96 protein-coding genes, 1 pseudogene and 1 riboswitch are annotated in these 104,255 nt (G+C 70.7%); of the genes and pseudogenes, 53 read left to right on the forward strand and 44 right to left on the reverse strand.

What is annotated here, in order from left to right; translation table 11 throughout:
- Nucleotides 1-20: 20 nt before the first annotated feature.
- Nucleotides 21-962, reverse strand: a complete 942-nt coding sequence (locus Air01nite_RS20195) for an aldo/keto reductase (protein ID WP_203704259.1) — start codon at nt 960-962, stop codon at nt 21-23.
- 49 nt (nt 963-1,011) lie between these two features.
- Between Air01nite_RS20195 and pdxR the strand changes: the two genes are divergently transcribed.
- Nucleotides 1,012-2,394, forward strand: coding sequence for a MocR-like pyridoxine biosynthesis transcription factor PdxR (gene pdxR, locus Air01nite_RS20200; RefSeq protein ID WP_239090830.1), 1,383 nt, complete (start codon nt 1,012-1,014; stop codon nt 2,392-2,394).
- Between the two features lie 22 nt (nt 2,395-2,416).
- Nucleotides 2,417-2,501: riboswitch (ZMP/ZTP riboswitch) on the forward strand.
- Nucleotides 2,502-2,552: 51 nt separating this feature from the next.
- The gene (locus Air01nite_RS20205; RefSeq protein WP_203704260.1) at nt 2,553-3,413 is read left to right on the forward strand and encodes a bifunctional 5,10-methylenetetrahydrofolate dehydrogenase/5,10-methenyltetrahydrofolate cyclohydrolase; all 861 of its coding nucleotides are present in this window, start codon (nt 2,553-2,555) and stop codon (nt 3,411-3,413) included.
- Nucleotides 3,414-3,564: 151 nt separating this feature from the next.
- Here Air01nite_RS20205 and Air01nite_RS20210 read toward each other — a convergent pair whose 3' ends face one another.
- On the reverse strand, nt 3,565-5,157 hold the full coding sequence (locus Air01nite_RS20210) for a glycosyltransferase family protein (RefSeq protein WP_203704261.1): 1,593 nt from the start codon (nt 5,155-5,157) through the stop codon (nt 3,565-3,567).
- Nucleotides 5,158-5,298: 141 nt separating this feature from the next.
- Between Air01nite_RS20210 and Air01nite_RS20215 the strand changes: the two genes are divergently transcribed.
- From Air01nite_RS20215 to Air01nite_RS20235, 5 genes are all read left to right on the forward strand, one after another.
- Nucleotides 5,299-5,742: a DUF5709 domain-containing protein gene (locus Air01nite_RS20215; protein WP_203704262.1), complete on the forward strand. Its 444-nt coding sequence runs from the start codon at nt 5,299-5,301 to the stop codon at nt 5,740-5,742.
- 64 nt (nt 5,743-5,806) lie between these two features.
- Nucleotides 5,807-6,916: an LLM class flavin-dependent oxidoreductase gene (locus tag Air01nite_RS20220; RefSeq protein WP_203704263.1), complete on the forward strand. Its 1,110-nt coding sequence runs from the start codon at nt 5,807-5,809 to the stop codon at nt 6,914-6,916.
- Nucleotides 6,913-7,527: a CE1759 family FMN reductase gene (locus Air01nite_RS20225; protein WP_203704264.1), complete on the forward strand. Its 615-nt coding sequence runs from the start codon at nt 6,913-6,915 to the stop codon at nt 7,525-7,527. The genes Air01nite_RS20220 and Air01nite_RS20225 overlap by 4 nt, the downstream gene beginning before the upstream one ends.
- A gap of 17 nt (nt 7,528-7,544) precedes the next feature.
- Nucleotides 7,545-8,063, forward strand: a complete 519-nt coding sequence (locus Air01nite_RS20230; protein ID WP_203704265.1) for an LURP-one-related/scramblase family protein — start codon at nt 7,545-7,547, stop codon at nt 8,061-8,063.
- 146 nt (nt 8,064-8,209) lie between these two features.
- A complete protein-coding gene (locus Air01nite_RS20235; protein ID WP_203704267.1) occupies nt 8,210-8,680 on the forward strand; it encodes a hypothetical protein in 471 nt (156 codons plus the stop codon).
- Between the two features lie 85 nt (nt 8,681-8,765).
- Here the strand turns inward: Air01nite_RS20235 and Air01nite_RS20240 are convergent, their stop codons facing one another.
- From Air01nite_RS20240 to Air01nite_RS20250, 3 genes are all read right to left on the reverse strand, one after another.
- Nucleotides 8,766-8,975 (reverse strand): hypothetical protein, encoded by a 210-nt coding sequence (locus tag Air01nite_RS20240; RefSeq protein ID WP_203704268.1) that lies wholly within the window; start codon nt 8,973-8,975, stop codon nt 8,766-8,768.
- A 12-nt stretch (nt 8,976-8,987) separates the two neighbouring features.
- Entirely contained in the window at nt 8,988-10,046 is a 1,059-nt protein-coding gene (locus Air01nite_RS20245) for a LacI family DNA-binding transcriptional regulator (RefSeq protein ID WP_203704269.1), read from the reverse strand.
- A gap of 77 nt (nt 10,047-10,123) precedes the next feature.
- Nucleotides 10,124-13,837: a family 78 glycoside hydrolase catalytic domain gene (locus Air01nite_RS20250; protein WP_203704270.1), complete on the reverse strand. Its 3,714-nt coding sequence runs from the start codon at nt 13,835-13,837 to the stop codon at nt 10,124-10,126.
- Nucleotides 13,838-14,059: 222 nt separating this feature from the next.
- On the opposite strand from Air01nite_RS20250, the gene Air01nite_RS20255 reads away from it, so the two are divergent.
- Entirely contained in the window at nt 14,060-15,136 is a 1,077-nt protein-coding gene (locus Air01nite_RS20255; RefSeq protein ID WP_203704271.1) for an Ig-like domain-containing protein, read from the forward strand.
- Here Air01nite_RS20255 and Air01nite_RS20260 read toward each other — a convergent pair.
- Nucleotides 15,133-16,599 (reverse strand): MFS transporter, encoded by a 1,467-nt coding sequence (locus tag Air01nite_RS20260; protein ID WP_203704272.1) that lies wholly within the window; start codon nt 16,597-16,599, stop codon nt 15,133-15,135. The genes Air01nite_RS20255 and Air01nite_RS20260 overlap by 4 nt on opposite strands.
- 109 nt (nt 16,600-16,708) lie before the next feature.
- On the opposite strand from Air01nite_RS20260, the gene Air01nite_RS20265 reads away from it, so the two are divergent.
- Nucleotides 16,709-19,024 carry an ATP-binding protein gene (locus Air01nite_RS20265; protein ID WP_203704273.1) on the forward strand — a complete coding sequence of 772 codons (2,316 nt, stop codon included), beginning with the start codon at nt 16,709-16,711 and terminating at the stop codon, nt 19,022-19,024.
- Here the strand turns inward: Air01nite_RS20265 and Air01nite_RS20270 are convergent.
- Nucleotides 19,014-20,345: an aldehyde dehydrogenase family protein gene (locus tag Air01nite_RS20270; protein WP_203704274.1), complete on the reverse strand. Its 1,332-nt coding sequence runs from the start codon at nt 20,343-20,345 to the stop codon at nt 19,014-19,016. The two genes, Air01nite_RS20265 and Air01nite_RS20270, sit on opposite strands and share 11 nt — an antisense overlap.
- Before the next feature lie 23 nt (nt 20,346-20,368).
- Between Air01nite_RS20270 and Air01nite_RS20275 the strand changes: the two genes are divergently transcribed.
- From Air01nite_RS20275 to Air01nite_RS20285, 3 genes are read left to right on the forward strand one after another with little or no spacing between them, the layout of a single operon-like run.
- Nucleotides 20,369-21,313, forward strand: coding sequence for an adenosine deaminase family protein (locus tag Air01nite_RS20275; RefSeq protein ID WP_239090831.1), 945 nt, complete (start codon nt 20,369-20,371; stop codon nt 21,311-21,313).
- 60 nt (nt 21,314-21,373) lie between these two features.
- Nucleotides 21,374-22,555: an MFS transporter gene (locus Air01nite_RS20280; RefSeq protein ID WP_203704276.1), complete on the forward strand. Its 1,182-nt coding sequence runs from the start codon at nt 21,374-21,376 to the stop codon at nt 22,553-22,555.
- Between the two features lie 58 nt (nt 22,556-22,613).
- The gene (locus tag Air01nite_RS20285; protein ID WP_203704277.1) at nt 22,614-23,105 is read left to right on the forward strand and encodes a carboxymuconolactone decarboxylase family protein; all 492 of its coding nucleotides are present in this window, start codon (nt 22,614-22,616) and stop codon (nt 23,103-23,105) included.
- Here Air01nite_RS20285 and Air01nite_RS20290 read toward each other — a convergent pair.
- The gene (locus Air01nite_RS20290) at nt 23,090-24,679 is read right to left on the reverse strand and encodes an ABC-F family ATP-binding cassette domain-containing protein (protein WP_203704278.1); all 1,590 of its coding nucleotides are present in this window, start codon (nt 24,677-24,679) and stop codon (nt 23,090-23,092) included. The two genes, Air01nite_RS20285 and Air01nite_RS20290, sit on opposite strands and share 16 nt — an antisense overlap.
- Before the next feature lie 95 nt (nt 24,680-24,774).
- Nucleotides 24,775-25,965 (reverse strand): amidase, encoded by a 1,191-nt coding sequence (locus Air01nite_RS20295; RefSeq protein ID WP_203704279.1) that lies wholly within the window; start codon nt 25,963-25,965, stop codon nt 24,775-24,777.
- Nucleotides 25,966-26,036: 71 nt separating this feature from the next.
- Here Air01nite_RS20295 and Air01nite_RS20300 point away from each other — a divergent pair, with 71 nt between their 5' ends.
- A complete protein-coding gene (locus tag Air01nite_RS20300; RefSeq protein ID WP_203704280.1) occupies nt 26,037-26,315 on the forward strand; it encodes a PLDc N-terminal domain-containing protein in 279 nt (92 codons plus the stop codon).
- Here the strand turns inward: Air01nite_RS20300 and Air01nite_RS20305 are convergent.
- Entirely contained in the window at nt 26,305-26,901 is a 597-nt protein-coding gene (locus Air01nite_RS20305; RefSeq protein ID WP_203704281.1) for a bifunctional 4-hydroxy-2-oxoglutarate aldolase/2-dehydro-3-deoxy-phosphogluconate aldolase, read from the reverse strand. The two genes, Air01nite_RS20300 and Air01nite_RS20305, sit on opposite strands and share 11 nt — an antisense overlap.
- Before the next feature lie 44 nt (nt 26,902-26,945).
- Here Air01nite_RS20305 and Air01nite_RS20310 point away from each other — a divergent pair, with 44 nt between their 5' ends.
- A complete protein-coding gene (locus Air01nite_RS20310) occupies nt 26,946-27,902 on the forward strand; it encodes a sugar kinase (protein WP_203704282.1) in 957 nt (318 codons plus the stop codon).
- A 38-nt stretch (nt 27,903-27,940) separates the two neighbouring features.
- Here Air01nite_RS20310 and Air01nite_RS20315 read toward each other — a convergent pair whose 3' ends face one another.
- Nucleotides 27,941-28,945, reverse strand: a complete 1,005-nt coding sequence (locus Air01nite_RS20315; protein WP_203704283.1) for a DUF5937 family protein — start codon at nt 28,943-28,945, stop codon at nt 27,941-27,943.
- 66 nt (nt 28,946-29,011) lie between these two features.
- Here Air01nite_RS20315 and Air01nite_RS20320 point away from each other — a divergent pair, with 66 nt between their 5' ends.
- The 3 genes from Air01nite_RS20320 to Air01nite_RS20330 are packed head-to-tail and all read left to right on the forward strand — an operon-like array spanning nt 29,012 to nt 32,071.
- Nucleotides 29,012-30,355, forward strand: coding sequence for an MFS transporter (locus Air01nite_RS20320; protein ID WP_203704285.1), 1,344 nt, complete (start codon nt 29,012-29,014; stop codon nt 30,353-30,355).
- A complete protein-coding gene (locus Air01nite_RS20325) occupies nt 30,288-31,142 on the forward strand; it encodes an alpha/beta hydrolase (protein WP_203704286.1) in 855 nt (284 codons plus the stop codon). Before Air01nite_RS20320 ends, Air01nite_RS20325 begins: the two co-directional genes overlap by 68 nt.
- Before the next feature lie 2 nt (nt 31,143-31,144).
- Nucleotides 31,145-32,071, forward strand: a complete 927-nt coding sequence (locus tag Air01nite_RS20330; protein ID WP_203704287.1) for an RNA polymerase subunit sigma-70 — start codon at nt 31,145-31,147, stop codon at nt 32,069-32,071.
- Nucleotides 32,072-32,242: 171 nt separating this feature from the next.
- Here the strand turns inward: Air01nite_RS20330 and Air01nite_RS20335 are convergent, their stop codons facing one another.
- The 3 genes from Air01nite_RS20335 to Air01nite_RS20345 all read right to left on the reverse strand — a co-directional run bounded on the left by Air01nite_RS20335 (nt 32,243) and on the right by Air01nite_RS20345 (nt 34,502).
- A complete protein-coding gene (locus tag Air01nite_RS20335) occupies nt 32,243-32,800 on the reverse strand; it encodes a DinB family protein (RefSeq protein WP_203704289.1) in 558 nt (185 codons plus the stop codon).
- Nucleotides 32,797-33,345 (reverse strand): NUDIX hydrolase, encoded by a 549-nt coding sequence (locus Air01nite_RS20340; RefSeq protein WP_203704290.1) that lies wholly within the window; start codon nt 33,343-33,345, stop codon nt 32,797-32,799. The genes Air01nite_RS20335 and Air01nite_RS20340 overlap by 4 nt, the downstream gene beginning before the upstream one ends.
- 125 nt (nt 33,346-33,470) lie before the next feature.
- Nucleotides 33,471-34,502 carry a maleylacetate reductase gene (locus Air01nite_RS20345; RefSeq protein WP_203704291.1) on the reverse strand — a complete coding sequence of 344 codons (1,032 nt, stop codon included), beginning with the start codon at nt 34,500-34,502 and terminating at the stop codon, nt 33,471-33,473.
- Between the two features lie 123 nt (nt 34,503-34,625).
- Between Air01nite_RS20345 and Air01nite_RS20350 the strand changes: the two genes are divergently transcribed.
- The gene (locus tag Air01nite_RS20350) at nt 34,626-35,270 is read left to right on the forward strand and encodes a M15 family metallopeptidase (RefSeq protein WP_203704293.1); all 645 of its coding nucleotides are present in this window, start codon (nt 34,626-34,628) and stop codon (nt 35,268-35,270) included.
- Between the two features lie 317 nt (nt 35,271-35,587).
- On the opposite strand, the gene Air01nite_RS20355 is transcribed toward Air01nite_RS20350, so the two are convergent.
- The 4 genes from Air01nite_RS20355 to lpdA all read right to left on the reverse strand — a co-directional run bounded on the left by Air01nite_RS20355 (nt 35,588) and on the right by lpdA (nt 41,784).
- Nucleotides 35,588-36,469, reverse strand: coding sequence for a hypothetical protein (locus Air01nite_RS20355; protein WP_203704294.1), 882 nt, complete (start codon nt 36,467-36,469; stop codon nt 35,588-35,590).
- 151 nt (nt 36,470-36,620) lie between these two features.
- Nucleotides 36,621-37,013, reverse strand: coding sequence for a nuclear transport factor 2 family protein (locus Air01nite_RS20360; RefSeq protein ID WP_203704295.1), 393 nt, complete (start codon nt 37,011-37,013; stop codon nt 36,621-36,623).
- Nucleotides 37,014-37,305: 292 nt separating this feature from the next.
- Nucleotides 37,306-40,257, reverse strand: a complete 2,952-nt coding sequence (pulA, locus tag Air01nite_RS20365; protein WP_239090832.1) for a pullulanase-type alpha-1,6-glucosidase — start codon at nt 40,255-40,257, stop codon at nt 37,306-37,308.
- Nucleotides 40,258-40,395: 138 nt separating this feature from the next.
- Entirely contained in the window at nt 40,396-41,784 is a 1,389-nt protein-coding gene (gene lpdA, locus Air01nite_RS20370; RefSeq protein ID WP_203704298.1) for a dihydrolipoyl dehydrogenase, read from the reverse strand.
- Between the two features lie 40 nt (nt 41,785-41,824).
- Between lpdA and Air01nite_RS20375 the strand changes: the two genes are divergently transcribed.
- Nucleotides 41,825-42,886, forward strand: a complete 1,062-nt coding sequence (locus Air01nite_RS20375; RefSeq protein ID WP_203704299.1) for a Gfo/Idh/MocA family protein — start codon at nt 41,825-41,827, stop codon at nt 42,884-42,886.
- A 40-nt stretch (nt 42,887-42,926) separates the two neighbouring features.
- On the forward strand, nt 42,927-43,775 hold the full coding sequence (locus Air01nite_RS20380) for a hypothetical protein (RefSeq protein ID WP_203704300.1): 849 nt from the start codon (nt 42,927-42,929) through the stop codon (nt 43,773-43,775).
- On the opposite strand, the gene Air01nite_RS20385 is transcribed toward Air01nite_RS20380, so the two are convergent.
- Nucleotides 43,772-44,458: a DUF6348 family protein gene (locus Air01nite_RS20385; protein ID WP_203704302.1), complete on the reverse strand. Its 687-nt coding sequence runs from the start codon at nt 44,456-44,458 to the stop codon at nt 43,772-43,774. The genes Air01nite_RS20380 and Air01nite_RS20385 overlap by 4 nt on opposite strands.
- Before the next feature lie 105 nt (nt 44,459-44,563).
- On the opposite strand from Air01nite_RS20385, the gene Air01nite_RS20390 reads away from it, so the two are divergent.
- Nucleotides 44,564-45,745 carry a glycoside hydrolase family 3 N-terminal domain-containing protein gene (locus Air01nite_RS20390; RefSeq protein ID WP_239090833.1) on the forward strand — a complete coding sequence of 394 codons (1,182 nt, stop codon included), beginning with the start codon at nt 44,564-44,566 and terminating at the stop codon, nt 45,743-45,745.
- 33 nt (nt 45,746-45,778) lie between these two features.
- Here the strand turns inward: Air01nite_RS20390 and Air01nite_RS20395 are convergent, their stop codons facing one another.
- Nucleotides 45,779-47,110, reverse strand: coding sequence for a DJ-1/PfpI family protein (locus tag Air01nite_RS20395; RefSeq protein ID WP_203704303.1), 1,332 nt, complete (start codon nt 47,108-47,110; stop codon nt 45,779-45,781).
- Between the two features lie 205 nt (nt 47,111-47,315).
- On the opposite strand from Air01nite_RS20395, the gene Air01nite_RS20400 reads away from it, so the two are divergent.
- Nucleotides 47,316-49,133 (forward strand): AfsR/SARP family transcriptional regulator, encoded by a 1,818-nt coding sequence (locus tag Air01nite_RS20400; RefSeq protein WP_275408298.1) that lies wholly within the window; start codon nt 47,316-47,318, stop codon nt 49,131-49,133.
- Between the two features lie 77 nt (nt 49,134-49,210).
- On the opposite strand, the gene Air01nite_RS20405 is transcribed toward Air01nite_RS20400, so the two are convergent.
- The 9 genes from Air01nite_RS20405 to Air01nite_RS20445 all read right to left on the reverse strand — a co-directional run bounded on the left by Air01nite_RS20405 (nt 49,211) and on the right by Air01nite_RS20445 (nt 58,852).
- Entirely contained in the window at nt 49,211-49,381 is a 171-nt protein-coding gene (locus Air01nite_RS20405; RefSeq protein ID WP_203704306.1) for a hypothetical protein, read from the reverse strand.
- 135 nt (nt 49,382-49,516) lie between these two features.
- On the reverse strand, nt 49,517-50,095 hold the full coding sequence (locus tag Air01nite_RS20410) for a DUF5317 family protein (protein ID WP_203704307.1): 579 nt from the start codon (nt 50,093-50,095) through the stop codon (nt 49,517-49,519).
- A gap of 93 nt (nt 50,096-50,188) precedes the next feature.
- On the reverse strand, nt 50,189-52,540 hold the full coding sequence (locus tag Air01nite_RS20415) for a beta-glucosidase family protein (protein ID WP_203704308.1): 2,352 nt from the start codon (nt 52,538-52,540) through the stop codon (nt 50,189-50,191).
- A 22-nt stretch (nt 52,541-52,562) separates the two neighbouring features.
- Nucleotides 52,563-53,564 carry an N-acetylglucosamine kinase gene (locus tag Air01nite_RS20420; RefSeq protein WP_203704309.1) on the reverse strand — a complete coding sequence of 334 codons (1,002 nt, stop codon included), beginning with the start codon at nt 53,562-53,564 and terminating at the stop codon, nt 52,563-52,565.
- Nucleotides 53,561-54,862 (reverse strand): family 4 glycosyl hydrolase, encoded by a 1,302-nt coding sequence (locus Air01nite_RS20425; RefSeq protein WP_203704310.1) that lies wholly within the window; start codon nt 54,860-54,862, stop codon nt 53,561-53,563. Before Air01nite_RS20425 ends, Air01nite_RS20420 begins: the two co-directional genes overlap by 4 nt.
- A gap of 24 nt (nt 54,863-54,886) precedes the next feature.
- Nucleotides 54,887-55,669: a 6-phosphogluconolactonase gene (locus Air01nite_RS20430; RefSeq protein ID WP_203704311.1), complete on the reverse strand. Its 783-nt coding sequence runs from the start codon at nt 55,667-55,669 to the stop codon at nt 54,887-54,889.
- Nucleotides 55,670-55,719: 50 nt separating this feature from the next.
- On the reverse strand, nt 55,720-56,532 hold the full coding sequence (locus Air01nite_RS20435) for a carbohydrate ABC transporter permease (protein WP_203704312.1): 813 nt from the start codon (nt 56,530-56,532) through the stop codon (nt 55,720-55,722).
- Nucleotides 56,533-56,534: 2 nt separating this feature from the next.
- Nucleotides 56,535-57,503, reverse strand: a complete 969-nt coding sequence (locus Air01nite_RS20440; protein ID WP_239090834.1) for a carbohydrate ABC transporter permease — start codon at nt 57,501-57,503, stop codon at nt 56,535-56,537.
- 2 nt (nt 57,504-57,505) lie between these two features.
- Nucleotides 57,506-58,852 carry an ABC transporter substrate-binding protein gene (locus tag Air01nite_RS20445; RefSeq protein ID WP_203704313.1) on the reverse strand — a complete coding sequence of 449 codons (1,347 nt, stop codon included), beginning with the start codon at nt 58,850-58,852 and terminating at the stop codon, nt 57,506-57,508.
- A gap of 159 nt (nt 58,853-59,011) precedes the next feature.
- Between Air01nite_RS20445 and Air01nite_RS20450 the strand changes: the two genes are divergently transcribed.
- Nucleotides 59,012-59,731, forward strand: coding sequence for a GntR family transcriptional regulator (locus tag Air01nite_RS20450; protein WP_203704314.1), 720 nt, complete (start codon nt 59,012-59,014; stop codon nt 59,729-59,731).
- 98 nt (nt 59,732-59,829) lie between these two features.
- Here Air01nite_RS20450 and Air01nite_RS20455 read toward each other — a convergent pair whose 3' ends face one another.
- Nucleotides 59,830-61,110, reverse strand: coding sequence for a S1 family peptidase (locus Air01nite_RS20455; RefSeq protein WP_203704315.1), 1,281 nt, complete (start codon nt 61,108-61,110; stop codon nt 59,830-59,832).
- A 164-nt stretch (nt 61,111-61,274) separates the two neighbouring features.
- Between Air01nite_RS20455 and Air01nite_RS20460 the strand changes: the two genes are divergently transcribed.
- Complete coding sequence (locus Air01nite_RS20460; RefSeq protein WP_203704316.1) at nt 61,275-63,743, forward strand: ATP-binding protein; 2,469 nt, start codon at nt 61,275-61,277, stop codon at nt 63,741-63,743.
- Between the two features lie 129 nt (nt 63,744-63,872).
- A complete protein-coding gene (locus tag Air01nite_RS20465; protein ID WP_203704318.1) occupies nt 63,873-64,490 on the forward strand; it encodes a hypothetical protein in 618 nt (205 codons plus the stop codon).
- Here the strand turns inward: Air01nite_RS20465 and Air01nite_RS20470 are convergent.
- The gene (locus Air01nite_RS20470) at nt 64,420-64,878 is read right to left on the reverse strand and encodes an SAM-dependent methyltransferase (RefSeq protein WP_203704319.1); all 459 of its coding nucleotides are present in this window, start codon (nt 64,876-64,878) and stop codon (nt 64,420-64,422) included. The two genes, Air01nite_RS20465 and Air01nite_RS20470, sit on opposite strands and share 71 nt — an antisense overlap.
- 462 nt (nt 64,879-65,340) lie before the next feature.
- Between Air01nite_RS20470 and Air01nite_RS20475 the strand changes: the two genes are divergently transcribed.
- The 3 genes from Air01nite_RS20475 (at nt 65,341) to Air01nite_RS20485 (ending at nt 68,051) form a co-directional block, all read left to right on the forward strand.
- Nucleotides 65,341-66,234 carry a DUF2637 domain-containing protein gene (locus Air01nite_RS20475; protein WP_203704320.1) on the forward strand — a complete coding sequence of 298 codons (894 nt, stop codon included), beginning with the start codon at nt 65,341-65,343 and terminating at the stop codon, nt 66,232-66,234.
- A 504-nt stretch (nt 66,235-66,738) separates the two neighbouring features.
- On the forward strand, nt 66,739-67,257 hold the full coding sequence (locus Air01nite_RS20480) for a nucleotidyltransferase domain-containing protein (protein WP_203704321.1): 519 nt from the start codon (nt 66,739-66,741) through the stop codon (nt 67,255-67,257).
- Between the two features lie 134 nt (nt 67,258-67,391).
- Nucleotides 67,392-68,051 (forward strand): P-loop NTPase family protein, encoded by a 660-nt coding sequence (locus tag Air01nite_RS20485; RefSeq protein ID WP_203704323.1) that lies wholly within the window; start codon nt 67,392-67,394, stop codon nt 68,049-68,051.
- A gap of 212 nt (nt 68,052-68,263) precedes the next feature.
- On the opposite strand, the gene Air01nite_RS20490 is transcribed toward Air01nite_RS20485, so the two are convergent.
- The 3 genes from Air01nite_RS20490 to Air01nite_RS20500 form a co-directional block, all read right to left on the reverse strand.
- Nucleotides 68,264-68,860: a hypothetical protein gene (locus tag Air01nite_RS20490; RefSeq protein WP_203704324.1), complete on the reverse strand. Its 597-nt coding sequence runs from the start codon at nt 68,858-68,860 to the stop codon at nt 68,264-68,266.
- 528 nt (nt 68,861-69,388) lie between these two features.
- Nucleotides 69,389-70,318, reverse strand: a complete 930-nt coding sequence (locus Air01nite_RS20495; protein ID WP_203704325.1) for an inositol monophosphatase family protein — start codon at nt 70,316-70,318, stop codon at nt 69,389-69,391.
- A gap of 17 nt (nt 70,319-70,335) precedes the next feature.
- Nucleotides 70,336-71,454 (reverse strand): hypothetical protein, encoded by a 1,119-nt coding sequence (locus Air01nite_RS20500; protein ID WP_203704326.1) that lies wholly within the window; start codon nt 71,452-71,454, stop codon nt 70,336-70,338.
- Nucleotides 71,455-72,425: 971 nt separating this feature from the next.
- Here Air01nite_RS20500 and Air01nite_RS20505 point away from each other — a divergent pair.
- The 18 genes from Air01nite_RS20505 (at nt 72,426) to Air01nite_RS20590 (ending at nt 88,303) form a co-directional block, all read left to right on the forward strand.
- A complete protein-coding gene (locus tag Air01nite_RS20505; protein WP_203704328.1) occupies nt 72,426-72,677 on the forward strand; it encodes a hypothetical protein in 252 nt (83 codons plus the stop codon).
- Nucleotides 72,678-72,742: 65 nt separating this feature from the next.
- Nucleotides 72,743-74,107: an APC family permease gene (locus Air01nite_RS20510; protein WP_203704329.1), complete on the forward strand. Its 1,365-nt coding sequence runs from the start codon at nt 72,743-72,745 to the stop codon at nt 74,105-74,107.
- Entirely contained in the window at nt 74,104-74,916 is an 813-nt protein-coding gene (locus tag Air01nite_RS20515) for a hypothetical protein (RefSeq protein WP_203704330.1), read from the forward strand. Before Air01nite_RS20510 ends, Air01nite_RS20515 begins: the two co-directional genes overlap by 4 nt.
- Complete coding sequence (locus Air01nite_RS20520) at nt 74,913-76,205, forward strand: histidine decarboxylase (RefSeq protein ID WP_203704331.1); 1,293 nt, start codon at nt 74,913-74,915, stop codon at nt 76,203-76,205. The genes Air01nite_RS20515 and Air01nite_RS20520 overlap by 4 nt, the downstream gene beginning before the upstream one ends.
- An 89-nt stretch (nt 76,206-76,294) precedes the next feature.
- Nucleotides 76,295-76,801: a hypothetical protein gene (locus Air01nite_RS20525; protein WP_203704333.1), complete on the forward strand. Its 507-nt coding sequence runs from the start codon at nt 76,295-76,297 to the stop codon at nt 76,799-76,801.
- A 158-nt stretch (nt 76,802-76,959) separates the two neighbouring features.
- The gene (locus Air01nite_RS20530) at nt 76,960-77,610 is read left to right on the forward strand and encodes an ATP-binding cassette domain-containing protein (protein ID WP_203704334.1); all 651 of its coding nucleotides are present in this window, start codon (nt 76,960-76,962) and stop codon (nt 77,608-77,610) included.
- Nucleotides 77,611-77,863: 253 nt separating this feature from the next.
- A complete protein-coding gene (locus tag Air01nite_RS20535) occupies nt 77,864-78,169 on the forward strand; it encodes a hypothetical protein (protein WP_239090835.1) in 306 nt (101 codons plus the stop codon).
- A 2-nt stretch (nt 78,170-78,171) separates the two neighbouring features.
- On the forward strand, nt 78,172-79,071 hold the full coding sequence (locus Air01nite_RS20540) for a hypothetical protein (protein ID WP_203704335.1): 900 nt from the start codon (nt 78,172-78,174) through the stop codon (nt 79,069-79,071).
- A gap of 730 nt (nt 79,072-79,801) precedes the next feature.
- Nucleotides 79,802-80,335, forward strand: coding sequence for a winged helix-turn-helix domain-containing protein (locus Air01nite_RS20545; RefSeq protein ID WP_203704337.1), 534 nt, complete (start codon nt 79,802-79,804; stop codon nt 80,333-80,335).
- A 354-nt stretch (nt 80,336-80,689) separates the two neighbouring features.
- Nucleotides 80,690-81,883: a bifunctional UDP-sugar hydrolase/5'-nucleotidase gene (locus tag Air01nite_RS20550; RefSeq protein WP_203704338.1), complete on the forward strand. Its 1,194-nt coding sequence runs from the start codon at nt 80,690-80,692 to the stop codon at nt 81,881-81,883.
- The gene (locus tag Air01nite_RS20555; protein ID WP_203704339.1) at nt 81,880-82,692 is read left to right on the forward strand and encodes a TauD/TfdA family dioxygenase; all 813 of its coding nucleotides are present in this window, start codon (nt 81,880-81,882) and stop codon (nt 82,690-82,692) included. Before Air01nite_RS20550 ends, Air01nite_RS20555 begins: the two co-directional genes overlap by 4 nt.
- Nucleotides 82,689-83,228, forward strand: a complete 540-nt coding sequence (locus Air01nite_RS20560) for a dCTP deaminase (protein ID WP_203704340.1) — start codon at nt 82,689-82,691, stop codon at nt 83,226-83,228. Before Air01nite_RS20555 ends, Air01nite_RS20560 begins: the two co-directional genes overlap by 4 nt.
- A complete protein-coding gene (locus Air01nite_RS20565; RefSeq protein WP_203704342.1) occupies nt 83,225-83,752 on the forward strand; it encodes a dCTP deaminase in 528 nt (175 codons plus the stop codon). The genes Air01nite_RS20560 and Air01nite_RS20565 overlap by 4 nt, the downstream gene beginning before the upstream one ends.
- A gap of 29 nt (nt 83,753-83,781) precedes the next feature.
- Nucleotides 83,782-84,459 carry a PIG-L deacetylase family protein gene (locus Air01nite_RS20570; RefSeq protein ID WP_203704343.1) on the forward strand — a complete coding sequence of 226 codons (678 nt, stop codon included), beginning with the start codon at nt 83,782-83,784 and terminating at the stop codon, nt 84,457-84,459.
- On the forward strand, nt 84,456-85,184 hold the full coding sequence (locus tag Air01nite_RS20575) for a WbqC family protein (protein ID WP_203704344.1): 729 nt from the start codon (nt 84,456-84,458) through the stop codon (nt 85,182-85,184). The genes Air01nite_RS20570 and Air01nite_RS20575 overlap by 4 nt, the downstream gene beginning before the upstream one ends.
- Nucleotides 85,181-86,296, forward strand: a complete 1,116-nt coding sequence (locus Air01nite_RS20580) for a glycosyltransferase family 4 protein (RefSeq protein WP_203704345.1) — start codon at nt 85,181-85,183, stop codon at nt 86,294-86,296. Before Air01nite_RS20575 ends, Air01nite_RS20580 begins: the two co-directional genes overlap by 4 nt.
- A gap of 57 nt (nt 86,297-86,353) precedes the next feature.
- Complete coding sequence (locus Air01nite_RS20585; RefSeq protein ID WP_203704346.1) at nt 86,354-87,112, forward strand: formylglycine-generating enzyme family protein; 759 nt, start codon at nt 86,354-86,356, stop codon at nt 87,110-87,112.
- A gap of 84 nt (nt 87,113-87,196) precedes the next feature.
- Nucleotides 87,197-88,303 carry a UDP-N-acetylglucosamine--N-acetylmuramyl-(pentapeptide) pyrophosphoryl-undecaprenol N-acetylglucosamine transferase gene (locus Air01nite_RS20590; RefSeq protein ID WP_203704347.1) on the forward strand — a complete coding sequence of 369 codons (1,107 nt, stop codon included), beginning with the start codon at nt 87,197-87,199 and terminating at the stop codon, nt 88,301-88,303.
- On the opposite strand, the gene Air01nite_RS20595 is transcribed toward Air01nite_RS20590, so the two are convergent.
- Complete coding sequence (locus Air01nite_RS20595) at nt 88,295-88,633, reverse strand: HIT domain-containing protein (RefSeq protein WP_239090836.1); 339 nt, start codon at nt 88,631-88,633, stop codon at nt 88,295-88,297. The two genes, Air01nite_RS20590 and Air01nite_RS20595, sit on opposite strands and share 9 nt — an antisense overlap.
- Before the next feature lie 253 nt (nt 88,634-88,886).
- Between Air01nite_RS20595 and Air01nite_RS20600 the strand changes: the two genes are divergently transcribed.
- The gene (locus Air01nite_RS20600) at nt 88,887-89,597 is read left to right on the forward strand and encodes a TIGR02391 family protein (RefSeq protein WP_203704348.1); all 711 of its coding nucleotides are present in this window, start codon (nt 88,887-88,889) and stop codon (nt 89,595-89,597) included.
- A gap of 236 nt (nt 89,598-89,833) precedes the next feature.
- On the opposite strand, the gene Air01nite_RS20605 is transcribed toward Air01nite_RS20600, so the two are convergent.
- The 7 genes from Air01nite_RS20605 to Air01nite_RS20635 form a co-directional block, all read right to left on the reverse strand.
- The gene (locus Air01nite_RS20605; RefSeq protein ID WP_203704349.1) at nt 89,834-90,679 is read right to left on the reverse strand and encodes a DUF4394 domain-containing protein; all 846 of its coding nucleotides are present in this window, start codon (nt 90,677-90,679) and stop codon (nt 89,834-89,836) included.
- A gap of 292 nt (nt 90,680-90,971) precedes the next feature.
- Nucleotides 90,972-92,492, reverse strand: coding sequence for a molybdopterin-dependent oxidoreductase (locus Air01nite_RS20610; RefSeq protein WP_203704350.1), 1,521 nt, complete (start codon nt 92,490-92,492; stop codon nt 90,972-90,974).
- A 78-nt stretch (nt 92,493-92,570) separates the two neighbouring features.
- A complete protein-coding gene (locus tag Air01nite_RS20615; protein ID WP_239090837.1) occupies nt 92,571-93,335 on the reverse strand; it encodes a fasciclin domain-containing protein in 765 nt (254 codons plus the stop codon).
- Nucleotides 93,332-94,024 carry a class F sortase gene (locus Air01nite_RS20620; RefSeq protein ID WP_203704351.1) on the reverse strand — a complete coding sequence of 231 codons (693 nt, stop codon included), beginning with the start codon at nt 94,022-94,024 and terminating at the stop codon, nt 93,332-93,334. Before Air01nite_RS20620 ends, Air01nite_RS20615 begins: the two co-directional genes overlap by 4 nt.
- Before the next feature lie 6 nt (nt 94,025-94,030).
- The gene (locus tag Air01nite_RS20625) at nt 94,031-94,813 is read right to left on the reverse strand and encodes a GVDTG sorting domain-containing protein (protein WP_203704353.1); all 783 of its coding nucleotides are present in this window, start codon (nt 94,811-94,813) and stop codon (nt 94,031-94,033) included.
- Between the two features lie 93 nt (nt 94,814-94,906).
- The gene (locus Air01nite_RS20630) at nt 94,907-96,388 is read right to left on the reverse strand and encodes a serine/threonine-protein kinase (RefSeq protein ID WP_203704354.1); all 1,482 of its coding nucleotides are present in this window, start codon (nt 96,386-96,388) and stop codon (nt 94,907-94,909) included.
- 49 nt (nt 96,389-96,437) lie between these two features.
- Nucleotides 96,438-97,229, reverse strand: a complete 792-nt coding sequence (locus tag Air01nite_RS20635; RefSeq protein WP_203704355.1) for a ferritin family protein — start codon at nt 97,227-97,229, stop codon at nt 96,438-96,440.
- A 220-nt stretch (nt 97,230-97,449) separates the two neighbouring features.
- Here Air01nite_RS20635 and sigK point away from each other — a divergent pair, with 220 nt between their 5' ends.
- The 3 genes from sigK to Air01nite_RS20650 all read left to right on the forward strand — a co-directional run bounded on the left by sigK (nt 97,450) and on the right by Air01nite_RS20650 (nt 99,156).
- Nucleotides 97,450-97,995: an ECF RNA polymerase sigma factor SigK gene (gene sigK, locus Air01nite_RS20640; protein WP_239090838.1), complete on the forward strand. Its 546-nt coding sequence runs from the start codon at nt 97,450-97,452 to the stop codon at nt 97,993-97,995.
- Complete coding sequence (locus Air01nite_RS20645; RefSeq protein WP_203704357.1) at nt 97,992-98,732, forward strand: anti-sigma factor; 741 nt, start codon at nt 97,992-97,994, stop codon at nt 98,730-98,732. The genes sigK and Air01nite_RS20645 overlap by 4 nt, the downstream gene beginning before the upstream one ends.
- Nucleotides 98,733-98,823: 91 nt before the next feature.
- Complete coding sequence (locus Air01nite_RS20650) at nt 98,824-99,156, forward strand: STAS domain-containing protein (RefSeq protein ID WP_203704358.1); 333 nt, start codon at nt 98,824-98,826, stop codon at nt 99,154-99,156.
- Between the two features lie 26 nt (nt 99,157-99,182).
- On the opposite strand, the gene Air01nite_RS20655 is transcribed toward Air01nite_RS20650, so the two are convergent.
- Nucleotides 99,183-101,393 (reverse strand): SpoIIE family protein phosphatase, encoded by a 2,211-nt coding sequence (locus Air01nite_RS20655; RefSeq protein WP_239090839.1) that lies wholly within the window; start codon nt 101,391-101,393, stop codon nt 99,183-99,185.
- Between the two features lie 134 nt (nt 101,394-101,527).
- Nucleotides 101,528-102,342: pseudogene (locus Air01nite_RS20665) on the reverse strand (AfsR/SARP family transcriptional regulator).
- A gap of 260 nt (nt 102,343-102,602) precedes the next feature.
- Here Air01nite_RS20665 and Air01nite_RS20670 point away from each other — a divergent pair.
- The 3 genes from Air01nite_RS20670 to Air01nite_RS20680 form a co-directional block, all read left to right on the forward strand.
- On the forward strand, nt 102,603-103,055 hold the full coding sequence (locus Air01nite_RS20670) for an ATP-binding protein (protein WP_203704360.1): 453 nt from the start codon (nt 102,603-102,605) through the stop codon (nt 103,053-103,055).
- 137 nt (nt 103,056-103,192) lie between these two features.
- Nucleotides 103,193-103,738, forward strand: coding sequence for a hypothetical protein (locus Air01nite_RS20675; RefSeq protein WP_203704361.1), 546 nt, complete (start codon nt 103,193-103,195; stop codon nt 103,736-103,738).
- Nucleotides 103,739-103,865: 127 nt separating this feature from the next.
- A partial coding sequence (locus Air01nite_RS20680; protein ID WP_203704362.1) for a DUF4331 family protein occupies nt 103,866-104,255 on the forward strand: 390 nt, incomplete at its 3' end.

Here is a 104,255-nt window from a genome sequence, read left to right on the forward strand (position 1 = left end):
CCATGACCTCGACACAGACCCTAGGCCGCACTGTCCAAAAGGGAACGTTGCTCGGCCGTCAGCGACAGCGACAGCGCCGCGATCGCCTCGTCGAGCTGTGGCACCGTGCTCGGGCCCACGATCGGCATCACCGCCGGGCAGCCGCCGGTCAGCCAGGCCAGCACGACGTGGTTGCGGGTCGTGCCGGTCTCGGCGGCCACGGTGTCCAGCGCGGCCAGCCGCCGGGCGGTGCCCGGGTGGTCGTACTCCGGAGCTAATGGTTTGTCCGCGCGGGTGTAGGAACCGGACAACAGCGGAGTGTAGGACCATATGTCGATGTCCTGATGGCTTTCCGCATACGCGCGCAACTCGTCGTTGAAATTGCCGAACCGGTGGACCACCGACGGCCGCGTGCCCGGCCGCGGCTCGAGATAGGTCACGTGCTGCTGCACCGCCGTGTAACCGGTCACCCCGAGATCCGCCGCCACCCGCCGGGACCGCTCCAACCGCCAGGCCGCGAAGTTGGAGCAGCCCAGCCGCCCGACCAGCCCCGCGTCGACCAGCTCACCGAACGCGGCCACGGTCTCCTCCACGGGAGTGCGCCGGGTGTCCTTGTGCGCCCAGTACAGCTCGACCCGGTCGGTGCCGAGCCGCCGCAGACTGCCCTCGATGGCGTCCTTGATGGTCTGCGCGCCGAGCCCCTCCGCCGTCTCCGGATAGCGCCCGGCCTCGAGCGGCTCGCAGCCGACCTTGGTGGAGATGCGCACCCGGTCACGCACCCCCGGCCGGCGGGCCAGCCAGCGGCCGAGCAGCGCCTCGCTCTGCCCGCCGAACCCGCCCGGGTCGGCCCAGAACGCGTAGCAGTTGGCGGTGTCGATCCAGCTGCCGCCGGCGTCGACGAAGCGGTCGAGGAGAGCGAACGCGCGCTTCTCGTCGGTGGTCGTGCCGAACATCATCGCGCCGAGTACGAGGTGATCCATCATGGCATCGACGCTAATGACGATCGGTCAGGCCGTACGCTCCAATCTTGTGGTGAATTCCCAGACCAATCTGGCGTGGGCGACGCTGCTCGACCTGACCGGGTCGGGTCCGGCGCACCAGCGCCTGGCCCGGGCGTTGCGGGCCGCGATCCGCTCCGGCCGGCTGCCGACCGCCGCGGCCGTCCCGCCGAGCCGGGCCCTCGCGGAGGAGCTCGGCTGCTCGCGCTGGGTGGTCACCGAGGCCTACGGGCAGCTCGTCACGGAGGGCTACCTCGCCGCCCGCGTCGGCTCGGCGACCCGGGTGGCCTGGGCGCCGGACGACCACTCGCGCCCCGCCCGGCCGCCGCGCCCGCGGGCGCCCACACCCCGCTACGACCTCGCACCCGGACTCCCCGACGTGCGCGCGTTCCCCCGAAGGCGCTGGGCGGAGAGCGTCGCCGCCGTCACCCGGACGATCTCGGTCGACGACCTCGGCCTGCCGGACCCGCGCGGCCACCCGGTCGCCCGGCGCACCATCGCCGACTACCTCCGCCGCTCCCGCGGCGCGGTGGCCACGCCCGACACGGTCACCGTCTGCGCCGGCATCACCGACAGCGTGGCCCGCGTCGCCCGAGCCTTGCGCCGGCTGGGCGTCACCAGCGTCGGTGTCGAGGAGCCGGGCTGGCCCCGGCTGAGCGCCGCGGTCGCGGGCGCGGGCCTCACAGTGCGGCCGGTGCCGGTCGACCGCGACGGCCTGCGGGTCGACGCCCTCGACGGCGTCCGCGCGGTCGTGGTCGGCGCCGCACACCAGTTCCCCAGCGGTGCCGTCCTCGCGCCGTCGCGCCGGGCGGCCCTGCTGCGCTGGGCCCGCGCGGTCGACGGCTTCGTGGTGGAGGACGACTATGACGCGGAGTTCCGCTACGACCGCCGCCCGATCGCCGCGATGCAGGGCCTCGACCCGGGCCGGGTGGCGCTGCTGGGCTCGGTGAGCAAGACCCTCTCCCCCGCTCTCGGGCTGGGCTGGCTGCTCGCGCCCGGGGTGCTGACCGCGGCCGCCGACCCGGTCGCCGCCGCGCCGCCGGTGCTCGACCAGCTCGCGCTGGCCACCTTCGTGGACCGCGGCTGGTACGACGCCCACCTGCGGGCCGCCCGCCGCCGCTTCCGGACCCGCCGCGACCTCCTGCTGGCGGCGCTGCGCGAGGCGATCCCGGAGGCCACCGTCGACGGCACCGCCGCGGGCCTGCACGTGCTGCTCCGGCTGCCGGACGGCACCGACACCGCCGCCGTGGTCCGCGCCGCCGGCCGGGCAGGACTGAGCCTGATGGCCCTGGACGCGTACCGGTCCGTGCCCACCGTCCCACCCGACCCGGTGCTGGTCCTCGGCTACGGCAACCTCGCCGACAGCGAGATCGCCCCGGCGGTCGCCGTGCTCCGGACCACCCTCGACCGGGTGTAGGAACCGGCCCGTCTGGCATGCTTGAAGCGAGCGCGACTGGCGGCAACGAGGATGGCAACGACCATCGGGGAGCCCGCCCGTGGGCATCGACCGCCTGGGTGCCCACGGGAGTAGGCGTGGGCATTGGCATCCGGTGCCCACGACGAGGGGGGATCACTATGTCCGCGCGTCTTCTGCCCGGCGGCCCGGTCGCCGAGAGCATCCTGGCCGACGTCTCCGACCGCGTCCGCGTGCTCAAGGACAAGGGCGTGACGCCCGCGCTCGCGACCATCCTGGTGGGTGACGACGACGCGAGCGCCGGCTACATCCGCATCAAGCAGCGCCAGGCGGCCGACCTCGGCTTCGTGTCGCCGCACGCGCACCTGCCGGCCAGCACCACGCAGGCCGAGCTGGAGCGGACGATCGCCGACTTCAGCACCGACCCGGCCGTGCACGGCCTGCTCGCGCAGCACCCGGTGCCGGGCCACCTGGACTACGACAAGGCCCTGGCCGTGATGGACCCCGACAAGGACGTCGACGGCATGCACCCGGTCAACATGGGTCGGCTCGCCCTGGGCCTGCCGGGCCCGCTGCCCTGCACCCCCGCGGGCATCGAGGCACTGCTGGCCTTCTACGACATCCCGGTAGCCGGCCGCGAGGTCGTCATCCTGGGCCGCGGCGCCACCCTGGGCCGCCCTTTGGCGATGCTCCTGGCCCAGAAACGCCCGACGGCGAACGCGGCGGTCACGGTGGTACACACGGGCGTCAAGGACTGGCCGCGCTACACGCAGCGAGCCGAGATCCTGGTCGCGGCGGCCGGCGTCCCCGGCATCATCCAGCCGGAACACGTCCGTCCAGGTTCGACGGTGATCGGCGGAGGCGTCCGCTACGAGGGCCGCCGCCTCCTGCCGGACGTCGACGAGTCCTGCGCGGAGGTAGCCGGCGCGATCACGCCGCGCCTCGGCGGCGTAGGCCCGACGACGGTCGCGATGCTCTTCCGCAACGCGATCACCGCCGCGGAACGCGCCACGGAGGCATAACACCCGCCTGGCGCAACTGCCCACAACAAAGCGAATTTTGGCTCGGGTCCGCGGCGGTCACGACCGCCGCTCCCGCCAGACACCGCTTCGCTGCCAGGCCCGCGCTGCCACGACCCTCACAGCACGCGCGCGCTGGCACTGGCCACTGCGGCTAGACCGGGACCCGGGCCGGTTCGGTGGGGGCCGTTGGTTGGGTTGGGGTCGGTGTGGGAGTGGGTGGGGTGTCGTTGTCGGTGGAGGACGGGCGCGACGCTAGGCGGATCGTCGCCGTCAGGGTTGCCGCGAGGGCCGCCACCAGCGTTGCCAGCAGGAGGATCAGGACAACCGGGGGTAGGGCGTACCAGGTGGCGATCGCGCCCGGGACCGCCGTGCGGTTGCCGTTCGCGGGCGTCCAGAACAGGTCCAGCGTGTATCCGATGTAGACCATCTGGATCAGGATCGCGAAACCCAGCAGCGCCAGCGGGACCCACCGGCGCCAGCGGTCGTGCATGCGGGCCGTCGCCGCCAGAGCCACGACCGCCACGCCGACCAGGCCGCCGTAGAGATAGCGGCCCTGCATCGCGGCGTAGGTGTGGCTTGCGGCGAACTGTTCGTAGGAGCCCTTGGCAACGATCGCCAGCAGGGCCACCGTCGGGAAGAGCAGCACCACGATCGTGGCGTGCGGGAGTGTGCGCAGCATCGGCGTCGCCACGACCGCCACCACCACCAGCACGCCCGCCAGCAGCGCCAGCCTCCACGGCCAGTGGTGCAGACCGGCGCCCGTCTGGTCGTGCACGAAGAACAGCGTGTTCATCCGTTCCAGGAAGCGCAGCAGCCAGAACACGCCGCCGTCCGCGAACGAGAAGTGGGCCGTGAGGTCCGGCATCGAGGTGAATCGGCCGTGTGGCTGCAGCGACCCGTACACGATGCGGTTGTGGACCCACCAGGCCAGGCCCGGTAGGCAGGCCAGCCACGCCACGCCCAGTGACCACCCCGCCGCACGCCAGCGGTCCCGTTGGCGGAGCGCCGCGACGGCGTACACCATCAAGATCCAAGCCGGCACCAGCAGCGCGAAGCCCTTCGTCAGCAGGGCCAGCGACCCCACCCCGCCGATCGCCAGCGCGGTTCGCCGCGAGAGGTCCCCGGTCAGCACCCGCGCCACGAGCAGGGTCAGCACCGCGAACAGCGGCACGAGCAGGTTGTCGTTGTTGACCGCCGACTCCGTGTGGGTCAACTCCGGTATCGCCAGCGGCACCAGCGCCGCCGCGATCGGCAGCGGCTCCGGCAGGCGCAGCCGCCTCGCCACCGCCCACAGCAGCAGCGGCAACGCCGCCGCGAACAGCACGTTCCACCAGCGCAGGACCAGGTAGGTGAGGTCGAACGGAATCCGGTCCCAACCCGGCACGAGCGCGAGGGCGGCGGCGCCCAGGGCGTAGTACAACGGCGGGTGCTGGATGAGTTGGTTGGCCGGCACCCTGTCCGCGGGCGCGGAGCCGCCGGCATCGGCGAACGACGCGCGGTCGGCGCGCGGCGGGACCGGCAGGTCGGCCAGGTGCAGCGGCCCGCCGATCCGGTTGGACCGGGTGAAACCGCCCGCGCCGCTGCCCTCCGTGACCGCGAGCGTGCCCGGATCCGGCCACGGCCACGCCCGACCCTGCGCGACCGCGACGATCAGGTCGACGTGCTGGCGCTCGTCGGGTGACCGGAAGTTGGGAAAGATCGCCGTCTGCGCGAGGACCACGGCGAGATGCAGGACAACGATCAACCACACCAAACCGGGAACAGCGCGCAAAGCCGGACGTATCGCACGGACCACCGGGTGAGGCTAGCGGACCGTCCGGCGCCGGGGCGGCAGCGCGCGGCACGGGTCCTAGGCTTGCACCCGACCGAGTTAAGTGAGGGGAACATGAGCCAAGATCCGGATTACGAGGTCCTCGAGGACGACGGGGTGCTCGACGCGTCCGACACGCTCGACGACGACCGCGTCGCCGACCCGCTGGACGTGGGCATCGCGCCCGCCGACCGCTGGAGCGGGGCCAACCGGTTCGGCACCACCGCCGCCGAGGAGCGCCAGGGCGAGTCGCTCGAACAGCTCCTGGCCGAAGAGGAACCCGACATCGACCCGTACGCCGACCCGGCGGACGACGAGGACGAGATCAGCCGCCGCGGCTACGAGGAGGACCCCCGGGCCGGCCGGCTGGTCGAGGACGACCAGGGATTCGGCGAGGACGTCGAGGCCGACTCGGTAGCGTGGGACGCCGGGATCGACGCCGGTGGTGCCAGCGCCGAGGAAGCCGCGATCCACGTGGTCGACGGTCCCGACGACGAAGGTGACGGACCTCTCCGTTAAGCTCCGCGGAATAGTTGCGGCGTCAAATAAGTTGACGGTGGCTGACGAAACGAGGTGTTTTGAGATGCAGTTCGGGATCTTCACCGTCGGCGACGTGACGCCGGACCCGACCAACGGCACGACCCCCAGCGAGGGCGACCGGATCAAGGCCATGGTCACCATCGCGCTCAAGGCCGAGGAGGTCGGCCTGGACGTCTTCGCGACCGGCGAGCACCACAACCCGCCGTTCGTGCCGTCCTCGCCGACCACCATGCTGGGCTACATCGCGGCACGCACGGAGAGGCTCCTGCTCTCCACCGCCACCACGCTGATCACCACCAACGACCCGGTGAAGATCGCCGAGGACTACGCGATGCTGCAGCACCTGGCCGGCGGCCGGGTCGACCTGATGATGGGCCGTGGCAACACCGGGCCGGTCTACCCCTGGTTCGGGCAGGACATCCGCAACGGCATCCCCCTCGCCATCGAGAACTACTCGCTGCTGCACAAGCTGTGGCGCGACGAGGTGGTCGACTGGAAGGGCCGCTTCCGCACGCCGTTGCAGTCGTTCACGTCGACACCGCGCCCGCTGGACGGCGTGCCTCCGTTCGTCTGGCACGGCTCCATCCGCAGCCCGGAGATCGCCGAGCAGGCCGCCTACTACGGTGACGGCTTCTTCGCGAACCACATCTTCTGGCCCAAGGAGCACACCCAGCGCATGGTCGGCCTTTACCGCGAGCGGTTCGGGCACTACCACGGCTCCCCCGACCAGGCCATCGTCGGCCTCGGCGGTCAGGTCTTCATGCGCAGGAACAGCCAGGACGCGGTGCGCGAGTTCCGGCCCTACTTCGACAACGCGCCGGTGTACGGGCACGGCCCGTCGCTGGAGGACTTCACCCGCGAGACGCCGTTGACCGTCGGCAGCCCGCAGGAGGTCATCGACCGCACGCTCGGGTTCCGCGACTACGTCGGCGACTACCAGCGCCAGCTGTTCCTGATTGACCACGCCGGCCTGCCGCTCAAGGTGGTCCTGGAGCAGCTCGACCTGCTCGGCGAGGAGGTCGTGCCGGTGCTGCGCAAGGAGTTCGCCAAGAACCGCCCGGCGGACGTGCCGGACGCGCCGACCCATGAGTCGCTGGTGGCGGCCGCCGCCGCTGCCGCCGCAGCCGCCGCTTCGGCAGAGGTCGTGGCATGACGCAGCGCACCATCGCCGTGGTCTCCGGCGGGTTGCGGCAACCCTCGTCGTCGCGGCTGCTGGCCGACAGGCTGGCGGCCGCGACCGGCGAGGAGCTGACCCGGCTCGGCGTCACCCCGAAGATCGAGGTCATCGAGCTGCGGGACCACGCGCACGAGATCGTCGACAACCTGTTGACCGGCTTCCCGGGCAGCGCGTTCGCGAAGGTGGTGGAGACCGTGGCCGCCGCCGACGGGCTGGTCGCGGTCTCGCCGGTCTTCACCGCGTCGTACAGCGGCCTGTTCAAGTCCTTCGTGGACCTGCTGCCGGACGGCTCGCTGGCCGGCAAGCCGATCCTGATCGGCGCGACCGGCGGCACCGCGCGGCACTCGCTGGCGCTGGACCACGCCATGCGCCCGCTGTTCGCGTACACCCGCTCGATCGTGGTGCCGACCGGCGTGTTCGCCGCGGCCGAGGACTGGGCGGGCGAGGAGGCGGTGGAACGGCTCGACAAGCGGTCCCGGCGCGCCGCGGCCGAACTGGCCGCCGAGGTGGCCCGCCGCGAGCCGACCGAGATCGAGGACCCGTTCGCACTGCGCACATCGTTCGAGGACCTGCTCGCCGGCGAGTGATGCGCGAGGATGAGGGTATGTACCTCATCCGCGAGAAGATCTTCGACATCGGCGACGACTTCGACATCACCGACGACTCGGGCAACAAGGTGTTCCACGTCGACGGCAAGGTGCTCAGCCTGCGCGACAAGCTGGTCATCGAGGACCCGTCGGGCCGCGAGGTGGCGGCGGTGCACCGCAAGCTGATCGCGCTGCGGCCGACGTACGCGATCAGCATCGGCGGGCAGGAAGCGGCCGAGATGCGCAAGAAGCTGTTCACGCCGTTCCGCGACAAGTACACGATCGACGTGCCGGGCCCCGACGACCTGGAGATGAAGGGCGACCTGCTCGACCACGAGTACGAGGTCGAGCTGGGCGGGTCGCGCGTCGCCCAGGTCTCCAAGAAGTGGTTCACGATCCGCGACACGTACGCGGTCGACGTCGCGCCCGGCCAGAACGACCTGCTCATCCTGGCCGGCGTGCTGGCCCTCGACCTGGCCGAGTCGCGCGCCGAGCGCAAGCGGGCCGAGGACGCGGCCCGCGACCAGGACCGTTAGCAACCGGGCCCGGATCTGAACCGATCCAGACCACCTGTACGGGTGAACCACCGACGGAATCCACTGTGGATTTGCGTGCCCCCTACCGCGGGGGTTGAGGCACTAAGGTCCCTCGGGACATTCACAGCAAACCATGGGGGTTCACGGTGACATTCACCAGATTGTTGGCCAAGGTCGCGGCGGCGGTCGTCGTCGCGGCCGGCGTGCTCGTGGCGCCGCAGGCGGCCCACGCGGCGTTCCCGGGGATCCACGAGCCTGACCAGTCGTTCTATCACGGCGGCAGCAGCGCTGGCACCAAGGTCCTCGCGCTGCACGGCGCTCTGCTCATCGTGCCGGAGGACACGGCCGTCCGCATGTCGGGGAATCTGGACGTCAGGTCCAAGGAGTGCGGTGCGGTCTACGTGAAGGGCTACGTCGACATCGGCAACGGCGTCTGGCGGAACGTTTCGACCCGCAGTTCGAGCCCGCGCTGCTCCACCGGGTCCGGCTGGGCCAGCTACAAGATTCTCGTGGAGGCTCCGGGCCGGGGCATCCGGAAGGCCGAAGTGCTGCTGGCGGACACGACGCACGGCACGCACAACCTCGCGTGCTTCGACAGGTGCGTGTACTACTTCTGATCCCCGTCGCGACGCCCCGCCCGCCCCATCGCGGGGGCGGGCGGGGCGTCTGCGATCACCGCTTCACGGTAGGAGCGGATGCCCGTCAGGCGGTCGCGGTGGTGCAGGGTCGGGCGCGCCGGGGCTCGACGCGGTCGGCCAGGCGGCGCAGCAGCGTCGCGGTGCCGCGGCGCAGCGGATCGCCGCGACCGTGGCCGCGTGAGCGCACCCGGGACGCCGGCGCCGACGGCCGGGCGGAGTTGACGTGGTGTGTGGTGTCGTTCATGGCCTGGACCATGGCTGACGCTTCGAACATGACCTGCTCCTATCAGGATGGTGCCGGGCCGCTGGTCGCGCGGACGACGAGCGTCGTCGGCAGCACGACCGAACGGTCGGCGGGATCGGTGGGCGGATCGAGCAGCAGCAGGCCCGAGCGCCGCCCGCGCTCGGCCGCCGGCTGGTGGACCGTGGTCAGGCCCTCCGTGGTGGCATCCGGGATGTCGTCGAAGCCGACGACCGAGACGTCGTGCCCCGGCCGCAGGCCGCGGGCCCGCACGGCGTCCAGCACGCCGAGCGCCAGGATGTCGCTCAGCGCCGCGATCGCGGTGGGCCGCGGTGCGCGGTCGAGCAGGTACGCGGCCGCGGCGGCGCCCTCGGCCCGGCCGTTGCGGGCCACGTTGACGGTGGCGACCGACGACCACGGCACGCCGCCCTCGGCGAGCGCCTCCTGGTAGCCGCGCAGCCGCTCGCGGTCGGTGTAGTAGGCGACGTCGCCCGGTGACTTGATCGTCACCGGACCGGTCGACTGCGCGACGGTGAAGTATTCGCCCACCACCGCGAGGCGCCGGTGTCCGAGCGCGACCAGGTGCTCCCCGGCCGCGCGGGTGGCCGCCGCCTCGTCGATGCCGACGAACGACGCCTGCGAGCCCGGCCGCTTCTGGCCCGCCACCACCGGCAGCCCGCGCGCTTCCAGGGCCGCCAGCGCCGGGTGCCAGTCCGGCAGGCAGTAGACGCAGAACCCGTCGACCACCGCGTCGTTGACCGGTGCGACCGCGGCCTCCTCGTCGTCCATGGACAGCGGCAGCAGCAACAGGCCCGTGCGTCCCTGCTCGGCGCTGCTGGCCAGGCCGCGCAGGAACTGCACCGCGTAGGGGTCGGTGAAGGCGTAGGACAGCTTGGCGGTGAACAGCACCCCGATCGCGCCGGCCCGGCGGCGGCGCAGCGACCGGGCCGTCGGGTCGGGCCCGGCGTAGCCCAGGCCGGCCGCGGCCGTCAGGATCCGGTCGCGCAGGTCGGCGGAGAGCTGGTCGGGCCGGCTGTAGGCGTTGGAGACCGTGCTGCGGGACACCCCGACGGCGTCCGCGACGGTCTGCAGTGTGGGTCGCACCGCACCCACCTCCCGTACTGTATCGATCCAGTGCCTCTGGATCGATACAGTACGCCGTTCCCGCTGAAACGCAAGTGCTATGCGGTGAAGGTGTAAGCCCCCGCGGCCACCTGGAAGACCGCCGCGCCGGACGCGTACCCCATCAGCACCGCCTGGGGTGGCGCGGTGACCGCGGCGGCCGACGGCGCCGGCACGCGGACGGTGGCCGTGCTGTTCGCCGGGACCTCGACCCGCAGGGTCAGCGTGCCGCCGGCGACGGACCAGTCCGACAGCGCCCGCCCGTACGGGGTCTGTAGGTCCGCCCGGCCCGAGGTGAGCCCGCCGCCGGGCCGCGGAGCGATCACCAGCCGGCGGTAGCCCGGGTCCCGCGGGTCCGGACCGACCCCGCCGACCGAGCGGTAGAGGAAATCGCCGACCGAGCCGAGTCCATAGTGGTTGAACGAGTTCATCCCCGGGTCCTGGAACGACCCGTCAGTGCGGATGCCGTCCCAGCGCTCCCAGATCGTCGTGCCGCCGCGGGCGCTCATGTAGCCCCAGCCGGGATAGTCCGGCTGCAGCAGCACCTGATAGGCGGTCGCGAGGTGCCCGTTGTCCGCGAGCACCGGCAGCAGGTTCTCCACGCCGAGGAAGCCGACCGACAGGTGGCCCGAGCGTGAGGCGACCTTGGCCGCCAGCTTGTCCGCGACCGCCTGCACGCGGGCCGCCGGCACGAGACCGAACGAAAGCGCCAACACGTAGCCCGTCTGCGTGTTGCCCGAGACCGTCCCGTCGGCCGCGACGAAGCGGTTCGTGAAGGCCGTCGCCACCTGGTCGGCGAGGGCGCCGTAGGAGGCGGCCTCCGCGGTCCGCCCGGTGGCCGCGGCCATCCGGGACACCAGGCGCGCCGTGTAACCGAAGTAGGCGGTCGAGATCAGGTCGTTGGCCGTGTTGTCGCCGACGTTGAGCCAGTCGCCGTAGGTCCACTGGTTGCGGATCAGGTCAGCGCCCGACGTGGACCGCGAATAGTCGACCCACCGCCGCATCGCCTCGAAGTTCTCGTCGACGATCCGCACGTCGCCGTACCGCTGCCAGACGGTGTACGGCACGATCACGCCCGCGTCGCCCCAGCCGGCGGTGCCCGCGCCGCAGCAGACCGCCGGCGCCACGTCGGTGAACGCGCCGTCGGCGCGCTGCGCGTCGGTCAGGTCGTCGGTGAACTTGTCCAGCAGCCCGTGCACGTTCATGTTGAAGGTCGACGTGCCCACGAACGCCGCGATGTCGCCGGTCCAGCCCAACCGTTCGTCCCGCTGCGGGCAGTCGGTGGGAATGGTCAGCATGTTCGACCGTTGTCCCCAGATGATGTTTCGCTGAATCTGGTTGACCAACGCGTTCGAGGTCGTGAACGACCCGCTCGCCGCGCCGTTGGTCCAGGCCGCGAGCCCGGTCACGGTCGACAGCGACGGCGTGCCGGGGAAGCCGGTGAGCTCGACGTAGCGGTAGCCGTGCACGGTGAACCTCGGCTCGTAGACCTCGTCCGCGCCGGTCCCGGCCAGCGTGAACCGGTCCGTGGCCCGGGCCGCCCGCAGGTTCGCCGTGTAGACGGTGCCGTCCGGGTTGAGCACCTCGGCGTGCCGCATCGTCACCGTCGTGCCCGCCGGCCCGCGCACCCGCAAACGGTTCCACCCGGCGAAGTTCTGCCCGAGGTCGACCACCCAGACACCCGGCTGCGGCTGGGTCACCGCCATCGCCGGCACGGTCGCCTGCACCGCCACCCCCGGGTCCACGGCGGCGACCAGGTTCGGCTTCGCACCACTTCGGACGGTCGCCGCCGCCCAGCCGGAGTCGTCGAAGCCGGGCTGGTCCCAGCCGGCCCGCGCACCCCGGGCGTCGTACTCCTCACCGTGGTAGATGTCGTCGAACCGGATCGGGCTCGGCGAGGTCCTCCAGGACCCGTCGGTGCGCACGGTCGTCGTCGTGCCGTCGGTGTGCCGCACGACCAGGTCGGCCGAGTACCACGGCTGTGTCCCGTACCGCTGGTTGCCGCCCATCCCCAACGACCCGGAGTACCAGCCGTTGCCGAGGTAGGCACCGATCGCGTTGTCGCCCTGCCGCACCTGGGCGGTCACGTCGAGCATCCGGTACTGCACCCGCCGGTTGTAGTCCGTCCACCCTGGAGCGAGCGCCTCACCGCCGACCTTGGCGCCGTTGATCCGCGTCTCGTGCAAACCCAGTGCCGTGACCATCAACCGCGCGCTCGCCACCGGTTTGGTGAGAGCGAAACCTTTCCGCAGGTACGGCGCACCGCGCACGACCGACACCTGGCTCCCCCACGGCCCGGCACCGTAGCCGGCGATCGCTCGCGCGGCCGGCCAGGCACCGTCGGCGAACCCGGGGTTCTGCCACCCCGCGGGCGCGGTCTGGCTCGCCTTCCACGCGGCGTCGGTGACGACCCGGGTGGTCCCTGCCGCGCCGACCACCTCGAGCGCCGCGATCATGCCGGCCGGCGACACCGTCGTGTTCTCGGTCGACACGGCGATCGTGTTGCTGCCGGCCTGCACGCGCCCGGTCACATCGACGACGGCCGCCGTCTTCCACGACTCGTACACCCGCGGCGACGTGCTCACCTGCGTGCCGTTGACCCAGACGTCGGCGGTGTCGTCACCGGTGACGGTCAGCGTCGCCCGGCTGACCGCACCCGCCGGCAGGGTGAACGTCCGCCGCAGGTAGCGGGTGGCGATCGGCGCGCTCGCGCCGGGATCGCCCTCCGGGTACCAGATCCAGGTCGCGCCGGCCAGCGCCGGCACCGCCGCGCTGGACCCGACGAAGGCCGCCTGCCAGTTGGTGGCCGGGTTGTACTGCCCGGTCTCGAACCAACTCACCGGACCCCACGCACCCCGCCGGCCCTGGGTGTCCCAGACCCGCGCGCGCCACCAGTAGCGGGTCCGCGACGCCAGCGCCGCCCCGCCGTAGGCGGCGTCGACCGAGCGTCCGGAGACCACCCGGCCGCTGTCCCAGACGTCACCGGTGCCGCCCTGCGCGCCGGCCTCGGTGGTCGAAACGATCAATTGGTAAGCGCTTTGCATCAGTTCGCTGTTCGCCGGACCGCCGGCTTTCCAGCCGAACCGGGGCCGGGCGGCGTCGATGCCGATCGGCGTGACCCGGCGCTCGGTGGTCGGCGCGGTGACCGCCAGCGGCGAGACCGCCGCGACGTCGGGCCCGGTGACACCGCTGCCCCACGGCCCGGTGCCGTAGCCGGCCGCGACCTGGGCGGCCGGCCAGGCCGCGTCGCTGGTCGCGGGCTCGGTCCAGTCCGGGCCGACGTTGTTCGCGGCCTTCCAGGCGCCGTCCGTGACCAACTCGACGGTGCCGCCGGCGGTGACGACCCGCAGCCGGCCGAGGACACCGGCCGGCCCGGCGGCGGTGTTGCGCGCGGCGACGGCCAGGGTGTTGGCCGCACCGGGTCGCAGCGCGCCGGCGAGGTCCACGTAGAGCGCCTGCCGCCACGAGTCGACGACGTTGGCGGAGCTGGCCAGCGGTACGCCGTTGAGCCAGACGTCGACGCTGTCGTCGCCGGTGACGACGAGCTGGGCCTCACTGACCACACCGGACGGTGCGGTGAACGTGCGGCGCAGGTAGCGGGTCGCGGCCGGCACGCTCACGGTCGCGTTGCCCTCCGGGTACCAGATCCAGTTGGCGCCGGCCAGGTTGACCGGCGCGGCGTGGGCGGGCGCGCCGCCGCCGACCAGGAGGGCGGCGACGCAGGCGAGTGTGGTGGCCGCGCCGGCGAGACGGCGCGAGGTGGTGGCTGGCATGGGTTCGCCTCCAAGCGATCCGGGGACGGGCGGATCGGCGCGGCAGTGAAACGTTTCATCGCCACCGCAACCGCCATGCTACGCCACGCAGAGATGCTTATCCATATGTCGGGTGGAGTCGGGATCCGGTCAACGCGCTGTCACCAGGAGCACGAAATGCGTTACGGTCCGCCAACTCAGCCCGGCCGCACGGGTCGGGCAGACACGGGGGAAGGACACGAATTGAGGGCTAAGCGAGTTCTTGCGGCACTGGCGGTCGCCGCGCTGGCGTCCACGTTGGTCGCCGCACCGGCGCACGCGGGCGGTCAGGGCGAGCCACTGCTCGGCGACGTCAACGGCGACGGCCGCACCGACCGCGCCACCCTGGTCGAGCTGCCGAGCCAGGAGTGCGGCGTCGACGTCGAACTGGGCCAGGCCGGCGGCGGCTTCGGCTCCGCGACCCGCTACACCTGGCCGAACCCGGCCGAGGTCAACTACTGCCCCGACATGGGCGTGATCCTCGACCTCGGCGGTGACGGCACGTCGGAGCTGCTGCTCGCGTACTTCTGGGGCCGGCCGCCCGGCGTCGACACCGACCTGATCGTGCTCGAGGACTTCACACCTGCCGGCGGCTTCGACGCGATCTTCCAGCCGAGCTTCATCGGCCTGGAGAACTTCAACACCGACAACCTGGTCGACGTGTACGAGTGGACCGACCAGGGCAGCGGCCTGCTCACGTGGCTGAACACGCCATCCGGGCAGCTCGTCCCAGGCCCGGTGCACCAGCAGGCGCTCGACTTCGGCTTCGAGTTCGCCGACTTCGACCGTAACGGCGCCGCCGACCTGGTCATCGGCTACACCGGTGCCTACCCGCAGACGCCGGACACCGCCGCTGTCGTCATCCTCGACGACGGCGAGCGGGTCACGCTGCGCGACGACGGAAGCTACTACGACGTCGACGCGCTCGACGCCAACGGCGACGGCAAGCTCGACGTGCGACTGGACAACCTCGACACGGGCGAGGTCGTCCACTTCATCGGCAACGGCCGCGGCGCGTTCACCGAGGCGCCCAAGGCGGTCGACGACACCGTCCAGGTGCGACACCTCGAACAGAAGACCATCAGCGTGCTCGTCAACGACGCCGCCACCACGGCGGCCACGCTGCAGATCGTCACGCCACCCACGTACGGCACGATCGTGCGCACCACCAGCAAGGGCTTCGTCTACCGGAACACCACGAAGCACCACGACAGCTTCGTCTACCGGCTGACCGTCGACGGCAAGACCGACACCGCGACCGCCACTCTGCGGGTCGTCTAGTCCCTTGCGGCCGCGCCCATGCGGTCGGCGTTGCGCAGCGCCGACCGCTGGGCGCGGTGCGAGGTCGTGACCAGGCCGATGACCAGGTTGGCCAGGCCGATCGCGCCGATCACCGCCCAGCTGACGTGGTACGCCGACATGAACGCCGGTGTCTGCGCCACCTCGGTCACGTACGCCGCGATGATCGATCCGATGATCGCGACGCCGAGCGTCTGGCCGAGCTGGCGCATCGTGGAGGTGATGCCGGCGGCCACGCCGGCCTGCCGGTTCGGCATGCCGGAGACGGCCGTGTTGGTGATCGCCGCGTTGATCCAGCCGAGGCCGAAGCCGATCAGGCTGTAGACGACGAACAGCCGCGAGTACGGCGGGTCGTCGTGCGGGATCACGGTGATCAGCCCGGCCAGCAGCACCGAGAGACCACCCATGGTCAGCGAGGGCCGGGGACCGTAGCGGCCCACGACCCGGCCGGATATCGGGCCGACCACCGCCATCAGCGCCGCCATCGGCAGGATGGCCAGGCCCGCCTCCAGCGGCGAGAAGTCCAGTGCGTCCTGCAGGTACAGCGTGTTGAGCAGCAGGAATCCGCCCTGCGCGGTGAACGCCAGCAGCGCGATCGCCGCCGCGCCGCTGAACGGCGGCGACCGGAAGAACCGCAGGTCGATCAGCGGGTCCCGGTGGTGGAACTCCCACCACACCAACCCCACCAGCGCACCGACCGCGATCGCGAAACAGGACATGATCTCGGTCGAGCCCCAGCCGCGCATCGGCGCCTCGATGATCCCGAACGTCAACGAACCCACGCCGGTGATCAGCAGGACCTGCCCGAGCGGGTCGAAGCGCCGGCGCCCGGCGGCCATCGACTCGCGGATGTAGCGGCCGGCGAGCACCAGCGCGGCGGCGGCGATGGGCACGTTGATGAAGAAGATCGCCCGCCAGCTGAACGCCTGCACCAGCAGCCCGCCCAGCACCGGTCCGGCGGCGATGCTGACGCCGACCACACCACCCCAGACGCCGATCGCCCGCGCCCGTGCGCGCGGCTCGGTGAACGTGTTGCTGATGATGGACAGCGCGACCGGGTTGAGCATGCTGCCGCCCACCGCCTGCAGCACCCGGAACGCGATCAGCCAACCCAGCGACGGCGCGAGACCGCACAGCAGCGACCCGGTGCCGAAGATGGCCAACCCCACCTGGAACACGCGTCTTCGGCCGATCCGGTCCGCGGTGGACGCGGACAGGATCAGGAACGAGGCCAGCACCAGGGTGTACGCGTCGATCGTCCACTGGGCGCCCTGGATCGACGCGTGCAGGTCGCGCTGGATGGACGGCAGCGCCACGTTGAGCGCGCTGGTGTCCAGGCCGACGATGAAGATGCTGCAGCAGCAGATCAGCAGCACCAGCAGCGAGCGACCGCGCAACCGCGCCACACCGCCCACCGTGCTCTGCTGCTGTGTCGCCGCACCCATGCCGTAAGGCGTGCCCCTCGGAGATCGACGTCCTACCTCGCGTGTACCCACCCTGGCGCGAGCGACGCGCGCGCGGCCATACTGCCCCTGGTCGATCTCGGGGGTGCAGATGCGAAGCCGCCGCGCGCTGCTGTCGGCGGCGCTCGCCTCGACGCTGCTGTCCGTGCTGCTCGCGCTCGCGGTCAACGTGGCCACCGGTGGCACGCTGCCCGGCCCGCTGGCACCACTGGCGCCGTACGCCTGGCTCGTCGTGGCCGCCGCGGCGGCGGTGACCGTGCTCGTCGCGGTCCGGGACGCCCGCGCCGCGGACGAGCCGACGCGGCCGGCCGCCACCCCGGCCGAGCTGCGCTCCGCCGGCGGTTACACCGGTCGCGCCGACGACCTCGCCCGCCTGCGCCGGGCGGTCGACGATGGACACCCGGTCGTGGTGGTGACCGGCCCGCCCGGTGTCGGCAAGTCCGCCCTCGCCGCGCACGCCGCCCACGCACTGCGCGGCAGCTATCCCGACGGCCAGCTGTTCGCGCCCCTCGGCGGCGGCAGCGGGCTGATCGCCGACCCCACGACCGTGCTCGCCGGCCTGCTCGACGCGCTCGACGCCCCGGTGTCCGGGCCGACCGACCTCGACCGGCTCGCCGCCCGCTACCGCAGCACCCTCGCGGGCAGGCGGGTGCTGGTGCTGCTCGACGACGCGCGCGACGCGGCACAGGTGCGCCCGCTGCTGCCCGGCGCGCCGGGCTGTCTCGTGCTGGTCACCAGCCGGTCGCCGCTCGCCGACCTCGACGGCGCGGCCGGCATCGAGCTGGCGATGCTCGGCGACGACGACGCGCTCGCCCTGTTGCGGTCCGCCGGCGCCGGCGACCGGGTCACCGCGGAGCCGGCCGCCGCCCGCGAGGTGGTCGCCGCGTGCGGTGCGCTGCCGCTCGCGCTCCAGGTCGCCGGCGGCCGGTTGCGGGCCCGGCCGGCCTGGTCGCTGGCCGACCTCGCGGCCCGGCTGCGCGACGAGCGGGCGCGGCTGGACGAGCTGAGCGTCGGCGACCTGGGGGTACGGGCGAGCTTCGCGACCGCCTACCGTGACCTCGACGGCGAGCAGCGCACCGCGTTCCGCGCGCTCGGCGCGTACCCCGGTCGCGACCTGGCCACCGGCGCCGCGGGCGCACTGGCCGGCAATGAGTCCATCGTGGAGGCTCTGGTCGACGCCCGCCTGCTGGAGGCGGCCGGCGGCGGCCGCTACCGCCTGCACGACCTGATGCGGCTGTTCGCCCGCGAGCGGCTGGCCGAGACTCCGGAGGAGGCCGCGCCGGCGCTGCACCGGCTGGTCGACTGGTACGCCGCGATGCTGGCCGGCGCCGACCTGCCGGCCGCCGAGGCGGAGGCCGAGAACGTCGCCCTCACGGTCGGCCACCTGGTCGACCACGGCGCGCCCGCCGAGGCGGCGCGGCTGGCGCTGGCCGCCGACGAGAGCCTGCTGCACCGGGTCGAGCAGTCGCACTTCCTGACCATCAGCCGGGACCGGCTGCGCGCGGAGGAGGCGGTCGGCGACCGGGTCGCGGCCGCCAAGGCCCGCACCCGGCTCGGCCAGGTGGAGACCGCGTTCGGTTACGTGGGCACCGGCGTCGCGCTGCTGACCGACGCGCTGGCCGAGTGGTCGGCGATCGGCGACCCGGACTGGATCGCGTTCACCCGCCAGGGGCTGGGCACCGCGCTGCGGGACGCCGGGCGGCACGGCGAGGCGGTCACCGCGCTCACCGCGGCCCAGGAGCACTTCCGGGCGGTCGGCGACGAGCGCCGCGAGGTGCAGGTGCTCGGCGACCTCGGGTCCCTGATGCTCAGCCGGCACGACGCGGCCGCGGCGGTGACCCTCCTGGAGCGTGCCCGCGACCTCGCCGCCACCGCGCCGCTGCAGGTGCACGAGCGGGGCTGGGTGCTGCTCATGCTGGGCACGGCGTACGCGCTGGTCGGCCGCGCGGCCGAGGCGGTGCCGCTGGTCGAGCGGGCCCGGGCCGAGTTCCGCGGGCCGGCGAACTGGAGCGGCGAGGGCTACGCGCTGATCGAACTCGGCAACCTGGCCGACGCGGCCGGCGACCTCGACACGGCCGCGCGCCGGCACGCCGAGGCGATGGCGGCGTTCGCGCGCGTCGACCACCGCCCGGGCATGGCCGCGGCGACCGAGGCGGCCGCACACACCAAGGCGCACAGCGGCGACCCACACGGTGCGGAGGCGATGTACGCCCAGGCCGCCGACCTGTTCGGCGCGCTCGGCAACCGCGCCAACCAGGGACTCAACCTGCTCTGGCGGGCCGAACAGCTACGCGCGCTCGGCCGGCAGGCCGACTCCGACGCCCTGGTCGCACACGCCGACACGCTGCTCGACGGCAGCGACCTGCCCCAGGCAGACCTGGTGCGCGCCCGGCTGGTCAGCGAGTGAGCCGCTCCGGCAGGTTCTGGAAGGCGACCGTGCGCAGGAATCGTTCGACGGCCCCTGTGCCGACCGAAGTGAACGCGCCGGAGGCTGCCGGCCACGGGCCGCCGTGCTGCATCGCGTCGACGACCGCGACGCCGGTCGGCACGCCGTTGTAGATGACCCGGCCCGCCCGGTCGACCAGCGCCGGCAGCAGCGCGCGGACCGCGTCGTCGTCGCCCTCCCCCGCCAGCACGGTCGCGGTCAGGCTGCCGTCGAGGCGGGCGGCCAGGTCGCCGTAACCGTCCACAGCCGACTGTGCGATCACGACGGTCGGGCCGAAGTGCTCGTCGAGGAGCTCGCCGCTCAGCGCCGCACCGTCGACCCGGACCGCGAACGGTGTCGCACCGCCCTCCGGTGCGGTGGCCGCGCCCTCGGTCGCCGGGGCCCGGTCGCGCCAGGCGGCGTGGGCGGCGGCCATCGCGGGCGTCAGCAGCCGGTCGAACGCGGGCGTGGCGGCCACCTCGGCGGCCAGCCGGTCCGCGAACGCGGCGCCGGCGTCACCCGCGGGCACCACCACGAGGCCGGGCTTGGTGCACAGCTGCCCGGCCGAGCCCGTGACGGCGGCCGCGAGGGTCCCGGGCCAGCGCTCGTCGGCCAGCGCCGACGGGAACACGAAGACCGGGTTCAGCGCGCCCATCTCGGCGTACACCGGGATCGGGTCGGGGCGGGCCGCCGCCGTGTCCATCAGCGCGCGGCCGCCCGCCGCGGAGCCGGTGAAGCCGACCGCGCGGATCTGCGGGGCCCGCACCAGCGCGAGCGACACCTCGACGCCGCCGTGCACGACGGCGAACGTGCCCGCGGGACCGCCCAGCGCCGGCGTGACCGCCTCGGCGATCAGCCGAGCCGTCTCCGGCTGCGCCGGGTGCGCCTTGGCGACGACGGGGCAGCCGGCGGCCAGCGCCGACGCGGTGTCGCCGCCCAGCACACCGAAAGCCAGGGGGAAGTTGGAGGCCGCGAAGACCGCGACGGGCCCGATCGGCACCCGCATCGCGACGATGTCGCCACCGCCCGGCGCGGCCCCGTCGGACCGGACGACCGGCCGGTCACGGCCGGCGGCGACGAACTCGCCGAGCAGGCGGAGCTGGCCGGTCGTGCGGGCCAGCTCGCCCTCGAGCCGTTGCCTGGTCAGTCCCGTCTCGGCGATCGCCGCGTCGACGATCGGCCCGGCGGCTGCTTCGAGCGCCTCGGCGGCGGCGTGCAGGGCGTCCCGGCGCCGCTGCCCGGACCAGGTGGCCAGCTCGCGCGCGGCGGCCGCGGCCTGGGCGGTGATGCTCTCCAGCGACATGACGCCTCCGTACTCTTCCCGGGGTGACTGCCGCGACGCTACCCAAGACCAACCTGCACCTGCATCTCACGGGTGCGATGCGCCCGGCCACCCTGGCCGAGCTGGCCGCGCGCGACGGCCTGCGCCTGCCGCCGGCGTTCGCCGCCGGCACCGTGCACGAGTGGCCGGCCTTCCAGGAGCGCTACGACCTGGCCCGCGCCGCGATCCGCGGCCCGGCCGACATCGCGCGCGTGGTGGTCGAGGCCGCGACCGACGACGCGGCCTGCGGCGCGGGCTGGATCGAACTGCAGATCGACCCGACGTCGTACGCGCCGGTGGCGGGCGGCCTGGCCGGCGCGGTCGAGGCGGCGCTCGCCGGTGCCGCCCGGGCGCCGATCCCGATGGGCCTGGTCGTCGCGGCGAGCTGGGCGGCGGATCCCGCGCACGCCCTGCGCCTGGCGACGCTCGCGGCCGCGTACGCCGGCAAGGGTGTGGTGGGTTTCGGTCTGTCCAACGACGAGCGCCTGGGCACGGTCGAGTCGATGGTGCCGGCGTGCCGGGTCGCCGCCGACGCGGGTCTGCGGATCGTGCCGCACGCGGGCTTCTACACGCCGCCGGCGCACGTCGCGGACTGCGTCCGGCTGCTCGGCGCGCACCGCATCGGGCACGGTCTGGCCGCGATGCGCGACCCCGCCACCCAGGAGCTGCTCGCGGCCAGGGGCGTCGCGCTGGAGGTCTGCCCGACCTCCTACCCACCGCTGGGCGTGGCCACGATCGGCGACCTGCCGATCGCGGCGCTGCGCGCGGCGGGCGTGCCGGTCGCCCTCGGCACCGACGACCCGCTGCTCTTCGGCGCGGACCTGACCACCCAGTACGAGCTGGTCACCACGGATCCGGCCGCACAGGCCGACCTGGCCCGCTGCGCGATCGACGCGAGCGCCGCCCCCGCGCCACTCAAGGCCACGCTGCTCGCCGGCGTCACGGGCTGAACTGTGGCACCGGCCACTTAAGGCTTGCGTTACGAACGGCCTCACGTTCCGATTGCGCGCATGCCGCCATCGACCGCCGCCATCGACCGTGACGTGCTGCGCGCCCGGACGGCGGTGGCGTTCGTGTTCGGGCTCAACGGCGTCGCGCTGGCGTCGTGGTTCGCCCGGGTGCCGGTCGCCCGCGACGCGCTGGGCCTGAGCGCCGGCCAGCTCGGCGCGCTGTTGCTCGCGCTCTCCGGTGGTGCCGTGCTCGCCCTCCCGGTGGCCGGCATGACCGTGCACCGGCTCGGGTCCGCGAAGACCGTGGCCGCCGCGACCACGCTCGCCTCCGCGGGACTGGCGTTGACCGGGATCGGCGCGGGCGTGTTCGGTTCGACGACCATCGCCGCCGTGGGCCTGTTCGCGCTCGGCTACGGCAGCGGCACCTGCGAGGTCGCCATGAACGTCGAAGGAGCCGTGGTCGAGCGGCGGCTCGCCCGCACGATCATGCCGCGCTTCCACGCGGCCTGGAGCCTCGGCACGGTCAGCGGAGCGCTCGCCGGCGCCGCCTGCGCGCGGGTCGGCGTGCCGATCGCCGTGCACCTGTCCGTCGCCGCCGTCGTCATGGTCACGGGCACCGTGCTCGCCACCGCCGCGTTCCTGCCCGACACCGCCGAGGGCGACCAGCCGCGGTCGGCCCGCCCGCGGGTGCTCGCCGCCTGGCGCGAGCCGCGCACGCTGCTCGTCGGCCTGCTGGTGCTGGTCATGGGGTTCACCGAGGGCACCGCCAACGACTGGCTCGCCGTCGCGTTCGTCGACGGGCACGAGGTCGGTGCGGCCGCGGGTGCGGCGGCGTTCGGCGTGTTCGTCGTCGCGATGACCGTCGGCCGCACCGTCGGCACCGCCGCCCTCGACGCCTGGGGACGCGGGCCGGTCCTGTTCGGGACCATGCTGGCGGCCGCCGCCGGTGCGCTGCTCGCGGTGCTCGCCGGCTCCGTGACGCTGGCGCTGTGCGGCGTCGCCCTGTGGGGGCTCGGCGCCTCGCTCGGCTTCCCGGTCGGGATGAGCGCCGCCGCCGACGACGAGCACCTGGCGCCGGCCCGGGTCAGCGTGGTCGCGGTCATCGGCTACACCGCGTTCCTGGCCGGGCCGCCGCTCGTCGGGTTCCTCGGCGACCACGTCGGCGTGCTGCGGGCGCTGCTGGTGGTGCCGCTGGTGCTCGTACCCGCGCTCGCGCTGATCCCCGCCGTGCGGAAGCCCTGACGTTTCGGTCGCCCGGCTCGTCGGACCCGGCAGCAACCCACACGGAGGGAAACCTGTCATGTCCACCAATGAGATCCGCTCCCGGATGGCCGACCCCATGGAGCTCTTTCCGGAGATCGGTCCGGTCGCCGGCGGCATGAACAAGCTGGTGCTCAACGGGACGGTGCCGCGGACCACCATCCACCTGGTGCAGCTGCGCGCCGGGCAGCTCGTCGGCAGCACCTACCACACCGTCCGGCAGACCGGTGAGCTGCGCGACGCGGGCGAGACCGAGGACCGGATCACCGCCGTCGCGTCGTGGCGGGACGCCCCCTATTTCAGCGACGCCGAGCGGGTGGCGCTGGAGCTGGTCGAGGCCGTCCTGACGCCGAACCCGTCCGGTGAGCGGGTGCCGGACGAGCTGCACGCCCGGGCGGCCGCGCACTACGACGAGAAAGCACTGTGGACGCTCACGCTGGTGATCGCCCAGATGTGCTTCTTCGTACCGGTCGCGCTGATCGCCAAGCCGATCCCGGGTGCGCCGCTCGGCAAGAACTACAGCCCGAGGTAGCGGCCCGCCCACCGGTCCCGCAACCAGCGGTCGTGGCTGGCGACCACGACCGCACCCGGGCCCGGGCCCAGCGCGTCCTCCAGCTCGTCCGCCAGGCGCGGCGAGAGGTGGTTGGTCGGCTCGTCGAGCAGCAGCAGCTCCGGCGGGTCGGCCACCAGCAGGGCCAGCGCCAGGCGGCGGCGCTGACCGACCGACAGCTCGCCGACCGGGCGGGCCGCGTCCCGGGGGCCGATCAGGCCGAGCGAGCGCAGCGGCACCGCCTCGGCCCGGTCGGGACCCAGCGCCGCCGCGTACGTCTCGTGTGCCGTGCGGTCCGGGCGATCGAAGACCGTGTCCTGCGTGAGCAGACCGACCCGCAGGCCACGGCGGCGGTGCACGGCACCGTCGTACGCGAGCCCGCCGGCCAGCACCGCCAGCAGCGTCGACTTGCCCGTGCCGTTGGCGCCCGTCACGAGCAGCCGGTCGGTCGCCGACACGTCGAGGCGGTCCAGCCGCAGCCGGCCCGGCACCACCAGGTCGCGGGCCGACACCAGCAGGCCCTCGGCGGCCGCGCTGGCCAGCGCCGGCGCCCGGAACCGCAGTGGCTCCGGCGGCTTGCGCACCTGCGCCCGCTCGAGGTCCTCGAGGCGCCCACGCGCGTTGCGGACCCGGCGGGAGATCTGCTGCTCGACCCGCCCGGTCGTACGCCCGAAGCCCATCTTCTCGCTGTCGCGGGCCGGCCGGCCGTGCGCGACCTGGTGCGCGGTCACCGCGACCGCCTGCCGCAGCTCCGCGAGCTCCTCCTGCTCGTCGGCGAACCGGCGCTCCCAGCGGTCCCGTTCGGCCCGCTTCTCGGCCAGGTAGGCGGTGTAGTTGCCGCCGTACCGGGTCGGTCCGTCGACGGCCGGGTCGAGGTCGACCAGGTCCGTGCAGACCGCGTCGAGGAACGCCCGGTCGTGGCTGGCCAGCACCACGACGCCGGGCATCCCGGTGAGCTGCTCCGCCAGGAACGCGGCCGCGGCGTCGTCGAGATGGTTGGTCGGCTCGTCGAGCAGCAGCGCGGCCGGGCGGCGGATCAGCATGGCGGCCAGCGCGAGCCGGCCGCGCTGCCCGCCGGAGATCTGCGCGAGCGTCCGGCCGTGCGGCAGGTCGCCCAGGCCGAGTCCGGTGAGCACCAGGCCGGCGCGGCGGTCGGCGTCCCAGGCGTCGGTCTCCTGCGCGTGGTCGAGCAGGTCGCCGTACTCCTCGAGCGGTCCGATGGGGTCGTCGACCAGGGCGGCGCTGAGCCGGTCGAGTGCGGCCAGCAACGCGCGGGACTCGCGCAGCGCGTCGTCGACCACGTCGGCGATCGTCGCGGCCGGGTCGAACGGCATCTCCTGGTGGAGAAAGCCCAGGTCGGGCGGGCGCACCACGGTGCCGCCGTCGGGGACGTCGACGCCGGCGAGCAGGCGCAGCAGCGTCGACTTGCCGGTGCCGTTCTCACCGATCAGGCCGATCCGGTCACCGGGCGCGGCGGTCAGGGAGACGCCGTCGAGCACGCGGCTGCCGCCGTACGTGCGGACGAGGTCATGGGCGAGCAGGGGGGATTTGGACATGACGGCACCACCGGGAAGAAAATGGGAGCTTTCGCCCGCCGGGCAGTGCCTCGGTCGCGGGCGCGGGTGGTGTCAGCGGCTCACATCGCCGACCACTATAGCGGGCCGGCGACGACTTTCGCGATCATCGCGGCCCAGGCGAGCAGGCGCTCGTCGGCGCCGCGGTGGCCGGCGAGCTGTAGACCCAGCGGCAGTCCACCGGCGCGACCGGCCGGGACGCTCACTGCCGGGGCACCGGCCACGCTGAACGGGATCGACATCGCCGCGTCGCCGGTGTGGTCGAGGCCGCGGGGTGCCGTGCCAGGTGCGGCCGGCGTGACCCAGACGTCGACGTCCGTGTCGTCGTACGCCGCGACGAAGTCGTCGCGCCACCTCAGGGCTTTGGCGTAGTCGTCAGGCGTGAGCGCGAGCCCTTCCCGGACGGCTTCGGCGGTCTGGGGGCGGTAGCGGTCGGCGTGGTCGGTGAACCAGCCTTCGTGGCTGCGGGCGAGCTCGTATCGGTTGATCACCCGCATCGCGGCTACGTCCATATGAGACAGAAACTCTGTGGTACGCACTGCGTAGCCGGCGTCCCGGAGAGCGGCGAGCTGTCCCTCGAAGGCCCGCCGGGCCACCGCGTCGGCTTGTCTCAGATATTCGGGCGCGGGCACACCCAGCACGGGTTCCGGCCCCGGGTCGGCGTCTGTCCATCCTGGACACGCGATGGCGGCCACGTGCGCGGCGCCCGCCACGTCGGCGGTGAACCAGCCCACCGTGTCCAGCGACGGCGAGTGCGGCAGCATCCCGTCCGCCGGCACCCGGCCGTGGGTCGGGCGGAAGCCGACGACGCCGCAGAACGCCGCCGGGCGGACCACCGAGCCGAGCGTCTGCGAGCCCAGCGCGACCGGCACCATCCCGGCGGCGACCGCGGCCGCCGAGCCACTGCTGGAGCCGCCCGGCGTGTGCGCGAGGTCGTGCGGGTTGCGGGTCGGCCCGGGTGCGCTGCTGGCGAACTCGGCGGTCACGGTCTTGCCCGCCACCACATAGCCGGCCGCGCGCAGGCGGGTCACCAGCGACGCCTCCTGACCCTCGAACAGCTCGGGCGGCAGTTTTGACCCGGCCCGCGTGGGCAGGCCGTCGACCCGGTAGATGTCTTTGACGCCGAGTGGCACCCCGGCCGTGGCCGCCGCCACCCGCGCACGCCGGCCCGGCTCCGGCAGGAAGGCGTGCAGCACGGGGTCGACCGCGTCGATCCGGTCGAGGTAGTCGGCGAGCGGCACCCGCTCGGCCAGCGACCGCGGCCTCACCAGACCATCCATCGGGCACCAAACTACGCGAGCGGCGCGGTCCCGGGCCGATCCGGGGGTACGTTCGGGGCATGGCCGACGAAACCGCACCCAGGCCCAGCCAGGCAGCCGCACTCCGCGAGTTCTGGGCGGGGCTCGGCACGTTCCGCCGCGCCGGTGTGGTCACCCTCGCGGCCGTCGAGGTGGTCTGCACGACCGCCGCCGCTCTCGACCTGCTCCAGCGCCCGCAGCACCTGGTCCGCGGGCCCAAGGCGCTCTGGTGGCCGGCGATCTTCGTGCAGCCGGTGGGTTCGATCGCCTACCTGACCTGGGGCCGCCGGCTGCGCAGCAGCACCGACGTCACGCCCTGAGCACCGCGAGCAGCTCGTCCAGCCCGCCTTCGCGGGTCACGGCACCACCGACACCCAGCGCCTGCGCGCCCGCGGCGAGGAAGTCCTGGGCGTTGTGCGGGCCGATGCCGCCGGTCGCGACGAACCGCACGTCGGGGAACGGCCCGCGCACCTCGCGCAGCCAGTTGGCGCCCAGCGAGCCGGCGGGGAACGCCTTGAGCCAGGTGCAGCCGGCCTTGACCGCATGGTGGACCTCAGAGGGGGTGGCCACGCCGGGCAGGTGCGGCAGGCCGGCGGCCGCGCTGGCGGCGACCACGTCGAGGTCGAGCCCTGGCGCGACGGTGAACACCGCGCCGGCCTCTTTGGCCAGCTTGACCTGGTCGACCGTCACCACCGTGCCGGCGCCGACCACCGCGCCGTGCGCCGCCGCGGCGGACGCGACCGCGCGCAGGCACTCGACGGCCTCGGGGGTCTGGATCGGCACCTCGACGGCGCCGAGGCCGCTCGCCCACACGGTCTCGGCGAGCGCCACCGCCCGCTCGACCGGCACGTTGCGGAGGATGGCCATCAGGGGTTTGCCGCGCAGCAGCGTCGCGAAGTCGGTCATCTCACTCTTGGTCTCGCGGTACGGGAGATGGCAAGGTAACCCGCATGCCCCACCCGGTCAACCTCGCCCCCGCCGCTGTCGACATCGTGGGACTGGGCGAGGCGATGGTGCTGTTCCAGCCGCTCGGCGGCACGCTCCTCGACACCTGCCCGACGGCATCCGTGCACGTCGCGGGAGCTGAGCTCAACCTGTTGGTCGCCGCGGCGCGGGCCGGTGCGGTGGCGGCGTTCTGCAGCAGGGTGGGCGCGGACCCGTTCGGCCGCCGCGTTCTGGCCGCCGCGGCCGCACTCGGCGTCGGCACCGATCTCGTGGTCACCGACGACGCGTACCCGACGGGTGTGTTCTTCAAGGACGTGCGGCCCGACGGTGCCCGCCGGGTGCACTACTACCGGGCCGGCTCGGCGGCGTCCACGATGGACGAAGCCGACGCCTCGCGCGCGCTGGCGTCGGCGCCGAAGCTGGTCGCCGTCTCAGGGCTGACCGCGGCGCTGGGTCCCGGTCCGGAACGCGCGGTGGTGCGGTTGGCGCGGGAGGCGCACGCGCGCGGCATCGCGGTGGCGCTCGACCCCAACCTGCGCCCCGGGCTGCGGCCGGTCGGCGAGACGCTGGTGGGGCTGCTGCCGTACACGCGATATCTGGTCCTGGGTCAGGACGAGGCGCCGACGCTGTTCGGCACCGACGAGCCGGCTGAGGTGTTCGCGCGGGCCCGCGCGGCCGGCGTCGGCGAGGTGGTGCTGAAGGCGGGCGCCGACGGCTGCTACTACGCCACGCCCGACGGCCCGGTGCATCTGCCCACCGCGGCGGTCGAGGTGGTCGACCCGGTCGGGGCGGGTGACGCGTTCGCGGGCGCCTACCTGGCAGCCCGGCTGGCCGGCATCGACACCCGCGGCGCGGCCTGGCTGGGCAGCCAGTTCGCCGCCGGCGTCGTGGCCGCCCCGGGCGACACCGAGGGCCTGCCGACACCCGACCGCGCGCGCGAACTGGTGGCCTCAGCCGTATAGCTGGGCGTTGACAACGGGCCGTTCCTCTACGGAAAGCGTTAAGAACGGACCGTTCCTTGACTCGCGCCCGTGAGGAGGTCGCCCAGCGGGGTGCGGTGGTAGAGGACCGAGCGGCCGGTGCGGGCCGCGTCGAGCAGGCCCGCGCGGCGCAGCGCGCGCAGGTGATCGCCGGCCGAACCGACCGGGAGCGCCAGCGCGTGGGCGAGTTGCGTCGTGCTGGCCGGCTCGCGCAGCGCGACCAGGATCCGGGCCCGCGTGCGGCCGATCAGCTCCGCGAGCGCGGCCGACGGCGGCGCGGCCGGCGCGCCCCACCAGTCGCCGACGCCGCGCGCCGGGTAGATGATCGCGCGCTCCCACGGGTCGTCGGAGTGCGCGGCGATGCTGGGCCAGATGAACACCGAGGGGATGAACGTCATGCCCCGGCCGCCGACCACGACCTCGCGGTCGGCGATCCGGGTCACCTCGATGCCGCCGGCGCGCCAGCGCACCCGGGGATGCAGCCCGTCGAGCGCCGCCGCCCAGCCGTGCCGGGCCAGCAGGCCCGAGCGGTAGACGATGTCGCGTTCGCAGATCGCCCGCAGTTGGAGCCAGTCGGCGGCGAGCAGGGCGTCCCAGGCGCGGCGCAGGCCGTCGGCGAGCAGGGTCGTGACGTCCGGGGAGGCGAGGATCTCCCGGGCGTCCGGGTCCTTCGCCGGCCGGGCGGCCAGGCACGCGGCGATCTCGCTGCGGGCCACGTGCAAGGGCACCGACCGCACCACCTCGAGGTCGTCGTCGATGGTCTGCAGCCCCGCCCGGGTCGGCGGTGGCGCGACGAAGTCGGCGCCGCCGTGGGGGTGGTGCAGGGCGAGCAAGGCCCGCATGGCCGGGTCGGTGCGGCGCAGGTGCTCGAACGCGGGGCGCAGCCGGGCGGAGGGGCCGGGCGTGCGGGGGCCGTGCCGGTCCGTGCCGTCGAACCAGCGGAGCAGGTTCTCCAGCTCGAAGCTCGGCGACAGCGCGAACCGGCTGTGCAGCAGGTCCGATGGCTCGACGAGGTAGCGGAGCATCCCTCGACGTTACGGCGGTGTCCGTAACGTTGGCCAGCCGGCCGGCGGGCGGCGCAGCATACGGCCGTGAGTGACACACAGCAGGCCACCTACCGCGAGGTGTTCGCGGTGCCGGCGTTCCGCGTCCTGTTCGCCAGCCGGTCGATCGCGATCGCCGCCGACGCGCTGCGGATCGCGGCGCTCTCGGTGCTCGTCTACACGGCCACCGGCTCGGCGTGGCTGTCGGCGGTCACGTTCGGCATCGGCTTCCTGCCGCAGGTGCTCGGCGGCGCGCTGTTCGGCTCGCTGGCCGACCGGTTGCGGCCGCGCCCACTGATCGCGGCCGGCTACGCCGCCGAGTGCCTGGCGGCGCTGGCCCTCGCGCTGCTGCCGCTGCCGACCTGGGCGCGGCTCGTGCTGGTGGCCGTCATCGCGATCTTCACGCCCGTGTTCAACGGCGCGTCCGGCCGCCTGGTCGCCGACGTGCTGACGGGCGACGCGTACGTGCTGGGCCGCTCGGTGACCAGCATGGCGTCGGGTGGTGCGCAGCTGCTCGGGCTCGCCGCCGGCGGTGTGGCGATCGGCGTGCTCGGTGCCCAGCGGGCGCTGCTGCTCACCGCGGCCTGCCACCTGCTGGCCGCGCTGATCGTGCGGTTCGGGCTCGCCGACCTGCCGGCCGTGCCGGGCGCCGGCAGCGGCGGCGCCGTGCGGCAGAGCTGGTCGACCAATCAGACCCTGCTCGCGGACCCGTGGGTGCGGCGGTTGCTGCTGCTGCAGTGGCTGCCGTCGGCGTTCGTGGTCGGTGCAGAGGCGCTGATGGTCGCGTACGCGTCGGCCCGCGGTTTTCCGACCGCCGCGATCGGGCTGCTGATGGCCGGGTCGCCGCTCGGCATGCTGCTGGGGCAGCTCGTGATCGGCCGGCTCGTGCCACCCGACACCCGGACCCGGCTGGTCGCGCCTTTGGTGCTGCTGCTCGGGCTGCCACCGGTCGGCTTCGCGTTCGACCCGCCGCTGGCGGTGTGCGCGGTGCTGATGGTGGCCAGCGGCGTCGGGTTCGCGTACTCGCTGGGCCTGCAGCGGGCGTTCGTTGACGCGGTGCCCGAACTGGCCCGCGGCCAGGCGTTCGGGCTGCTCTCCACCGGCCTGATGACGCTGCAGGGCGTCGGCCCGGCGGTGTTCGGCGCCCTCGCCTCGCTGACCGCGCCGCGCTGGGCGGTGGCGCTGGCCGGCGTGACGACGATCACGACCGTGCTTCTCGTGCCGCCCAGCCGATTCCTTCTCGACACCGGTGCGGTCAACACCGGTAGGAACCGAGAGAAGGAGGCCCATGATGGCCAGCACGCAGTCGCGCGCCGTGGAGCGTATGTACCGGACGTGGACGCACGAACGCCGCAACCCGCCGGCGGAGCCGGAGCCGCGGGAGACCAATGACCACTGGGGTGACCTGACCGCCGAGCCGCGCGGTGTCGACTACATCGAGGTGCCCGACGGGCTCTGGCTGGCGCCGAAGGGCGCGGCCGCCGGCGGGCGGGTCGCGCTGCTCTGCCTGCACGGCGGCGGGTTCGTCAGCGGGTCGGTGTTCACCCATCGCAAGCTGTACGCGCACCTCGCCAAGGCGGTCGGGGTGCCGGCGTTGATCGCGCACCAGCGGTACACCCCGGAACACCCGTACCCGGCGCAGCAGGAGGACGCGCTCGCCGCGTACGCCCGGCTGGTCTCCGACGGTTTCGACCGGATCGTGCTGGTCGGCGACTCGGCCGGCGGCGGTCTCGCGGTCACGACGACGGTGGCCGCTCGCGGACGGAGTCTGCCCGCGCCGGTCGCGCTGCTGTTGATCTCGCCGTGGGTGGACATGACGGTGAGCGGGGACAGTTTCGACACCAACGCCGACCGGGACGGGTTCTTCTACCGCGACGTGGTGACCGGCCTGGCGGCGATGTATCTCGCGGGGCATGATTCGCGCGATCCATTGGTCAGTCCCTTATTCGCGGATCTCACCGGCCTGCCGCCGATGTTCATCCAGGTGGGTGGCGACGAGACGCTGCTCGACGAGAGCCGGATGCTGGAGAAGCGGGCCCGGGACTTCGGTGTCGAGGTGCGGCGGGACGTGTTCGAGGAGCAGCAGCACACGTTCCAGATGGCCGCCGGGCGCGCGCCGGAGGCGGATGACGCGATCGGGCGGTTCGCCGACTGGGTACGACCGAAACTGGAGCTGTGAGGATGGACGCGGGAGAGTTCGCGGCGGCGGCCGAGCCGTTCCGCCGCGAGCTGACCGCGCACTGCTACCGGATGCTCGGCTCGGCCGAGGAGGCGCAGGACGTGGTCCAGGAGACCTACCTGCGGGCCTGGCGGGGCTTTTCCGCCTACGAGGGGCGCGCGTCCGTGCGGGTGTGGCTCTACCGGATCGCCACCAACGCCTGCCTGACCGCGCTCGGGCAGCGGGCCCGCCGCCCGCTGCCCGCGGGTCTCGGCGCGCCGGCCGACGATCCGGCCACGCCCGGCACGGTCGACCTCGACGTGCCGTGGCTCCAGCCGCTGCCCGACGACCCGGCCGACACGGTGGTCCGGCGGGAGACGCTGCGGCTGGCCCTGGTCGCGAGCCTGCAACTGCTGCCGCCGCGGCAGCGGGCGGTGCTGCTGATGCGGGAGGTGCTGGAGTTCCCGGCCGCCGAGGTGGCGTCCATGTTGGACATTTCCGTGCCGGCGGTGAAGAGCAGCCTCCAGCGGGCCAGGGCCCGGCTGGACGCGGCCCGCGGCGAGCCACTGTCCGATCCGGACTCGCCGGAGGCGCGGGCGCAGCTCGACGCCTACATGTCGGCGTTCGTCAACAGCGACCTGACGGCGCTGGAGGAGGCGCTGCGCAAGGACGCGACGCTGGAGGTCGTGCCGTCCCGCACCTGGTTCGCCGGCAAGGCGACCTGCGTGCCCTATCTGGCGTCGGTGCTGGGCACGCCGGGCGAGTGGGCGATGTTCCCGCTCACCGCCAACGACCAGCCGGCGGTGGTGGTCTACCGCCACAGCGCGGCGTTCGGCGTGGTCCTGCTCTCCCCGACCCCGACGGGCCTGGCCGGCATCGTGTTGTTCACGGGCGCGGACCAGGTGGACCGCTTCGGCTACCCACCACGCCTACGCCCGACGGCGGCTTAGGCCGTGCTTCGTATCCAGTGTCGAGGCGAGACGGAGGCCGGTCGCAGCCCGGCCCTGGATACGAAGCACGGCTTGGGTCGTGTCCCGCGGACCTGGCAAGCGGAGCGGTCCCTCGCGGGAGGAGCGGTCCGGACCACCGCGGACCCGAGCAGGGAACCGGTTTGTGATTCTCTAAGACGTGCGGAGGCCGGCGCGGTAGAGGTCGCGGAGGACGCCGATCTCGCCGCCGTGGTGCATGGTTTCGCGGTTGACGTGGACGATCAGCGCGGCCATCGGGTCCTTCGCGAAGTAGGCGCCGCGGGGCCCGAGTGGGCGGCTCAGCGCCTCGGCGTCGAGCCCGGAGATCGCGGTGTGCCAGCGCTGGTAGGCGCGGTCGAGGAACGCGAGCGCGTCGGCGGCCGTGCCGGGCAGGTCGGCGGGGATGTGCCGGGGGTCGAACATGTCGCCGGTGCCGGTGTCCGCGAAGAACGTGCTCCACCGCGTGTGGAAGTTGACCGCGATGTGCGCCATGCGCCACGCGATCGTGGTCACCGGGGGCGGAGTGCCCTCTTCGGGCCAGGGGCCGTCGGCGCGGTGGAGGCCGTCCGCGCCGCGGCGGACGGTCCAGCAGCCGGGCACCAGCTCCCACGCGTACTCGTCGTCGGTCAGGCCGTCGAGCCGTGGGCGCAGGTGCGTGTCCCAGTAGAACGCGAGCTGCCCGACGATCAACCGTCCCCAGTCGACGGTCACGGTCTGGCCGCCCAGACGCGCACCTTGTCGCGGAACTCCAGGTCGACCTCGTCTGGTGGGAGCCAGGCGATGCCGTGCACCTCGTCGGCCTGGACCCGGGTGAGCGGGTCCGTGACCGTGGTGAAGCGGTAGCGGACGTCGAAGTGGTGATGCGCGTCCTCGGCCTTGGCCGGGTTGGGAGCGATCGCGTGCACGCCGATGTCGCACGGCACGTCGTCGACCAGGCTGAGGATGGCGGCCGGGATGCCGGTCTCCTCCTCGACCTCGCGGACTGCGGCGCCGAGCAATGTGGAGTCGCCGGGTTCGAGATGGCCGCCGGGTTGGAGCCACTTCCGGAAGACGTTGTGTCTGATGTGGAGCATCCGGCCGGCCGGGTCGAGCACCACCGCCGACGCGGTCACGTGGCCGGGCACGAAGGTGTTTCGCGAGACGATGTCGCCTCCGGCGGCCAGCGCCGCCTCGAGCGGGAGCAGGCGGTCGGTCTCGGCCGGGTGGCGCGCCAGGTAACTCGCGACCACCTCGGCGACGTGCGCGCGGGAAATCACCCCGGGATCCTACGGCTGCGGGATCCCGCAACCCGCGTTGACCTCGTCACTGTCGGCGACGACCCTCGTGGGAGAGAAACGGGGGTGCTCGGGCGTCGGTCATCCGGCGTCCGGGCTCAATGTGTCTACGCCGGTGTGTCGCCTCGGTGTGCGGCGAGGAGGAGGGCGCGCAGCCAGTCGCGGTCGAGCGGGCGCGGGTTGGGTGGCGGCGCGGCCAGGACCGCGTCGATCACGTCGTCGGCCGCGCCGGCCGGCCAGCCCAGCGCGGCCAGCGAGGTCGGTGCGCCGTTGTCGTGCGCCAGGTCCCAGATCGCCGCGGCCACGTCACGGCGGCCCATCGCCTGCCCGGCCCGGGCCATCGCGTCGGGTGCCGCCGGTGCGTTGGCGGCGATCACGTGCGGGAGCAGGACGGCGTGGGTGTCGGCGTGGGGCAGGCGATAGGTGCCGCCGAGTACGTGCGCGAGCTTGTGGTGGACGCCCATCGTGGTGGCGCCGAGCACCAGGCCCGCATCGAGGCCGCCGACGAGCAGGTCCAGCAGCCGGGCGCCCGGGCGGGACAGGCCGCCGGTCAGCAGGCTGATCCCGTCGGTGGCCCAGCGGTTGGTCCGCTCGGTGGCGTCCGGTGCGTAGAGACCCTCGACACAGTGGGCGAGGGCGTTGAGGGCCGAGGTCACCGCCAGCTCGCGCGGGAGCGTGCGGAACAGGTCGGGGTCGTAGACGACCGTGACCGGGCGTACCCGTGGATCACGGCCCGTGGTCTTGCGTCCGCCCTGGGTCAGGCCCCAGACCGGGGTGGCCTCGCTGCCCGAGAAGGTCGTCGGGACGGCCAGGACGCGCAGCCCGGTCTCCCGGGCGACCGCCTTGCCGAGCCCGGTCGCGGAGCCGCCGCCGATCGTGACCACGAGGTCGGCGCGGACCTCGCGGGCCAGGCGCACCGCACGGTCCGCGAGATCCACCGGCACGTGCTGGGCGACCTCGGTCAGGCGGCCGGCGAGCCGGTCGCCGAGGAGGCCGGCGACGGTGTCGCCGTGGGCCGCCGCCGATCCGCCGGCCACCAGCAGGATCCGGTGGGCGCCGAGCCGGTCGGCCTCGTCGGGCACGGCGCGCAGCGCGCCGGGGCGCAGCACCACCCGAAGCCCGTCGAGGTCGGCGTCCATGGTTTGAACGGTACGCGCGTGTGGGTGTCATTACGGGCTCGTGACATCGCGCGGACATGGGGTTGGGATCGTCGTCGGTGACCCGACTCCCCGGGTCGCGGCCTCGACCGATGGAGCGACTCCGTGATCCTGATCTCCGATCCGCGTGTGGCGGCTGTGCCGCTCGGCGACAACGGCGAGCCTCTGGTCGACCTGCGGACCGTGCCGGAGCTGTCGGTGGACGCCCGGTTGGCCGACTCTCGCGGCGCCTTCGCCCGCATTCGTGAGGGCGCTCTCGACCGGCTGCTGGCCGCGCAGCGGTCGCTCCCGTCGGGGTTGCGGCTGCTGGTGGTGGAGGCGTACCGGCCGTTGCGGCTGCAGCGCACCTACTTCGACGACTACCGCGCCGAACTGCGGTCCTTGTATCCGGCGTGGGACGAGTCGCGGGTTTATCTCGAGGCCAGCAAGTACGTGTCGCCGCCCGAGGTCGCGCCGCACAGCACCGGTGGCACGGTCGACCTGACGCTGGCGGGCTCGGACGGCCTGGAGCTGGACATGGGCACGGCGGTCAACGACAGCCCGGTGGCCAGCGGCAACGCCTGCTTCACGGCGGCGGCTCACATCCCGGTGGCCGCGCGCCGCAATCGCTTCGTCCTGGGCTCGGCGCTGCGGTCGGCGGGGTTCGTGAACTATCCGACGGAGTGGTGGCACTGGTCGTTCGGGGACCGCTACTGGGCGCTGGCGAGCGGCGCGCCCCGCACCCGCTACGGCCCGGTCGACGTGGGCTGATCAACCGCGCACCATGCGTCGCGTGCGGCTGATCACCAGAGATGCGTCCGGCGAGTGGTCGACATGGCGGGTCGGCCAGCGGCGCCCGCCGTTGACCTTGCACCTGGTCAACAAGGGAGTCGAGTTCGGCGTCGCGCGCCGCGACCTGCCGTTGGCCGGTCGTCGCCTACCCGACGCGTCTGGAGGGCAAGAGCTGCCGCAGCGCCGTGCACGGCCGCGCCGCACCCGACGCCCTGCCCCGACGGTGGAGAACACGCTGGTTGCGTCGAGGACGTTACCGAGGTCTCGCTGTCGCCGTGGTGCGAGGGATGCGGTCGTTACGGTTTCGGGACGGCTGGGAACTCCATTTTGATGCCGAGGAGGCGGCCCATCATCGTGCGGGCGCGTTCGTGCAGCGCGGTGGGTTGTTGGAGGATCCAGGTTTCGGCCGGCCATGGTGGTGAGATGCCCGCAGTGTTGATTTCTCCGTGGTGTACGTGGAAGCCGCCGCGGGTCAGGAGTTGGCCGTCCTGTAGCAGCCAGGCGTCCGGGAGGCCGACTGATCCGTCGGGGTTCGCCGCTGGGCGCCAGTCCGCGTCCGGGTCCTGGATCGGGATCGGCTCGGTGGGTGGGACGCCGGTGAAGATCAGGTCGGCGCAGCCGTCGAAGAGCCACGCCGGTTGGCCCGGGCCCACCTCGTGCCGGGACTTGAACAGGCTGCGGCGTTCGACCACCGGGTACCAGGTGGCGTTCGGGTCGATGCCGCGGGCGTCCGCCTGGGCCAGGAACCACCGTGCCGCGGCGGCGCCGTCCCAAGGTTCGCTAGGCCGGACCTGCTCGGTTGCCTGGCGGATCTCCGGCACCCAGTCGGCGACGCCGCCGGTGGCCGGGGATCGGATCATCGCGAGGTGGCCGAGTAGCTGGTCGCAGCGGATCCGGCGGTCGATGAGGTCCCTCGTCGCCGCCAGGCGGGCGACGATGTCGCGGTAGGACTGGATCGCCTGTTCACGCCTGCCGTTGCGGCGCGCGGCGACGCAGTGGGTGCAGGACATCCGGTCGCCGAGTACGGCGTGCACGCCGCACTTGGGTTCGCCGCAGTCGCGGCACGTGCCGACCGCGAACAGGCCGCAGCCGCACGAGAGCGGGGGCAGCGCGTCCGTCGCTTCCTGATAGCGGTGGCCGCACACCCGTCCGGGCGAGACCACGACGGTGGCGGTCATCGTCGCGGCCGGGGCGTAACCGGGTCCGTAGGTCGTGCATTCCCAGAACCCGGGAGCCAGCAGGAGCCGCTGTGTACCGCCGCACTGGGGACATCCAGGCGAAAGGGGCACAGCCCATCGTGACACGACAGCTCGGGGCGAGGTGCATATGTCACCCGCGCGGGTGGGCCTCCGGCTCCCCCGCGAAGGTCGGCCAGTCGAGCTCGTCGGCGTACTGGTACTCCCGCCACCGGCGGATACGCCCGTCCCGCACCGCGACGTAGGCGATGCCGTGATACTGCCGCCGGCCCCGAAAGGTGTACTCGACGAACCCGGCTTGCCGCTCCGCGTTGAAGGCGAGGTGGTGCAAGGTCATCGCCATCGGCGGCGGATCGTCCCCACCGGACAGTTCGTAGATCTCCGCGCGCCCGACGTAACGCTGCCGGTCCGGCGGCTCGACATAGACGATGTCGTCGGCGAAGCAGTCGGCGGCCTCGACCGCCCGCCCCGCGCTCCAGGCGCCGGCCAACCTCGACATCAGCGAGAAGAACTCGTCTTCCGTCACCTCCGCGAGGCTACGACACGCACGCGACCGCCGCGGCCCGCGGCCAAGGCAGGCGCGGAGGAAGCCGCGCCGCCGCGACCGCCTGCGGCGCGAGTGCCAACGGCAACCACCACAGACGGTGCTACCGCTACCACCAACGGCCAGACCGAGCAAAGTCGCCTGACCGCGGCCACGACGGCAGCCCCTGCCACCCGTCCAATAACTCTCCGGGCAGCCGCCGCGACCGACACAGTCTGCCTCCAAGACGGCCCACGTCACGGAATCCAGGTGGGTCGTCACGCGTCGGAGTCGTTCAGGACACGAAGACCGCCACCGTTCGGGCTGGGACCGTGAAGGTGCCGCCTCCGGTGTGGCGGGCGGTCTTCACCACCGCGTCGCTGCCCGATGCCTGGATCGGGTGTAGCGAATAGGTGCGGCCGGCCGTGCCCGGGAGAGTTTGCGTGGTCGCGGTCGGGGTCGCGTTGAAGACGACCACGATGCGTTCCCAGCGCCGGTCCAGGTCCTTGCCCGTCGTGTCGTCCAGGGTCATCACGATGACACCCGGCGTCTGGGACGGGCCGCCGATCGGGAACGCCACCCGCCGCTGGATCTCCGTCGCCGACGGCAGCGCGAACAGCGGCGACGAGCCCGCGATCCGCACGAACGACGCCGCGCCCGCTGCCGCCGACGCCATGTCGGCGGGGCCTGGCTTCAGCGCCGGATCGGCCAGCAACGGCCGCATGTAGGACCACTTCGACTCGTTGTCTCCCCTGGGCGGCAGGCCCGAGCCCCACGTCGACGACTGGCCCGACCAGTCGACGCGGTTGAACCAGTCGCCCGAGTCGTACGAGTTGCGGTCCAGCGACTTCGAGCGCAGCAGGTCCGTGCCCGCGTGCCAGAAGCCGACTCCCTGTGACAGTGCCGTCGTGGCCAGTGACAGCGTGTTCATCCGGACCCGGTCGGTCATCGGCAGCGACTGCGGCAGCTTGTACTGCAGGTTGTCGAAGAGCGTCTCGTTGTCGTGGGCGTCCACATAGGTCACCGTCTCCGCGGGGGACGCCGCATAGCCCGCCGGCTGGCCGTTGTAGTCCACCTCCGCACCACTGACCACCGCGCCCGTGCGGGACTGGAAGCGGTAGTCGCGGAGGTTGCCGGCCAGGCCCACCTTGATCTGGTCCTGTTGCAGCAACAACCGTGCCTGTTGCTCGGACGGCGAGCCATTGACCGGGTCGCCGTTCGGGTCCGTGAACAGGCCCGAGCCGAAGCCCTGCAGGTGCGGGTTGGCGTCGAACGGGCCGCCGCCGCGCACCGCGTCGCGCAGGCGGTCCGAGAACGTGGCGATGCCCGTGCCGGCCATGTTGGCCTGGGTCGCCTGGACGAACCGGGCGTCGTTGGCCACCTCGCCGAAGTTCCAGCCCTCGCCGTACAACAGGATCGACTTGCCGTCGACGCCGTCGCGGGCCGGCGTGAGCGCGTCCAGGGCCTTGCGCACCGCCAGCATGTTGGCCTTCGAGTGGTGGCCCATCAGGTCGAAGCGGAAGCCGTCGACCTTGTAGTCCCGCGCCCAGGTGACCACCGAGTCGACCATCAGCTTTTCCATCATCCGGTGCTCGGTCGCCGTGTTGGCGCAGCACGTCGACGTCTCGACCTGCCCGGTGAGCGTCAACCGGTGGTAGTAGCCCGGCACGATCCGGTCCAGCACCGACTTCGGCGCCTGACCGGACGCCGTCGTGTGGTTGTAGACCACGTCCATCACGACCCGCAGCCCCGCGTCGTTGATCCCGGCCACCATCGACCGGAACTCGCGGGTCCGCGCCCCACCGTCCGGCGAGATCGCGTACGAGCCCTCCGGCGTCGTGTAGTGCCACGGGTCGTAGCCCCAGTTGAACCCGTCCGTCGCCCGCACCGGCTCGACGCACGCCTGCTGCTCCTCCGAGGCCGGCGGCAGCGAAGCCAGATCGCAGCCCGGCACAGCCTGGTCGGCCCGCCGCTCGGGCACCGTCGCGAAGTCGAACACCGGCAGCAGGTGCAGGTGCGACACCCCGGCCGAGGCCAGCGACCGCAGGTGCCGCATGCCGTCGCTCGACCGGTCGGTGAACGCCGCATAGGTCCCCCGGTGCGCGGCCGGCACAGTCGGGTCGCCGACGGAGAAGTCCCGCACCTGCAACTCGTAGACGTGCGCGGCCGTGAACGCGGGCGCGCCGGGCTTGCGCAGACGGGACCACCCGGCCGGCGCCAGAGCCGGGTCCGACAAGGACACCAGAACCGACCGCGAAGAGTCCGCCGTCAACGCCACCGAGTACGGGTCGGTCACCGTGTTGGTCTCCACCCGCCCGGTGGTCGGCGCGAACACCCGCACCGAGTACACATAGGACGCCCCACGCCACGAAGCCGACCCCGCGGCCGTCCACACCCCGTCACGATCCCGCCGCATCGCAACAGACCCGACCCCGTCGACCTCGAGCGACACCGACTGCGCGGTCGGCGCCCACAACGCGAACGACGGCACACCACGACCAGACCAGGAAACTCCGAGGGAGCGCCGGGAAGCCCCCGCATAGAGGTCGTCGAGCACCCCCGGAATCTGCACCCCGGTCGCGTCGACCAGCGCACCGGACGCGTCGAACCCGGCAACGGCCACCTGCCCGGTCAACACCTCCGCGACCGGCAACGACGACGGCACCGTCAGCGCCCGGAACCCGGCCAGGTGCGGGAACGACGACAGCACGGAAGACGGCAACCCCGCGCCGCGTACGCCCAACGGATGAGCGGAACCACCGACCACCGTGCCGTCGACCACGGACATCCCGCCCGACGGCGCGGTGTAGAGCGCGAACCGCACGGCGGAAGCCGGTGGCTGCCACGCGATCAGCCCCCGCGACACCCAGTGCGCCGCCGACTCGGCACCCAACGCCCGGGGTGCGTCGTCGACGATCCGGTGCGTCGCGTGGTCATAGGTGAACGTCAACACCCCACCGGGCGCGGCCAGCGGAATATTGGCCCCACCGGGCGCCCCACCGGCGCCGTAGTTTTCGTCCCAGGACCCGTTGAGCGCCACCTTGTATTCCCACGCGCCCGCCGGCACCGCGAACGAGGCGCGGAACAGCCCCGGCGACCCGGCGACGGGCGCGAGCGCGGTGGCACCGCACTCAGGCTGCCAGTCGCCGGGGCACCCCAGCTCTGACTGCAACGACCCGACCAGCGTCACCTGGGAGGGCAACGGCGTGTGGTCGGCAAAGGCGGGCGCCGCCACCAACGACGACAACAGCCCGAGAACAGCGACGACAGCAACCCGCCGGCGTGGACGCATCGGGACCCCCAATGGAGAGCGACGACATTGACGCTCCTCGCATTGGAGTCGCCCGGCGACTCTGCGTCAACCCACCACCGGCGAGTCGCGCACTCACATATTGATCATGTGCCCGGCGAGACCGTGGATCGCCTCCTTGACCGCCTCGCTCAGCGTCGGGTGGGAATGCACGTTGCGCCCTACTTCGTGCACCGTCAGATCCCACTGCTGCGCCAGCGTCAGCTCCGGCAGCAGCTCGGTCACCTCGGGCCCGATCAGGTGCGCACCCAGCAGCTCCCCATAGCGACCGTCAGACAAGATCTTGACGAACCCGACCGTGTCACCCAGCCCGTTCGACTTCCCGTTGGCGGTGAAGGGGAACTTCGCGACACGCACGTCGTACCCCTGCTCAAGCGCCTGCGACTCCGTGTAGCCGAAGCTCGCCACCTGCGGCTGGCAGAACGTCGCCCGCGGGATCATCACGAAGTCGAGCTCCATGGTCTCCGCACCGGTGATCGTCTCGGCGGCGATGATCCCCATGCTCTCGGCGGCATGCGCGAGCATCAGCTTCGCGGTCACGTCACCGATCGCGTACAGGCCGGACACGTTGGTGCGCCCCCGCCCGTCGACCTCGATCGCGCCGCGAGCAGTCAACGCGACACCGGTGTTCTCCAGCCCGTACCCGGTGACATTGGGTTGGAAGCCGATCGCCTGCAACAGCTTGTCGGCCTCGAGCACCCGGGTCTGCCCCTCGGTGCTGGACACGGTCACCTGGACCCCGCTCGCGGACTCGGACACCGACTCGACGCGCGTGGAGACCAGCACCTCGATCCCGAGCCGCTTGTAGCGCTTGAGCAGCTCGGCCGAGACCTCCTCGTCCTCCAGCGGCAGCATCCGGTCGAGGAACTCGACGATCGTCACCTTGACGCCGTAGTTGTGCAGCACATAGGCGAACTCGACCCCGATCGCCCCCGCACCGGCGATCACGATCGACGACGGAAGCGAGGAGCTGAGAATCTGCTCCTCGTACGTGACGACGCGGTCCGACAGCGAGGTGCCCGGGATCAGCCGGGTCGAGGCGCCGGTCGCGATGATGCAGTTGTCGAACGTCACGGTCCGGTCGCCCACCGCCAGGGTGTGCGCGTCGACGAACGTACCCCGTCCGTCGATCTCCGTGATGTTGTTCTTCTTCATCAGGTAGTGCACGCCGCGCACCCGCCCGTCGGCGACCTTCCGGCTGCGGGTGTAGGCCGCGCCGTAGTCGAAGGTCACCTCGCCGGTGACGTTGATGCCGAAGGTCTTGGCCTCTTTGCTGAAGATGTGGTTGAGCTCCGCGTTGCGCAGCAGGGCCTTCGAGGGGATGCAGCCCACGTTGAGACACACGCCGCCCCAGTAGCGCTCCTCGACGACCGCGGTCCGCAGGCCGAGTTGGGCGCCACGGACCGCGGCGGTGTAGCCGCCCGGGCCCGCGCCGAGAACGACGAGATCGAAATGGTCAGTCATGCCTAGAAGCCTAGGCCGCGCGGCGGGTTAACATCCGGCCATGCGGATCGGGGTCGTGGGGTGCGGGAAGATCAGTGGGATTTACTTCAAGAACCTGAACAATCTTCCCAATACGCAGGTTGTACGCTGCGCGGACCTCGATGTCGAGCGGGCCAAGGCGGTCGCGGCCGAGCACGGCGTTCCCGCCGCCGGGACGGTCGAGGAGTTGCTGGCCGACGACACCGTCGAGCTTGTGGTCAACCTCACGATCCCGGTCGCCCATGTCGAGGTCGGGCTGGCCGCCGTCCGCGCCGGGAAGCACGTCTATGCCGAGAAGCCGCTGGCCCTGACCGCCGCCGACGGCCGCCTCTTGATTGAAGAAGCGGCGCAGGCAGGTGTACGCGTCGGCAGCGCGCCCGACACGTTCCTCGGCGCCGGTGTCCAGACCGTCCGCGCCCTGCTGGACGAGGGCGCGATCGGCACACCGCTGTCCGGGGCGGTGTTCATGCTCTCCCCCGGCCACGAGCGCTGGCATCCGGCGCCGGACTTCTACTACCAGCCGGGCGGCGGCCCGCTGTTCGACATGGGGCCGTACTACCTGACCGCTCTGGTCAACCTGCTCGGCCCGGTGGCGGCCGTGAGCGCGGTGGCCGGCAGCGGTTTCCCGACCCGGCGCACACCGGCGGGCCGCGAGATCCCGGTATCGGTGCCCACGCACGTGAACGCGGTGCTGGAGTTCGCCGGCGGCGCCACGGTGACGGCGGTGTTCAGCTTCGACGTGCCGGCATCGACGATCCCGCACGGCATCGAGCTGTACGGCAGCACCGGGACGGTCGTGCTGGACGACCCGAACCACTTCGGCGGGCCTGTTCTGCTGCGCGGTCGGGACGACGCCGGTTGGCGCGAGGAGCCGCTGCGCACGCCGTGGTCGGCCGACTCGCGCGGGCTCGGCGTGGCGGAGATGGTCGCGGCGATCTCGTCGGGTCGGGATCACCGGGCGTCCGGAGCGCTGGCGTTCCACGTACTCGATGTCATGGAGACCATCCATGTCGCGGCCGAGCGCGGCGTCCGGCTGCCCGTGGGCTCGACGGCTTCGCGGCCGGCGCCGTTCGCGGCGCTCTAGCACTCGGAACCGACTCGCTGTCGGGGCCGTCACATGTCGTATGACCCGACGCGTGCTCGCGGTGTTCGCCTCTCTCGCGCTGCTGACCGCTTGCGCCCAGCCCAGCCCGCTCGTCGGCGACGGCTCGGCCTTTGCGCCGGCCGCTCCCGGCGCGGTCAGCACGGACTGGGCCGCGTTCCCCGTCGACCAGGTGCCACGCCCGATCATCGTCGCTTCGGACGGCATGGTCGACCTCACCGGATTCCACAGTGGTGAGGGCAAGCTGGCGTTCCTGGGCGGCGCGATCTCGCTGACCGCCCCGCTGCCCGAGGCCCCGGCGACCGTCGCCGTCGACCTGCCGGAGGGGCGTTTCACGTTCCCGGCCCTGCCGCCGGACGACGCGTTCGCGTCGCTGCGCGCCCAGGGCTCGCCCGGCAACGTCTCCGGCGCGACCCCGGCGCCGCTTCGCGTCACGAGCGTCACCCTTGGCGCCGCGGAGTTCAACACCGACCGCGGCCGGGTCCGCCTGCCGGCCTGGCTGTTCGGCGGCCCCGACATCATGGGGACCATCGCCTGGCCGGCGGTGGGCAAAGAGGCATTCTGGCGGTACGGCGAGCCGAACGACGCCGCGACCGTCGCTCCCGCACAGCTGTCGCAGGAGGGCAGGCGGATCAGGTGGTCGGTGCCGGGCCAGGACAACTGCCCGAGCTCACCGGTCATGCGCTACCGGGTCGAGGTCACCGAGACACCGACCACCGTCCTTCTCACCACGATCGGTGAGGTGGTGTCGACGCCGGGCCCGGAGGACAAGGACCGCGCGTGTCTGGCGATCGGCATCGCGCCGGAACCGTACGACGTGGACCTCACGACCCCACTCGGCAACCGCGTGGTCCTCGCCGACAGCATTTAGTGATCGTCGGGACCGACCAGGAGCACGAAGGTCCGCGCGAGCCCGAACTTCTCGGTGCGTGGCCAGTCGAGGGCGGCGAGCGCGGCCGTGGACGGCTCGTGGCGGCGGCCGTTGATCCGCACCTCGCACTCGACGAAGTCACCGCCCTGGCCGACCAGCATGCGCAGACCGTTGAGATAGGGCCGATCGAGCCCGGTGCTGATGACCGGTGCCAACGTGGACCACGGCATCGCGTCGGCGAACCACTGCTGCTTGCCGGTCGACCCGTCGAGCGACCACCCGGTAGCACCGCCGACGATGGCGTGCCAGCCGGCGAACCCACCGTCCGCACCGGACGCGAAGTGGTTCGCGAGCTCACCACGCTGCTGCACCATCTCCAGCGCGGTGACCGCACAGGTGTCGACCCACGCCCGAACCGCCTGGCGGGCGGCCGCCTCAGGCTCGGCCGCGATCCCCATCGTGCAGTCGGCGATGGCCGGGACGTCGGGCCGGTCCGCGTTGAGCAGGATCTCCAAGTCGATGTGCCGGTAGTCGTCGACGTCCGTCGGCAGCACCCGCACACCCAGCGACCCGGACCGCAACATGGGCCCGTCCGCCATGACCCACTCCCCACCCACCTCGCCCAGCATCCCGGCGGCGATCTCCAACACCCGCTCGGCGGACAGCGCCTGAGATTCGATCATGGCGCCCGAGCGTACGCGCTCGCCGTCACCCTCGGGCGCCCCGCTCGAGGAAGGAGCCCATCGATATGCGCGCTGTGTCCGGAGATCGGCCGTAGCCTGGACCGGGTGAAGAATGCATCCGTGACCCGCCGGCGGCTGCTCACGGGCGTCGGCTCGGCCGTGGTGGCAGGTCTCGCGGGCTGCGGCGCCACCGCCACCGAAACGCCACCGCGGCAGCCGACGGGTTCGCCGCGCCCCACCGCCTCACCCAGCATCTCCGACGAGGCCGCCCTGCGACGCAAGATCGCCAGCCTGCTCGTCGTCGGGTTTCGCGGCGAGACCGTCAACAGCAACGACTGGATCGTGAAGGCGATCCAGAACGGCCTCGGCGGTGTCATCCTCTTCGACAAGGAACTGGCCACGAACGGCCCGCGCAACATCAGCTCGCCGGCTCAGGTCACCGCGCTCGTGAAGAGCCTGAAACAGGCCTCGCCCGGGCGGCTCATCGTGTCGATCGACCAGGAAGGCGGCCAGGTCGCCCGCCTCAACCCGAGCAACGGCTTCCCCGCGACGCAGTCCGAGGCCGAGATCGGGGCCCAGAACTCCCCCGCCACGACCCGGGCCTGGGCTCAGGAGATCGTCAACAGCCTCACGTCGATCGGCGCCAACCTCAACTACGCGCCGGTCGTCGACCTGAACCTGAACCCCGACAACCCCGCGATCGGACAGCTCGGCCGCAGCTTCTCCAGCAACGTCGGCGTCGTCGTCACGAACGCGACCGAGGAGATCCAGGTCCATCGGGCCGGCAAGGTCAAGACGTCGCTCAAGCACTTCCCCGGCCTCGGCACCGCGACCGCCAACACGGACTTCGACGTCGTCGACGTCACCAACACCTGGCGGCGCGAGGAACTCCAACCGTTCCAACAGCTGATCGCCAACGGCAGCGCGGACTCGGTGCTGGTCGCCCACCTGCTCAACAGACAACTCGACCCGAGCCGCCCGGCCTCGCTGTCCCGAGCGGTCGTCACGGACCTGCTCCGCGGCCAACTGGGTTGGCAGGGCCCGATCGTCAGCGACGACATGCAGGCGGCCGCGATCACCAGACAGTACGGCCGGGACCAGTCGGTCGCGCTCGGCCTCGAGGCCGGCCTCGACCTGCTGGTTTTCGCCAACCAGCAGGTGTACGACCCGAACATCGTCGACGAGACCCTCGACAACGTCGTCAACCTGGTCCGCGACGGCCGCCTGACGGAGGCCCAGATCGACCAGGCGGTGGCCCGCGTCGACACCCTCCGCCCGCCACGCTGACCCCGCCTCGCCCCGAAACCCGGGAGGCTCGGGTCAGGGGCGGGAGCGCACCGTGTTCCGCCGTCGCAGGGCGACGATGGCGAGCGCCACGATCAACAGCGCGTAGAGGAAGGGCAGCAGCGTCGGCAGCCACGGCCAGCCGGCGCCGGTGAGGTCCGGGTCGGAGAGCGGATACTCCAGGGTCTTGGCTCGCCAACGGGCCGTCGGCACGTCGATCGTGCGGGCCATGTCCCGCAGGGCCAGGTCGAACGCGAAGCCCGGCTGCGCGTGCGGGTACTCCGCGTCGAGCCCTTGCAGGCGGTGGGCGGCGGCGCCGGGGACAAGCAGACGGTCGACCGACACGGCGAAGGCGTCGCCACGGGGCACGAACACCAAGCCGTGCCGGGTGCGCACCGGCGCGGTCGATCCGGCGCCGAGCGTAACCGTGCGGGCGGCGTACGCGGCCTCGGTGTAGGTGGCGAAGATCGAGGCGAGCTCGATCTCACCGATGCCGTCGGTCACCACCACGCCGATGGTCGGGCGGGGGCGAAACGTCAGGTTGACGCCCGCGATCGTGTCTCGCGGGCCGAACGAGGAACGCGGGAGCGGCGCCGGCGTGCCCGGCGAATAGTGCGTCCAGCCGACCGCGTTCGCGGCGCCGGTCGCCGCCGCGGTGCCCAGGCGACGCTCGATGACCCGCAGCGCACCGTCGATGCCCGACAGCACGCCGCCGGTGGTGATCACGTCACCGTCGTCGACGTACCGCGTCGCCCGGAGCCAGCGGACCTCGGGATAGCGCTGCTCCAGCTTGCCGAGCCGGAACCAGTGCGAGGTCGCGTCGCGGCCGGCGAGCAACCCGGCCGAGGCCACCACCTCCGCACCGATGCAGACGCCGAGCACCAGGGCACCGTTGCCCGCCTGCCGCACCAGCCATGCGTTGAGGCGCTCGCGTGCGGCGGGCGCGGCGTCCGGGAGCTGCGGCACGGCGACGACCTGCGGTGCCGCACCGGCGAGGCGCGCGTCGAGCTCGGCGAAGCTGAAGTCGGGCACCAGGTCGAGCCCGCCGAGGAGCGTCACCAGCTTCCGTTCCGGCGCGACCGTGTAGACGTTGAAAGCGCCTGTCGCGGCGAACGTCTCATGTGGACCGAGCACGTCACCGACGTGCGCGCCCTCGTTGCCCAGCAGAACGACCACGGTCGGCTTGGCGGGATCGTACGGCGGCGCCGTCACGGGTGCCGTCGTGTCCCGGGGCGGCTCGTAAAGGCTGCTCAGATAGGCCTTCGCGCGCGTGACGCCGACGACGGTCGGCGGCACCGCGACCGCCGCGACGGCCAGACCGACTGCCACCAGCGTCCGCGGCCAGCGCCGTCCGGCGGGCTCGGTCATCGTCACCTCTTCGGGGTTGGCAGGCGGACCGCGACCGACGGTAGTGAGCGCCGCCTTCACGACGGTTTCAGCTACCGAAACCCCGGAATTCCGACCGCCTTCCCATGGATCCGGACATCCGCGCCGGCCGAGATTGTGGGCACCGGCACTCCGGGCGCATGGTCATCTCAGCTTCCGACTCCTACTTCGGTGACCGCGGACTCAGATGACCAAACATGTCCACTTTGGATTACTCGGGCCCTTCGAACTTCGGGTGTCCGGGCGGCCGGTGCTGCTCCGGTCGGCGAGGACGCGCATTCTCCTCGCGGGTTTGCTCCTGCGGCGGGGGCACGTCGTCTCCTCCGCGGAACTGATCGAGGCCATCTGGGGCCTCCGCCAACCGGACAACCCACGCCGTGCGCTGCACGTGTGCGTTGTCCGGGCGCGAGCGAGCCTGGCCGGAGCGGGCGCCGAGGGGGCGATCGTCTCGGGCGCGGACGGCTACCGGATCGACGTGCCGCCGGACGCGCTCGACGTCGCGGTCTTCCGGCACTGGATGGAGCGGGCGGACGCGGCCGCGAACCACGACGACGTGGATGGTGAACGGAAGGCGCTGGCCGAGGCCCTGAGCCTCTGGCGCGGTGACGCGCTCGCGGACGTGCCGTCGGACTACCTGCACGGCGCGCACGGCGTCCGGCTCGCCGAGCAGCGCCTGCAGGCGGCCGAACGCCGAGTCGACCGGAGCCTCCAGGCGGGACTGCACGCGCAGGTCATCGGTGACCTGGCCGAGCTGACCGCGAGGCACCCGCTCCGCGAGCGGCTGTGGGCGCAGCTCATGACCGCGTTGCACCAGGCCGGCCGGCGGTCGGAGGCGATCAGCGCTTATCACGCCGCACACGGGCGCCTGGTCGAGGAGCTCGGCGTCGAACCCGGCGCGGAGCTGCGACGCCTGCATGCCACGATCCTGGCCGGGAACGGAGCCGGCGGTGCGCCGGCGCACATCGCGCCGCGGCAGCTCCCGTCCGAGGTCGCCGGGTTCGCCGGTCGGACCGCCGAGCTGGCACGGATGCACGAAATGCTCGACGCGCACGAGAACGGTGTCGTGAATGGATCGACCGTGCTCGTCGTCAGCGGCATGGCGGGGATAGGCAAGACCGCCCTGGTTGCGTACTGGGCCCGCCGGGTCGCGGACCGGTTCCCCGACGGTCAGCTGTGGCTGGATCTACGCGGCTACGACAGACGGGCGCCGGCGACGGCGCAGCAGTCGATCGCGTCGATCCTCGGCGCGCTGGGCGTACCCGTGGCCGATCTGCCGCCCGGGCTGGACGAGCAGGTCGGGCTCTACCGATCGGTGCTGGACGGCCGGCGGGTGCTGCTCGTCCTCGACAACGCGTACCGCGTCGAACAGGTCCTGCACCTGCTCCCCGGCGAGGCGCGCGCGTTCGTGCTCGTCACGAGCCGCGGCGACCTGGCGCCGCTGGTCGCGATCGAGGGCGCGCACGCCATCCAGCTCGGCCCGCTCCCACCCGACGACGCGCGGCGGATGCTGGAGCCCAGGCTGGGTCGGGAGCGGACGCGCGCCGAACCCGACGCGGTCGACCGCATCATCGGCAACTGCTACGGGCTGCCGCTGGCGTTGGCGATCGTCGCGGCGCGGGCGGTGGCGCGTCCGCACTTCCCTCTGGCGGCGATCGACCGCCAGCTCACCAGCATCGAAAACCCGCTCGACCGGTTCGCCGATCCCAGCGCCGCGGTGGACGTGCGGGCCGCGCTCTCGTGGTCCTATCGGTCCTTGAGCCCCGCCGCCGCGCGCCTGTTGCGCTTCCTGGCGCTGCATCCGACCGGCGACGTGTCGGTGGCGGCCGCGTCGAGCGTCGTCGGGTTGCCGCAGACCCGGTTGCTGCTCGACGAGCTCGCCGCCGCTCACCTGATCAGCGAGCCGACACCCGACCGGTTCGTCATGCACGACCTGCTCCGGGCGTATGCCGTCGAACGTGTCGCGACGCAGGACCCGGCCGAGGAGCAGACGGCATCGCGGCCTTGATGACGGCCGGACGTAATCTTCGACGGACCCGGGCACGGATCCGGATCTCTCCGGAACCGTGCCCGAGGTCCGAGCGATCAGCCGCCGTTGCTGACTGGTGCGCCGATCGTGTAGAGAAGCAGGGCCAGGGCCGTCACGGTCAGCAGCATCCGGGCGCCCGTGGTGATCACGGTCGGTGCGTGGTGAGATCGTCCACCGTGGAGCAGGGCCGCCGGTGCGGCGACAGTGAGCCAGAGACGTGCTCGCATGGTCATCCTCCGTGGTTTGCGGGAGCGTCGAATGTCAGTGGGAGTCCCAGGGAGCGCCGATCGTGTAGAGCAGCGTGGCGAGGGCGGCGACGGCGCAGATCGCGTACGCGATGCGCCGCCACGGGTTGGCTCGGGTCAATGGTTTACTCCTTTCGGTTCCAGGCGACGGCGCATGGCGAGCACCACGAACGCGCACGCGCCGGCGCTGATCAGGACGTCGCCGGGACTGGCCACCTTGCGCAGGCCCGGGATCGGAATGGTGTCGCCGAGCCAGGCGAGTCGAGTGCCGGCGCCGGCCGGCTCGTTCTTGGCGGTCTGCGAGCCGGGTTGCCCGCCCGCCTTCGCGACGGCCGCCGGGTCGTACGGCATCCGGCCGTTCGCGGCGATCACGACACCGTTGAGGACCGCGCCGAGCACGATCGCGAGCCCGGTCAAGCGGATCGCGGCGGGCCACCGCGGCAGGTTGACGGCCAACCAGCCGAGCACGGTCGCGAAGACCACCGCGAGCATCGGCACACCCACCACGTTTTCGACGAAATGCCGCACGCCTCCCAACGAGTACTGCGCGAACTGCACCGCGGCGGCCACCCAGACGAGCCAGAGCGCCCGGATCCGTAGGCTGCGGAGTCCCGCGAGCCGTCCGCCGAGCAGATAGCCGAGGCCGACCCCGAGCAGCGGAGGCGCGATGGTCAGCAGGAAGAAGCGGAATGACACGGGACCGATCCATCTCCCTCCCCTGTCGAGTGTCCTGAGAGGGAAATTAACAACGCCGACCTTCATCCAGCCTTCACCGCGACGCCGGCCCTGCTAGGCGCGGTAGCCCTGGGTGAAGCGCGATGAGTCGAGATCGAGCAGTTCTTCGTCGGGCACGAGGGGCGCGAGTCCAGGATCGTCGGGGAGCGCGATGCTCGTGCGCAGGCGGATGTCGCGGGACGACGCGCCCACCTCGATGACGAACTCGCCGCCCTCCCGGCGCCAGGCGCCGTATCGGCCGTTGCCGGTGTCGGCCGCGATGTCCCAGTACGCGAAGTCGCGACTTTCGAGGTCGAAGGTGACACGCGCGCTCTCGTCGTGTTCGAGGGTGATCTTCTCGAAGCCGCGCAGTTCGCGCACGGGTCGGCGGACTGCGGCGTCGGGGTCGCCGACATAAAGCTGTACGACCTCGCGGCCGGCGCGGGCGCCGGTGTTCGTGACGGTGCACGAGACGCGAACAACGCCGGCGTCGGCGTCGGTGACCTGGACGTCGAGGTTCGTATACCTGAACGTGGTGTACGACAGGCCGTGGCCGAAGGGGTAGCGCACCGCGCGGCGTAGTGCGTCGTACCAGCGGTATCCGATGAACACCCCTTCCCCGTAGAGCACCGTGCCGCGCTCCCCCGTCCACGTGACGTAACCGGGAGTGTCCTCCAGCGACAGTGGGAACGTCTCGGCCACCTTTCCGGAGGGATTCACCCGGCCCAGCAGGACGTCGACGACGGCGCCGGCGCCCGCCTGCCCGGGCAGCCACGCCTCGACGATCGCGTCCACGCGGTCGTGCCACGGGTCCATGGTCACGGCCGCCCCGTTGGACAGCACCACGACGAGCGCGGCGCCGGTCCGTTCGCGCAGATCCGCCAGCCGCTCGATGAGCGCGACCTGGTCGGCGGGCAGCGCGAGGGTCGTGCGGTCGTCGGCCTCCTGTTCGAACGCCAGGGGCAGGCCGGCGAACGCGACGATCACGTCGGCATGCTCGGCGACGGCGACGGCCTCGTCGATGAGCCGGACCGCCTGTGCCGAGAGAGGACCGGCGGCGACGCGTTCGGCGGCCGCCGCCAGGCGAAGCGCTTCCGCGAGTGCGGCCGACCGGCGTGCCGGGCCGGCGCCGTCGTCGACGAAAGTGGCGTCGTGCGCGGCCAGATAGGCGCGGATGTCGTCCTGGTAGGCGTTCTTGGGCACGTGAACGTAGCCGGGCGCGTACCCGAGCCGGTTGCCGAAGATGTGGTTCAACAGGTCGAGTGCGTTGTCGACGCGGGTCGGGTCGACCCCTGACGAGCCGCCGCCCTGGATGCGGGCATGCTCGGCGAACGCGCCGATGACGGCGACCCGTTCAGTGCCGCCGGCATCGAGCGGCAGCACCGGGGCGCCGGCGCCTGGACGGGTCTCGTTGCACAGCAGCGTCACGCAACCGGCGGCCGCCTCGCGGGCGAGCTCGTGGTGCTCGTCGGCGCGCAGGAGTCCGAGCTGCTCGCGGGACAGCCGCTGGCCCGGTGTCACACCCAGGTCGACGACGGGCCCGTTCATCAGGTCCGGACCGGGGTACGCCCGCGCGACAAGCTGGAGCACCCGGCGGGCCGCCGCATCGACGACGCGTTCGTCGAGTTCACCCGACCGCACGGCGGATGCGATCTCCTTGTCCGTCACACCGCCGGTGCCGGGCATCTCGAGGTCGAGCCCGGCCGCCAGGGCGCGTACGCGGTGGTGGACCGCGTTCCAGTCGGAGACGACCAGCCCGTCGTATCCCCAGTCGTCCCGCAGCACCTCGGTGAGCAGCCACCGGTTCTCCGAGGCGTGCACCCCGTGCAAGCGGTTGTACGAGCACATGACCGTCCAGGGCCGGGCGGTGGTCACCACTTTCTCGAACGCGGCGAGGTAGGTCTCGCGCAGCGTTCGCTCGTCGGCCTCGACCGAGATGCGGGTTCGCTCGATTTCCTGGTTGTTGGCGGCGAAGTGCTTGAGCGAGGCTCCGACACCGACGGACTGCACTCCCTCGACGTACGCGGCGCCAAGCTCGCCGGACAGCAGCGGGTCCTCGGCGAAATACTCGAAGTTCCGCCCGCACAGCGGTGACCGCTTCATGTTCACGCCCGGCCCGAGCACGACCTGGACGCCCTGCGCCCGGGCTTCCTCCCCGATCGCCGTCGCCACCCGCCGCACGAGGTCCCGGTCCCAGGAGGCGCCCATCGCGGAGGCCGTCGGAAAGGCGGTCGCGGGCACCCACACCATGTCGATGCCGGTCTCCTTGCGCAGCCCGTGCGGGCCGTCGCCCACCTCGATGGCGGGCACGTGAAGCCGGTCGATCGTCTCGGTGTACCAGTCGTCGTGGCCCGACAGCAGGGACGCCTTCTCCTCCAAGGTCAGGGCGGCCAGCACGGCGTCGACGTCGAACGGGGCAGTGGTCATCGGGTTTCCTTGGTAAGCGAGGTCAGGTCATGAGGAAGTCGTGCGGGTGTGCGTCGCGCACGCGGGTGAGCAGGTCCGGGCCGATGACGATGCCGCCTTCGGCCAGCGCGTCGAGCACGACGCCGCTCAGCGGCGACGCGTCGGCGACGACGACCGCTGCGGCGGGCGCGACCCGACTCAGCTCGCCGGTGAGCGCGTCGCGCATCGCCGGGTGCTCCGACGTGGCGACCGACCCGTTCAGCAGCACCGGCAGCTCGCCGGAGGCGAGGTCGACGCCGACGCGCCGGGCGCACCACTGCGCGTACCGGACGAACGCCTCCGCCTGGGCGGTGACGATGTCCCGGGCGACCGTGTCGCCGGCGTCGGCAGCGGCGAGCACGACCCGCGAGGCCTGCCACAGGTCGGTCGCGGGCCGCGCGCCGAACCTCCGGGTGAAGTCATGGCGCAGGTGCCAGGCGTCCGGGACGCCGTACAGCGTGCAGAGCGCCTCGACCAGGGCCGTTTCGGGACCGATTCCCATCCAGGCCTGACACACCGCCTTGAGGGCGGCGTTGCCGAGCCCGCTGCCACCGAGGTGGTCGAACACGAAGAAGCCGGAGCATTCCTCGCGCCCGTCCTTCGCCCGGGCGGCGACGGCGGGACCGGTGCCGACGGCGATCGACACGGCGACGCCCGATCCGTCGACCAGGCGCAGCGACGCGAACGCGTCGTTCTTGACGCTCCAGCGGCCCATGTCGCCCAGCCGTGCGCGGACCTGCTCGTCCCAGAACTCCGCGTCCTCGGGATAGTCGACGCCGGCGATCCGGAAGGCCGCCGAGACGACCTCGCCGGATGCGATTCCGGCGCTGGTCAGGGCGACCTCGACGGCGCCGAACACGGCCTCGATCGCGTCGGGAACGCTCGGGGCCCCGTAGATGTCGCCGTTCCCGCCCCGGCCGCGGCCCAGGACGGTGCCCTCGGCGTCGGTGACGAGGGCGACCGTCTTGGAGTTTCCGGCGTCCACCGCCAGGTAGGCGCGCTTCACTTGAGCAGACGCTCGGGAAGGTAGGCGCGGTGCGCGTACGCCATCTCGTCGTACAGCTCCTCGGCGACGGCGAGCGTGGGCACCATCGGGTTGGCGGCCAGCGCGCGGATCCCGTCGGCCCGGGTGCCCTTCCACGCGGCCTCGGCGGCGAGGTACTGGAACTCGGCGAGCTGCTGTACGAGACCGCGGACCGCGTGCGGGAGGGGCTTCTGCGGCAGCGGGCGGACGCCCCGCCCGTCGACGGTGCACCACATCTCGACGACGACGTCCTCGTCGAACCCGGGCAGCGCGCCGCCGACGTTCGGCAGGTTGACCGGCAGGCGGGCGCTCTTGTCGTTGTAGTAGGCGCTCATCACGTCGATCGCCAGCTCGAGCTCGTGGATGCCGCCCCGGGAGCGGGCCGGATCCAGCTCGGGGACGTCGACGCGCATCTGCTCCTCGTAGTGCTGCCAGTACCCGGGCAGCGCGGCGAGCAGGTCCTCGGCGCGGGTGGTGCGGGCACCCTGGAGCTCCCGGAGCACCTCCTCGCGGAAGTAGTAGTACTGGAAGTAGTCGCTGGGCACCGACCGCATGGTTGTCGCCAGACGCAGCATCCGCTTGGCGTGGACGGACAGCGACGGGTCGTCCTTGCGTGCCTCCCACGCGTCGTCGAGCAACGGCATCAGATCCTGGCCCTCGTACGTGTGCTCGTAGGACCAGCAGTTGTGGTTGACGCCGGCCATGACCACGTCGGCCTTCTCGGGGTCGAGGCCGGCCGCCGTCAGCACGGTCTTCGGGAACACGATCGGGCCCTCGCACATCGACCAGATCGTGCGGTCGGTGAACCGGGTGACCGCCTGGGAGACGATGTTCACCGGATTCGTGTAGTTGAAGATCACCGCGTTCGGCGCGACCGCGTCCAGGTCGCGGATGATGTCCTCGTAGATGTGGATCGAGCGCAGGGACATGAAGAACCCGCCCGGTCCCTGCGTCTCCTGGCCGATGACACCGTGCTTGAGCGGGATGCGCTCGTCGAGTGCGCGCGCGGCGAAGTCGCCCGGACGGAAGCTGGCGAGGACCGCGTCGGCGTCGGTCAGCGCGGCGCGCCGGTCGGTGGTCGACGTGATGGTGATGTCGAGGCCCTGCGCCCGTGCGATTTTCCGGGCGATCGTCTCCACGGCGTGCAGCCGGTCCGGGTTCACGTCCTGGATGACGATCTCGGAGCCGTCGAACTCCTTGCCGTGCGACAGGATGGACGCCATGGTCCCCGCGCCGCGGGACGACCCGCCGCCGATGTAGACGAGCTTGATGGCTGCCATGTGATCAGTTCCTTCGGTCGTGGTTCAGCGGCCGGCGGCGGCGCGGTCGGCGATGAGCGTGGGGTTCTTGCACTCGATGACGACCGTGGCCGGCCAGTCCGGCTCGTAGGCCTCGGCGGCGGTGATGCGCGCGTACGCGTCGCGCTTGTGCTCACCGCACACGATCATGACCACCTCCCGGGAGCACGCGGCGATGGTGTCGACGCCGACGGTCACACCGTGCGTGGGCACCATGTCGAGGCGCGTGAACTCGGGGAAGGTCCCCATGTTGTCGCGCCTGGTCGCCTCGCCGAGCGGCGTGACGTGTGTGCGGGCGTTGCGCGCGGTGCCGGGCTGGTTGAACGCGATGTGCCCGTCCCCGGCGCCGGTGGCCAGCAGGAACAGGTCGATCCCGCCGGCCACGTCGATGGCCTGGTCGTAGCTCGCCGGGTCGGCCGGGTCCGGCATCCAGATCTCGGTCGGCGCCACCGTGCCGGCCTCGGCACAGGCCTGCGCGATCGGGCCGAGGATCTGACGCCGCGCGAACCCGAGGCACGAGTACGACAGGTCGGGGTCGACACGACGGAACGTGCCGTCCTCGCCGGCCACGACGTAGTCGTCCATCATCACGATGATCAGCCGCGACAGGTCGGCGCCGCGCGCGGCGTGGCGGGCGAGGGCCCGGTAGGTCGGCATCGCGGTGCGCCCGCTGGGGCAGCCGAGCAGGAATCGGCGATCACCGGTCGCGGCCAAGCGGTCGAGGATCGTCGCGGCGACCTCCTCGCCGACGGCGTCGGCGTCGGGCAGGACGATGGGGTGAACAGACACGGCATACCTTTGGTTCTTCTCGGTGTGGTGGGACAGGCAGGCGGGCGGGTTCACTCCTTGATCGCGCCCGCGAGCATTCCGGAAATGAACTTGCGCTGGAAGACGACGTAGAGGACCAGCACCGGCGCGGCGACGATGAGGCCGCCCGCGGCCATCAGGTTGATCTGGGTGACGTAACGGCCCTGGAACACCCCGAGCGCGACGGTCGCCGTCTGGTTCGAGCCGTGCAGGAACACCAGCGACAGGAAGTAGTCGTTCCAGGTCCACATGAAGCTGAGCAGGATCAGCGTGTAGACGGCGGGCTTGGCCATGGGCGCGGCCATCGACCGCAGCATGCGCACCGGACCGGCGCCGTCCATCTCGGCCGACTCGAACGCCGAGCGCGGCAGCGCACGGAACGCGGCGCGCATCCAGAAGATGCCGAACGGCACGCCCATGCCGAGATGGATGAGGATGATGCCCGGCAGGGTGTTGGTCAGTCCGAACGTACGGAACTGGTAGTAGAGCGGGACGATGATCGCCTCGAGGGAGATCATCATGCCGAGCAGGACGATCGGGAACAGCACCTTGTCGCCCACGACGCCCAGCACGCCGAACGCGTAGCCGCCGAGCAGCGCGAGCAGCACCTGGCCCGCCACGACGCACACGGCGATGACGATGGAGATCGTGATCGCCCGCGCGAAGCCGGCGTCGTGCCATGCGGTGGCGAAGTTGCCCCACTGGAACTCGGAGACCTTGACCGGCCTGCCGGAGCGGTCGGGGCTGAGGGCGGCGACGACGAACGTCCCGACCGGGAAGAGCACGAGCAGCGCCATGACCGTCAGCACGACGTAGTTCACGATGCGTTCCGTCTTCGAGACCACGGTCAGTCCCTCTCCGAGACGCGGGTGATGACGACCGCGATGACGAGGCACAGGGCCGCCATCACCACGCCGATCGCCGCCGCGAGTCCCACTTGCGGGTTCTGGAACGCGGCCTTGTAGAGCGCGACCGCGGGAGTGAGGGTCGACGTACCCGGACCACCGTGCGTCGTGATCCAGACGAGGTCGAACGTGCGCAGGGCGGCGGTGATCGTCAGCGTCAGCGCGACGGCCAGCTGGCCGCGCAGGCCCGGCAGCGTGACCGCGAAGAACTCACGGACCGGGCCGGCGCCGTCGGTGCGCGCCGCGTCGTACAGCTCCGGCGAGATGGCCGACGTGCCGGAGATGAACAGCACCATGCAGAAGCCGAAGGTCACCCACGTGCCGATGAGGCCGAGCGCCGGCAACGCCCACGTGAAGTCGCCGAGCCAGGTCCGCGCGAGCGAGTCGAGCCCTACGGCGCGCAGCGCCGTGTTGAGCGGCCCGTCCGGCGCGTAGATCCGCTTGAAGACCAGCGCGATGACCACGGTCGTCATGACCTGCGGCAGGAAGAAGATCCAGCGGTAGACGGCCATGCCCGGCTGCTTCGTCCGCGTCAGCAGGGCCGCGGACAGCAGGCCGAGGACGATGGGCAGCAGCGCGAAGAAGCAGATCAGCACCAGCACGTGCCCGAGGGTCGAGCGCAGGACCGGGTCGGTGACGAACGACCGGTAGTTGTCGAACCCCGCCCAGGACGGCGTGCTCACCCCGTCCCACGTGTAGAAGGAGTACTGAACCGACTGGCCCAGCGGAACGAGCACGACGAGCGCGTACACCGCGAGTGGGAGCGCGGCGAAGGCGAGGCCGACCCACCGCGTCCTGCGCCGCCTGGAGCGGCGCCGGACGGCGGTGGACGTGGCCGGGCGCGCGCCGTCGGTCGCGACCGGCGCACCGGTCGCGGAGCCGACGGAGGTCGAGCGCGCGGAGGTGGACACGGTCAGCCTCGCCCGGCCAGGAAGGCGTCCCGGTCCTTGTCGACGGCCGCGGTGAACTTGTCGGCCGTCAGCTTGCCGGCCAACACGAGCTGGAGGTTCTGGCCGAGGGTGTCGAGCATCGTCGGGCTGGACCAGTCGAAGTACGGCACGTAGCCGTCGTCCGAGTCGAGGGTCGCCGCGGCCGCCGACTCGTCGGTCAGGCTGAGCGACTGGGCCGGAACCTTGACGTCCGGGGACATCGCGGGGACGAGGCCGTGGTCGGCGGCCGCCTGGCCGGCTTCCGGCGACATGAGGTAGTCGAGGAACGCCGCGGCGACATCCGGGTGCTTGCTCTTGGCCGAGATCACCATCGCGCCCGGTGCGGCGCCCACGCCGACCGTCCCGCTGCCGGACTGCTGCGGAAGCTGCACGTAGCCGAAGTGACCCTGCTGCTGCGCGCTCAGGCCCAGCGAGCCCGTGTACTCCCAGCGGAACACGCCCTTGCCGCCGACGTAGTTGGCGACCGCCGTCTGGTAGTCGATGCCTTCGAAATGAGGCGGGAAGTACCCGGCATCGGCCCATTTCTTGGTGAGCGCGATGGCGTCGGTCATGGCGACATCGGTGGCTTTCACCGACGGGTCACCATAGATGTAGTCGTTGACCTTCTTCTTGTCGGCGAGAAGTGCCTGCACCCCCAGGAGCACCGTCGTCGAGCTGTCGAGGCTGCCGTACTCGAACGGCACCTCACCCGCGGCCTTGGCCTTCGCGGCGGCGGCCTCGAGGTCGGCGAGGGTGCGGGGCGGGTCGATGCCGAGGGACTTGAGCTTGTCGGCGTTGTAGTAGAGACCGATCAGCGACGTACGCGCCATCGGCGTCGAGAACCACGAACCCGAGCCCATCGTCGTGAAGTCGGTGGTGAACCTGTTCTGCCGCGCGATCGTGGTCGGGACCTCCGTGTCCCAGCCGTACGCCTTCGCGTACGCGTCGAGGTTGAGCACCAGACCGCCCTTGGCCAGGGTGCCGAGCGACTGCCAGCCGTTGTTCGCGGTCGCGATGTCGGGGCCGCCGTCGTCCTGCAGTTGGAGATTGAGGGTGGAGTTGAGCTGCCCCCAGTCCTCTGTCGTGGCCTGGATCTTGACGTTCGGGTACTTCTTCTCGAAGTTGCCGACCACCTGCTTGATCCACTCGCCCTCGGCACCGCCCCAGAAGTTCGTGAGCTTGAGGGTCACGTCGCCGGCCGCGGCGACGTCGGTGGAGACGGTTGCCGGGGTGTCGTTCTTGTCCGCGCTGCCGCCACCCGGTGCGCACGCACCCAGACTCAGCGCGACCGCCGCGGCGACCGCGGCGGCGGTTCTCCTATGAACGCTCATCTTCACTCCGTTGGCTCCCTGGGCCGCATCCGGGAAGCGGACGTACATCCCCTCATGGCCCGTGCTCCGGACCCTAAACGGTGAAATACCAGTTAGTCCAGTGTTAGACCAGAGTTCCACTCTGGTCTGTCCGGCGCAGCAACTGGTACGCTCCTCGGCGTGACGACTGTGACCGCTTCGACACAGGCCTACGCACAGCTGGCCGGCGATCTCACCGTCGGCCGCTACGCTCCCGGCTCCCGGCTGCCCGGCGAGCGCGACCTCGCAGCTGCGCTCGGCGTCAGCCGGGCGACGCTACGCCTGGCGCTCAGCCGTCTCGAATCGGAGGGCGCCCTGCAGCGCTCCGCGCAGCGCGGCTGGTTCGTCCCGACCCAGCTGCTCGGCGAGCCCCCCAGCACCCTGCAGTCCTTCACCGAGATGGCCCGATCCAGGGGCCTGCGCCCCACAGCGCGCGTCATTCGCCAGGAGGTCCGGCCCGCCGGCATGGACGAGGCCGCCAAGCTGCGCATCGCGCCGGCCGCGCCGGTCATCGAGATCGACCGCCTCCGCGGCATGGACGGCACCCCGGTCTGTTACGACGTCGTGATCCTTCCCGAGAGCCGCGCCGCCGCCCTGGCCACCGCCGACCTCACCGACGCGTCGCTCTACGACGAGTTGCGCCGGCGCTGCGGAGTCGAGGTCCACCGCAGCGCGTACACCCTCATGGCCGAAAGCGCCGACGCCGAGTTGGCCCGGCTCCTGGGGATATCCGCCGGAGCACCCGTCCTGGTCGGCGACGAAGTCGCCTACACGTCCGACGGCACACCCGTTCTCATCGGCCACAACAAGTACCGCGGCGACGCGTACCGCTTCGAGGCGGACCTGTTCCGCCGCGTCTGAAGGTGTCTCGCGATGTTCCCGCCACGACCGCGATCGCCCTGAGTCGACCCGAGCAGGTCGATCAGGGCGTCGCGGTCCCGGCGCGCGCCGGGCGTCGATCAGTAGTAGGGGTAGGTCCGCAGCGTCGCGCCGAAGTGGTTCAGAGCGAACTTGAGACCCTTGAAATGCACCTTGTGGTAGCCGTCGTTCGCCCCGAACGGGCCCGCTTCGCAGGTGTCGACGGAGCTCTGGCCGGCGGAGATGATGCCGTACCCGAAGGCCGCGCCGGTCGACTGCGAGATCACCGGGCCGCCGCTGTCGCCGTGCGCGACCGCGCATGCCCCGTTCTTGGTCCGCTCGGCCTTGACCGTGACGTCCGACGGGCTCACGTAGTAGACCTTGACCGCGCAGTGTTCACCGCTGGTCGCACCGTTGACGCAGACGTAGTTTCCCACATAGTTGGTCTTCGCCGAGTTGATCGACCGGCCGTAGCTGGAGTTCCACGGCCCGGTGTACACGCGGCCCTGCACGTCGGAGTAGATCCAGATCAGCGCGATGTCCTGGTAGTCCCAGTCCCACCACACCTGGCCGATGGGGTTCTGCGGACCCGAGCTGGTGGTGATCTGCTCCCCCGGCGTGCCGCAGTGTCCGGCGGTGAGCATCCCGGGGTAGCCCTCGTTGTCGGTCACGGCGAAACCGGTCGTGCAGACCCAGCCGCCGGGCCGGCGGAACTGCGCGCCGCCCCAGTAGGGCGACGTGTCCTGCTGCCGGTAGAACGTCGAGGCGGTCGCCGACTCACCCTCGAGCGGCACCACCGGGCCCTCGCCGTATTTCATCGAGTACGTGGTGCGGGCGCCGCCCGGCAGCTGCGGCGCGCCGGCCGAGGCAGGACCGGCCACCTCCACCGTGACCCCGCTGCCGTCGGCCTCGGGGTAGGCGTCGGAGACCAGCCCGGACGCGATCCAGCGCGCGGCCTCGGCGCGTAGCTCCTCGTCGGTGTAGTCGGCTTGATAGACGCGGACCGGCGCCGTCGCGCGACCGGTGTCGACCGCTCGGGCCACGGCGTCCGGGAGGGCGCCCTTCCAGTAGAGCCGCACGTCGTGCAGGGTCGGGTCGACGATCAGTCCGGCATACCCGGCGCCACCGGCGGCGATGATTCGGTCGGCGATGTCGTTGAGCCGGTTCTGCTCGTCGAACATCGCCTCCCAGGACGCGAACCCCGCCGGTAGGTCCTCTTTGGACACGGCCCCCGCGGCCGGCGGCTTGTCCGGCACCGGCCCCGGCGTGGCGATGGGCGGCCGCTGAGGCCGGGGGTCGGGATCGTCTGCGGCCGCAGCGGGCGTGGCCCCGGCGACGATGGCCAGCGCCGCCGCCACGGTGAGGGCCAGTGGTGCTCTCATGCGCATCTCGTTCTCCTCCGAAGGTGTGGTCGGTGGATCCACCGTGGGACCCGACCGGGTCGCGGCGGGCCGACGGAGGGCGGAGTTGCCGGTGAACTGCCGGTGCGGTGTCGGGTAGCCGAAACTGCGCAGGCATCGACGGCCGGCGCTGCGAGGATGGCCCGATGCTGTCCGTGGCGCCCGTGGGTCGCTTCGCCGAGCTGCTGCGGCGGCACCGCGCCGGTTCGGGTCTCGGCCAACGCGAGCTGGCCCGCCGCAGCGGGCTGAGCGAGCGCGCCATCCGCGACCTCGAGCGGGGCGTCCGCGCGCCCCGCACGCATTCGGCGCGGCTGGTCGCCGGCGCGCTCGAGCTCGCCGGCGACGACCTGAGCGCGTTCCTCGCCGCCGCGGTGCCGGGCGCGTCCGTTCCGGACGCCACACCCCGTCCGCCGATCAGCCCGCCGGACCGCCTGGTCGGTCGCGACACCGAGCTGCGGTCCCTGCTCGACCTGGTCACCGGCGCCCGCCACCGCCTGGTGACCGTGACCGGCCCGGGCGGCATCGGCAAGTCGCGGCTGGTGGCCGAGCTGGCGGTCGCGCTGGCCGGCCGGACCGACCTCGCCGTCTGCGCGCTCGACCTGTCCACGGTGCGCGAGCCGGAACTGGTCGGAGAGCTGGTCGCCGACGCCCTCGGGTGCGGACCGTCGCGCCTCGCGCCGGTCGACCGGATCGCCGCGCAGCTCGGCGAGCGGCGCGTCGTGCTGATCCTCGACCGGTTCGAGCAGCTCGTCGCGGCCGCGTCCGAGATCGCCGCGCTGGTGCGCCGCTGTTCCGGCCTCACGGTGGTGGTCACCAGCCAGCGCGCGCTGCGCGTACGCGGGGAACGCCTTTTCGGTCTTGACCCGTTGCCCGCGGAGGCCGCGGTGGCCCTGTTCGCCTCGCGTGCGGCGGCCGCGCGGCCCGGTTTCGCGCTCGACGCCGGCACTCGTCCGGCGGTCGCGCGCATCTGCCGCCGGGTCGGCCATCTGCCGTTGGCCGTCGAGCTCGCCGCTGCGCGGGTCCGGCTGCTGCACCCGGCGGAGCTGGCCGAGCGCCTCGACCGTCAGCTGGCCGTCCTGGCCGACGGCGCCCGCGACCTGCCGGCCCGGCACCGGTCGTTGCGGGCGACGATCGAAGCGAGCCTCGACGTGGTCTCCGCCGACGCGCGGATCCTGTTCCGGTGGCTGGGCGGGTTCGCCGGCGGCGCCCGGCTCGGCGATGTGGAGGCGGTCGCCGACGCGCTGGGCCGCGACCCGATCTGGGTGCTGGCCACGCTCACCGAGCTGGTCGACATCGCTCTGGTCCGGGTCGCGGCGCAGGCGGCCACCTCGCGCTACCTGCTCGCCGACCCCATGGCCGAGCTGGCCGGCGAGCACCTGCGCGGCGACGACGACCACGTGCGGGTCGAACGTGCGGTGGCCGCGCGGATGATGCGGTGCGTGCTGCACGGCCCGGCCGTCGACGACCGCGACGCCGCCAACGTCCGTGCGGCGGTCAGCTGGGCGACTCTTCATGATCCGGCCCTGGTCGACGATGCGACGGCGGCGGCGCTCGGCCGCTTCTACGAGTCCACCGGCCGCCTGCGCGAGGGGCAGAACCTCCTGAGCCGCCTCGCCGTCCGCGGTCCCAAGATGGCCTGGGTGCGCGCCGGGCACCTGGCCTCGCTGCGCGGTGATCTCACCGCGGCGATCGCGCTCGCCGGGCACGCGCTGGAGAAATCCGATCATCTGGTACGCGCGGCGGCGCTCAACCTGCTCGCCCAGGCCACTGTGGAGGGTGGCGACCCCACCGGCGGCCGGACGCAGCTGCGGGCGGCGCTCGTGGCGGCGCGCCGGGCCGGCGACGTCACGATGATCGGTCGCGTGTTCAACAACCTGTCCGCGGTCTCCATCGAACTCGGCCGGCCGCGCGACGCCGAGCGCCAGCAGCGGGCGGCGCTCGCGGCCAAACGCCGCAGCGGCGCCGCTCCGATGGAGCTGGGCCGCAGCCTGTTCAACCTGGCGGAGATCACGCTCGAGCTCGGCGAGTGCGCCACCGCCGCCGCCCGGGCCGCGGACGCCGTGCCGCTCCTCCGGGAAGGCGGCTACCTGCGACTGGCCGCCCTGGCCGAGACCACCGCCGCGCTGGCCGAGATCCGCCGCGGCGACGCCGTGGCGGCGCTGGCCGCCGTCGAGCGGGCCGAGGCACTGTTGGCCGGCGAAAGCGGCGACGACCGCCGGATGACCGCGATCGTCGGTCTACGCGTCAGCGTGGTGCGGCACGCGACCGGCGACCGCTCCGGCGCGGCGCGGGCGCTGCGGGCAGCGCTGCCGCCGGCACTCGAGCACAACACCCGCGACCGCGACGAGGCCGCCGACGCGCTCCACGCCCACGCCCGCCACCTCGTCGACCGCGATCCGGCCACGGCCGCCACCCTGCTCGGCGCCGGCGATGGCCTGCGGCGCCGCACGCCGACCGCGACGATCCGAGCGCAGCGCGACGAAGCCGCCGCGGCCGCGCGCGACGCTCTGGGCGACACGGACTTCGCGGCGCGCCACCGCCAGGGTGCCATCTTGGATCTCAGCGGTCTGCTTGACCTCTGCGCCGACGTTGCCTGGCGAGCAGATGGAGTCTGATCCCGCCGACGGGGCTGTGCGGCGCGGCAGATGAGCGCACTCGCTGGGCGTAGTTCGCGATCGATCCCCAGATCTCGTCGCTGAGTTGCCCGGCTCGCGGGCGCTCTTCTCCTGACCGCGGTCGCCGTCGTGGTGCCGGCGGGGCTGACCCTGAATCCGGCCGATCCGGCCGCCTCGTTGACGGCCGTGCACGAGCACGTCGGGCTGCATCTGACCGAACTCGCGTTCGACGTACTCGGCTGGCTGGCGTTGACCGCGGCCGGGTTGGTGCTGGCCGGCAACCCCGGTGCGGTGATCCGGCCTCACCTGGCCGTGCTGGCTGGCGGGTTGCTGGCCGCCGCGGGCCTGGCGGGCCTGCTCCACAACGCCGGCAACCTCGCGGTGACCCAACTCGCCGCCGAGCCCGTGGGCACCGTCGCCGAGGTGGCCGGCGCGGTGATGCTCACCGCCAAGTGGGCGGTCAACCTCGCCGGGTTGCTGTGGGTCGCCGCCACCGCGGTCACCGCGATCGGCGCCCGCCTACCGCGCCGGCTTCGCCTTGCCGGTGGGTTCGCCGCCCTGGCCGGCCTCGCCGCCGCTCCATCTGCCGGTCATGATCTGGTACGGCGCCGTGGGCTGGCAGCTCACGTGGCGTCGATGACCATCAACCACGGCGACGGACGTGGTTCGCGACGGGTCAGGGTTTGCGGCCCACACCGCAGTAGCCGTCGACGTAGGCCGGCGCCTCTTCCGGCCGCCACTGCGTGAACGGCACCACGCCCGGCTCGACGAGGTCGAGACCATTGAAGAACTCCTCGATCTCACCTGGGCTGCGCAGGTGGTACGGGACCGCGCCGCTCTCGTTGTACTGCCGGTGCGACTCGACGACGGCCGCACTGGTCGAGGTGCCGTCGGACATCGCGAGGTAGCTGCCCGACGGCAGCCGGTCGACCAGCGCCGCCACGATCGCCCGCGCCTCGTCGTGCTTCTCGACATGTCCCATGATGCCCAGCAGCATGAGCGCGACCGGCCGCTCGAAGTCGAGGGTCTTGGCGGCCTCACGCACGATCGTGTCGGCGTCGTTCAGGCTCGCGTCGACGTATTGCGTCGCGCCTTCGGGTGTGCTGGTGAGCAGCGCGCGAGCGTGGGCGAGCACGAGCGGGTCATATCAAGTTGGGTTGTGCACACACGACCAGTCTGGATCGATCCGATTTGATCCGATAGGCGACTCCCGGTCAGCCCGCATCGCGGGGACCGGCAACAACCATCCCCGGCCCGCTGACGCATGTCCACCGCCCGGCCCGGGGCGGATGAACCCCTCTCGCATCAGCGTGCGGCCTGGCTGCGCCGCGACCTCTCCGGCGCGTCGGTGGGTGGTCGACACGGACTTTGGCCGGCCTGGCGGCATCGGCCGCGCGCTGGTCGCTGCCGATCCCTTGACGTCCTGACCCGCCGCGCGGGCCGGGCCGATGGCGCGTACCTGGCGCCGTCACCCTCCGACCGCATGCGCCCTCCGTGTGCGCGATCCCGAACCCCTTGCCAGCAAAGGACTTCCTCCATGAACAGCACACACACGACAGCTACTCGCATCAGTCGACCCCGGAACGGGAGGTGACCCATGAAGACCCCAACTGACAAGATCCTCTTGACCCTGACGGCGTCGTTTGTCGCTGGGCTGGCCATCGTCGCGGGAGCAATCAGCTTCGCGCATATGCGGGAGCTGGCGACGCACCACGGTCAACTTGGCTGGAAGTCGTATGCGTTCCCGATCAGCGTTGACGGCCTGGAAATCGTCGCCAGCCTGTATCTCGTGGCACAACGACGGGCCGGGCGGCCCCCAGGCGTGATTCCGTGGGTCGCGCTCATCGTCGGCACCGTCGCAAGCCTCGCGGCGAACGTGGCGGTAGGCGGCGCGGATCCGATTGGTAAGGCACTTGCCGGGTGGCCCGCGCTGTCCATGCTCGTCTCGGTCAAGCTCCTCTTCGGCTTGATCGACCACAACGCCGTTGGTCATCAGGCGGACGGCAGGGACGATCAGCGGACGTCCGCAACCGTCCCGGACGTCCCGGGGACCGTCCGCCAGACGGGACGGGACGACACGGCACCGTCCGGGACCGTCCCAAGCGCGGGGACGGACGCCCCCACGCCGTCCGCCACCGGTCCGACCGGTCGGACCGCCGCTGAGAGCGACACGGCCGCGGACGGCACCGGCCAGACGGCGGCGAGAGGCAACGACACGACAGACCGGACGGCGCCACCACAGGACATCCGGTCCGTGGCGCACCTGATCCCGGCGGCACGTGCGGCCCGCGCAGCTCTCGCGGCCGATGGCCGGTCGCTATCGCGAGACAACCTCGCGGACGCGATGCGCGACGACGGACACGGCCTGTCCAACGGACGCGCCTCACTCCTACTCAAAGTTCTCAAAGCGGAACAGGACGTGACCACGATCAGCCGGGTGACCGTCCGGCCTCATCAACAAGATCCCGAACTGTCGGAAGTCGTGGCGTAGCAACCTCGACCAAGGCGAGCAACAATGACGGGCAACCTGACCAGGGCGTGTAATGCGACGGCTGATTTCATCACTGTAGATACGGGGAGGTCCACACGATACGAGCGGGAGGGCGGCGGCGTCGCGGGACGGCCGGGCATTCCCGGTCCACGTCGTCGCCGGACGCCTGGGGAGGTGGGTGGCGTTCCGTGCTCCGACCGCCCTCGACTTGACGTCGTATGACGTTCACAGGTGGATACTGACGTGCGCTAGGTCCCTTGGTTGTGTGCGTGAGTTTCGGCACCAGATGTCGCTGAGTCTCGGCACCAGCGGAACCTCACAGATCTCGATGTTCGTGAGTCTGGGCACCACCCCTCGGTGGGGCGGGATAGGCCTGTCGGCGGCGGCCAGCGCACTGCTCACGCACGGTGACGGTGTCGGAGGCGGGACGCGCCCTGTTTGCGGCAGATCCGTGCGCTCGGGGTTCGGCCAAGAAGCGTCCACTTTCGTGTCAGGATCGCAACCATGGATGAGAAGACCGAAGGGCAGCTGCGTGTTATTCGCAAGGTCGTAGCGGCTCTGCAGGCGGCCGATGTCTCGGCGTGGCTGTTCGGAGGCTGGGGACTCGATGCGAGGATCGGCCGGATTACGCGCGAGCACGGCGACGTGGAATTCTGGGTCGAGCGCATCCACGCTGAGCGTTCGAAGGCGCTTCTCCTAGAAGCTGGCGCCACGCCTTTGACGACTCAACCGCCGGAGGAGTCCTGCGAGTACGTGTGGGACGACGTCTCGTTCAGCACCGCCTACTTTGATCGCCAGTCGGACCGATCGTTCAGCCAGCCCCTTGGACGATTCTCAGACTGGCTGTTCCCACCAGGATCGTTCGGCGAGGAGCCCGTGACGCTCGACGGCACACCGGTCCTGGTCATGAGCGTCTTCGGCATGCTCGCCATGAAGGAACAGTTCCCCAGTTTGCGCAACGGTCGGCCTTGGCGGCCGAAGGACATCACCGACATGGAGATACTCCGGAGACTCGCCTCATGACCGTGAGCCGAGGGACGGCGACCATGCGTAGTGTGCCGATGATCGGGGACGGCACGGTGGCACCGCCAACGGATTGGGTAGCCGCACAAGCAGCCGTCGCAGGGTCCACGGTGCTCGTGACGGGTGGAGGGACTATGGGGACGGACTCGCGGGACCGGAGCTATGCGCGAGCGCGAGCCGGGCTAAAGCACGTCTACTGGATAGGCGGCGGCACCGGCGCTGGTAAGTCCACGATCGCCACCCGGATCGCCGAGCGACACGGTATGAGCGTTTATGCGACCGACGACGTGATGGGCGGCCACACTCGCCGGAGCGCGCCCGCGAGCGCGTCGTATCTTCAACAGTTCGTCGCCATGGATATGGACGAGCGGTGGCTGAACCGGTCGCCGGAGGTCATGCTTGACACGTTCCATTGGTTTCGCGGCGAGGCTTTCGACCTGGTCGTCGAAGATCTGCTCGGCATGCCTGCCGACCGCGGTGTCGTCGCCGAAGGCTTCCGGCTGCTGCCAGAGCTGATCGGTCCGCTGCTCGCGGATACTAGGCACGCCGTGTGGTTGATCCCGACGCCCGAGTTCCGGCGGGCCGCTCTGGAGAGCCGGGGCGGGCTGTGGCAGATTGCCGGCAGAACCAGCGATCCGCAGCGTGCGCTGGCCAACCTGCTGGAACGGGATCGGCTGTTCACCGAGCGTCTCGAGACGTCGGTGGCAGCACTGCGCCTGCCGCTCATCCATGTCGACACGGAGATGGACACGGAAGGCCTCGCCGCGGAGGTCGCGAGGTCCTTCGGTTTGTGACGGCATCATCGACCGACGGCCTCCGGAGTGCTACGCGACGGGCTCAGTTGCGCCTGGCCGAGAAGGTCGAGTCGCGCCCACGGTCAGCGGCATGAGAGTGCGCCCGATGGTCTCCACCAAAGCCAGATTGGCCCGTCCGCTCAACTAACGTTCGGTCGGGATACGAGTTGGCCAGATCTACGCACCAGGCAGTCCTCCGGCGGCGGGGCTCGCTACTGTAGTTTCGATACCTTTGTCGGCTCGGGTCGCGGGAGCCTGAGTTCATCCATCTTCGTGACGGTGATTGGTACCTGCCAGGGCTCGTGGCCTTGAAGGTGGCAGGCGGCCATCAGCCGGATCGGGGGCCGGTAGGAACCATCGGCGGGTTTGTAGTCGACGGGCTCAAGCAGCGCGATCCGGGGGTCACGTGCGACAACATCATCGAGGACCAAAATCGCCGGGTCGATGGCGTCGCCCTCGCCTGGGTTGAACCTATAGTGATTTCCTACCTTAACGAGCGGACCCGGGCTGTTCCACTGCGCACGGTGTGTTGGCCGGAGGGTCAATTCCACTCTGTCCAGACAGTGCATCGCGTCGGGACCCGCCAGAGTGATGACCACCATGACGGCGCTCTCCTTCGGATCTACGAGATCAAGCAGGTTCGCGGTGGCTTCGAACTGCGGACGGAGGTCAGCGTGCCACCTCGCGTTCTCGATGCTTGACAGGGAAGTTGCCGCGCTGGCCGCATTTCGTGAGGCGCGCCACGCGAACACCGCGACAACGGCGCTTGCCAGAGTTCCGACGGCGCTGGCGATTTCAGGTGCATCCACGCCTCTAAGGTAGGCGGCTCGCACCAGTTGGGTCGAGCTACGCCAGTGGCCCGGCACCCTCCACCGGTCGCAGACAATCCTGTCCGCCGAGCTTTCGCAGGGTCAGCTCGTCGAGCTCGGCGGCTCCCGCGCCCTGGCAGGCTAAAGGCGAACGCGGGTCACTACGGCGCCAACAAATATGTCGAGAACATCAGGAACACGCTCGACACGCGGCCACGTTTGCTGGGATCTGCCGTTCGCAGTCTCCCGTGCCAAGATCGCGTGCACTGTATTCGGCAGATCAGTGCACTCGCACCTGGCTCGGTTCATGATTGCTTGCACGGAGGGTAAGCGGCTCCGGAGCTACCGCCGCCGTCTCCGGCGGGAGATCCACAAGTGGTGCCGGTTCTCACTCACGAACATCTCGGCACGCGGCGCCGGCAACGTGGCGCCGAAAGTCGCGAACATCTGGCGCCCAATTTCGCGAACGAAGCCAGTCCCTCCATGCGCGGCTCAGAACCTGACTCAGGCGCGCCGAACGTGCGGAAGCTAGCGGGTCAGTGCCCGTACGATTTCGTCGGCCAGTTGCCGGCTTCCGGTTGCGACGAAGGGCTGGCGTGGTTCCATCGCCTCCGCGATATCGGACTTGGACTTGAGCCTGTAGTCGAGTGGAACGTCGTGACCCTCAAGGTCGACCACGACGCCTCCGGCAGCGGTCAGGATGTAGTGGCCTGGCGCAAGGTCCCAGATGGCGAATCCTTTGGCGAATTCGATCACCGCTTCGGTGAAGCCGGCGGCAACGTGACACAGGCTCACCGAGCCGAAGTCCAGTCCGATACGTCCTCGACGTCTGCCGTCTGATGCTGGCTCTTCGAGCGCTTCGATCAAGCCGGTCTGCCTGCTCAGCGGAACGAACCGCTCGTTGGGCCGCATCAGAAAGTTGGTGACGATCGACTCGGAGAGCTTGCGAGGTGCACGAGGCCTGAGTTGGCGTCTGACGTTGTCTCTCGTCATCGCGTATGCGCGGTCGACCCCGTCTTCGTCCTGGGCGGCGACGTAGAGCTGGACGTGGTGGTAGATGTCGCCGACGGCTGCTGCGACGGGGCGCGCGAGTGATCGCGAGTAGGCCATGACGTGGGTGTAGCCGTTCAGGGCCCGCACGGCGAGCTCGCTGGTGTCGAGCGGATCGACCAGGATGCACAGGTCGGGCTCGGATTCGTTGCCGACGACTTGCGGCTCCGCTTCCTCGGATGCGTAGACGAAGGATCCCAGCCGGCCTGCGAGCAGTTCACGGTAGCGGTCATGCATCCAGAGGTCGTGGACGCTCAGGAAGTTGTCGGCATGACGCTTGTTGTCGTTCTCTCCGGGATCGCCGGAGAACGCTGCTGCGATCAGCTTGGGGCGGATGTCGTCCATGGCGATGCGGACGACATCGGCCAGGTGGTCGCCGAGGTCGGCGGGAGTCGGTGCTGAGCCCATGATCTCTCCACGTCTCGTTAGCGCAGCTCAAGCGGTGGTTCTATGCCCGGCGGACTCATCGTGGCGGCGATGAACACGGCTTCGAAGTCGGCCGCCCGCATGATATTTGCCCCGGTGAGGTCGTCGAAACGTGAGACTTCCAGGTCCTTGCCTTTGGTCATGGCCCCGAAGACCGCGAAGTACAGGGATGCGCCCGGGTAGCGAGCGCGCAGCTCGCTGGCCATCTGTCCGACGACGTCGGCGTGCTTGACCTCGAAGTCACAGATGACGATCGTCGGTGCCTCGGGGGCGGGCGGGAAGAGCGACTGCGACGCCAACATGAGGCTGTCCCGGATTTTGTTGCTCCTGAGGTAGCCGATCGCGCAGCGCCCGAACTGGGCCGACGCCAGGAAGGTCGCCATGACCAGGCCCGCCTCGTTGATACCGAAGCAGATGTCGGCGTCCAGACGGCGGCCGAGGCTCTTGATCTGCCGGGCGAGGCGTTCGATGCCGAACCCGAAAACGTCCCACGGCAGGTCGAGGAGCTGTCCGGGCGTCGGGTTGGGAAGGGAGAACGCGCACACCTGCGGGTTGCCGTTCTCAACGGTCGGGACCTCGAGGTTGAAGTCGGGCCCGACCAACTCCGGGGCGTCGGCGGCCTGCCGGGGCTTCGGCGCCGGGGAGCCCTCGGGTGTTCGTTGTGAGGTTTGGTGTCCGGTGAACCGCTTGAGCGCGAGTTGGTCCTCCGGCGCGAGCCGTTCGTAGGCTTCGGCGACAAGGTCACCGGGTGACAGATCCTCGGTCGCGACTCCGAGCGGCCCGCGTCCGTATGCGGTGGCGAGGATGAGCAGACTGGCGAAGGTGGGCGGTGAGCCGGCGCCGCGGGTCCGTGCCCATGTCTCCCACGCGTTGATCGTTGTCCCGCCAAGACTTGTCTGATGGCCGGATACCTCGTTGTAGCGTGCGGCTGCCTGGTCCTGGGATAGACCAGCGGCGTATCTGAACGCCTGGAGGCAGGCCATGTCGCGATGCCGGTTCATCAGCTCGGTCGCGGTGAGCTTGACCGATCCGAGCTCCTGCCACAGTTGTTTGGCCTGGCGGGCAAGCTCACGGCCACGTGCCTGAGGACTCGCGTTCTGTTGAGGCGATCCACCCATTGCTGCACCCCCGCTGCGGCCGGCTACCAATCCTGCACATAGGACACTAGCGTTGCCCATCCAAATGGGCAACTGGCGGCGGATGGAATAAACCCGCAGGTCAGAGCCACCCACCAATCCGAGTGTTGACGCTCCGTCACGCAGGTGTCTGACCGACACCGCTGTTGGCATGGTCTACATAGATGCGTCACTACAAGTCGCTTCGGCCGAGACGTACTTCTGCTCCATGCCATTCACATCGACCGCTGCGGCTGCCATCTGCAGGTGACGAACGGGCTCTGCTGGGAGAGAGATCGGCTTCTGTCCAGCCGGTTAGGAGGCCTTGATCGCAACCAATTATGAGGCCGGTCGGCGCATTGGTATGTCGGTGACCGGTCGCTGGTTCAAGGTCCACCGCCTGCGGCGTCTCTTGCCAGGGCACCGGCATGGTCCGTCCGTAAATGCCAGGCGGTGTGACGGCACGACCAGCCGAGGTGAGAGCGCCGGCGGCCGGTGGTTGCCGCGTGAATCGGACTCCGGGGGTGCGGCCTACCGCAGTTCGGGGCGTCTCTGCGGCGCGGGTTGGTTGGCGGTGACGGTGCGCGCACGTCACATCAGACCGGTGAACCCGACTCCGCCGGTCGGCGCGGCTCGAAACGGCCGCGGCGAGCGGCGCACGTCTCGTGGCCACAGTAAGTACAGGCTCCGTCCCGCCTTTCCAGCGGGTCCGGGGCGCTGGGCTCGGCGCCGGTGAACCTTCCGCTGATTGATCGGGCTGATCCGTAGCGAGCCGACGCGGAGCCGCGACCCTCGCGTCCATTTGCGCCACCTACGAATCGGTTAGTGGCCTCGCAGCGAGGTCACGTGTGAGAGCCCGTCTGGGCCCGACCTGGGGAGAAACGCACGTGAGTCTGATGGCAACCGGCTGGTACCGCTCCGCCGTCCGTGCTCGCCGACCCGACGCGAACAGACCAGCGGGCAGGTCAGGGCCCGTGTTCGCGGTCCGGGTCGACTGGCCGGACGGTACGCACGAGTTCTTCGGGCCGATGGCCACGGTGGAGACGGCGTGGACGCAGAGCGGGCGTGTGCAGCGGTTTTGGCGGCAGGGCCCGATCCGTCCGCTGCGGGTGGAGCCGGTCACGACCAGTGTTAACGACTTCGACCTGCATCGCTCGCGGGTGGGTTGTAAGTCGCCGGACTGCCCGGTTCCGCCGGCCGCGGCCGGGCGGGAGGCGCAGCGGTGAGGACCCGTTCGGTGACGGCGGCTGGTCGGCGGGGGTTGGCGCGGCGGAGTTTGGTGTGGCCGAGCTTGTTCGCGTTCGCTCTGACGGCGTCGGCGCCGTTGACCGCCGTGTACGGCGGTATCGGCAGCGCGTTGAACCTGACCGGCAATAGTGGGATCGCGTTCGGGTTCGTGGGTGTGACGGTCGCGTTGTTGCTGTTCACGAACGGCTATGTGGCCGTGGCCCGGGACCTGGTCCATACCGCTCCGCTGTATGCGCAGAACGCGCGTGGGGTGGGGCCGGTGTTCGGGGGGATGACGGCGGCGACAACGCTGTTTAGCTATAACGCGATTCAGGTCTGTCTGTATGGCCTGATCGGCGTGACCTTGTCCGGCAAACTCGGCCTGCTTCCGTGGTGGGGTTGGGCCCTGGCGGTGTGGGCGGCCATCGCGGTCCTGGGGATGCTGCATGTGCGGGCCAGCGCCACCGTGCTCATGGTCCTGCTGGCAGTCGAGGTTCTCGTTGTGGTCGCGTTTGTGATGGCGGCTCTGGCGGCGCCGGCGGATGGGTCGACCGACCTGTCGCCGCTGCTGCCGTCTGCGCTCTTCGACGGTGGCGGGGTCAGCAGCGTTCTCGCGTTGGTGATTGCGAGTTTCATCGGGTGGGAGATCTCGGCCGCGTTTGGTGAGGAGGCCCGTTCAGAACGGGCGGTCGCGGTCGCGACGTTCGCGGCGGCGCTGTTCATCGGTCTGCTGTTGACGGCCTCGGCCGTGGCGATGGTCAACGCCGACCCCCACAACGGTGTCCCGCCGAGCGGCGAGCTGGTCTTCACCACCCTGGACGCGGTGTACGGGACGGTCGTCTTCGCGGTGGCGAGCATCCTGCTGATCACCAGCATCATCGCGGCCGGATTGTCGTTCCACCAGACCGCCGCCCGATACGGGTACGCCCTGTCCCGCGACGGACTGCTGCCGAGGTGGCTGGGCCGGGTGAGAGCGACCAGCGGAGTTCCCGTCGGCGGGTCGCTAGCGCAGTCGGTGATCGGTCTGGTGACCATCGCGGGCTCGGCGGCGGCCGGTGCGAGCCCGGACACGCTGTTCGGGTGGGGCGCCGGCGCGGCGGCATTGGGGCTGCTGTCGACGATGGCCGCCACCTGTGTCTCGCACATCTTGTTCTTCCGCCGCGGCCACGGCCGCCCGGTCGGGGTGTGGACACGGCTGGTCGCACCGGTCCTCGGCGCGGCGGTGATGGTCTCGGTCGTAATCCTCCTACTCGCCCAGAACACGGTGCCCGCCCTGCCCTACGTCCTCGTTGGGTGCGCGGTCGCCGGAGGAGCACGCGCGGCCTGGGTGGTGCGTCACCGACCCGCCGCCCGGACAAGTTTCGGTGCGCCGAGCAACGAGTTCCTCGAGACCGGCGGCCGGTTCGCCTCAGCGGAGGCCCGACTGTGAACACCTCCAGACGGATGCGCGCGGACTACGACGAGGCGACGACGTCCGGCGTCTACCCCGCCCGGCAGGAGGATGTGGAGGCGTCGGGGATGTCCGCACGCGTCGACGAGGGCACCGCCGCGTTGTGGCTGCGAGAGAACACCGTCGTTCGCCTACGCAACGCGAACGTCCGGCAGGCGTACTACGCCTGGCAGCAGCGCAACAGCCACCCCGTCTGCCCACACGCGATGATCTTCCTCTACTCGGCAACCGAGCCCCATCTGGATGTTTACGCCGGGACCCGTCAGACCCACGACATCGCGACGCTGCGCGACCCGCGCTACTTCGTCTATCAGGCCGTGACCGAACCCGCCCGGCATTGGGCGTCCACACCGCAGGGCCTCGACCCGTTCACCCAGCTCTGCGACCAGACCGATGACCTACCCGCGGACGCGCAACGCGACCGCCGGTTCTACGGCATCGCATTGTCCACTCTGGATTCTATTTCCGCGCCGTGGGCGCAGCAGCAGGCGAAGAAGCCGAGCCGGCTTAGCGGCAAGTACGACCTTCCCGGCCGCCGTGAGCGACCTGAGGAGGTGTCGGGCACCGTGCTGGCCTACCTGCGTGACGGGAATGTCATGGTCATCGATCGCCGCGGCAGCACCGAGTTCAACGAGATCCAGATCTACACGAGTGCGCACCTGGTGACCCCGCACCAGCAGGTCAACGACTGGAACGGCTTTCCCCTGCCCAGGGGTACCGGTTGGAGCGGGGTGTGGGACCGCATGGCCGAGCTCCAAACCCTGCTCCTGGAACAGGAAGCGCGATGACCAACGATCCTGCCGCCACGACGGCGCCGGCCGCCGCCACCATGGCAAACCCCACCGCCTCGGCCGCGCAAGGGTACGTGGCCGCCCGTCTCGCGAAGCTGAGCGCCCGCCTCGACGCCGCCGGGGACGCCCTCGGGTTCCCCGCCGCGAGCGACGTCGACTGGAGCCCCCTCGCCGACATCTTCAGCCGAGGGCTGTTGAACAACCTTGGCGACCCGTTCGTTGATGGCCTGTTTCCGTTCCACAGCAAGGACTTCGAACGCGACGCCATCGGCATCCTCGCCGACCTGTTCCGGGCGCCGGCCGATGACGGGTGGGGATACATCGCGGCGAACGCGTCCGAGGCCACCGTCTACGGGCTCGATCTCGCTCGACGGCTGCACCCGGACGCGATCGTGCTGCACAGCGCCGCAGCGCATCCCGCCGTGGCGAAGGCAGCCCGTCTGTTGGCGATGCGGTCGGTGGTAGTCCGCACCGATACCCGCGGGGAACTCGACTACGACGACCTCGCCGACCAGGTCGCCGCCCGCCGCGATCGGCCGATCGTCGTGGTCGCGAACGCGGGCACCACGTTCACCGAGGCCGTGGATGACGTGCGTCGGGTCACCGCTGTGCTCGACGAGCTGGCGGTGCCGGTCGAGCGGCGGTTCATCCTGGTCGACGCGGCCCTGTCCGGCATCCCCCTGGCCACCCTCGACCCCGCCGCCCGGCCGGGTTTCGATTTCGCGGACGGGGCGGACTGCGTGTTCGTGTCGGGGCACAAGTTCCTGGCCACGCCGATGCCGTGCGCTGCCGTCATCGTGAAGGCTAGCGTGCGCTCCCGCGCCCCGGTCGTGTCGTACACCGGCAGCCCGGACGCGACGATCTCCACCTCCCGCAACGGACACGCCGCCCTCGCCATCTGGTACGCCCTGACCATCTTCGGCCGCGACGGGCTTACTGCCCGCGCCGTGAACGCCCGAGACCTCGCCGCCTACCTGCACACCGCGCTCGGCGAACGGGACTGGCCGGCGTGGCGTAACCCGCACGCGATGACCGTCACCCTGACCATCCCACCCGAACAGATCCGCACCCGGTGGCGGCTGGCGGACCACGGCGGCCGCAGCCACATCGTCTGCACCCCCGGAGTGACACGCGAGCACATCAACACCTTTCTGGCCGCAATCGACAACCACCGGCCGACTCCCGAACCCGACAACTCGACTGGCCAGGTCGCGAGCGTCAACGGGCGACGGGTGCCTCGCCAGTTGCGCCCCGGTGCCACGGCAGTAGCAGGTGACCACCGGTGACCACGATGCCGATCAACCAAGCGCCGAATACACAGCACACCTGCGATCCGACCGCCTCCGCCGCCACGGCAGACCCCCATCAGGGGGCCGTGCTTTACGTGGCGGTCTCCGGTGCGGTCGTCGTGGTGCTGCACCCGGTCACCACGGGCTGGGCCTGCGCGGTGATCACCGATCCGAGCCACACCCACCGGCCCGGCGCGATCGCCGACCTACCCGACCGCGACGTCGAGTCCGCGGTGGCGGTCGAGCTGGTCGATCCGACCAGCTCGCTGCCCGCTGACGCGTTCGCGCGGGTGTGGTTGGGCCGGGTCTGGGGCGAGACCCGGGGCGGGCGTCTCTTCCCGGTCGCACGGGTGCTGGTCGAGCAGGTCCGCGAGTCCGGCACCCGAACTGTGCTTCTCGATGCCGCCGCCAGGCGTCGTCTCGCCACCGTTGCCTACCTACGCCCCCAGGGGCTGGACAACATCCTGGCACGCCTGCAACGCAACAGCTTCCTGACGCCAGCCACAGGGCCACCCGACCTATACGTGCTGACCCTGCCTGCGCTTGAGATCTCCAACCCGTGCACCGCGGAGTCGGGGATTGGTCGGCGATGACGCGGCCCGCCGGTCACAACCGGCCTGTAACCCCAACTCCGCCAGGCGGCGCCTACCACCGCCGCAAGGACCGGGGCACACCCGCCCGACGAGGGCAGGACCCGGCGGCGGATCCGCAGCCTCGGCAGCAGGCGGTCCCGCTGCTCAACGTCGCGGGCGTGCGCGCGCCCAGTTGCGGGCTGCTCGACGTGTCGTTCACCGTCGACGCCGGGCACCACCACGCCGTGGTCGTCCCGCACACGTCCGGGACCGCCCTGCTGGAGATCATCGCCGGGACCGCCTATCCCGACCACGGGCAGGTGTATCTGGCTGGGCAGCCTGTTGCCGGCCGACCCGCCTCGGAGCTGATTCGGCACAACGTCGGCTACCTGCCAGTGACACCGCGCTGGCATCCTGGTCGAACGGTCGTCGGGGTGCTCGAGGCCGCGGTCCGCTGGCAGATGCTCTACCGCCGACAGGCGACCGCGTTGACCGGGCGGGAGCAGATCACCGACGTCGTGGACCGGTGCAACCTGGGCGCCCTTGCTGATGCGGAGTCTGACCGGCTGGCACCGCAATGGGCCCGGATGCTGGACCTGGCTGTCATCCTGCTCCACCGTCCACGCCTGATCCTCGTCGACCAACCGATGACCGGCCCCGGTGAACCAGCCGCCTCCTTCAGGCAGGCCATCACCGACCTGCCCGACACGGTCGCGGCCCTGTTCGCGGTCCCCACCCCGTCTGACGCGGCCGGGCTCGCGGACCGGGTGACCGTCATCAGCCACGGCCGCACCAGCGGACACCCCGAACCGGGGACGGCCCAGCGATGAGAACAGTCGACGACTTCGCGGGCCGCGCAGCCCCCGCCGCGCGCCCGCGTCGCAGGCCGCGACCCGACGGCCTGGACCGGCACCACTCGCCCGTGGCACTCCCACGCCGCGGTCGCCTGGTGCCGACGGTGTGGTGCGCCGCCGTAACCGACAGCCCCGACGGCGGCGCACCACACCCCCTCCATTCCCCGATCGCTTCCGCGAGCACCGCGCACCCGTTGACGCCATCCATGACCATCCCTCAGGCCGGCACGTGCCCCCACCCGAACCCGGCGACCTGCTCTGGATCGACCGGCCCGCGAGCGTCCAGTTCGCCCTGGCTCCGTTCGCGTTTCTCCTCGTGCGCGTTCACCGCTGGAGCACCTACACCGGCTGGATCTGGCTCGACGGCTTCGAGCTGTCCGACGAGGGCCGGCTCGTGCAACGCCGGTCGATCTTCGTCCAAACCGCCGGGATCCAACCCGCGCCCACCAGCCACCCCCGTCCGCAACCACGCGACGTCATGGCAGCGATCACCTGGCCGAAAACAGAACCGACCGCACCCCGACGCACACGATAACCGTGCAGGAGCAGGCCAATGACCATGACCACTGGCTCACCCGCCACCGCCACGCAACCCGACGACCGCTACGACGCAGCCCGCGCGGCATGGTCGGCGAGCGACCCGCCTCCCACCGCTGCGAGGCGGCGATGACGGCACCGGGACCGGCACAGTCGTACTGCGACACCCAGGCCGTGCCCGAAGGTGTACGGATCAGGTGCCGCCGGGTTCCCCTCGAACCTGGCATCGTCCTCACCCCACATCAGTGGGCCGACCTCCACACCCACCTGGCGCGCGGGGAATTACCCGGGTTCGCGGTTGAGCTTCCGAACTCGTGGGTCACCAAAATCGCCCCACCCGGACAAGAAGACCACGCGCTCTACCTGTGGCGCGATGAGATCGTCGCACTCGCCCACGAACTGCGCACCGGACGCCACCCGCAACTCGAAGATGCGGTCGACCGCTCGACGGTGGACGACACGGCAGGGACGCCGACTTCGATGCGTGCCGGGTCGCCCTCGGTGGCAGCGGCGGCAACACCGACTTCAAGCGCCGACGACATAATCACCTCGACTGATCAATCGCCATCCATCGAGGCCGACCACGCTGAGGAGTCGAGCCCGGCGGGTTTGGACCTTTCGACGTCTCAGGTCGACCTGCTCACCGCGATGGCCGCTTTCAGGTGGGCCCGGATCGTTGACGGAGTTGTCCGGGTCGGCAGCGGCAGGCATTCCATGCGGGACCTGTACGCGCTGCGTACCGCGAAACTCGTCCGAGCTTCCCGCGACGGACGCGGCCTGCGCGACCGCAAACGCTTCGAAATCACCGACCGCGGCGCGACGCAAGCCCGACGCCTCACCCAGGCCGGGGGAACGGACGGCGCAGCAGTCGGCGTGTTAGAGAGCGGGACGGACCGATGACGAATAGGGGAGCCGCGACAGTCATTCCTCCCAGAGCCGGGGGCTGGGCCTTCCACCGCGCAGGTTGCGAATGGACGGTTACCTCCCAGACACCGGACAGCTCCTCCATCCGTCTCAGTCACAAACAGCTCATGGAACTGACACACGGCGCCCTCTCGAGAAGGTGGCCGACATACATCCACTGGTCCCCAGACCGCTCGTGGGCAGCCGTGCACTCCGCCGACGGCGCAGTGCTCTGGTGCGACCAAACCCAGATGGACATCGTCCGCACCCAGATCATCGACCACGTCCGCGCGGCACTGACCCGCGCATACGACCAAGAACGGCGACGGATGCTCCGCCACCGCGTATGGACCACCATCCGCCGCCCTCTCGGCAACACACAGAACGGGTCACCCTGACGATCCGCCGCCACCAATGGCATGTCCGGACCGACTCCCACAGGTTCGCCCTCACATACCTACTCACTCCACGCAGCCCGACTTCGTCCAACTCGCCAGGTGATGCCTCGGCCTCCACTACCGCGAGCGGTACCACCTCACCGACCACGGCCGTCGCCGAGGCACACCGCAGCGACCCGTAAAGGCCCGGCTCAGCCACGACAGAGCAACCCATCCAGGGGATAACCGACATGAACGTCCAGGCCACCACGCCACACCAGACCAGCACGACTTCACTGCCCGCCGCTGCACCCGCCCCACGTCGGACCTCGCCAGGAGCCCGGCAACAGATGGCCCAGGCTGCGTTCGCCATCACCGCAGCGACGACCATCTACACCGCACTCGCCGGCGTTCTCCAGATCCGACCATGGGCAACCACGGGCAGCGGCCCATGGAAAGAGGTGTTCGGCCTTCTTGTTGCCGCGCTGCTGTTGTGGGTGCCCGCCACGTTCAGCCCAAGCCGCGCGCCGGCCACGGCCATCGACTCACCGATCGAACCTGAGCAGCAACCCACGACATCGCCGGCAGACGAACCAATCTGGCGGCTCCTCCAGGCCTTACCCGGTGGCGACCGGCCGCTCTGGATCCAGGTCGAGCAACGGATACGCGAAGCGATCACCGCTGGACGCCTGCCCGACAGCGCCCCGCTGCCTCCGGAACGGGCAATCGCCACGCACTTCAGCGTTTCTGTCGGCACCGTCCGCAAAGCCACAGCCCACGGCCGCGACAAGGGATACCTCACAACCGGCAGCAACGGCAGGCACACCATCCATATCGGACCAACCATCACCGATCAAGTTTCTATGCCTGGGCCGCCATCATGACGTGTTCTGCGAGTCCGGGTCGATGCCGCGCGGGTCGAGACGCCGTGCTTGCTATTGACGGCCATCTGGTCCCAGGGGAGCCGTCATGTCCGGTCGCTTGATGATCGTTGTGGCGGTACGGCGGCAGGCAGTTCCGGCCGCGCGATGCCGCATACGCCCGGCCCGCGACAGCGCGGAGGTTAGTAAGGGGCGCGCCATCGAGCCGTCCGAACGCGCATGCCATTCCAAAACCTCTGGTCCTTCAGCTCGGCTTGCTGGCTTCTGCCGCATTCTTCTGCGTCCGTGTTTCTCGCTGGTCGCGACGCTCGGGCAAGCTTCTAACCATTGCGCCCTTCTAAACCCGGGGAGGTGACAATGTCCACGACGATCATCGCCACATGCGATTTCCATTCTAGTGTTCTGGATGGTCGGACCACGGTGGCGGCGCTCGCACGCTGGCGTAAGGCCGGTGCCTTGATCATCGATGCTGGAGACTTCTTCGGCGGCAACGCATTCCACGAGTGGTCTCGGGGCCACGTCGAGGAGACCATTCTTACCACGTTCTACGACGCGGTGATTCCCGGCAATCACGACATGGCTGATCTCATGCGACTGCGGACGCCGGGCCTGTTTCCGCCGATTGTGTGCTGCAACCTCACCCCGCCGGGTGCGTTCGGCGGGAGGTGGGAGAGCAACTTGCTGCTTACCGTCGGGGACCTGCGCGTCGGTATGGTGGGGTTCGTCGGGGCTCAGGCATTCGGGGCGGTTCCGGTCGATGAGCGGGAAGGCTTTGGGTTTACGGAGCCCACACCGGAGCTGCTTGCAGTCGAGGCCGACGGGTTACTGGGTCGTGGCGCTGATGTCGTCGTTGGTGTGAGCCACAGCGGGTTCGACCACGACGTTGCCCTTCAGCGCGCCGGAGTGCCTTTCCCGGTGATCATTGCGGGGCATTGTCACAGCGAGCAATACCTGTGGTCGTCGAAGGCCAAGCACGTCGCGAAGGCTCCGGAGCTCGGTGCCGGACTGCTGCGCATTGAGCTGCACCGCGGGGGTGTCCGCTCCTTCGCGATCGAGCATCACCCGCCGGGCGGACGTCTTGCGGTGACTGCCGGCGAAGAAGAATTTGCTCTCATCGCGATGATCGCCGAGTACGAACGATGGAGTTCCGAGGTTGTCGGCACGTTAGTGGCACCAATCCCGGACCGGAAGGCAGTAGCGCACGCAGTGGCCGCCAGGGCTCGGCAGGTCAGCGCCACCGACGCGTTCGTCATCAATGTGTTCGCATTTCGGGCCGGTCTGCCTGCTCGCGTGACCCGCGGTGCGCTGGCAGACGCCGCACCGTTCGACACCGCGCTCGTGCGGCTCACCGGTGAGCGCAGGGCCGCTGACGTCGTCGAACTCATTCGGCGGCTGGGGGAAGAGCCGGTGGTCGCGCCTTCGGTCGGTGGGAGCGGCGGCGTCGCCACGACGGCGTACCTGGCGGATCGGCTTGGTTTGCCGTACGAGCCGGTTGAACCGCGTTCTTCCGTTCGCTCCGTTATCACGTCGCTTTTCGGGAGCCTTGCATGAGCGATCTGCCCGTCCTGAGCGCCAAAACGTTGTTCGAGGGGTTCGACAGCCACCACGATTTCACGGACGACCTCATCGGGACCCATGCCGGTCGCGTTGTGATCACCTTTGATGATGCGGCCGATCATGCCCGCAACCGCAGTGTGGTGCTGGCGCTGCTGTCCTCGCTGGGGATGGTCCTTAGCGTCTACCCCTCCGTCGGGCCGTGGAGTGACCTGGCGGTGCGTACCGACGTCGACCCGGGCCGCACGCACGGGGTTGGCGAGAACCGGCTGCACATCGACATGGTCGACCGCGAGCACACCCCCCGATTCATCGCCCTCTACTGCGTGCGTGACGACCCGGGCGGCGGTGGCGCCTCCGCCCTGGCCGACATGTGGCCTGCCATCGAGTCACTGCGCCGCGACGACCGTCGTGTGCTGGAGCAGCCGGCGTACCGGTACTGGACCGACGAGGGAGTGCACGGTGTCGGCGAATCCCTACGAAGCTTCCCGATCGTGCCTAGCCGCTTGGACTGGGGCGTCCCTGTGCGCTTCACCAGCAAGATGGGCCCGCACCTGGACAACGGCGAGCTGGTGGACACCGGCCTGGTGCCTGCGGAGAAAGCCGCGGCTGCCTTCGGTCGACTCCGCGGCGCGGTCGAAGCCCAGCGAATCACCTACCGCCTTCGTCCCGGCCAGCTGCTGGTCTGGGACCAGCGGCGCTACGCGCACGGCCGGATGCCCCTGCGCATCGATCAAGACCAGATCCCCGAGAACACGAGGCGCCTGCTCCATCAGACCTACGTCATGGACCGGAGGCCGCGATGATCCTCACAGGCGCGGCCATCACCACGGCGGTGCAGAACGGCGAGATCACCTTCGACCCTTTCGACCCGGTCATGGTCAACCCCAATTCGGTCAACTACCGCCTCGGCTCGACGCTGCAGGTGCCCACCGTGCCGGTCATGGATCCTCGCGTCGACACGCCATGCGAGCAGATCACCATCCCGGACCACGGGTACGTGCTCAAGCCCTCCCGGGTCTATCTCGGTGCGACTGTCGAGACGATCGGGAGTAGACGGTTCGTGCCGAGCCTGATCGGCCGGTCCTCGCTCGGCCGGTTGGGGCTGTTCCTACAGATCAGCGCGGACCTCGGTCAGCTCGGCGCCTGCCACCGTTGGACCCTGGAAATCGTTGCGGTCCAACCCATCCGCGTCTACGCCGGGATGAGGATCGGCCAGGTGTCGTTTTGGGTGCCCGAGGGCCACCGGCAGCCGTACCGCGGCTACTACGGGCGCATCAGCGAGGCCGTCCCCTGCTACCCGCTCGCCGCCGCTGGCGCCCGCACCCTGGAGATGGCGTGATCCTCACCGGACCCGAGATCGTGCATCGCCGCGAGCGCGGCGAGATCACCATCGACCCGTTCGACCTGTCCTGCGTCAGCCCCAACAGCTACGACTTCCACCTCAGCGCAGACATCGGCTGGTACACCGTCGACGTTCTGGACTGCCGCAGCGAGAACCCGTTCGCGCGTAGCACCATCCCCGCCCAAGGAATGGTGCTGGAACCGCACCGGATCTACCTGGTCTCGACCGCCGAGAAGATGGGCAGCGCGCACTTCGTGCCGATCATCCGGGCCCGGAGCAGCACCGCCCGGCTCGGGCTGTTCGTGCACGTGACCGCCGACCTGATCGACATCGGATCGATCAACCACTGGACGCTGCAACTGCACGCCGTCCAACCCGTCCGCGTGTACCCCGGGATGCGGGTCGGGCAGGTTACGTTCTGGCGCGCATTCGGCGACATCGAGCTCTACGACGGCAAGTACCAAGGCTCCACCCTGCCGATGCCGTCGCAAATCTTCCGTGACTTCGCGGCGGCGAGCTAATGCCGCTGCTGCTGTCGCCGGCGGACCGGGTGGTCGCGCTGGTCGCGCACCCCGACGACGCCGAGATCCTCTTCTTCGGAACGCTACGACGCTGGCGTGACGCGGGTGCCGCGGTGACCGTCGTGATCGCCACCCACGGCGTGCATGGCATCTCGGTGACCGACCGCGACGCCGGAATCCGCCTGGACGCGGAGCACCGCCCGGCCGAGTCAGCCGCCGCCTACGCCGGCACGGAGATCGACGTCGAGTGCCTGGGCCTAGAGGATGGCGCGCTGCAACCCGACCGGCACCTCGTGTCCACAATCGAGGAGGTCATGACCCGGTTGGCATGCACTGTGCTGCTCACCCACGCCGTCCACACCGGCAACGATCACCAGGACCACCACGCGGTGGCAAAGGCCGCCGTCAACGCCGCAGCCCGAATACCTGGCTGCACCACGATCCTGCACGGACAGCCGATCGCTGCCCACCACAGCGTCGACGGGGTCGTGCTCGTGGACATCACCAACCACATAGACGGCAAGCTCAAAGCGCTGCAGAGGCACCAAAGCCAGTCCGGCCGCTACTACCTGGGCCAACCCTTCACTCGGCACCGGTCCGCAGCACCAGGCTGGGCCAAGCTGCCGCACCAGGCCGCTGACGGCCGCTGTTTCGAGGCACTCACCCCATCGCTGATGCTGCTCGCGAACCCACCGGAGCGACCGTGATCTACATCGAGCAGCCCCCGTTCCTGCCCTGGCTCGCCGTCTGCGAAGCCATGCTCGCCTGCGATGTCGTCGCGCTCTACGACGACGTGCAGTACGAAGACGGCGGCTGGCAGAACCGCAACCGGATCAAGACCCGCGCCGGCGTTCAATGGGTCACCGTCCCAGTAACCAAGAAGCATGGCCAACCCATCCGCGACGTCCGCATCGCCGACGCCTTCGACCCAACCGCCCTGCTACGGACGCTGCAAATGGCATACGGCCGAACCGCCTTCTACGCCGAGACGATGACGGTTCTCACTCCACCGCTACTGGCCGGGCACACACTCCTGGCGGACCTCAACGCCGACGTCCTGCGCCACCTCCGCGACGCCTTGGGCGCCTCGTGCGAGCTGCGTCGAACCTCCAGCATGCCGGTGCCCGCGACCGGTCGGATCGAACGGATCATCGCAGTCTGCCGCCACACCGGCCAAACCACACTGTGGGCCGGGTCCGGCACCCGCGGCTACCTCGACACCGACACCGTCGACTCCGCCGGCATCACCGTCCGCTGGAACGACTACTACGCCCGCCATCCGGTCTACCCGCAGACCTGGGCCCGCAACGGGTTCATCCCGGCGCTGTCAGTCGTCGACGCCGCCTGCAACCTCGGCTGGGCGGACCTGCGTACCCGGCTGCTGTCCGACTTCGGCCGCTACCGCACCCGTTTGATCGGAGCGCCCGCATGAGCCTCACCCGCATCCTGACCGGCATCGACCTACCTGCCGGGCCCTCCTGCGGCAGCATGATCCTCGCCGCCGACGCCTACCGGGCCATGCCACAGACTTACACCACCTTCCTGACCCTGCCGCCCACGGCCCCGAACTGGGAACACCCCTTCAACCTGATCGAGCTGCACACGCCGAAGCAGCCGTACGGCGGATCCGCATTCGACGCCTACGTCAACGACCTGACCGTCGAGGTGGCCGAGCTGATCCAGCAGCACCAACCGGACGTCATCCACGCCCAACATCTCGGCTTCGGCCTCAGCCCCGCATTCGCCCGCGCCGCAGGTGCCGTCCCGATCATCAGCATCGCCCACGGCACAGACGTGATCGCCGCCGACCACCTCGGCCAAGCCCGCAACGTGCTGACCGAAGTCGTCGCAGCCAGCACCCACGTCATCGCCCCCAACATCACCTTGGCCCGGCACGTCGACCGGCTCACCGCACATCGCTACACCCGCCGGCTCACCGTCATCCCCTGGGGAATTCCGATCGCTGACACGAAGCCACGGACTCCCTCACACAAAGACACCCGCCCGCTGGCGCTGCTGCACGCCGGTCGCCTCGACGAGAACAAATCCACGGTCACCGCCATCGACGCCATCCCGCTCACCAGCGAGCCGCACCGACTCACCATCATCGGCAGCGGCCCCGAGCTGGACCACCTCGTCAGCCGGACGCACACGCTCGGCGTACAGGACCGCGTCATGTTCGAGCCGTTCCTGCCGCGTGATCAGCTGTGGCGCCGATTCGAAGACTTCGACGTCTTCGTGTTCACCACCGCGGAGCTCGAGGCGTTCGGCCTGGTCGCCATCGAGGCTCAAGCCCACGGGCTTCCGGTCATCTACTCCAACCTGCCGGGCCTCGCCACCACCCTCGGCCACGCAGGCGTGGCATACACACCCGGCGACCCAGCCAGCCTGGCCGCTGCCATCGACCAGCTGACCCGCGACCCCCACCTTCGCCGAACTCTGACACGCGCCGGCCCAGAACACGCCCGCCGCTACGACATCGCCAACACCGTCCGACAGCTCGCCGCGCTGACCGCCCACACCGTCGCCGGAGTTACGGCCTGACCTATTCCGTCCAGGCCTTCCGCCACCACGGCCTGCGTCTCGAGAAAGGACATCAGCGTGCCGCTCACCGACCTCACCTTCGTCCAGGTCCCGCCCGGCACCTTCCAGCGACCACGAAGCGACGACCAGGCGCGCCAGACCGTGAACATCACCAAACCCGTTCAATGGAGCACCATGCCGGTCACTGCCGGCCTCTACCGGGCCTATCGCACGGCCACCGGCCACACCGACGATCCACAACTGGAAATCTGGGACGGCGAATGGCGGCCTGGACCCACCTTCAGCCAGGCCAATGTCCACGGCGACGACGTGCCGGTCGTCGGGACCTCGTATCCCGACGCGCTGGCGTTCATCGCCTGGCTCAGCCAACGCGACAGCCGACCCTACCGGCTGCCCACCGAGGCCGAGTTCGAGTACGCCCTGCGAGACGGCTGCACCGTCGACTGCGGCTCCACCTGCGTACCGAGCCGTAAGCACACCACAAGCGAATGGCCCGCAGCGTTCCTCGCCTGCTGGTCGACCGCGACCCTGAAACCGAACGGCTACGGCATCCACGCCCTGAACGGGGTGATCTGGTACTGGTGCAGCGACTGGTACGCCCCATACCCCGATCTGCAGAACCTCAACGACCCGCGAGGACCGCAGTCGCAACCCAACTCATCGCAGTGGAAGGGCCGCACCCTACCTGCGGGCCGAGTGATCCGCGGCGGCTCCTTCTCCTACTCGCAGTCGTACGGCGCCTGCACCAATCGGCACTTCTCACTGCCGGCCGATCGGAACGTCAACCTCGGCTTTCGAGTCGTCTGCGACGCCTGACCATATTCACTACCTAGAGGGGATACGCCTGCCGTGCCAGCCCAACACCCATCCGGCCCAAACCCACCGGGCGACCCTCGTGCGGTGCCGAAGGTCGGAATCACCGGCGGAGCCAGCGCCGGCCACGTAGTACCCGCCCTAGCCGTTGCCGCCGAACTCGGCCGAGCCGGAGCCGACCTGGTCTACTTCGGGCGAGAGGGCAGCATCGAGGCTGACCTTGCTGCTAAGGCAGGCATCCGCCTCGTACCCATCCCAGCAGCGGGACTACGACGCTACCGCTCCTGGAAGAACATCGTCATGCCGCTAACCGTCGTACGCGGCGTGGTCATCGCCTGGCAAGCACTGCGCCGGGAGCAGCCCGACGTCATCTTCTCCAAAGGCAGCTACGTATCCGTCCCCGTCGGCATCGCAGCCTGGCTCAACCGGATACCACTAGCGATCCACGAGTCCGACCAGTCCCTCGGCCTGGCCAACCGCATCCTTGCGTACCTGGCCAGCATCGTCTATCTCTCCGAGCCCGGGCACGGCCTACCACAGTGGCTCGAGCGCAAGGCGGTGGTAACTGGCCTTCCCCTTCGTGACGACCTGGCCGACGGCCAGCCAGAGAAGCTACGCGCCGAACTCGGCATCCGCGCCGACGCCACCGTCCTGCTCATCTTCTGCGGCAGCCAAGGCAGCCAGCGCATCAACGCAGCCATCCGCCGCCAACTCCATGCGCTGACCACAAAGTTCGCCGTCATCCACGTCTGCGGCCCCGGCAACCTCGACCCGACGCTCAACAGCACACCCGGATACTGGCAGCGGGAATACCTCCACGACGACATGGTTCACGCCCTCTGGCTCGCCGACCTCGTCATCGGCCGAGCCGGCGCCACCACACTGGCCGAAATCGAAGCCCTCAACAAACCCGCCGTGCTAATCCCACTCCCAACCTTCGTCAGCCGCGGCGACCAACTCGCCAACGCCGAGGCATACGCACGCCGCGCGACCTGCATCGTGGTCCCGGACGACGAAGACATGGCCGACGGCCGGCCCATCCTGGCAGCCTGTGAACAGCTCCTCCCTCATCTTCAGACGCGGAAGCTGCCACCCGGCCGAGACCAGATCCACCGCGCCGCACGGGAGATCGCCACCCGGACCCTCAATCTGTCGCGTCTGCAGCGGGCCGCTTCAGGGGGAACCTCACGCTAGGCCTTCGGGAAGATCACCCCGGAACAGTACGTGCCAATGCATGTGCTTGGACTCCTGATAAGCACCTTCATTCGTCACCACGCACGCCGCCCCGCGCTCGTCTCGAACGCGAGCGGCAACCTCGCGGACCACACCGATGACGTCCATCAACAGCCCTTCCCCACAGTCGCCCAGGTCGACCAGCGACGGTATGTGACGCTTGGGAACCACCACAATGTGCACCGGATAGCTTGGCTTTGTGTGCTCGAACGCAAGCACCGTATCCGTCTCCATCACCACCTTCACCGGCGTCCTACCCGACAACGCCTCATCACAATAGAAGTCCGACACACATACTCCTTGCCAAATCAGAATTGACACTCATCCGTTTCGGCGGGCCACGAACGCACTCGGCGGACGCAATGCCCCCGACCGCACTCGCCAGGAGGCGGAACGCGACCAAGACGACGAGAGATTACGCGATCATCGCTGGTCGATGGCGGGGCCGGCCGCTGGCCCCGAACGCCGCTCCGCGTCCGAGGTTCGCGCTCTATGGCACGCTGGAGACGTAGAAGCCCACGAGAACCCCGATTATCTGCGGGCAGTGGCCACGTCCGTGGTCGAGTTTCACGACGCCTTCCAGGCGTTCATGAAGCTCCACGTCTTCAATGATTCGATCGCACGCGGCGTTGCGCCGGCGGTGTTCCCTCGCGACGATGCCGGCGCCGACGAGATCGCTGGCGCAACCGCGGCAGTAGACCAAGCAGCGGGCCGGGCTGCGGCAGCCCCTGGGCTCACTGGCGTCAGGTTCAACGTGCAAGGTGCTGGTGTGGTCGATCCGATCGCGGCGTGGCACACAGTCACCAAGCCGAAGCCCGTCCTGGAACCTGACGACATCGTGCCGGCGTGCCATCAGATGACCGGGCGGTTGGACGAATTGATCCACAAGGCAGCCGCTGAAGCACCGCCACAGGTGGGTGCCGAGGCGATGCACCCACTCATCTGGGGAGCGGCTAGCCGCTTGTGGCAAGACAGCTACTTTCGCCACGCAGTTGCGGCCGCCGCCGAGTCACTCATCACGCACGTCAAGAACCGCACGCAACGCAATGACGTAGCGGAAACTCCATTGTGGCAGGAGACCTTCTCCGACAAGGCGCCCGAGCCGGGCAAGCCGCGCTTGCGCTGGCGCGGCGTGTCGACGAACCGAGACGTGAAGTCGATGAACGACGGGCTACGCCAAACGCAACATCGGTATCGACGGAGACCCTGTGGCACTGCTGCGCCTGTGCCGCTCGGCGCTCGACCACGGTCCTAGTCCAACTGGAACCACGTGTTCGCCGTTCGAGGGGTGGTAGGGCCGGATCCGTGGGGCGGTCCCGCCCCACGGATCCGTATTAGGAAGCGCCTTGGCGAGCTCGGGTGGGGCGCGTCGGGTGCATCCCAGTTCGAACGAGGTTGGCTCTTCGGGCCGTGGCCTGGGTGTGCGCGCGCCGGAAGGGAAGTTCGGCGTGGTGCCGGCCGTTCCCTCCCGCCGTCGTGCGGTCTCGGCGCTTATTCCTCGTCGAGCGGCAATGAGATGTCGACCACCTTCTGGTGGAAGCCGCCCTGCTCGTGGGCTTGGCCGGTCAGGAGGTTGACCCCGTAGAGGGTGCTGTGGTCGTCAACCTGGAGGACGGCGAAGGCCTTGTTGTAGACGGTCCGTCCCTGCCGGACGACGCTGTAGATGTCGAGGCCGGCTTCTACTGCGGCGTCCACGCCAAGTTTGCCGGTGGGGGCCAGCGACCCGGCGTTGGCGGGAGACTGCACCGCCGCCTGGTCGAGGTTGGTGTCGATGTCGAACAACGTCGTCGCGGTGTCCGGGTCGAGGTCGTTGTTGGTGTAGGCGGCTGCGGTGATGCCCTGGGCGGCGTCCGTCGAGGGCGGGTAGGTGAGGTTGCCGTCCTTGATGGTGGTGTTGTCGTTGAGGTTGTGGCGCAGGTTCTGCCCCTTGTCGCTGACGATCCGCAGCCGGTCGGCAGCTGGGTTGAAGTCGACGCCGAAGTAGGTTCCGTCGAGGTCGACGCTGAGCTGGCTGACTTTTTCGGCCGAGGCGTCGTCGGTGGACAGCGCGTAGACGCCACCCTGGTCGCCGACACCGTAGAGCTTGCCGTTTTGCACGCGGTAGTCGATGCCGATGAGCTTCATGTCGTCCGCGAGGCGCACCGTGCCGATCGTGCAGGCGCCACCGGTGTCGTTCACATCGAACATGATCAGATCGTCATGGTCGGTCCGCCCGATGGCGGTCAGCTCGCGCCACCAGCTGTCCCGCTCGTGGCACGAGTTTTCCCAGGAATCTCCGTACGAGTCGCGCTGCGGTCCACCGTCGGCCATCGCGCTGCCCGCCATCAGGCCGGACATGCCCGCACCGAGCGCAACGGACGCAACAGCGGACACGACTCGCCTATTGAGCGAATAATTCATCGTACGCACCTCTCACAGCCTAAATTCGCCCGCAAGGTCCGGTAGTGGGCGTATCACCATGAAAGCATTTCATGTTCCCGAACGGCTCCGTACCGCTCAGTAACGCTTGAGATGGGAGAAATGCTTAAGAAAGCAGCAAATCATCTGTAGGGTGCTCGAGAAGCAGCGGCCCATCCGCCACCGAGACCCTTTCGGTTGCGTCGGCCGCCCATCGTCGATGGTTGGCGGGCTATGTGACGGTGACTGCGACGGTGTGCCACCCGGTGGCGCCGTTCGGGAAGGGTTCGGCGCGGTCGCTGGTTTGGACGGCTCCGGTGCGGTCGATGGCTCGGACGCGCAGCGTGTGCGTTCCGGGGGCTGCCTGCCATGGGTAGGTCCATTGGACCCAGGTGTCGAGGTTGGGTGCCGGGCGCAGTGTTGCCGGTTGCCACGCGTTGTCGTCGACCTGGACTTGGACTGCCGAGATTCCGTTGCCTTGGGCCCAGGCCACGCCGGCGACGATGACCTGTCCCGCGGTGAGGCGGGCGAATGGTCCGGGTCGGTCGATGCGGGAGCTTGTCTTGACGGGCGCTTGGGCGGCGTAGCCGCGGCGGACCCAGTAGGCGTCGTAGTCGGCGAAGGTCGACAGTTCGATGTCGGTGATCCATTTGCAGGATCCGGCGTATCCGTAGACGCCGGGGGTGAGCATGCGGGCGGGGAAGCCGTGTTCGAGTGGGAGTGGTTCGTCGTTCATGCCGACGCAGAGCAGGGTGTGCTGGGTGCCGGGTGTGTTTCCGGAGTCCAGGACGGTCGCGGTGGGTGTGCCGATCGTCATGCCGTCGACGGATCGGGCGACGATCTGGTCGGCTCCGGCGTGGACGCCGGCGCGGCGCAGCAGGTCGGCGAGGCGGACGCCGAGCCATTTGGCGGTGCCGATGTAGGGGCCGCCGACCTCGTTGGACACACAGTTGAGGGTGATGTACTCCTCGACCATCGGCTGTCCGAGCAGCTCGTCGAAGGAGATTTCGAACGGTCGATCGACCATGCCGCGCACGGTCAGGGTCCACCGGTTGATGTCGACGCGGGGCAGGTTCAACGCCGTGTCCACCCGGTAGAACTCGGCGTTCGGGGTGACGAAGCCCGGGTCCAGACCCGTCGGCAGCGGCAGCGCCGGACGCGTCGGCCGTGGCAGGCGTACGCGGTCGCGGGTGCGGGCGGCCGCCTCGCCGGCGATCCGCGATGTTCCGGCGGCGCCTGCAACGGCGACGCCGGCCACGGCCAGTGTGATCCCGCCGACGAATGCCCGGCGGTCGAGGAGGCGGGGCCGCTGCGCGGGTTGCGCTGGCGTCGGCGGTGTCCGCAGCATCAGCAGCAGCGCCGCACTGGCCACGGCGGCGCTGACGAGGGCTGGGATGGCGTCGACGGGAGAGGCGGTGGGCCGGGTCACCGCCGCGGCGAGAGCGAGGGCCCCGATGGCTGCCATTCCCGCGGGACCGAGCCAGCGGCGGCGTGCGGCGAGGACGCCGATGGTTGCCGCGACAACGGCGAGCACGACCACGATTCCGATCAGGAGCAACGGTTTGTCGTAGGTGCCGGCGGTGCGCACGGCGAACTCCTTGACCCGCGCCGGCGTGGCGTCGACCGCCGTGGCGGCGACGGCGTACAACGGTGCGGACTCGGGTTCGACGACGGCGGCGACCAACTGACCGGCCGACACGCCGAGCGCGGCTGAGACCAGAGCGGCGAAACTCGGCCACAGGATGCGTCGCACAGGGTTGCTCCTCAACGAAGACGCCCGGCCGTCGTGGCTTGACGGCCGGGCGTGGCGAACGAGACGGTGTGGGCAGCGTCAGTTGGGCGGCATCAAGACACTGTCCACGATGTACACTGTCGCGTTCGCCGTCTTCACATTGCCGCACACGACCTTTGAGGTGTCGTTGACGGTGAAGTCGGTGCCGGCGCCGTTCACGTTCACGTTCTGGCCTTCGAGTGTGGCGTGCATGCCGGAGAGCTTTTCCGGCGCGAGTTGCCCGCCCGCGACCACGTGGTAGGTCAGGATCTGTGTCAGCTTCTCCTTGTCGGCCAGCACCTTGTCGAGGTCCGCCTTCGGAATCTTCGCGAACGCGTCGTTGGTCGGCGCGAAGACGGTGACGTTCTGGGCGCTGTTGAGTGAGTCGACCAGGCCCGCCTTCGTGACCGCGCTGACCAGTGTGGACAGTAGCGGGTTGCCGGACGCGGCGGTCGCGACCGGAACCTGCGCCATGGCCTGGAAGCTGCCGGCGTTGGTCGGGTCGGTGGGAACGGCTGCGCAACCGGGCCCGAACTCGCCGTCGGTCATCGCTGGAGCCGACGACATGGCGGCCGACGGTCCCGCCGCGGGCGGGTTCGCGGTCTGCGCGTCGTCGGCGGTGCCGCACGCGGCGGCGCTGAGAGCGAACACCGCCATGGCGGCGACCGCGGCGAACTTGGGGAGACGCATTGAGGATCCTTTCGAAGGAACGGGGTGTGCGGTAGTGATTCGGAACCAGCGGCCGGCCGGATGGGTGCCCGACACCACGTCCCTCTTTAGTGGACGGCCGCCGTTGTCTGACTGATCGGCACCGCGCGCAGTCATGCTGGTGCCGTGTTCGCCGGGCCGGGTTGCGCTGGCGGTTGGGCATCGGTGAGCGCGGCGTAGACGACGATGTTGTCGCGGTAGTGGCGGCTCTTTTCGTCGAAGTCGCCGCCGCACGTGATCAGGCGCAGGCCGGCATGGTTGACCGGTCCGTACACCTGTTGGGTGGGGAACTGGTCTTTGGCGTAGCGGGCCACCGTCGTGACGGAGAAGGTCGCGACCGAGCTGTCGGCGCGGGTAACGGTGACGGTGTCGCCGCGTTTAAGGGTGTGCAGGTCGGCGAAGGCGCCGTCCCGACCCCGCCAGTTGACGTGTCCGGCGAGGACGGCCGGGCCGAGCGCACCTGGCGTTGGCGCCTTGGTGAACCAGCCGACCGTGGACGCGTCGCCAGGGACCTCCATGGTCCCGTTCGGCTGCAGGCCCAGCGGGCTCAGCGCGGTGTCGATGCGCAACCTCGGGACCACCAGCCGGGTCGGGGTCGAGGTCGACATCATCGGGCCGACGGTCAGCTCGGACGCCCCCGGGCTGGGCTCGCGAGGCGTGGACGATGACGGGGTTTCGGCGATCGTCCGCGGCGGCTGCGTTCCCATGGAGACGATGGCGACGACGACTGCGGCGGCGAAGAGGGCGGAGCCCGCCGCCAGCAGCGCGATGCGTTGCCGGCGGCGGCCCACCCGCATGCGGGTCATGGCGGGTTACCGGCCGTGGCGGCTCAGGCCGAGACGTCGGCGCACGACCAGGGCGGCCACGCCGGCGAGCGCGAGCCCGCCCGCGGTGTAGAGCGCGAGGCCGCCGGTGTCGTTGGTGCTGCCGTCGCCGGTGTCGACGCCACCGGTGGGCATCGAGCCCGCTGCGGCGCCGGTGACCATGCCGCAGGTTGCCGGGTCGGTGGCTTCCTCGGGGATGCCGTTGACACCCAACGATTTGGCGAACGTCGACTCGCCGAGGGCGTCCATGTCGTACGTGCCGTTGTTGTTGACGTCGATGCCGTGCTGGACGACGTGGAGGTCCTTGAGGTGCTCGATGGTGCCGGGCGGAAGGTCCGCGGCGGGGATGACCCGCTCGTAGGTGAGGTTTCCGTCGGCGTCGGCCATCGGCATCCGGTCCACGGCCAGCCCACTGGCCTTGGTCGTGTCGCCGGTGGTGGTCAGCGAGATGTGGATGTCGCCGTACTTGGGAAGTCCTTCCTCGACGCTGACGTACCCGTTGCCGTCCTTGTCGTCGGACTTGTCAGGGCACATGAAGTCCATGCCCGTGGTCGACCCGTGGATGTGCTGGGCGTGTGGTGCGTTCGGGGTCATCCCGCTGGCTTTGATCGTCACCGCCAGGTCGCCGCTGTCGGTGGCGGTCAACATGGCCATACCTTTCGCGCCGGTTCCGTTGAGGTCCTGCATCGCCACGTGCACGCTCTCGTCAGCGTGCGCGGCGGCTGGGACCGCGAAAAGGGCCACCGCGGCGGCGGCGACCACAAAGGGCACTCGAGACACCTTCACTGGTATCGACTCCTTCCTGAGCCTCACCAGTGATTCGGTCCCGTGCACGGGATGGATGGGTCGAACGGCGAGATTTCTTCAGGTGATGCCGCGGTAGCTGGTCGCGACAGTCCGGAATAGCGGCTCGTCGAGGGGCCAGTCCGCGTCGTCGGTGAACCACGACAACGTGTATGCCTGGCTCGGTGCGGTGGTGACCACGAGCCGCCGGGCATGGCGGCGGAGCCCGCCCGCTGTGTCCCATGTGGACTCCCATTCGGCGCCACCGGCGCCGGCGAGCACTGGGCCGATGCTGATCTTCGTATAGCCGGGAAGCGTGCCGGTGGCGCGCAGAGCTGTCTCCGTCCGGCGCCAGAAGGTGGTGGGATCGAGGGTCGGGGTGACGGCGGGTTCGACGGCCAGGGTTCGGGTGCCGCTGGGGTCCTGGAAGCACACGGCCGTCGCCACCAGGTAGCGGGACCAGGCGGCCGGGACCGCGACGGTGAAGCCCGCGTCATCGGGATGCCAGACCCAACCGGCGGGCAACGCGTACGGTCCGGGCCCGGCATTGGTTGGCGTCGCGTCGGTGCGCGCCGGCTCCAGGCAGGCGTGCACGGCGGGCGGGGTGGGCGGCACGTCCTGCGGCCCCCGCGACGGACGACCGACGGCCGCGGCAGTCCCCGCGCCGGCGAGCGCGCACGCGGCGGCTGCCGCCAACGCGGCTCGCCACCCACGCGGTGCCCAACGTCTGCGGCGTGGTGGGAGCGGCACGGTGGTGCTCGCGGTCAGCACGGCGCGTAGCAGCCGCCGTGTCTCGATGACGCTGGGGCGCCGCCGCGGGTCGCGGTTGAGCAGTCGCAGGATCACCGGCGCCATTGCGCCCGCCCGGGTTATCGGGTCCGGTGGTTCGACCGCGAGCGCGGCGAGGGTGGCGACCGCGGTGGGTCGGTGGTACGGGGCTACGCCTTCGACCAGGGCGTAGAGCGTGGCACCGAGCGACCACAGGTCGCACGCCACGGTCGACACGCCGTCGCGGGCGCACTCCGGGGCCACGAAGTCCGGCGATCCGAGGACCTGTTGCGCGATGGTGACCCCACCTTCGGCGATCACCGCCAGCCCGAAGTCGGTCAGCACCACCCGACCGTCCGCGGCCAGCAGCACGTTGTGTGGCTTGACGTCGCGGTGGATCACACCCGCGCGGTGGGCCGCGTCGAGCGCCGCGAGGATCTCCAGACCCACCCGGGCCGCGTCGCGGGGTTCGAACCGGCCGCGTTCGGCGAGCACCACGTCCAGTGACCGCGCCGCAACGTACTCCATGATGATCCACGGCCTGTCGGTCTGGAGCACATCGAGAACGGCGACCACGTTCGGGTGTCGCAGCCGGGACGCGGCCTGTGCTTCACGCAGGCCGTCCCGCCACCTCTCGCCCGCTCCGGCGGCCAGCCACGGCGGGGAAAGGATCTCCTTGACCGCGACCGGACGGCCCAGGACGCGGTCGTGGCCCCGCCATACCCGGCCCATGCCGCCGGCACCGATGACCTCTTCGAGGACGTACCGGTCGGCAAGGACAGTCCCGGCGCTCACAGCAGTGATTCGACACCGAGGACCGGGCGGATGGGTCCGGCCCCGAGGTTCATCCGACGACGTGGAGGCGGGCCGCCCGCGCGACCAGGCCGAGACCGTCGAGGCCGGGCAGATGGTCGATCTTCCGATCGAGTTCGGCGACGATGCCCTCGCCCGCCGGGCCGCCGAGCAGATAGCCGAGCAGGAACCTGGTCTCGCGCTGCGGCATGACACCGGACCCGACCGGCGCCCAGAAGCGGCGCAGCGCGAACCGGGTCAGCCGCCGGGCCCGTCCGGAAGCGGCCAACCGGTCCCGGGCCTGGCTGGCGTAGAACGCCACATGCCGGGTCTCCTGCCGCATGATCCTGTCCAACAGCACGGACAGCACGGGGTGGCCGGCGCGCTCGGCCAGGCGGGCGTAGCCGGCGTGCGTCGACCATTCGTTGATCGCGCCCCAGGTCATGTGGACCGCGACGAAGTCGACGCCGACGAGGTTGGCGATCAGGGCCTGCTGGATCGGAGCGATCCGGTCACGCCGGCCCAGCCGGACCCGCACGGAACGGATGTGGTCGGCGCCGGTGGCGATCCCGTGCGCGGCGAGTACCTTGGCCAGGGCCTCTCCGTGCCAATACTCCTCATACGCCCACATCGTCAGGAAGGCCGTCACCGTGGGGTCGGTGTGCGACGGGGTGACCAGCAGGTCCCGTAGATAGCAGACGGTGTGGCTTTCCACGTCGCACATGTAGCGCAGGCAACGCAGCACCGCCGCGTCCAGCGGCTGGTCCCGGAACGCGTCGTAGTCGATGTCGTCGTCGGCGACCGGTGCGGCGGTCCGCGCGTACGCGTCGATGTCGAATGCCATACGGGTGATTCGCCGCCGCCAGCCGTTCGGATGGGTGCCGCATCGGCGACCCATCCGCAGCCGGTGCGGCTCCGAATCACCGAATGAGCACGATCATGAGGGAGCTGCATGCAACGACATCGACGTGACCAGGCGTCGCGGGCCGAGCGGCTCTCGGTCGTCCCGCCCGACCCGGACGAGCCCGCTGGTGCCGACGTGCTGCTCACCGCCGTCGGCCGCGGTGACGAGGCCGCGTTCGCCCAGCTGTACAACCTCGTCGCCGCTCGCGTTCGCCCAGCTGTACAACCTCGTCGCCGCTCGCGTCTACGGGCTGGTCAAGCGGGTGTTGCGCGACCCGGCCCAGGCGGAGGAGGTGGCACAGGAGGCCCTGGTCGAAGTCTGGCGCACCGCCGCCCGCTTCCAGGCCGGGCAGGGCTCGGCCACCGCCTGGGTCTTCACCATCGCCCACCGGCGGGCAGTGGACCGGGTCCGGTCCGAGCAGGCCGCGACCCGCCGCGAGGAACAAACCACCGCCTGGGCCGCCCAGCCGCCGTACGACCAGGTCGCCGACGAGATACAGGACCGGTTCGAGCGGCAGCAGGTCCGCCGCTGCCTCGACGGCCTCACCGAACTCCAGCGCGAATCGATCACCCTCGCCTACTACCAGGGCTGCACCTACCCCGAGGTCGCCCGCATGCTCGACGTCGGCCTCCCCACCATCAAGAGCCGGATGCGAGATGGTCTGATCCGGCTGCGTGACTGCCTCGGCGTGGAGGTGCCCTCATGACCGGCGGCGACGTTCACACACTGTCCGGCGCGTACGCCCTGGACGCCCTCTCCGACACCGAACGGGCGTCGTTCGCCGGGCACGTCGACGACTGCCCCACCTGCGCGCTGGAGGTCGCGGAGCTACGGGCAGCGGCGGCCCGGCTCGCCGACCAGGCCTGGGCAGTGCCACCACCCGCGCTACGGACGCGTGTACTGGCCGAGATCGCCAACACCCGCCAAGAACAGCCGCGACCCCGGGCGCGCGGCGGCTGGACCCGCAGCCACCGCCGCTACCGGCAGCTGCTCACCGCAGCCGCCGTCGTGGTCCTCGCCGCAGGCGCCGCCGCCGGCACCTACGCCGTCCAGGAACACCGGGTCGGGCAGCAACGCGCGGCGACACTCGACGCGCGTGCCCAGAACGAAAGCGTCACCGCGATCCTGTCCGCACCCGACGCGACCGTGCGCTCCGGTCCCATCGACGCAGGTGGGCGGGTCACCGTGGTCGCGTCGGCCAGCCGGGACGGCGCGGTGGTGACACTGGCCGCGGACCACGCCCCGGCCGGTGACCACGTCTACCAACTGTGGTTGACGGGTCCAGGTGCTGCGGTGCCCGCAGGGGTTCTGCCCGTCGGGGCTACGGTTGTCACCCGGGTTGTTTCGGGCACCGGCACGGCACACGGCATCGCGGTGACCATCGAGCCGGCGGCCGGGTCACGCACCCCCACGCTTCCGCTCGTGGCCAGCGTACGGATTTGATCAACGGCATTGCGGGCGCGGACGCCGCTGCGGTCCAGGGTGGCGTGTGAATCCATACGCCGGGAGTACACAGGCGCAAGGGGGGTCGACCATGACCAGAAGCGATGGTCGCAGACCGGCCGAGCTGGCGCTGGCCGTGCGGAGCAGCCGTGCCGGCCCATGGATCACCGCGGCCGGGGACCTCGACGCGGACACCGCCGACGATCTGCGCACGGTCGTCACCGCGATGATCGGGCCCGGCCGTGAGGTGACCGTCGACCTTGCCGACGTCGCGTTCATCGACTCACACGGCGTCTTCGTTCTGGTACGAGCGCGCCAGACCGCGGCAGACCACGGCGGCACGCTGCGGGTCACGAACTGCCAGCCACCGGTGCGACGCGTCCTGGAGATCGCCGCCGTCCTGGATTTGTTGACCGATGACTGACATCGGCGGGGTCGCCGCGCAACGCGTCAAAGGGGGCATGCGGCTGAAGTATCGACGTCGTCGATCCGAACAGCGACCAACGCGATGTCGTCCTCGATCTGCCCGACGGCGAACTGATCGACGATCGCGTCGGCGAGGACATCGACCGGTGCGGTCGCGTGGTCGGTCAGCAGGGCGTGGACCTTGTTCGCGCGGTCGGTCCAGCTGGTGGTGCGGGATTCGAGGAGCCCGTCGGTGTGTAGCAACAGGGTCCAGCCGGGCGCCAAGGCCAATGTGTGGTTGCTGCGGGAGACCAGTCGGCCGGCACCCAGCAGGGGGTTTCGGTCGGTCAGTTCGCGGACCTGCCCATCGGTGTCAACGAGGATGGGTGGTGGGTGGCCGGCGTTCGACCAGCGCATGGTGACGTGCCCGTCGTCCGCGCGTTCGAGGTAGGCGATGATGGCGCTGGCGATGGTACGCGCGCCGAGGAGGAAGTTGGCGTGGTCGAGGCGGCGCAGGATGGCCGACGGGGGCTCCTGACGGTCGACGAGGTAGCCGCGGAGCATGCTGCGCAGTTCGCTCATCGCCGCGGCGGCGCTCATGTCATGGCCGGTCACGTCACCGATGACCAGCGCGAGCCGACCGTCGTCGAGCACCACCGCGTCGTACCAGTCCCCGCCGACCTGGTCCTCGGCGCTGGCAGGCAGATACCGCGCGGCCAGCTGATAGCCGGGCAGGGTGGGCATCGGGGTGATCAATGCCCGCTGAAGGGTGGCCGCGGCCGTGGCCCGCCCGGACAGGTGCGTCGCTCTAACCATGGCCTGGCCGACGTATCCGGCCAGCGCGGTGATCACCGCTCGCTCGTTGAGGTCCATCGGGTGAGGGGCGACCCACCCGAAGCTCAGCGAACCCATGGTTCCGCCCGGTCCGCTCAACGGCAGGACGGCCATCGCGGACCAGCCGGCCGCATCGAGATCGCGGCCGAGACGTCCGGCGTCGGGATCCACAACCGCACGATCGGAAATCAACAGCGGGCTCCCGGTCCGGATGACCTGAGCTGCCGGGATGTCGTCGTCGATGCCGAAGCTGGTCCACGTTCTGGCCAGAGCCGGCGGCAACGGCGCCGTCCCCACCAGGCGGCCACGCCGGCTGGCCGCATCCACCACGCTGAGGCCGACATGAGCGGGCGCAAGGCCATCGGCCACGACACGACCCACCGCCCGCACGACGTCGTCGATGGTCACTGTGTCGCTCAACTCCTGGCTTGCGGACAGTAGGAGCCGGCTACGCTCACGTTCGGCGCCGGCGCTGACCCGGGCGCGGAGCACCGCTGAGCAAGACGCGGCGAGCTCGGCCAGCACATCAAGGTCGCTCCCGGTCCATTGCCGGGGCCGGTCATCGATGGCGCACAGCGAACCCAGCACATGTCCGTGCACGTCGGTCAGCGGCATGCCCGCATAGGCGGCGACGCCGAGGTCATCGATCGCGGGATTGTCGCGGACCCGGTGATCGTTGCGGGAGTCGTCGATGATCAACGGCGCGGCGGACGCGATGACCATCTGGCAGAAGGAATGCGACAGCGGGGTGCGGCGCAGCTGGTCCCATGGGTGGGCAAGACCGGCCGCACCGGGGAAGACCTGGCCTTCGGCATTGACGAGCGACACGAGCGCGACCGGCACACCGACGGTGGTGCGGACCAGGCGGGCGAACCGGTCGAGCTCCGGGTCTTCCTTCGCGGTCAGCCCGGTCGCGGCCACCGCCTGGAGACGGGCGGGCTCGTCGACGCGCCGTGGCGTGGGCGGGGAAACGTCCGGCGACATTTGCGGCAGCACAGCGGTGTCGCGGTAGAAGTGGTCGATGTTGCCGACCGCGCGTTCGAACGCGTCCAGCTCGATCGGCTTGGTGACGTAGGCGTTCGCGTGATGGCGGTAGCTGGCCAGCACGTCCGCGGACGCGGCTGAGGTCGTCAGAACGACCACCGGGATGGACCGCAGCCGTTCGTCATTTTTGATCTGTTCCAGTGTTTCCATTCCACCCATGCGCGGCATGTTCAGGTCGAGCAGGATCAGATCGGGCCGCCCTTCCTCGGCCTCTAAACCGCTTCGACGCAGGCGCTCGAGTGCATCGTGACCGTCGACCGCCCGGCCGACCTCCACCGCCGCCCCGGATGACTCCAACGCCTCGGTGATCATGAGGGCATCCGCGTCGTCATCGTCGACAACGAGGATCCGGATGACCCGCCCGGCCACCGCGCTCATGCCATGTTCCCTCCGCCAGGGTGATTGCCTGGCAGCAATCGTAGGCGCCTTCGCCGCATTCCATCCACCGCCCGATCCGATTTGCACAGGGCGGATCAGGGCCGGCCGCGGCAGTGTCCTCCGAGGCGGCGCCGCTATCGCGCCATTGAGTACGGCAACGGGGCGTTGGCCAGATCGAGGCCGGCCTCGGCGGTCAGGATGGCGTGCTGGAGACATTGGATCTGCGGCGAGGGTTCAAGACCAAAGTCGTCGTGGAGCAGGCCGCGTAGGCGATGGAACACCGCAAGCGCGTCAGCGCGACGCCCGGCCCGATAAAGGGCGCGCATGTACTGCCCTTGGAGATCTTCGTCCAGCGGGTGCCGGGCAGCAAGCCAACCCAGCTCGCCCAGCGCGTTCGATGGCCGACCGAGGCGAAGGTCGGCCGCGATCTGGTCCCGCCACACCCGCAACCGGGTCTCCTCGAGCCGCCGAACCTCCCCTTGTAGGACCGGCCCGCCGGCACGTCGACCAGCGCTCCGCCGCGCCACAACGCGAGTGCCTTACCCAGCGTCTCCGCGCCCTGGACATCGTCGGCATCGTCAAGCGCCAGCCGGCCTTCGGCGACCAGGTGCTCGTACTCGTGCAGATCCACCTGCCCGGCTGCCACACAGAGGCGGTAGCCGCCGCCGTCAGCAAACAGCACATCGCGGGCTCGTCCGGCCGCCGAGGGGTCGAGGACGGTCGTGAGCATGCGTCGAATATGCGTGATGTAGGTCTGCAGCGTGGCCAACGCGGTGGCCGGTGGCTCGTGCGCCCACAGTTCGGCGATCAACGTGTCAACCGACACGATCCGGTTCGCGTGAATCAGCAGCAGCGCGAGGACTTTCTGCGGTTTCGGGGCGCTCAGCCGGCCAACGACAGCACCGGTTGCCGACGTTGCCAGCGGCGGACCGAGAACGCGGAATCTCATCGCACCTTCAGTGATCGGCGCTGCGAAAGACCCTCAGACACTAAGCCGGCAGATCAGGCGAGCGTTGTCAAAACGCCAAACTGACAGCTTTCCGGCGACCGCCAGGCTGGTGTCGCTCGAACCGCAGGCTGCCTGTCGCAGTAACGGGTGTGGCGAAAGCGAAGGTTTGACCGCCAGATGGGTATTAGCGTCAGGGACATTCCACAGACTCGAGGTAGCTGGTGCGCAACACATCGAAGGAGTCGGCATCGACCGGCTCCTTGGCGCCGCAGATGACCAGTTACCTGTCGGCTTCCACTGTCGGCGGCCCGCTCCGCGAGCGCGTCACCGCGTACCTCAAGTCCGGCGGGTTCGAAGGCGAGCGTGCCGAGGACTTCGTCGCCGCCGTCAACGAGATCGCGGTCAACGCGGTGCGGCACGGCGGTGGTACCGGCCACCTCGAAATGACCATCGACACCGGTGTTGTCACCTGCCGCATCGAGGATCGTGGCGGCCTCACATCACCGCCGCGTATCCACCTCCCCGAGCCCGGCATCCCGGGCGGCCGCGGGCTGTGGATAGCGTCCCAGCTTGCCGACAGCCTGCGCCTCGCCGCCGATGGGCGGGGCCTCAGCGTCACCATCAGCAGCGATCTCGGGCCCGAACCGCGAATCGACAGCGACGACGTACTCCAAGCGGCTGACGGCTCCGCGGAGCAACGAACAGCTCGGTGACGGGCAAACACGTACTGCCGACCTGCCGGCGGTGGCGGCCACCCGAACGATGCCGCACGTTCGCGGCCAACGCGCCGTGGCGGCATGGTTCAGATTTCCATGTTGTCCGTCTTGCGTATCTGCATATGATTTGCAACATGCCGGTTGGTGAGCTGGTTTCGGGTCACGTGACGCCACGTGTCGTGGTGGAAGTCATTCTGCTGAGCACTGGCACGGGAGGCATGTGGTTTCGGGTCCACTCGGCGCCGTTGCGCGACGACGGGCACCCCGATGCCCTGGCCAGGGACCTTGCGGGGTTGACGGCGCATGTCGATGGTGCGCCGGGGCCGGTGCTGCTGCACTCGACGTCGTGGCGGTTCGCCGCGGGGCAGTTGGTGGTGACGTATGCGGCCGCCCCCGATCTGCTCCCGGACGAGACGCGGCAGCCGGTGCACAGCGACGCGGTGGTCGGGTCCGGGGACCGCCTGGCACCGAGTCCGCTCACGGTGCCGTTGGTGGCGGTTGCGGCGCACGCGTGCCGGCACCTGGCGTTCCTGCTCCACACCGACCCGTCGGTTGCGGTGGTCGCTGATGGACAGCCGCAGTTGTGGGCGCAGATCGATCGGTTCCGTCCCGCCGGTGCGGGACTCCTGGCCAGCGGCGGGCCGCGCGGGGTTCATTGTCGTAGACGTGCGGCTTGCTGAGACTATCCTGATAGTTCCGGTTAAGTGCCTTAATGCAAGTTCCGCTCTTCTTTGCGGTGTGTCTTCGGTTCAATCCCCCTATCGGGTGTCCGCCTGATTTTCCGAATACGGGGGAAGGTCGGATCACATGGTTCGAAGGAGAGCGTTCCGCAGATCGGGGCGCGCGGCGGCGGCTTGCTTCTCGGCGGCGTCAGTGCTCGCGGTGGGTGCCGGTCTCGGCGGGGCGAGCAGCCTGGTCGGTGACACCGCTGACGCGTCCAGCCACCGCGAGGCGCCGCTGATCGCGGGGGATCCGCAGGTCGACAACACTGACGTGTACGCGTTCGTGAGCCCGGACAAGCAGGACACGGTCACGCTGATCGCGAACTGGCTGCCGTTCCAGGAGCCGAACGGCGGCCCGAACTTCTACTACTTCCGGCCGGGCGCGAACTACGACATCAACATCGACAGCGATGGGGATGCGGTCGCGGACATCACGTACCGCTGGGTGTTCCGGAATGACGACAAGCGCGACGGT

The organism is Asanoa iriomotensis (assembly GCF_016862515.1).
In the GTDB taxonomy this organism is placed as follows: domain Bacteria; phylum Actinomycetota; class Actinomycetes; order Mycobacteriales; family Micromonosporaceae; genus Asanoa; species Asanoa iriomotensis.

Coding starts and splice junctions, on each gene's coding strand:
- Air01nite_RS20300 (WP_203704280.1), top strand. CDS start 26,037: ATGGCCGACGAAACCGCACCCAGGCCCAGCCAGGCAGCCGCACTCCGC.
- Air01nite_RS20555 (WP_203704339.1), top strand. CDS start 81,880: ATGAGCGATCTGCCCGTCCTGAGCGCCAAAACGTTGTTCGAGGGGTTC.
- Air01nite_RS20265 (WP_203704273.1), top strand. CDS start 16,709: ATGCGAAGCCGCCGCGCGCTGCTGTCGGCGGCGCTCGCCTCGACGCTG.
- Air01nite_RS20205 (WP_203704260.1), top strand. CDS start 2,553: ATGTCCGCGCGTCTTCTGCCCGGCGGCCCGGTCGCCGAGAGCATCCTG.
- Air01nite_RS20345 (WP_203704291.1), bottom strand. CDS start 34,502: ATGGACGCCGACCTCGACGGGCTTCGGGTGGTGCTGCGCCCCGGCGCG.
- Air01nite_RS20550 (WP_203704338.1), top strand. CDS start 80,690: ATGTCCACGACGATCATCGCCACATGCGATTTCCATTCTAGTGTTCTG.
- Air01nite_RS20280 (WP_203704276.1), top strand. CDS start 21,374: ATGCCGCCATCGACCGCCGCCATCGACCGTGACGTGCTGCGCGCCCGG.
- Air01nite_RS20500 (WP_203704326.1), bottom strand. CDS start 71,454: ATGGGTGGATCGCCTCAACAGAACGCGAGTCCTCAGGCACGTGGCCGT.
- Air01nite_RS20425 (WP_203704310.1), bottom strand. CDS start 54,862: ATGGCAGCCATCAAGCTCGTCTACATCGGCGGCGGGTCGTCCCGCGGC.
- Air01nite_RS20495 (WP_203704325.1), bottom strand. CDS start 70,318: ATGGGCTCAGCACCGACTCCCGCCGACCTCGGCGACCACCTGGCCGAT.
- Air01nite_RS20605 (WP_203704349.1), bottom strand. CDS start 90,679: ATGTCCGGCCTGATGGCGGGCAGCGCGATGGCCGACGGTGGACCGCAG.
- lpdA (WP_203704298.1), bottom strand. CDS start 41,784: ATGACTGACCATTTCGATCTCGTCGTTCTCGGCGCGGGCCCGGGCGGC.
- Air01nite_RS20460 (WP_203704316.1), top strand. CDS start 61,275: ATGCTGTCCGTGGCGCCCGTGGGTCGCTTCGCCGAGCTGCTGCGGCGG.
- Air01nite_RS20355 (WP_203704294.1), bottom strand. CDS start 36,469: ATGACCGCCACCGTCGTGGTCTCGCCCGGACGGGTGTGCGGCCACCGC.
- Air01nite_RS20290 (WP_203704278.1), bottom strand. CDS start 24,679: ATGTCCAAATCCCCCCTGCTCGCCCATGACCTCGTCCGCACGTACGGC.
- Air01nite_RS20375 (WP_203704299.1), top strand. CDS start 41,825: ATGCGGATCGGGGTCGTGGGGTGCGGGAAGATCAGTGGGATTTACTTC.
- Air01nite_RS20330 (WP_203704287.1), top strand. CDS start 31,145: ATGGACGCGGGAGAGTTCGCGGCGGCGGCCGAGCCGTTCCGCCGCGAG.
- Air01nite_RS20215 (WP_203704262.1), top strand. CDS start 5,299: ATGAGCCAAGATCCGGATTACGAGGTCCTCGAGGACGACGGGGTGCTC.
- Air01nite_RS20240 (WP_203704268.1), bottom strand. CDS start 8,975: ATGTTCGAAGCGTCAGCCATGGTCCAGGCCATGAACGACACCACACAC.
- Air01nite_RS20220 (WP_203704263.1), top strand. CDS start 5,807: ATGCAGTTCGGGATCTTCACCGTCGGCGACGTGACGCCGGACCCGACC.
- Air01nite_RS20560 (WP_203704340.1), top strand. CDS start 82,689: ATGATCCTCACAGGCGCGGCCATCACCACGGCGGTGCAGAACGGCGAG.
- Air01nite_RS20620 (WP_203704351.1), bottom strand. CDS start 94,024: ATGACCCGCATGCGGGTGGGCCGCCGCCGGCAACGCATCGCGCTGCTG.
- Air01nite_RS20225 (WP_203704264.1), top strand. CDS start 6,913: ATGACGCAGCGCACCATCGCCGTGGTCTCCGGCGGGTTGCGGCAACCC.
- Air01nite_RS20650 (WP_203704358.1), top strand. CDS start 98,824: ATGACCAGAAGCGATGGTCGCAGACCGGCCGAGCTGGCGCTGGCCGTG.
- Air01nite_RS20400 (WP_275408298.1), top strand. CDS start 47,316: ATGACCAAACATGTCCACTTTGGATTACTCGGGCCCTTCGAACTTCGG.
- Air01nite_RS20635 (WP_203704355.1), bottom strand. CDS start 97,229: ATGGCATTCGACATCGACGCGTACGCGCGGACCGCCGCACCGGTCGCC.
- Air01nite_RS20405 (WP_203704306.1), bottom strand. CDS start 49,381: ATGCGAGCACGTCTCTGGCTCACTGTCGCCGCACCGGCGGCCCTGCTC.
- Air01nite_RS20475 (WP_203704320.1), top strand. CDS start 65,341: ATGAAGACCCCAACTGACAAGATCCTCTTGACCCTGACGGCGTCGTTT.
- Air01nite_RS20445 (WP_203704313.1), bottom strand. CDS start 58,852: ATGAGCGTTCATAGGAGAACCGCCGCCGCGGTCGCCGCGGCGGTCGCG.
- Air01nite_RS20315 (WP_203704283.1), bottom strand. CDS start 28,945: ATGCTCCGCTACCTCGTCGAGCCATCGGACCTGCTGCACAGCCGGTTC.
- Air01nite_RS20285 (WP_203704277.1), top strand. CDS start 22,614: ATGTCCACCAATGAGATCCGCTCCCGGATGGCCGACCCCATGGAGCTC.
- Air01nite_RS20305 (WP_203704281.1), bottom strand. CDS start 26,901: ATGACCGACTTCGCGACGCTGCTGCGCGGCAAACCCCTGATGGCCATC.
- Air01nite_RS20325 (WP_203704286.1), top strand. CDS start 30,288: ATGTACCGGACGTGGACGCACGAACGCCGCAACCCGCCGGCGGAGCCG.
- Air01nite_RS20250 (WP_203704270.1), bottom strand. CDS start 13,837: ATGCCAGCCACCACCTCGCGCCGTCTCGCCGGCGCGGCCACCACACTC.
- Air01nite_RS20655 (WP_239090839.1), bottom strand. CDS start 101,393: ATGAGCGCGGTGGCCGGGCGGGTCATCCGGATCCTCGTTGTCGACGAT.
- Air01nite_RS20380 (WP_203704300.1), top strand. CDS start 42,927: ATGACCCGACGCGTGCTCGCGGTGTTCGCCTCTCTCGCGCTGCTGACC.
- Air01nite_RS20260 (WP_203704272.1), bottom strand. CDS start 16,599: ATGGGTGCGGCGACACAGCAGCAGAGCACGGTGGGCGGTGTGGCGCGG.
- Air01nite_RS20455 (WP_203704315.1), bottom strand. CDS start 61,110: ATGAGAGCACCACTGGCCCTCACCGTGGCGGCGGCGCTGGCCATCGTC.
- Air01nite_RS20385 (WP_203704302.1), bottom strand. CDS start 44,458: ATGATCGAATCTCAGGCGCTGTCCGCCGAGCGGGTGTTGGAGATCGCC.
- Air01nite_RS20485 (WP_203704323.1), top strand. CDS start 67,392: ATGGGGACGGACTCGCGGGACCGGAGCTATGCGCGAGCGCGAGCCGGG.
- Air01nite_RS20520 (WP_203704331.1), top strand. CDS start 74,913: ATGACCAACGATCCTGCCGCCACGACGGCGCCGGCCGCCGCCACCATG.
- Air01nite_RS20480 (WP_203704321.1), top strand. CDS start 66,739: ATGGATGAGAAGACCGAAGGGCAGCTGCGTGTTATTCGCAAGGTCGTA.
- Air01nite_RS20195 (WP_203704259.1), bottom strand. CDS start 962: ATGATGGATCACCTCGTACTCGGCGCGATGATGTTCGGCACGACCACC.
- Air01nite_RS20645 (WP_203704357.1), top strand. CDS start 97,992: ATGACCGGCGGCGACGTTCACACACTGTCCGGCGCGTACGCCCTGGAC.
- Air01nite_RS20415 (WP_203704308.1), bottom strand. CDS start 52,540: ATGACCACTGCCCCGTTCGACGTCGACGCCGTGCTGGCCGCCCTGACC.
- Air01nite_RS20675 (WP_203704361.1), top strand. CDS start 103,193: ATGCCGGTTGGTGAGCTGGTTTCGGGTCACGTGACGCCACGTGTCGTG.
- Air01nite_RS20310 (WP_203704282.1), top strand. CDS start 26,946: ATGCCCCACCCGGTCAACCTCGCCCCCGCCGCTGTCGACATCGTGGGA.
- Air01nite_RS20580 (WP_203704345.1), top strand. CDS start 85,181: ATGAGCCTCACCCGCATCCTGACCGGCATCGACCTACCTGCCGGGCCC.
- Air01nite_RS20545 (WP_203704337.1), top strand. CDS start 79,802: ATGGCCCAGGCTGCGTTCGCCATCACCGCAGCGACGACCATCTACACC.
- Air01nite_RS20270 (WP_203704274.1), bottom strand. CDS start 20,345: ATGTCGCTGGAGAGCATCACCGCCCAGGCCGCGGCCGCCGCGCGCGAG.
- Air01nite_RS20395 (WP_203704303.1), bottom strand. CDS start 47,110: ATGACCGAGCCCGCCGGACGGCGCTGGCCGCGGACGCTGGTGGCAGTC.
- Air01nite_RS20615 (WP_239090837.1), bottom strand. CDS start 93,335: ATGACTGCGCGCGGTGCCGATCAGTCAGACAACGGCGGCCGTCCACTA.
- Air01nite_RS20230 (WP_203704265.1), top strand. CDS start 7,545: ATGTACCTCATCCGCGAGAAGATCTTCGACATCGGCGACGACTTCGAC.